At 66.5% G+C, this 111,385-nt stretch carries 106 protein-coding genes, 1 tRNA gene, 1 pseudogene and 1 riboswitch (1 of these 109 cut by a window edge); of the genes and pseudogenes, 68 read left to right on the top strand and 40 right to left on the bottom strand.

Going from position 1 to position 111,385, the window contains the following annotated elements:
• Positions 1 to 937: the 5' portion of a glycerol kinase GlpK gene (gene glpK / locus K225_RS0104685; RefSeq protein ID WP_026435335.1), read on the bottom strand. Its footprint begins 557 nt before the window's first position; 937 of the gene's 1,494 nt are visible here — the first part of the coding sequence; its start codon is at positions 935 to 937; its stop codon lies off the left edge, out of view.
• A gap of 21 nt (positions 938 to 958) precedes the next feature.
• A complete protein-coding gene (locus K225_RS0104680) occupies positions 959 to 1,723 on the bottom strand; it encodes a DeoR/GlpR family DNA-binding transcription regulator (protein WP_026435334.1) in 765 nt (254 codons plus the stop codon).
• Between the two features lie 192 nt (positions 1,724 to 1,915).
• Here K225_RS0104680 and K225_RS0104675 point away from each other — a divergent pair, with 192 nt between their 5' ends.
• From K225_RS0104675 to K225_RS0104535, 29 genes are all read left to right on the top strand, one after another.
• Complete coding sequence (locus K225_RS0104675) at positions 1,916 to 3,007, top strand: ABC transporter ATP-binding protein (protein WP_026435333.1); 1,092 nt, start codon at positions 1,916 to 1,918, stop codon at positions 3,005 to 3,007.
• Between the two features lies 1 nt (position 3,008).
• On the top strand, positions 3,009 to 4,085 hold the full coding sequence (locus tag K225_RS0104670; RefSeq protein WP_026435332.1) for an ABC transporter ATP-binding protein: 1,077 nt from the start codon (positions 3,009 to 3,011) through the stop codon (positions 4,083 to 4,085).
• 58 nt (positions 4,086 to 4,143) lie between these two features.
• On the top strand, positions 4,144 to 5,040 hold the full coding sequence (locus K225_RS0104665; protein ID WP_026435331.1) for a carbohydrate ABC transporter permease: 897 nt from the start codon (positions 4,144 to 4,146) through the stop codon (positions 5,038 to 5,040).
• Positions 5,033 to 5,845: a carbohydrate ABC transporter permease gene (locus K225_RS0104660; RefSeq protein ID WP_026435330.1), complete on the top strand. Its 813-nt coding sequence runs from the start codon at positions 5,033 to 5,035 to the stop codon at positions 5,843 to 5,845. The genes K225_RS0104665 and K225_RS0104660 overlap by 8 nt, the downstream gene beginning before the upstream one ends.
• Positions 5,846 to 5,857: 12 nt before the next feature.
• Positions 5,858 to 6,166 carry a DUF2160 domain-containing protein gene (locus K225_RS0104655; protein WP_026435329.1) on the top strand — a complete coding sequence of 103 codons (309 nt, stop codon included), beginning with the start codon at positions 5,858 to 5,860 and terminating at the stop codon, positions 6,164 to 6,166.
• A 172-nt stretch (positions 6,167 to 6,338) separates the two neighbouring features.
• Positions 6,339 to 8,072 carry an ABC transporter substrate-binding protein gene (locus K225_RS0104650; RefSeq protein WP_026435328.1) on the top strand — a complete coding sequence of 578 codons (1,734 nt, stop codon included), beginning with the start codon at positions 6,339 to 6,341 and terminating at the stop codon, positions 8,070 to 8,072.
• Between the two features lie 177 nt (positions 8,073 to 8,249).
• Positions 8,250 to 9,842 (top strand): glycerol-3-phosphate dehydrogenase/oxidase, encoded by a 1,593-nt coding sequence (locus tag K225_RS0104645; RefSeq protein WP_026435327.1) that lies wholly within the window; start codon positions 8,250 to 8,252, stop codon positions 9,840 to 9,842.
• A gap of 195 nt (positions 9,843 to 10,037) precedes the next feature.
• Positions 10,038 to 10,406, top strand: coding sequence for a 50S ribosomal protein L14 (gene rplN, locus K225_RS0104640; protein ID WP_007861702.1), 369 nt, complete (start codon positions 10,038 to 10,040; stop codon positions 10,404 to 10,406).
• A 9-nt stretch (positions 10,407 to 10,415) separates the two neighbouring features.
• Positions 10,416 to 10,736: a 50S ribosomal protein L24 gene (rplX, locus tag K225_RS0104635; RefSeq protein WP_026435326.1), complete on the top strand. Its 321-nt coding sequence runs from the start codon at positions 10,416 to 10,418 to the stop codon at positions 10,734 to 10,736.
• Positions 10,737 to 10,745: 9 nt separating this feature from the next.
• Positions 10,746 to 11,285: a 50S ribosomal protein L5 gene (gene rplE, locus K225_RS0104630; RefSeq protein WP_026435325.1), complete on the top strand. Its 540-nt coding sequence runs from the start codon at positions 10,746 to 10,748 to the stop codon at positions 11,283 to 11,285.
• An 8-nt stretch (positions 11,286 to 11,293) separates the two neighbouring features.
• Positions 11,294 to 11,599 carry a 30S ribosomal protein S14 gene (gene rpsN, locus K225_RS0104625; protein WP_026435324.1) on the top strand — a complete coding sequence of 102 codons (306 nt, stop codon included), beginning with the start codon at positions 11,294 to 11,296 and terminating at the stop codon, positions 11,597 to 11,599.
• A gap of 20 nt (positions 11,600 to 11,619) precedes the next feature.
• Positions 11,620 to 12,015: a 30S ribosomal protein S8 gene (gene rpsH, locus K225_RS0104620; protein WP_008906523.1), complete on the top strand. Its 396-nt coding sequence runs from the start codon at positions 11,620 to 11,622 to the stop codon at positions 12,013 to 12,015.
• Between the two features lie 25 nt (positions 12,016 to 12,040).
• Complete coding sequence (gene rplF / locus K225_RS0104615) at positions 12,041 to 12,574, top strand: 50S ribosomal protein L6 (RefSeq protein ID WP_026435323.1); 534 nt, start codon at positions 12,041 to 12,043, stop codon at positions 12,572 to 12,574.
• Between the two features lie 11 nt (positions 12,575 to 12,585).
• On the top strand, positions 12,586 to 12,951 hold the full coding sequence (gene rplR / locus K225_RS0104610; protein ID WP_015016015.1) for a 50S ribosomal protein L18: 366 nt from the start codon (positions 12,586 to 12,588) through the stop codon (positions 12,949 to 12,951).
• Between the two features lie 17 nt (positions 12,952 to 12,968).
• Positions 12,969 to 13,487: a 30S ribosomal protein S5 gene (rpsE, locus tag K225_RS0104605; protein WP_034711783.1), complete on the top strand. Its 519-nt coding sequence runs from the start codon at positions 12,969 to 12,971 to the stop codon at positions 13,485 to 13,487.
• A gap of 14 nt (positions 13,488 to 13,501) precedes the next feature.
• Complete coding sequence (rpmD, locus tag K225_RS0104600; RefSeq protein ID WP_007861725.1) at positions 13,502 to 13,684, top strand: 50S ribosomal protein L30; 183 nt, start codon at positions 13,502 to 13,504, stop codon at positions 13,682 to 13,684.
• Between the two features lie 10 nt (positions 13,685 to 13,694).
• On the top strand, positions 13,695 to 14,126 hold the full coding sequence (gene rplO / locus K225_RS0104595) for a 50S ribosomal protein L15 (RefSeq protein ID WP_026435320.1): 432 nt from the start codon (positions 13,695 to 13,697) through the stop codon (positions 14,124 to 14,126).
• Positions 14,127 to 14,150: 24 nt separating this feature from the next.
• Positions 14,151 to 15,470: a preprotein translocase subunit SecY gene (gene secY, locus K225_RS0104590; protein ID WP_026435319.1), complete on the top strand. Its 1,320-nt coding sequence runs from the start codon at positions 14,151 to 14,153 to the stop codon at positions 15,468 to 15,470.
• Positions 15,471 to 15,614: 144 nt separating this feature from the next.
• Positions 15,615 to 15,728: a 50S ribosomal protein L36 gene (gene rpmJ / locus K225_RS0104585; protein ID WP_005793651.1), complete on the top strand. Its 114-nt coding sequence runs from the start codon at positions 15,615 to 15,617 to the stop codon at positions 15,726 to 15,728.
• 23 nt (positions 15,729 to 15,751) lie between these two features.
• On the top strand, positions 15,752 to 16,117 hold the full coding sequence (gene rpsM, locus K225_RS0104580) for a 30S ribosomal protein S13 (protein WP_005793659.1): 366 nt from the start codon (positions 15,752 to 15,754) through the stop codon (positions 16,115 to 16,117).
• Positions 16,118 to 16,135: 18 nt separating this feature from the next.
• A complete protein-coding gene (gene rpsK, locus K225_RS0104575; protein WP_005793662.1) occupies positions 16,136 to 16,540 on the top strand; it encodes a 30S ribosomal protein S11 in 405 nt (134 codons plus the stop codon).
• 90 nt (positions 16,541 to 16,630) lie between these two features.
• Complete coding sequence (rpsD, locus tag K225_RS0104570) at positions 16,631 to 17,254, top strand: 30S ribosomal protein S4 (protein WP_026435318.1); 624 nt, start codon at positions 16,631 to 16,633, stop codon at positions 17,252 to 17,254.
• 109 nt (positions 17,255 to 17,363) lie between these two features.
• On the top strand, positions 17,364 to 18,359 hold the full coding sequence (gene rpoA, locus K225_RS0104565; protein ID WP_026435317.1) for a DNA-directed RNA polymerase subunit alpha: 996 nt from the start codon (positions 17,364 to 17,366) through the stop codon (positions 18,357 to 18,359).
• Positions 18,360 to 18,448: 89 nt separating this feature from the next.
• On the top strand, positions 18,449 to 18,841 hold the full coding sequence (rplQ, locus tag K225_RS0104560; RefSeq protein ID WP_026435316.1) for a 50S ribosomal protein L17: 393 nt from the start codon (positions 18,449 to 18,451) through the stop codon (positions 18,839 to 18,841).
• A gap of 22 nt (positions 18,842 to 18,863) precedes the next feature.
• A tRNA-Met gene (locus K225_RS0104555) sits at positions 18,864 to 18,940 on the top strand.
• A 309-nt stretch (positions 18,941 to 19,249) separates the two neighbouring features.
• Positions 19,250 to 20,029, top strand: a complete 780-nt coding sequence (locus K225_RS0104550; RefSeq protein ID WP_238323187.1) for a DUF3348 family protein — start codon at positions 19,250 to 19,252, stop codon at positions 20,027 to 20,029.
• Positions 20,026 to 22,455, top strand: coding sequence for a DUF802 domain-containing protein (locus K225_RS0104545; protein WP_026435314.1), 2,430 nt, complete (start codon positions 20,026 to 20,028; stop codon positions 22,453 to 22,455). Before K225_RS0104550 ends, K225_RS0104545 begins: the two co-directional genes overlap by 4 nt.
• Positions 22,452 to 23,105, top strand: coding sequence for an OmpA family protein (locus K225_RS0104540; RefSeq protein ID WP_026435313.1), 654 nt, complete (start codon positions 22,452 to 22,454; stop codon positions 23,103 to 23,105). The genes K225_RS0104545 and K225_RS0104540 overlap by 4 nt, the downstream gene beginning before the upstream one ends.
• Positions 23,102 to 23,716 (top strand): DUF2894 domain-containing protein, encoded by a 615-nt coding sequence (locus tag K225_RS0104535; protein WP_026435312.1) that lies wholly within the window; start codon positions 23,102 to 23,104, stop codon positions 23,714 to 23,716. Before K225_RS0104540 ends, K225_RS0104535 begins: the two co-directional genes overlap by 4 nt.
• Before the next feature lie 102 nt (positions 23,717 to 23,818).
• On the opposite strand, the gene nhaR is transcribed toward K225_RS0104535, so the two are convergent.
• Positions 23,819 to 24,715, bottom strand: coding sequence for a transcriptional activator NhaR (gene nhaR, locus K225_RS0104530; RefSeq protein WP_026435311.1), 897 nt, complete (start codon positions 24,713 to 24,715; stop codon positions 23,819 to 23,821).
• 150 nt (positions 24,716 to 24,865) lie between these two features.
• Between nhaR and K225_RS0104525 the strand changes: the two genes are divergently transcribed.
• On the top strand, positions 24,866 to 25,402 hold the full coding sequence (locus tag K225_RS0104525) for an Rrf2 family transcriptional regulator (protein WP_026435310.1): 537 nt from the start codon (positions 24,866 to 24,868) through the stop codon (positions 25,400 to 25,402).
• An 84-nt stretch (positions 25,403 to 25,486) separates the two neighbouring features.
• Here the strand turns inward: K225_RS0104525 and K225_RS0104520 are convergent, their stop codons facing one another.
• The 3 genes from K225_RS0104520 to K225_RS0104510 form a co-directional block, all read right to left on the bottom strand.
• Entirely contained in the window at positions 25,487 to 26,080 is a 594-nt protein-coding gene (locus tag K225_RS0104520; RefSeq protein WP_026435309.1) for a MarC family protein, read from the bottom strand.
• Positions 26,077 to 26,490, bottom strand: a complete 414-nt coding sequence (locus K225_RS0104515) for a VOC family protein (RefSeq protein ID WP_026435308.1) — start codon at positions 26,488 to 26,490, stop codon at positions 26,077 to 26,079. The genes K225_RS0104520 and K225_RS0104515 overlap by 4 nt, the downstream gene beginning before the upstream one ends.
• Positions 26,491 to 26,559: 69 nt before the next feature.
• Positions 26,560 to 27,207 (bottom strand): glutathione S-transferase, encoded by a 648-nt coding sequence (locus K225_RS0104510; protein WP_026435307.1) that lies wholly within the window; start codon positions 27,205 to 27,207, stop codon positions 26,560 to 26,562.
• A 121-nt stretch (positions 27,208 to 27,328) separates the two neighbouring features.
• On the opposite strand from K225_RS0104510, the gene K225_RS0104505 reads away from it, so the two are divergent.
• From K225_RS0104505 to K225_RS0104475, 6 genes are all read left to right on the top strand, one after another.
• Positions 27,329 to 27,697, top strand: a complete 369-nt coding sequence (locus K225_RS0104505; RefSeq protein ID WP_026435306.1) for a DUF2946 family protein — start codon at positions 27,329 to 27,331, stop codon at positions 27,695 to 27,697.
• An 80-nt stretch (positions 27,698 to 27,777) separates the two neighbouring features.
• Positions 27,778 to 30,096, top strand: a complete 2,319-nt coding sequence (locus tag K225_RS0104500; RefSeq protein ID WP_026435305.1) for a TonB-dependent receptor — start codon at positions 27,778 to 27,780, stop codon at positions 30,094 to 30,096.
• A gap of 80 nt (positions 30,097 to 30,176) precedes the next feature.
• Positions 30,177 to 30,668, top strand: a complete 492-nt coding sequence (locus tag K225_RS20335; protein ID WP_369794834.1) for a YcnI family protein — start codon at positions 30,177 to 30,179, stop codon at positions 30,666 to 30,668.
• A gap of 38 nt (positions 30,669 to 30,706) precedes the next feature.
• Positions 30,707 to 31,210 carry a copper chaperone PCu(A)C gene (locus K225_RS0104485; RefSeq protein WP_026435304.1) on the top strand — a complete coding sequence of 168 codons (504 nt, stop codon included), beginning with the start codon at positions 30,707 to 30,709 and terminating at the stop codon, positions 31,208 to 31,210.
• Positions 31,211 to 31,305: 95 nt separating this feature from the next.
• Positions 31,306 to 32,094 (top strand): PhaM family polyhydroxyalkanoate granule multifunctional regulatory protein, encoded by a 789-nt coding sequence (locus K225_RS0104480; protein WP_026435303.1) that lies wholly within the window; start codon positions 31,306 to 31,308, stop codon positions 32,092 to 32,094.
• A gap of 53 nt (positions 32,095 to 32,147) precedes the next feature.
• Positions 32,148 to 33,452 carry an FIST N-terminal domain-containing protein gene (locus tag K225_RS0104475; RefSeq protein ID WP_026435302.1) on the top strand — a complete coding sequence of 435 codons (1,305 nt, stop codon included), beginning with the start codon at positions 32,148 to 32,150 and terminating at the stop codon, positions 33,450 to 33,452.
• 18 nt (positions 33,453 to 33,470) lie between these two features.
• Here K225_RS0104475 and K225_RS22520 read toward each other — a convergent pair.
• A pseudogene (locus K225_RS22520) lies at positions 33,471 to 33,700 on the bottom strand (hypothetical protein); the annotation flags it as partial.
• Positions 33,701 to 33,934: 234 nt separating this feature from the next.
• Here K225_RS22520 and K225_RS0104470 point away from each other — a divergent pair.
• From K225_RS0104470 to K225_RS0104455, 4 genes are all read left to right on the top strand, one after another.
• Positions 33,935 to 35,134, top strand: a complete 1,200-nt coding sequence (locus K225_RS0104470) for an ABC transporter substrate-binding protein (RefSeq protein ID WP_026435301.1) — start codon at positions 33,935 to 33,937, stop codon at positions 35,132 to 35,134.
• Between the two features lie 105 nt (positions 35,135 to 35,239).
• On the top strand, positions 35,240 to 36,115 hold the full coding sequence (locus tag K225_RS0104465; RefSeq protein ID WP_026435300.1) for a branched-chain amino acid ABC transporter permease: 876 nt from the start codon (positions 35,240 to 35,242) through the stop codon (positions 36,113 to 36,115).
• Positions 36,116 to 36,203: 88 nt separating this feature from the next.
• Positions 36,204 to 38,144, top strand: a complete 1,941-nt coding sequence (locus K225_RS0104460; RefSeq protein WP_034711809.1) for an ATP-binding cassette domain-containing protein — start codon at positions 36,204 to 36,206, stop codon at positions 38,142 to 38,144.
• Between the two features lie 40 nt (positions 38,145 to 38,184).
• A complete protein-coding gene (locus K225_RS0104455) occupies positions 38,185 to 38,907 on the top strand; it encodes an ABC transporter ATP-binding protein (RefSeq protein WP_026435298.1) in 723 nt (240 codons plus the stop codon).
• A 156-nt stretch (positions 38,908 to 39,063) separates the two neighbouring features.
• Here the strand turns inward: K225_RS0104455 and K225_RS0104450 are convergent, their stop codons facing one another.
• Entirely contained in the window at positions 39,064 to 40,401 is a 1,338-nt protein-coding gene (locus K225_RS0104450) for a D-amino acid dehydrogenase (protein WP_026435297.1), read from the bottom strand.
• Between the two features lie 92 nt (positions 40,402 to 40,493).
• Positions 40,494 to 40,609: riboswitch (glycine riboswitch) on the bottom strand.
• Positions 40,610 to 40,828: 219 nt separating this feature from the next.
• On the opposite strand from K225_RS0104450, the gene K225_RS0104445 reads away from it, so the two are divergent.
• Positions 40,829 to 41,611 (top strand): 2-keto-4-pentenoate hydratase, encoded by a 783-nt coding sequence (locus tag K225_RS0104445; RefSeq protein ID WP_026435296.1) that lies wholly within the window; start codon positions 40,829 to 40,831, stop codon positions 41,609 to 41,611.
• A gap of 240 nt (positions 41,612 to 41,851) precedes the next feature.
• Here K225_RS0104445 and K225_RS0104440 read toward each other — a convergent pair whose 3' ends face one another.
• The gene (locus tag K225_RS0104440; RefSeq protein WP_026435295.1) at positions 41,852 to 42,304 is read right to left on the bottom strand and encodes a YXWGXW repeat-containing protein; all 453 of its coding nucleotides are present in this window, start codon (positions 42,302 to 42,304) and stop codon (positions 41,852 to 41,854) included.
• Between the two features lie 212 nt (positions 42,305 to 42,516).
• Between K225_RS0104440 and K225_RS0104435 the strand changes: the two genes are divergently transcribed.
• A complete protein-coding gene (locus K225_RS0104435; RefSeq protein WP_026435294.1) occupies positions 42,517 to 44,439 on the top strand; it encodes an MFS transporter in 1,923 nt (640 codons plus the stop codon).
• Positions 44,440 to 44,564: 125 nt separating this feature from the next.
• Here the strand turns inward: K225_RS0104435 and K225_RS0104430 are convergent, their stop codons facing one another.
• Together K225_RS0104430 and K225_RS21550 are read right to left on the bottom strand one after the other, a co-directional pair.
• Entirely contained in the window at positions 44,565 to 45,074 is a 510-nt protein-coding gene (locus K225_RS0104430; RefSeq protein ID WP_026435293.1) for a YMGG-like glycine zipper-containing protein, read from the bottom strand.
• A 60-nt stretch (positions 45,075 to 45,134) separates the two neighbouring features.
• Positions 45,135 to 45,569, bottom strand: a complete 435-nt coding sequence (locus K225_RS21550) for a hypothetical protein (protein WP_026435292.1) — start codon at positions 45,567 to 45,569, stop codon at positions 45,135 to 45,137.
• 296 nt (positions 45,570 to 45,865) lie between these two features.
• Here K225_RS21550 and K225_RS0104420 point away from each other — a divergent pair, with 296 nt between their 5' ends.
• Positions 45,866 to 46,240: a DUF3597 domain-containing protein gene (locus tag K225_RS0104420; protein WP_026435291.1), complete on the top strand. Its 375-nt coding sequence runs from the start codon at positions 45,866 to 45,868 to the stop codon at positions 46,238 to 46,240.
• Between the two features lie 188 nt (positions 46,241 to 46,428).
• On the opposite strand, the gene tgt is transcribed toward K225_RS0104420, so the two are convergent.
• A complete protein-coding gene (tgt, locus tag K225_RS0104415; protein WP_026435290.1) occupies positions 46,429 to 47,601 on the bottom strand; it encodes a tRNA guanosine(34) transglycosylase Tgt in 1,173 nt (390 codons plus the stop codon).
• Positions 47,602 to 47,705: 104 nt separating this feature from the next.
• On the opposite strand from tgt, the gene K225_RS0104410 reads away from it, so the two are divergent.
• Positions 47,706 to 48,185 carry a universal stress protein gene (locus tag K225_RS0104410; RefSeq protein ID WP_026435289.1) on the top strand — a complete coding sequence of 160 codons (480 nt, stop codon included), beginning with the start codon at positions 47,706 to 47,708 and terminating at the stop codon, positions 48,183 to 48,185.
• Between the two features lie 137 nt (positions 48,186 to 48,322).
• Here the strand turns inward: K225_RS0104410 and K225_RS0104405 are convergent, their stop codons facing one another.
• From K225_RS0104405 to K225_RS0104395, 3 genes are read right to left on the bottom strand one after another with little or no spacing between them, the layout of a single operon-like run.
• Positions 48,323 to 49,567, bottom strand: coding sequence for a phospholipase A (locus K225_RS0104405; RefSeq protein ID WP_026435288.1), 1,245 nt, complete (start codon positions 49,565 to 49,567; stop codon positions 48,323 to 48,325).
• Complete coding sequence (locus K225_RS0104400) at positions 49,501 to 50,001, bottom strand: hypothetical protein (RefSeq protein ID WP_051248674.1); 501 nt, start codon at positions 49,999 to 50,001, stop codon at positions 49,501 to 49,503. The genes K225_RS0104405 and K225_RS0104400 overlap by 67 nt, the downstream gene beginning before the upstream one ends.
• On the bottom strand, positions 49,998 to 52,070 hold the full coding sequence (locus K225_RS0104395) for an ATP-dependent helicase (RefSeq protein ID WP_026435286.1): 2,073 nt from the start codon (positions 52,068 to 52,070) through the stop codon (positions 49,998 to 50,000). The genes K225_RS0104400 and K225_RS0104395 overlap by 4 nt, the downstream gene beginning before the upstream one ends.
• Positions 52,071 to 52,250: 180 nt before the next feature.
• On the opposite strand from K225_RS0104395, the gene K225_RS0104390 reads away from it, so the two are divergent.
• A complete protein-coding gene (locus K225_RS0104390; protein WP_026435285.1) occupies positions 52,251 to 53,204 on the top strand; it encodes an AEC family transporter in 954 nt (317 codons plus the stop codon).
• 99 nt (positions 53,205 to 53,303) lie between these two features.
• Here the strand turns inward: K225_RS0104390 and K225_RS0104385 are convergent, their stop codons facing one another.
• From K225_RS0104385 to K225_RS0104375, 3 genes are all read right to left on the bottom strand, one after another.
• Positions 53,304 to 53,597 carry a cupin gene (locus K225_RS0104385; RefSeq protein WP_026435284.1) on the bottom strand — a complete coding sequence of 98 codons (294 nt, stop codon included), beginning with the start codon at positions 53,595 to 53,597 and terminating at the stop codon, positions 53,304 to 53,306.
• A gap of 210 nt (positions 53,598 to 53,807) precedes the next feature.
• Positions 53,808 to 54,998, bottom strand: a complete 1,191-nt coding sequence (locus tag K225_RS0104380; RefSeq protein WP_026435283.1) for a M20 aminoacylase family protein — start codon at positions 54,996 to 54,998, stop codon at positions 53,808 to 53,810.
• 4 nt (positions 54,999 to 55,002) lie between these two features.
• Positions 55,003 to 56,001 (bottom strand): tripartite tricarboxylate transporter substrate binding protein, encoded by a 999-nt coding sequence (locus K225_RS0104375; RefSeq protein WP_026435282.1) that lies wholly within the window; start codon positions 55,999 to 56,001, stop codon positions 55,003 to 55,005.
• A gap of 104 nt (positions 56,002 to 56,105) precedes the next feature.
• Between K225_RS0104375 and K225_RS0104370 the strand changes: the two genes are divergently transcribed.
• Entirely contained in the window at positions 56,106 to 57,014 is a 909-nt protein-coding gene (locus tag K225_RS0104370) for a LysR family transcriptional regulator (protein ID WP_026435281.1), read from the top strand.
• A gap of 22 nt (positions 57,015 to 57,036) precedes the next feature.
• On the opposite strand, the gene priA is transcribed toward K225_RS0104370, so the two are convergent.
• The 5 genes from priA to K225_RS0104345 all read right to left on the bottom strand — a co-directional run bounded on the left by priA (position 57,037) and on the right by K225_RS0104345 (position 69,013).
• Positions 57,037 to 59,148 (bottom strand): primosomal protein N', encoded by a 2,112-nt coding sequence (gene priA, locus K225_RS0104365; protein ID WP_026435280.1) that lies wholly within the window; start codon positions 59,146 to 59,148, stop codon positions 57,037 to 57,039.
• 676 nt (positions 59,149 to 59,824) lie between these two features.
• Positions 59,825 to 60,943 carry a uroporphyrinogen decarboxylase gene (hemE, locus tag K225_RS0104360; RefSeq protein WP_034711778.1) on the bottom strand — a complete coding sequence of 373 codons (1,119 nt, stop codon included), beginning with the start codon at positions 60,941 to 60,943 and terminating at the stop codon, positions 59,825 to 59,827.
• Positions 60,944 to 61,178: 235 nt separating this feature from the next.
• Positions 61,179 to 62,759, bottom strand: a complete 1,581-nt coding sequence (locus K225_RS0104355) for an MFS transporter (RefSeq protein ID WP_026435278.1) — start codon at positions 62,757 to 62,759, stop codon at positions 61,179 to 61,181.
• Between the two features lie 273 nt (positions 62,760 to 63,032).
• Positions 63,033 to 65,246, bottom strand: a complete 2,214-nt coding sequence (locus tag K225_RS0104350; protein ID WP_026435277.1) for a protein-disulfide reductase DsbD — start codon at positions 65,244 to 65,246, stop codon at positions 63,033 to 63,035.
• A 59-nt stretch (positions 65,247 to 65,305) separates the two neighbouring features.
• On the bottom strand, positions 65,306 to 69,013 hold the full coding sequence (locus K225_RS0104345) for a DUF748 domain-containing protein (RefSeq protein WP_026435276.1): 3,708 nt from the start codon (positions 69,011 to 69,013) through the stop codon (positions 65,306 to 65,308).
• Positions 69,014 to 69,131: 118 nt separating this feature from the next.
• Here K225_RS0104345 and K225_RS0104340 point away from each other — a divergent pair, with 118 nt between their 5' ends.
• Positions 69,132 to 69,986: a creatininase family protein gene (locus tag K225_RS0104340; RefSeq protein ID WP_026435275.1), complete on the top strand. Its 855-nt coding sequence runs from the start codon at positions 69,132 to 69,134 to the stop codon at positions 69,984 to 69,986.
• 74 nt (positions 69,987 to 70,060) lie between these two features.
• Here K225_RS0104340 and K225_RS0104335 read toward each other — a convergent pair whose 3' ends face one another.
• The 4 genes from K225_RS0104335 to K225_RS0104320 form a co-directional block, all read right to left on the bottom strand.
• Positions 70,061 to 71,104: a VWA domain-containing protein gene (locus K225_RS0104335; protein WP_026435274.1), complete on the bottom strand. Its 1,044-nt coding sequence runs from the start codon at positions 71,102 to 71,104 to the stop codon at positions 70,061 to 70,063.
• A gap of 24 nt (positions 71,105 to 71,128) precedes the next feature.
• Positions 71,129 to 72,136 (bottom strand): DUF58 domain-containing protein, encoded by a 1,008-nt coding sequence (locus K225_RS0104330; protein WP_026435273.1) that lies wholly within the window; start codon positions 72,134 to 72,136, stop codon positions 71,129 to 71,131.
• Positions 72,117 to 73,121, bottom strand: coding sequence for a MoxR family ATPase (locus K225_RS0104325; RefSeq protein WP_026435272.1), 1,005 nt, complete (start codon positions 73,119 to 73,121; stop codon positions 72,117 to 72,119). The genes K225_RS0104330 and K225_RS0104325 overlap by 20 nt, the downstream gene beginning before the upstream one ends.
• 161 nt (positions 73,122 to 73,282) lie before the next feature.
• The gene (locus K225_RS0104320) at positions 73,283 to 74,206 is read right to left on the bottom strand and encodes a S1C family serine protease (RefSeq protein WP_026435271.1); all 924 of its coding nucleotides are present in this window, start codon (positions 74,204 to 74,206) and stop codon (positions 73,283 to 73,285) included.
• Between the two features lie 172 nt (positions 74,207 to 74,378).
• On the opposite strand from K225_RS0104320, the gene K225_RS0104315 reads away from it, so the two are divergent.
• The 10 genes from K225_RS0104315 to K225_RS0104270 all read left to right on the top strand — a co-directional run bounded on the left by K225_RS0104315 (position 74,379) and on the right by K225_RS0104270 (position 85,242).
• A complete protein-coding gene (locus K225_RS0104315) occupies positions 74,379 to 75,209 on the top strand; it encodes a TatD family hydrolase (RefSeq protein ID WP_026435270.1) in 831 nt (276 codons plus the stop codon).
• A gap of 94 nt (positions 75,210 to 75,303) precedes the next feature.
• Complete coding sequence (locus tag K225_RS0104310) at positions 75,304 to 75,870, top strand: DNA-deoxyinosine glycosylase (RefSeq protein ID WP_081679595.1); 567 nt, start codon at positions 75,304 to 75,306, stop codon at positions 75,868 to 75,870.
• Entirely contained in the window at positions 75,871 to 76,635 is a 765-nt protein-coding gene (locus K225_RS0104305) for a spermidine synthase (protein ID WP_026435268.1), read from the top strand.
• Between the two features lie 373 nt (positions 76,636 to 77,008).
• Entirely contained in the window at positions 77,009 to 77,497 is a 489-nt protein-coding gene (locus K225_RS0104300) for a tripartite tricarboxylate transporter TctB family protein (RefSeq protein ID WP_026435267.1), read from the top strand.
• 15 nt (positions 77,498 to 77,512) lie between these two features.
• Entirely contained in the window at positions 77,513 to 79,024 is a 1,512-nt protein-coding gene (locus K225_RS0104295; protein ID WP_026435266.1) for a tripartite tricarboxylate transporter permease, read from the top strand.
• A gap of 132 nt (positions 79,025 to 79,156) precedes the next feature.
• The gene (locus tag K225_RS0104290; protein WP_026435265.1) at positions 79,157 to 80,452 is read left to right on the top strand and encodes a DUF3422 family protein; all 1,296 of its coding nucleotides are present in this window, start codon (positions 79,157 to 79,159) and stop codon (positions 80,450 to 80,452) included.
• Between the two features lie 53 nt (positions 80,453 to 80,505).
• Positions 80,506 to 82,128, top strand: coding sequence for a gamma-glutamyltransferase family protein (locus K225_RS0104285; RefSeq protein ID WP_026435264.1), 1,623 nt, complete (start codon positions 80,506 to 80,508; stop codon positions 82,126 to 82,128).
• Between the two features lie 27 nt (positions 82,129 to 82,155).
• Positions 82,156 to 83,076: a DMT family transporter gene (locus tag K225_RS0104280; RefSeq protein ID WP_238323185.1), complete on the top strand. Its 921-nt coding sequence runs from the start codon at positions 82,156 to 82,158 to the stop codon at positions 83,074 to 83,076.
• Positions 83,077 to 83,181: 105 nt separating this feature from the next.
• Positions 83,182 to 84,012, top strand: coding sequence for an SDR family oxidoreductase (locus tag K225_RS0104275; RefSeq protein WP_026435262.1), 831 nt, complete (start codon positions 83,182 to 83,184; stop codon positions 84,010 to 84,012).
• 147 nt (positions 84,013 to 84,159) lie between these two features.
• Positions 84,160 to 85,242: an ornithine cyclodeaminase gene (locus K225_RS0104270; protein WP_026435261.1), complete on the top strand. Its 1,083-nt coding sequence runs from the start codon at positions 84,160 to 84,162 to the stop codon at positions 85,240 to 85,242.
• A gap of 81 nt (positions 85,243 to 85,323) precedes the next feature.
• Here K225_RS0104270 and K225_RS0104265 read toward each other — a convergent pair whose 3' ends face one another.
• Positions 85,324 to 86,223, bottom strand: a complete 900-nt coding sequence (locus K225_RS0104265) for a DMT family transporter (protein ID WP_026435260.1) — start codon at positions 86,221 to 86,223, stop codon at positions 85,324 to 85,326.
• A gap of 104 nt (positions 86,224 to 86,327) precedes the next feature.
• Here K225_RS0104265 and K225_RS0104260 point away from each other — a divergent pair, with 104 nt between their 5' ends.
• Both K225_RS0104260 and K225_RS0104255 read left to right on the top strand, forming a co-directional pair.
• A complete protein-coding gene (locus tag K225_RS0104260; RefSeq protein ID WP_026435259.1) occupies positions 86,328 to 87,311 on the top strand; it encodes a quinone oxidoreductase in 984 nt (327 codons plus the stop codon).
• On the top strand, positions 87,308 to 88,150 hold the full coding sequence (locus K225_RS0104255) for an NUDIX hydrolase family protein (protein WP_026435258.1): 843 nt from the start codon (positions 87,308 to 87,310) through the stop codon (positions 88,148 to 88,150). Before K225_RS0104260 ends, K225_RS0104255 begins: the two co-directional genes overlap by 4 nt.
• A 12-nt stretch (positions 88,151 to 88,162) precedes the next feature.
• On the opposite strand, the gene K225_RS0104250 is transcribed toward K225_RS0104255, so the two are convergent.
• Positions 88,163 to 88,834 carry a histidine phosphatase family protein gene (locus tag K225_RS0104250; protein WP_026435257.1) on the bottom strand — a complete coding sequence of 224 codons (672 nt, stop codon included), beginning with the start codon at positions 88,832 to 88,834 and terminating at the stop codon, positions 88,163 to 88,165.
• Between the two features lie 216 nt (positions 88,835 to 89,050).
• Between K225_RS0104250 and K225_RS0104240 the strand changes: the two genes are divergently transcribed.
• From K225_RS0104240 to K225_RS0104205, 8 genes are all read left to right on the top strand, one after another.
• Complete coding sequence (locus tag K225_RS0104240) at positions 89,051 to 89,887, top strand: IclR family transcriptional regulator (protein ID WP_026435255.1); 837 nt, start codon at positions 89,051 to 89,053, stop codon at positions 89,885 to 89,887.
• On the top strand, positions 89,887 to 91,041 hold the full coding sequence (locus K225_RS0104235) for a thiolase family protein (protein ID WP_026435254.1): 1,155 nt from the start codon (positions 89,887 to 89,889) through the stop codon (positions 91,039 to 91,041). Before K225_RS0104240 ends, K225_RS0104235 begins: the two co-directional genes overlap by 1 nt.
• A gap of 170 nt (positions 91,042 to 91,211) precedes the next feature.
• The gene (locus tag K225_RS0104230) at positions 91,212 to 91,604 is read left to right on the top strand and encodes a Zn-ribbon domain-containing OB-fold protein (RefSeq protein ID WP_026435253.1); all 393 of its coding nucleotides are present in this window, start codon (positions 91,212 to 91,214) and stop codon (positions 91,602 to 91,604) included.
• Positions 91,605 to 91,668: 64 nt separating this feature from the next.
• Entirely contained in the window at positions 91,669 to 92,667 is a 999-nt protein-coding gene (locus K225_RS0104225; protein WP_202900023.1) for a tripartite tricarboxylate transporter substrate binding protein, read from the top strand.
• A 143-nt stretch (positions 92,668 to 92,810) separates the two neighbouring features.
• Positions 92,811 to 94,910, top strand: a complete 2,100-nt coding sequence (locus K225_RS0104220) for an acetate--CoA ligase family protein (protein ID WP_026435251.1) — start codon at positions 92,811 to 92,813, stop codon at positions 94,908 to 94,910.
• 25 nt (positions 94,911 to 94,935) lie between these two features.
• Positions 94,936 to 96,123: an acyl-CoA dehydrogenase family protein gene (locus K225_RS0104215; protein WP_026435250.1), complete on the top strand. Its 1,188-nt coding sequence runs from the start codon at positions 94,936 to 94,938 to the stop codon at positions 96,121 to 96,123.
• Positions 96,120 to 96,893, top strand: a complete 774-nt coding sequence (locus K225_RS0104210; RefSeq protein WP_026435249.1) for an SDR family NAD(P)-dependent oxidoreductase — start codon at positions 96,120 to 96,122, stop codon at positions 96,891 to 96,893. Before K225_RS0104215 ends, K225_RS0104210 begins: the two co-directional genes overlap by 4 nt.
• 17 nt (positions 96,894 to 96,910) lie before the next feature.
• On the top strand, positions 96,911 to 97,918 hold the full coding sequence (locus K225_RS0104205) for a phosphotransferase family protein (protein ID WP_155885229.1): 1,008 nt from the start codon (positions 96,911 to 96,913) through the stop codon (positions 97,916 to 97,918).
• Between the two features lie 52 nt (positions 97,919 to 97,970).
• Here the strand turns inward: K225_RS0104205 and K225_RS20330 are convergent, their stop codons facing one another.
• From K225_RS20330 to K225_RS0104160, 9 genes are all read right to left on the bottom strand, one after another.
• The gene (locus tag K225_RS20330; protein WP_162143877.1) at positions 97,971 to 98,963 is read right to left on the bottom strand and encodes a tripartite tricarboxylate transporter substrate binding protein; all 993 of its coding nucleotides are present in this window, start codon (positions 98,961 to 98,963) and stop codon (positions 97,971 to 97,973) included.
• Entirely contained in the window at positions 98,882 to 99,175 is a 294-nt protein-coding gene (locus tag K225_RS0104195; protein ID WP_026435247.1) for an enolase C-terminal domain-like protein, read from the bottom strand. The genes K225_RS20330 and K225_RS0104195 overlap by 82 nt, the downstream gene beginning before the upstream one ends.
• Positions 99,176 to 99,226: 51 nt before the next feature.
• Positions 99,227 to 100,351, bottom strand: coding sequence for an SDR family oxidoreductase (locus K225_RS0104190; protein WP_026435246.1), 1,125 nt, complete (start codon positions 100,349 to 100,351; stop codon positions 99,227 to 99,229).
• On the bottom strand, positions 100,348 to 101,601 hold the full coding sequence (locus tag K225_RS0104185; protein WP_026435245.1) for an ABC transporter substrate-binding protein: 1,254 nt from the start codon (positions 101,599 to 101,601) through the stop codon (positions 100,348 to 100,350). Before K225_RS0104185 ends, K225_RS0104190 begins: the two co-directional genes overlap by 4 nt.
• Positions 101,602 to 101,636: 35 nt before the next feature.
• Positions 101,637 to 102,725 carry a cyclase family protein gene (locus K225_RS0104180; protein ID WP_026435244.1) on the bottom strand — a complete coding sequence of 363 codons (1,089 nt, stop codon included), beginning with the start codon at positions 102,723 to 102,725 and terminating at the stop codon, positions 101,637 to 101,639.
• Positions 102,726 to 103,018: 293 nt separating this feature from the next.
• Complete coding sequence (locus tag K225_RS0104175) at positions 103,019 to 103,921, bottom strand: PhzF family phenazine biosynthesis protein (RefSeq protein WP_026435243.1); 903 nt, start codon at positions 103,919 to 103,921, stop codon at positions 103,019 to 103,021.
• A 4-nt stretch (positions 103,922 to 103,925) separates the two neighbouring features.
• Positions 103,926 to 105,113: a PLP-dependent aminotransferase family protein gene (locus tag K225_RS0104170; protein ID WP_026435242.1), complete on the bottom strand. Its 1,188-nt coding sequence runs from the start codon at positions 105,111 to 105,113 to the stop codon at positions 103,926 to 103,928.
• Positions 105,114 to 105,257: 144 nt separating this feature from the next.
• Complete coding sequence (locus tag K225_RS0104165; protein WP_034711804.1) at positions 105,258 to 106,175, bottom strand: DMT family transporter; 918 nt, start codon at positions 106,173 to 106,175, stop codon at positions 105,258 to 105,260.
• A gap of 59 nt (positions 106,176 to 106,234) precedes the next feature.
• Positions 106,235 to 106,834: a LysE family translocator gene (locus tag K225_RS0104160; RefSeq protein WP_026435240.1), complete on the bottom strand. Its 600-nt coding sequence runs from the start codon at positions 106,832 to 106,834 to the stop codon at positions 106,235 to 106,237.
• A gap of 135 nt (positions 106,835 to 106,969) precedes the next feature.
• Between K225_RS0104160 and K225_RS0104155 the strand changes: the two genes are divergently transcribed.
• The gene (locus K225_RS0104155) at positions 106,970 to 108,430 is read left to right on the top strand and encodes a PLP-dependent aminotransferase family protein (protein ID WP_026435239.1); all 1,461 of its coding nucleotides are present in this window, start codon (positions 106,970 to 106,972) and stop codon (positions 108,428 to 108,430) included.
• Between the two features lie 30 nt (positions 108,431 to 108,460).
• Here the strand turns inward: K225_RS0104155 and K225_RS22120 are convergent, their stop codons facing one another.
• Together K225_RS22120 and K225_RS0104145 are read right to left on the bottom strand one after the other, a co-directional pair.
• Positions 108,461 to 108,631: a hypothetical protein gene (locus tag K225_RS22120; protein ID WP_155885223.1), complete on the bottom strand. Its 171-nt coding sequence runs from the start codon at positions 108,629 to 108,631 to the stop codon at positions 108,461 to 108,463.
• Positions 108,632 to 108,975: 344 nt separating this feature from the next.
• A complete protein-coding gene (locus tag K225_RS0104145) occupies positions 108,976 to 110,874 on the bottom strand; it encodes an ATP-binding cassette domain-containing protein (protein ID WP_026435238.1) in 1,899 nt (632 codons plus the stop codon).
• Positions 110,875 to 111,385 lie beyond the last annotated feature (511 nt).

The raw sequence follows: 111,385 nt of genomic DNA, 5'->3' as shown, positions 1-111,385 counted from the left end.
GCCACTGCACCACGGCGCCGCCGACGAACACGCTGCCTTCCATGGCGAACTCCGGCAGTGCCGTGGCCTGCGCCGCGCTGGTGGTGAGCAGGCCGTTCTGCGAGGTCTGGAACTTTTCGCCGGTGTGCATCAGCATGAAGCAGCCCGTGCCATAGGTGTTCTTGGCCATGCCTGCCGTAAAGCAGGCCTGGCCGAACAGCGCGCTCTGCTGGTCGCCCGCCACGCCGCCGATGCGCAGGCTGTGGCCCAGCAGGTCGGCCGCCGTGTCACCAAAGTGGGCGCTCGATGGCAGTACCTCGGGCATCAGCGCCTTGGGAATGCGCAGCAGCGCCAGCAGCTCGTCGTCCCACTGGTTGGTGTGCACATTGAACAGCATGGTGCGCGCGGCGTTGCTGACGTCCGTCACATGCACCTGGCCGTGGGTCAGCTGCCACATCAGCCAGCTGTCCACCGTGCCAAAGGCCAGCTCGCCGCGCTCGGCCGCTTCACGTGCGCCGGGCACGTGGTCCAGCATCCATTGCAGCTTGGTGCCGGAGAAGTAGGCGTCCACCAGCAGGCCTGTCTTGGCATGGATGGTGGCCGCGTGGCCGCGCTCGCGCAGCTGGGCGCAGGCGGGCTCGGCGCGCCGGTCCTGCCAGACGATGGCGTGGTGCACGGGCTGGCCGGTTTTCCTGTTCCACAGCACGGAGGTCTCGCGCTGGTTGGTGATGCCCACGGCACGCACGGCGCTCGCCGCAATGCCGGCCCTGGCCAGCGCCTCGCGGGCCGTGGCCAGCTGGGTGCGCCAGATCTCCAGCGGGTCATGCTCCACCCAGCCGGGCTGGGGGTAGATTTGCGGCAGCTCCTGCTGGGCCTGCGCCACGATGTGACCGCCTTCGTCAAAAACGATGCTGCGGGAGCTGGAGGTGCCTTGGTCGAGGGCGAGCAGGTAGGTCATGGCAGGGAAGGTATCAGGAGTTCACTCGGCCACGGTGCAGATCACCTCAGCGTCCGCGAGCAGGGCAGGAAACGGCTCGGGCGGCGGCGCGTCGGTGAACAGGCGGTCGATCTGCGCCAGCGTGGCCAGTTGCACCATGGCCGGGCGGTTGAACTTGCTGTGGTCGGCCGCCAGCCAGACCTCGCGCGCGTGCTCGATGATGGTCTGTGCCACCTTCACCTCGCGGTAGTCGAAGTCGCGCAGCGAGCCATCGGGCTCGATGCCCGAGATGCCGATGAGCGCGATGTCCACCTTGAACTGGCGGATGAAGTCCACCGCGGCTTCGCCCACGATGCCGCGGTCGCGGGCGCGCACCACGCCACCCGCCACGATCACCTCGCACTCGGGGTTGCCGCTCAGGATGGCGGCCACATTGAGGTTGTTGGTGATCACGCGCAGGCCCCGGTGGTGCAGCAGCGCCTTGGCGATGGCCTCGGTGGTGGTGCCGATGTTCAGGATCAGCGAGCAGTCGTTGGGCACCTGGCTGGCCACGGCGCGCGCAATGCGCGCCTTGCCTTCGGCGTGCAATGTCTCACGCTGGGTGTGCGCCAGGTTCTCCACCGTGGAGCTGGGCACGCGCACGCCGCCATGAAAGCGCGTGAGCAGGCCGGACTCTGCGAGGCGCTGCACGTCACGGCGCACGGTCTGCAGCGTCACGCCCAGGGTGTCGGCCAGTTGTTCCACCGTGGCGGACTTGCGCGCGCGGACTTCTTCGAGAAGCAGCAGTTGTCGGGGGTTCGTATTCACGCGTATCAATCGGCAGGAAGAGGCAAATACTTTAATTCGAACAAAAAGGAACCGATTAAGGGTAAACGTTGATTCAATACGATCGCAAAAGAACAAAAATGAACCAAATCGAAAACGAAAGGGTCGGCTGTGTCCGGGATGGCAGCAGCGCCCCATTCACCAGGCCCTCGGGCGACTAAGAAAGGTTGCGTGATGCAGCTGGCATTGGACAGCATCAGCAAGAAGGTGGGGGCGCAGACCTGGCTGCATGAGATGAGCCTGGCGCTCCAGGGCGGCGCCGTCACAGTGCTGCTGGGTGCCACGCAGGCGGGCAAGACCAGCCTGATGCGCATCATGGCCGGGCTGGACACGCCCACCTCGGGAACGGTCCACGTGGATGGCGTGAACGTGACCGGCATGCCCGTGCGCGAGCGCAACGTGGCCATGGTGTACCAGCAGTTCATCAACTACCCCTCGATGAAGGTGGCGGCCAATATTGCGTCGCCCCTGAAGCTGCGCGGCGAAAAGCACATCGACGCCCGGGTGCGCGAGATCGCCAGCCGCCTGCACATCGACATGTTCCTGGACCGTTACCCGGCCGAGCTGTCGGGCGGGCAGCAGCAGCGCGTGGCGCTGGCCCGCGCCCTGGCCAAGGGCGCGCCGCTGATGCTGCTGGACGAACCCCTGGTGAACCTGGACTACAAGTTGCGAGAAGAGCTGCGGGAGGAATTGACCGAGCTGTTTTCGGCAGGCCAGTCCACCGTGGTGTATGCGACCACCGAGCCCGGCGAGGCGCTGCTGCTGGGCGGTTACACGGCCGTGCTCGATGAAGGACGGCTGCTGCAGTACGGCCCTACGGCCGAGGTGTTCCATGCACCCAACTCGCTGCGTGTGGCGCGTGCATTCAGCGACCCGCCCATGAACCTCATCGCCGCATCGGCGGCCCCGCGCGGAGTGCGCCTGGAGGGCGGCGTGGAGCTGGCCGTGCATTTGCCGCAAGGTGTGGCCACGGCGGCCGGTCTCACGGTGGGCGTGCGCGCCAGTGCGCTGCGCGTGCAGGCGCGCCCGGATGACATCAGCGTGGGCGGCGTGGTGGAGCTGGCCGAGATTTCGGGCTCCGACACCTTTGTGCACGCGGCCACGCCCTGGGGTGACCTGGTCGCGCAACTCACCGGCGTGCATTACTTTGAACTGGGCGCGCCGATCACGCTGCACCTGGACCCGGCCCAGGCCTATGTGTTTGGCGCCGATGGCCGGCTGGCCTGGGCGCCCGTGCGGCCCGTGACCGCACAAGGAGGGCGCTGAGATGGCATGCATCAGCCTGGACCTGGCGCATTCGTACAAGCCCCACCCGCAGCAGGACAGCGACTACGCGCTGCTGCCGCTCAAGATGGAGTTCGAGGATGGCGGGGCCTATGCGCTGCTCGGTCCCTCGGGTTGTGGCAAGACCACCATGCTCAACATCATGTCGGGCCTTTTGGTGCCGTCGCACGGCAAGGTGCTTTTCGACGGCCGCGACGTGACGCGCGCCAGCCCGCAGGAGCGCAACATTGCGCAGGTGTTCCAGTTCCCGGTGATCTACGACACCATGACGGTGGCCGAGAACCTGGCCTTCCCGTTGCGCAACCGCAAGGTGCCCGAGGCGCAGATCCAGCAGCGGGTGGGCGTGATCGCCGAGATGCTGGAGATGAGCGGCCAGCTCAGCCAGCGCGCGGCGGGCCTGGCGGCCGATGCCAAGCAGAAGATCTCGCTGGGCCGGGGCCTGGTGCGCTCGGACGTGGCGGCCGTGCTGTTCGACGAGCCGCTCACGGTGATCGACCCGCACCTCAAGTGGCAGCTGCGGCGCAAGCTCAAGCAGATCCACCAGGAACTCAAGCTCACGCTGATCTATGTGACCCACGACCAGGTGGAGGCGCTGACCTTTGCCGACCAGGTGGTGGTGATGACACGGGGCCGTGCGGTGCAGGTGGGTTCGGCCGATGCGCTGTTCGAGCGGCCGGCGCACATGTTCGTGGGGCATTTCATCGGTTCTCCGGGCATGAACTTCCTGCCTGCACAAAGCGACGGCACGAATCTCTCGGTGGCCGGACACCACCTGGCGAACCCCGTGGGCCGCACGTTGCCCGACGGCACCTTGCAGGTGGGCATCCGGCCGGAGTACCTGGCCCTTGCGCAGCCGGGGCACCCCGGTGCGCTGCCTTGCACGGTGGTGCAGGTGCAGGACATCGGCACCTACCTGATGCTCACCGCCAAGGTGGGCGAGCACACGCTCAAGGCGCGCTTCAGTCCCGACACGCGCTTGCCTTCCGCTGGCGATGCCGTCTGGCTGCAGGTGCTGGGCGAGCACACCTGCTTCTACCAGAACGAGGAGTTGCTGGCATGAGCGCCGCACGGTCGCCCGAAGGCGCTCGGCGCCGCAGTGCGAAGCACGGAGGTTTCCAATGAGTACGACCACCAAGCCCGTGAACCAGAAGGCCTGGTTCCTGATCCTGCCGGTCATCCTGTGCGTGGCCTTCTCGGCCATCCTGCCGCTGATGACGGTGGTGAACTACTCGGTGCAGGACATCATCTCGCCCGAGCGGCGCGTGTTCGTCGGCACCGAATGGTTTGCCGCCGTGATGCGCGACGAGGAGTTGCACGCCGCGCTGTGGCGGCAAATCAGCTTCTCGCTGGCGGTGCTGGCGGTGGAGATTCCGCTGGGCATCCTGCTGGCGCTGTCCATGCCCGCGCAGGGCTGGAAGTCGTCCGCCGTGCTGGTGGTGGTGGCGCTGTCGCTGCTGATTCCGTGGAACGTGGTGGGCACCATCTGGCAGATCTATGGCCGTGCCGACATCGGCCTCATGGGCCGGCTGCTGCAGGAGATGGGCATCGAATACAGCTACACCGGCAACGCCACGCAGGCCTGGCTCACGGTGCTGCTGATGGATGTGTGGCACTGGACACCGCTGGTGGCGCTGCTGGCTTTTGCCGGCCTGCGCTCCATCCCCGACGCCTACTACCAGGCGGCACGCATCGATGGCGCCAGCAAGTTCGCGGTGTTCCGCTACATCCAGCTGCCCAAGATGCGCGGCGTGCTCATGATCGCGGTGCTGCTGCGTTTCATGGACAGCTTCATGATCTACACCGAGCCGTTTGTGCTGACGGGCGGCGGGCCGGGCAATGCCACCACCTTCCTCAGCCAGTACCTCACCACCAAGGCGGTAGGCCAGTTCGACCTGGGGCCGGCGGCGGCGTTCTCGCTGATCTATTTCTTCATCATCCTGCTGCTGTGCTTCATCCTTTACAACTGGATGCAGCGCGTGGGCACCGCCAGCAACGAAGGGGCCGGCCATGAATGAAAAACGCTTCCAGAAGCGGTCGGTCTTCCTTGTTGCCTACCTGCTGTTCGCCCTGTTGCCCATCTACTGGATGGTGAACATGAGCTTCAAGACGAACGAGGAGATCCTCTCCACGTTCTCGTTCTTTCCCCAGCATTTCACCTGGGCCAACTACAAGACCATCTTCACGGACGAGAGCTGGTACTCGGGCTACATCAACAGCCTGATCTACGTGGGTATCAACACGGTGATCTCGCTCACCGTGGCGCTGCCAGCCGCGTATGCGTTCAGCCGCTACCAGTTCCTGGGCGACAAGCATGTTTTCTTCTGGCTGCTGACCAACCGCATGACGCCGCCAGCCGTGTTCCTGCTGCCGTTCTTCCAGCTCTACACCACCGTGGGGCTGATGGACACGCACATCGCGGTGGCGCTGGCGCACCTGCTCTTCAACGTGCCGCTGGCGGTGTGGATCCTGGAAGGCTTCATGAGCGGCATCCCGCGCGAGATCGACGAGACGGCCTACATCGACGGCTACAGCTTTCCGCGCTTTTTCGTGACCATCTTCCTGCCGCTGATCAAGGCCGGCGTGGGCGTGGCGGCGTTCTTCTGCTTCATGTTCAGCTGGGTGGAGCTGCTGCTGGCGCGCACGCTGACCAGCGTGAACGCCAAGCCCATCGTGGCGACGATGACGCGCACCGTGAGCGCCTCGGGCATGGACTGGGCCACGCTCGCCGCCGCCGGGGTGCTGACCATCGTGCCCGGCGCCATCGTGATCTGGTTTGTGCGGCACTACATCGCAAAAGGCTTTGCGATGGGCCGGGTTTAAGGAGGTATCGCCATGTTCGACTGGATGGCCTGGACCTTGCCGGTGGCCGTATTTTTTGTCTGCATCGCGCTCATGCTCGTTGGCATGACGGTGTGGGAGATCCAATCGCCCACCGTGGAGCGCAAGGGCTGGCTGCCCATCGCCACCACGCGGGGCGACCGCCTGTTCATCGGGCTGCTCTCGGCGGCCTATGTGAACCTGATCTTTGTCGGCATCAGCGGCAAGCTGGGCGAGTGGCTGGGCATGGAAAACGACCCCTCGATCTGGATCAGCTTCGTGCTGTCGATGGCCCTTCTGGCGCTGATCCTGCGCAAGGGCTGAGGGTGGAAGGTATTCCATTGATGGCTGGTGGCGATCTTCCATATGAAAACTATCAAGAAACCTTATCAATCAAGCGCTTGCAGCTACTGTTTTTGACGATGAGAAGCGCCGGCCCAATTTCCCCCGGGGCCGGTGTTCATCCACCATGGGGGTTCCATCCGAGGAGACAGCAATGAAGATGCAGTTCAAGGCGATCGCTTTCGCCGCCGCAGCCCTGGCATTGGGGCAAGCTGCCTGGGCCGGCGAGGCCGAGGCCAAGAAGTGGATCGACAGCGAGTTCCAGCCTTCCACGCTCAGCAAAGACCAGCAGATGACCGAGATGAAGTGGTTCATCGATGCGGCCAAGAAGCTGCAGGCCAAGGGGGTGAAGGAGATCTCCGTCGTCTCCGAGACCATCACCACGCACGAATACGAGTCGAAAACGCTGGCCAAGGCCTTCGAGGAAATCACTGGCATCAAGGTCAAGCACGACCTGATCCAGGAAGGCGATGTGGTCGAGAAGCTGCAGACCTCCATGCAGTCGGGCAAGTCGATCTACGACGGCTGGATTTCGGACTCGGACCTGATCGGTACCCACTACCGCTACGGCAAGATGATGAACCTGACCGACTACATGGCCGGTGCGGGCAAGGAGTGGACCAACCCGGGCCTGGACATCAAGGATTTCATCGGCACGAAGTTCACCACCGCGCCCGATGGCAAGCTCTACCAGCTGCCCGACCAGCAGTTCGCCAACCTCTACTGGTTCCGCGCCGACCTGTTCGACCGCAAGGACCTCAAGGACAAGTTCAAGGCCAAGTACGGCTATGACCTGGGCGTGCCGCTCAACTGGAGCGCCTACGAGGACATCGCCGAGTTCTTCACCAACGATGTGAAGAACATCGACGGCAAGCCCATCTACGGCCACATGGACTACGGCAAGAAAGACCCGTCGCTGGGCTGGCGCTTCACCGATGCCTGGCTGTCGATGGCAGGCACGGCCGATATCGGCGCGCCCAACGGCCTGCCGATTGACGAGTGGGGCATCCGCGTGGCCGACGACAAGTGCACCCCGGTGGGGGCCTCGGTGGCGCGCGGTGGCGCGACCAACTCACCGGCCGCCGTCTATGCGCTGACCAAGTACGTGGACTGGATGAAGAAGTATGCGCCCAAGGAAGCCACCGGCATGACCTTCGGCGAGGCCGGCCCCGTGCCCGCCCAGGGCCAGATCGCGCAGCAGATTTTCTGGTACACCGCCTTCACGGCCGACATGGTCAAGCCCGGCCTGCCGGTGGTGAACGCCGACGGCACGCCCAAGTGGCGCATGGCCCCCGGCCCGAACGGTCCCTACTGGAAGCAGGGCATGCAGAACGGCTACCAGGACGTGGGGTCTTGGTCCTTCTTCAAGGGCCATGACGCCAACAAGACCGCCGCTGCCTGGCTGTATGCCCAGTTCGTGACGGCCAAGACCACCTCGCTCAAGAAGACGCTGGTGGGCCTGACCCCGATCCGGGAAAGCGACATCCAGTCCAAGGCCATGACCGACGCGGCCCCCAGGCTGGGCGGCCTGGTCGAGTTCTACCGCAGCCCCGCCCGCGTGGCATGGTCGCCCACGGGCACCAATGTGCCCGATTACCCCAAGCTGGCGCAGCTGTGGTGGAAGAACGTGGCCCAGGCCGTCACCGGGGAGAAGACCCCGCAGGGCGCCATGGACACGCTCGCCGACGAGATGGACCAGGTGATGGCCCGCCTGGAGCGTGCCGGCATGAGCCACTGCGCGCCCAAGCTCAACAAGAAGGGTGATCCCAACAAGTGGCTGAGCGACAAGCAGGCGCCCTGGAAGAAGCTGGCCAACGAAAAGCCCAAGGGCGAAACCATTGCCTACGACAAGCTGCTGCAAGCCTGGAAGGACGGCAAGGCGCGCTGATCCGCAGACCAGGGTGTCGCTCGGCCGCCTCCATGGGTCGGCAGTCAGGGCTCGCAAGGTCCCTGGCTGCCATTGCGCACCATCCTGCCGTTGGTGCCCAGGGAGCTGCAGGGCCGGCCCTGTCCTAGATTCAAGGGTAAACCCTTGGTTTTTGCTTTGCCCATGGACAATTACCCCATGACCATTGCCATCGCTCCCCTTCCCACACGGCGTGACGATCTGCTGGCCCGCCTGGCCCAGCCGTACCAATACGATTTGGCGGTGATTGGGGGCGGAGCGACGGGCCTGGGGGTGGCGCTGGATGCTGCGGCGCGTGGCTTCAGCGTGGTCCTGGTGGATTCGCACGACTTTGCCAAGGGAACCTCTTCCCGGGCCACCAAGCTGGTGCATGGCGGTGTCCGCTACCTGGCGCAGGGCAACATCGCGCTGGTGCGCGAGGCCTTGCATGAGCGCACCACGCTGCTGCACAACGCCCCCCACCTGGCGCAACCCCTGCCTTTCGTGATGCCGTCGTACCGGTTCTGGGAGACGCCTTTCTATGGCATCGGACTCATGGTGTATGACGCGCTGGCAGGCAAGGCCGGGCTGGGTGCCACCGAATTCCTGGGGCGCGCACGCACCCTGCAGTGCTTGCCGACGGCCCGTACCGAACACCTCAAGGGCGGCGTCAAATACTGGGACGGCCAGTTCGACGATGCCCGTCTCGCCCTGGCACTGGCGCGTACCGCCGCCAGCCTGGGCGCCCTGGTCGTCAATTACTGCCCCGCGCGGTCGCTGGTGCACGAGGCTGGCAAAGTGGTCGGTTTTGTCTGCGAGGATGCTGGCAGCGGCCAGCAGTTCACCGTGCGGGCCCGCTCGGTCGTCAATGCCACGGGCGTGTGGGTGGACACCCTGCGCCAGATGGATGGCGAGGCCATAGGGCGGCCCGTCAAGCCCATGGTGGCGCCCAGCCAGGGCGTGCACATCGTGGTGGACCGCGAGTTTCTGCCCTCCGACCACGCACTGATGGTGCCCAAGACGGCCGATGGCCGCGTGCTGTTTGCCGTGCCATGGCTGGGCAAACTCATTCTGGGGACCACCGACAGCCCGCGCCAGGACGTGGTGCGCGAGCCCGAACCCTTCCGGGACGAGGTTCGCTTCATTTTGGAAGAGTCTGCGCGCTACCTGACCCGCGCGCCCCGGGTGGAGGACATCCGCAGCATCTGGGTGGGCCTGCGCCCGCTGGTCAAGCCGCAGGACGACGATGGCGACAACACCAAGAAAATCAGCCGGGAGCACACGGTGCTGGCCAGCCGCAGTGGTCTGATCACGGTGACCGGTGGCAAATGGACCACCTACCGCGCCATGGCCGAAGATGTGTTGCAAAAATGCTTCACTACGGGCCAGTTGCCGGAAAAACCAGCGGGCGTGACCAACGATCTGCCGCTGGTGGGCGCGCCGCGAGAGCCTGTGCGGCACCGCATCAGTGAGGCCCAGGGGTTGCACTCGTATGGCAGCGAAGCGGCTGCCGTGCAGCAAATTCCGGGGGCACAGACCGACCTGGGCGGCGGCCTGACGGAGGCCATGGTGCGCTTTGCCGCCCGCTGCGAATACGCCTGCACCGTGGAAGACGTGCTGGCCCGCCGCTCACGCCTGCTGTTCCTGGACGCCCGCAAGGCCATGGGGCTGGCGCCCGTGGTTGCAGGTATCCTGCGGGAAGAGCTGGGCAGGGACCCGCAGTTGGATGCCTTCCTGGCCCTGGCGCGCCAGTACCTGCACGTTCCTGTGTGATCCGGTGCTTGACTTCCCGAAAGACCTTTGCAATAATAGAGGGCTTCGCGTTTAAAGCGTGAAGTTTCTGCCCAGCGGGAAGTGCTGCAAATGGTTTGCGGTGCGGACGACGGGCCCAAGACTGACTGGCTGATTTGCGGCCCTTGAGAAGTTCTCTGGGGCTGTTGTCTTCTGGTGCAAGTTGGGAATATTGAAATGATCCAGACAGAATCTCGGTTAGAGGTTGCCGACAATACCGGCGCTAAATCCGTCCTTTGCATCAAGGTGCTGGGCGGCTCCAAGCGTCGCTATGCCAGCGTTGGCGACATCATCAAGGTGAGCATCAAGGAAGCTGCTCCACGCGGCCGCGTCAAAAAAGGCGAGGTCTACAGCGCGGTGGTGGTTCGTACGGCGAAGGGTATTCGTCGTGGCGATGGCTCGCTCGTTAAATTCGATGGCAATGCTGCGGTGTTGCTGAATGCTAAGTTGGAGCCCATCGGCACCCGCATCTTTGGACCCGTGACGCGTGAACTGCGTACCGAGAAGTTCATGAAGATCGTGTCCCTGGCTCCTGAAGTTCTCTAAGGACGCGCCATGAACAAGATTCGCAAGGGCGACGAAGTCATCGTGCTGACCGGCCGTGACAAGGGCAAGCGCGGCACAGTGTCGCTGCGCAAGGATGACTCCTATCTCGTCATCGACGGCATCAACCTGGTCAAGAAGCACGCCAAGCCAAACCCCATGAAGGGTACGACGGGCGGCATCGTTGAAAAGGCTATGCCCATCCATCAGTCCAACGTGGCCATCTTCAATGCGGCTACCGGCAAGGCTGATCGCGTAGGCATCAAGGTGCAGGCTGACGGCGCACGCGTTCGCGTGTTCAAGTCGAGCGGCGCTGAAATCAAGGCGGCCTAAGGGGTAAACATGGCACGACTGCAAGAAATTTACCGCGACAAAGTCGCACCCGAACTGGTCAAGCAGTTCGGTTACACCTCGCCGATGCAGGTTCCGCGTCTGACCAAGATCACGCTCAACATGGGTGTGAGCGAGGCAGTTTCGGACAAGAAGGTGATGGACAACGCCGTGGCCGACCTGACCAAGATTGCCGGTCAGAAGCCTGTGGTGACCAAGGCCAAGAAAGCTATCGCCGGTTTCAAGATCCGCGAAGGCCAGGCCATTGGTTGCATGGTCACGCTGCGCGGCGTGCAGATGTATGAGTTCCTGGACCGTTTCGTGACCGTGGCACTGCCCCGCGTCCGTGACTTCCGTGGTATCTCCGGTCGTGCTTTTGACGGCCGTGGCAACTACAACATCGGCGTCAAGGAACAGATCATTTTCCCTGAAATTGAATACGACAAGGTTGATGCCTTGCGCGGTCTCAATATCAGCATCACCACGACGGCCAAGTCCGACGAAGAAGCCAAGGCTCTCCTCGCTGGTTTCCGTTTCCCGTTCAAGAACTGAGGCGAAGCATGGCTAAAGTAGCTTTGATCCAGCGCGAACTGAAGCGCGAAAAATTGGCAGCCAAGTACGCAAGCAAGTATGCGGAACTGAAGGCGATTGCTGGCGATGCCAAGCGCAGCGATGAAGAGCGTGATGCGGCCCGCCTGGGTCTGCAGAAGCTCCCCCGCAATGCAAACCCCACGCGCCAGCGCAACCGTTGTGAAATCACCGGTCGCCCACGCGGAACATTCCGTCAATTCGGTCTGGCCCGCGCCAAGATCCGCGAACTGGCTTTTGCAGGCGACATCCCTGGTGTCACCAAGGCCAGCTGGTAAGCAGGCAGGAGAGATACAACATGAGCATGAGTGATCCTATCGCTGACTTGCTGACCCGCATTCGCAACGCACAAATGGTCGCCAAGGCCACGGTGCTGGTGCCTTCTTCCAAGGTGAAGATTGCCATCGCCCAGGTGCTGAAGGACGAGGGTTATATCGACGGCTTCCAGGTGAAAACCGAAGCTGGCAAGTCTGAACTTGAAATCGCCCTGAAGTACTACGCAGGCCGTCCCGTGATTGAGCGCATCGAGCGTGTCAGCCGCCCTGGACTGCGTGTCTACAAAGGCCGTGATTCCATTCCACAAGTCATGAACGGTCTGGGTGTGGCAATCGTCACAACCCCCAAGGGCGTGATGACTGATCGCAAGGCGCGCGCTACCGGTGTCGGTGGTGAAGTGCTCTGCTACGTGGCCTAACCCGCGGCATTGAGGAGAAACTGAAATGTCCCGAGTAGGAAAAATGCCTGTGACCATCCCCGCTGGCGTGGATGTGTCCGTGAAAGACGACCAGATCTCTGTCAAGGGCTCTGGTGGCGTGCTGACGCTTGCACAGAATGTGCTGGTGAAGGTGTCAAGCAATGATGGCAAGCTCAGTTTTGAGCCTGCGAACGAATCCCGCGAAGCGAATGCCATGAGTGGCACGATTCGCCAGTTGGTCAACAACATGGTGATCGGCGTCAGCAAGGGCTTTGAAAAGAAGCTGAGCCTGGTCGGCGTGGGCTACAAGGCTGCGGCCACTGGCGCTCGTTTGAACCTGGCGGTCGGTTATTCGCACCCCGTGAATTTCGATATGCCCGCTGGTATCACGGTTGCAACCCCAACGCCCACGGAAGTGGTCGTCAAGGGTGCTGACCGTCAGCGCGTGGGTCAGATCGCTGCTGAGATTCGTGCCGTTCGCCCGCCCGAGCCCTACAAGGGCAAGGGTATCCGCTATGCGGACGAAAAGATCACGATCAAAGAGACCAAGAAGAAATAAGGAGCTGCAACATGTTGACAAAGAAAGAGCAGCGTCTTCGTCGTTCGCGTCAGACGCGTATCCGCATTGCACAGCAAGGCGTGGCACGTTTGACCGTGAATCGTACGAACCTCCATATCTACGCCAGTGTGATTTCCGGCGACGGCAGCAAGGTGCTGGCCAGCGCGTCCACGGCCGAGGCCGATGTGCGCAAGTCGCTGGGCGGTTCGGGCAAGGGTGGCAATGCCGCTGCAGCCCAGGTCATCGGCAAGCGCATTGCTGAAAAAGCAAAGGCTGCTGGTGTCGAGAAGGTTGCATTTGATCGTGCAGGTTTTGCGTACCACGGTCGCGTCAAGGCTTTGGCCGATGCGGCCCGTGAAGCAGGTCTGCAGTTCTAAGCGGAACGGAATTAAAAATGGCTAAATTTCAACCCAAGGTGCAGAGCGAAGGCCAGGACGACGGTCTGCGCGAAAAAATGATCGCGGTGAACCGCGTGACCAAAGTCGTGAAGGGTGGCCGTATTCTCGGTTTCGCTGCACTGACGGTGGTTGGCGACGGTGATGGCCGCGTGGGCATGGGCAAGGGCAAATCGAAGGAAGTGCCGGCAGCTGTGCAAAAGGCCATGGAAGAAGCGCGTCGCAACATGGTGAAGGTCTCGTTGAAAAACGGCACGATCCATCACAACGTGACGGGTCACCACGGCGCTGCCGTTGTGATGATGGCTCCGGCCCCCAAGGGTACCGGCATCATCGCGGGCGGTCCCATGCGCGCTGTCTTCGAAGTGCTGGGTGTGACCGATATCGTGGCCAAGAGCCATGGTTCGTCGAATCCCTACAACATGGTCCGTGCAACATTTGACGCGCTCGTCAATTCGACCACTCCGTCGAATGTGGCAGCCAAGCGCGGCAAGACAGTCGAAGACATCTTCGCCTGAACCGGAGCTTGAATATGACAACGCAACAAACCGTCAAGATTCAACTGGTGCGCAGCCCGATTGGCACCAAGGAATCGCACCGCGCCACCGTTCGTGGCTTGGGCCTGCGCAAGCTGAACAGTGTCAGCGAACTGCAGGACTCGCCTGAAGTGCGCGGCATGATTAACAAGATCAGCTATCTGGTCAAAGTCCTCTGAGAGATAGATCATGGAACTCAATAGCATCAAGCCCGCAGACGGCGCCAAGCATGCCAAGCGCCGCGTAGGCCGTGGTATCGGCTCCGGTCTGGGCAAGACCGCTGGCCGTGGTCACAAGGGTCAGAAGTCGCGTTCGGGTGGTTACCACAAGGTAGGTTTCGAAGGCGGTCAAATGCCTTTGCAGCGCCGTCTGCCCAAGCGCGGTTTCAAGTCGCATCTGCTCAAGTTCAATGCAGAAGTGACGTTGACCGCCCTGGACCAACTCGGCTTGGCCGAAGTGGATGTTCTGGCGCTCAAGCAAGCTGGCCTGGTGGGCGAGCTGGCGAAGGTGGTCAAGGTCATCAAGAGTGGTTCTATCACCAAGGCTGTCAAGCTGAACGGTGTGGGTGCTACGGCCGGTGCCAAGGCAGCCATCGAAGCTGCTGGCGGCAGCGCCGCCTGACTGTGGCTCTGAAGGAAGACATCTGTGGCTACTAGCGCGGCTCAAATTGCAAAGACCGGTAAATTCGGCGACCTGCGCCGTCGTCTGGTTTTTCTGTTGCTTGCGCTGGTCGTGTACCGCATCGGGGCTCATATCCCTGTGCCAGGCATCGATCCAGCCCAACTTCAGCAGCTGTTCAGTGGCCAGCAGGGCGGTATCCTGAACCTGTTCAACATGTTCTCGGGTGGTGCGCTCTCGCGCTTCACGGTTTTCGCTCTGGGGATCATGCCGTACATCTCGGCGTCGATCATCATGCAGCTGATGACCTACGTGGTGCCCACGTTTGAGCAGTTGAAGAAGGAGGGCGAAGCTGGTCGCCGCAAGATCACGCAGTACACCCGCTACGGCACTTTGGGCTTGGCCCTGTTTCAGTCGCTGGGTATTGCCGTGGCGCTGGAAAGCTCGGCGGGTCTGGTGCTCAGTCCTGGCTTCGGGTTCCGCATGACCGCAGTGGTCAGCCTCACGGCTGGCACGATGTTCCTGATGTGGCTGGGTGAGCAAATCACCGAGCGTGGTCTGGGTAACGGGATTTCGATCCTGATCTTCGCTGGTATCGCTGCCGGATTGCCGAGTTCTATCGGTGGACTTCTGGAACTGGTTCGTACGGGTGCCATGAGCATTCTGGCTGCCATCTTCATCGTCATCGTGGTGGGTCTCGTGACTTACTTCGTGGTGTTTGTGGAGCGTGGTCAGCGCAAGATTCTGGTGAATTACGCTCGTCGGCAGGTGGGTAACAAGGTGTACGGCGGCCAGTCGTCGCACTTGCCCCTGAAGCTGAACATGGCGGGCGTGATTCCTCCGATCTTTGCCTCGTCGATCATTTTGCTGCCGGCGACGGTGGTGAACTGGTTCAGTGCGGGTGAGTCGATGCGCTGGCTGAAAGACATCTCGGGTGCGCTGACCCCTGGTCAGCCCATCTATGTGATGTTCTACGCTACGGCGATCATCTTTTTCTGCTTCTTTTACACGGCGCTGGTGTTCAACAGCCGTGAAACTGCAGACAACCTGAAAAAGAGCGGTGCGTTCATTCCAGGCATTCGCCCAGGTGAGCAAACGGCACGTTATATCGACAAGATCCTGGTTCGGTTGACCTTGGCAGGCGCTGTGTACATCACTTTCGTGTGCTTGCTGCCAGAGTTCCTGATCTTGAAGTACAACGTTCCGTTTTACTTTGGTGGTACGTCGCTGCTGATCATTGTGGTGGTGACCATGGACTTCATGGCCCAGGTTCAGAACTACATGATGTCGCAACAGTATGAATCGCTGCTCAAGAAGGCCAATTTCAAAGGCAACGCGGGCGGTTGATGGATTGGAAGGTGGATGTCGCATCGCGGCGCTGCCTGTAAAGAGCTGAATATCGGTTGAGTTGGCGCCCCACGGTTTTCGCGGGCACAAATTGTGTTCCAGGCAAAGCAGCCGGGACGGATGGAAAAGTTTTAGGAGAATGCAATGAGAGTTTCGGCTTCGGTCAAAAAAATCTGCCGCAACTGCAAGATCATCCGCCGCAAGGGTGTGGTGCGCGTGATCTGCACGGATCTGCGTCACAAGCAGCGCCAAGGTTGATTGGAAAGTATTAGAGGACGCATATGGCACGTATCGCTGGCATTAACATTCCGCCGCACAAGCACGCGGAAATCGGTCTGACCGCCATTTTTGGCATTGGTCGTACCCGCGCTCGCAAGATTTGCGAAGCAACTGGCATCGCTTACAGCAAGAAGATCAAAGATCTTTCTGATAGCGACCTGGAAAAAATTCGCGAACAAATCGAGCAGTTCACCATCGAAGGTGACCTGCGCCGCGAAACCACGATGAACATCAAGCGTTTGATGGACATCGGCTGCTATCGTGGCTTCCGCCATCGCCGCGGTCTGCCAATGCGTGGTCAGCGCACCCGTACCAATGCACGCACCCGCAAGGGTCCGCGCAAGGGCGCAGCTGCACTGAAGAAATAAAGAGATTGAAAGATCATCATGGCTAAGTCTCCTGCCAATAACGCAGCCCAGCGCGTTCGCAAGAAGGTCCGGAAGAACGTTTCGGACGGTATTGCACACGTGCACGCCTCGTTCAACAACACCATCATTACGATCACCGACCGCCAGGGCAACGCCTTGTCGTGGGCTTCGTCCGGTGGCCAAGGTTTCAAGGGCTCGCGCAAGTCCACCCCGTTCGCAGCCCAGGTCGCTTCGGAAGTGGCCGGTCGCGCCGCCATCGACCAAGGCATCAAGAACCTTGACGTTGAAATCAAGGGTCCCGGTCCTGGCCGTGAATCCTCGGTGCGCGCACTGGGCGCACTGGGTATCCGTATCACGTCGATCTCCGACGTGACGCCGGTGCCGCACAACGGCTGCCGCCCTCAAAAGCGTCGTCGTATCTAATCTCTCTAAGCCCACCGCCGCCTGTGAACGCGCAAGCGCCTCAGGCGGCTCCCGCAATGGTTTGCGGTAGATGACACAAAGGAAGCTCAAGTGGCACGTTATCTCGGCCCCAAGGCCAAACTCTCCCGCCGTGAAGGCACGGACCTGTTCCTGAAGAGCGCCCGCCGCTCGATCGCCGACAAGTCCAAGTTCGACTCCAAGCCAGGTCAGCACGGCCGCACCTCTGGTGCCCGTACCTCTGACTACGGCCTGCAACTGCGTGAAAAGCAGAAGGTCAAGCGCATGTACGGCGTGCTGGAAAAGCAATTCCGCCGTTACTTCGAAGCCGCTGACGGCAAAAAGGGCAACACCGGCGCCAACCTGCTGTTCCTGCTGGAATCGCGTCTGGACAACGTCGTGTACCGCATGGGTTTCGGTTCGACCCGCGCCGAAGCGCGCCAGCTGGTGTCCCACAAGGCGATCACCGTGAACGGCAAGTCCGTGAACATCGCTTCTTACCTGGTCAAGGCCGGTGATGTGGTGGCCGTGCGTGAGAAGTCCAAGAAGCAAGCCCGCGTCGTGGAAGCCCTGCAACTGGCAGCCCAAGTCGGCATGCCTGCATGGGTCGAAGTGAACGCCGACAAGGCAGAAGGCATCTTCAAGAAGACGCCAGACCGTGATGAGTTCGGTGCCGACATCAACGAATCCCTGATCGTTGAGTTGTACTCGCGCTAATCGCTCGTACGTATTTTGAGAAACCGTCCCTGAACCGCGAGGCATCGCGGTTTAGGCGCTTCACCAGCCTTACCGGTGTAACGAGCTGGGGGTATTGAGAGGAAGTTGCATGCAAACCAATTTGCTGAAACCCAAGGCGATCAATGTCGAACAGCTTGGTCACAACCGTGCCAAGGTAGCACTTGAGCCGTTCGAGCGTGGCTACGGCCACACGTTGGGCAATGCCATCCGGCGTGTCCTGCTCTCGTCCATGGTGGGTTACGCAGCGACGGAAGTCACCATTGCAGGCGTGCTGCATGAGTATTCGTCTATCGATGGTGTTCAAGAAGATGTGGTCAACATTCTTCTGAATCTCAAGGGTGTGGTGTTCAAGCTGCACAATCGGGACGAGGTGACGCTGAGCTTGCGCAAGGATGGCGAAGGCGTCGTCACGGCGCGTGATATCCAGACTCCGCATGACGTGGAAATCGTCAATCCTGACCATGTGATTGCCAACTTGTCTGCCGGTGCCAAGCTGGACATGCAAATCAAGGTCGAGAAGGGGCGTGGCTATGTCCCTGGCAACCTGCGCCGCTATGCCGATGAATCGACCAAGTCAATTGGCCGAATCGTCCTGGATGCGTCGTTCTCTCCGGTGAAGCGTGTGAGCTACACCGTCGAAAGCGCCCGTGTCGAACAGCGCACTGACCTGGACAAGCTGATCGTCGAGATCGAAACCAATGGTGCCATCACTGCCGAAGACGCAGTGCGTGCATCGGCCAAGATCCTGGTGGAGCAGCTGGCTGTATTTGCACAGCTCGAAGGGGGAGAAATTCCTACGTTCGAGTCCACCCCGGGTGGCCGTGCGACCAACGCCACGTTCGATCCCATTCTGCTGCGTCCGGTGGACGAGCTGGAGTTGACCGTGCGTTCCGCCAACTGCTTGAAGGCGGAGAACATCTACTACATCGGTGACCTGATCCAGCGAACCGAAAACGAGCTGCTCAAGACCCCCAACCTGGGTCGCAAGTCGCTCAACGAAATCAAGGAAGTGCTCGCATCGCGTGGTCTTACGCTGGGCATGAAATTGGAAAACTGGCCGCCAGCCGGCTTGGACAAGCGTTAAGTTATAATCTTGGGCTCCCCTCAAGGGGGCCAGTGCGTTGGGCAGTACCTGATACGGCTGCCTGATTTAATTAATAGAAGGAAAGCACCATGCGCCACGGACACGGACTCCGCAAACTCAACCGCACCAGCTCGCACCGTCTTGCGATGCTGCAAAACATGATGAATTCGCTCATCGAGCATGAAGCCATCAAGACCACCGTTCCCAAGGCCAAGGAACTGCGCCGAGTGATCGAACCCATGATCACCCTGGCCAAGGAAGATTCCGTGGCGAACCGCCGCCTGGCGTTCAATCGTCTGCGTGATCGCGACAGCGTGACCAAGCTGTTCAACGACCTGGGCCCCCGATTCAAGGTGCGTCCTGGCGGCTACACCCGTATCTTGAAGATGGGCTTCCGCGTGGGTGACAACGCACCCATGGCGCTCGTCGAATTGGTGGATCGTGCTGCAGAAACCGAAACGAACGCCACAGCTGCTGAATAATAGGGTATAATTTATCTCTTACCGCGCGATGGAGCAGTCTGGTAGCTCGTTGGGCTCATAACCCAAAGGTCGGAGGTTCAAATCCTTCTCGCGCAACCAAAAAAAGCGGTATCCGCCAATAAAACGCCCACTTCAAGTGGGCGTTTTTGTTTGTGCTTGCGTTGTCTCATGACGAAATATTCAATCGGAAGGCGCGTGCATTGAGCGCAATGCATACATGGATCGTATGGCTGGTATGAGCGCTGGGTGATGTGCACTGAGGGAAACGCGTGCGGACACGTCGCCGCGCCGATTTGGCGCTGCTTGGTGCAACGGTATCTTGCGCAAACACAGGCTCCCGCGGTTGGGGCTCGGCCCCCTGGTTTCCAAGATCTTTCCGGGCTGGAGTTGACACAGTGAATCGTTTCCATGCGGATGTATCTGCGTGACCGCCTCAGTCGTCCAGGGTTGATTGCACTCCTGGAGGAATGGGCGCAGGAAGACTTCGTGCGGGTGCAGCAACCGCGGGATCTGGCGGAGCAGCTGAGCAGCTGGCTGAGTGCCGTGGATGCCATCAAGGTCAGCAAGGCGCTGAATGCCATGGAGCTTGTTTCGCCAGGGCTGGTGCAGCGGGGACCGTCTGTGGATGCGCCAGCAATGGACGCCGTCATCCAAGCTGCAAAAGCTGAAGTCTTTGGGCTTATCACCAGGCCGATTTCTCCTGTGAAGTCCCTTCGCGGCCGGGTGGTCCAAGTGCCTGTCGGTCATGTCGAAGCACAGCCCTCGACAGAGCCCGCAGCGCAGATCCAGCGGTATGTTGGCCTGCAAAAACAGATGGGAACAAAATTCGCGATCCTGCGTGGGCAGATGCGACAGTGCTTGTGCGAGGGTTCGCTCGCGCTGCAGCAACTGGCAGCGCTGGATGTCGTGATGGAGCAGATGCTGGATGCCCGCGAGCAGCGGCTATGGGCATCGCTGCCAGGACATCTGGAGCGGCGCCTGGCCAATCTACGGCACAGGCACCAGCAGGGGGTGCAAAGCAGCGGACGGGCAGGTGAGCCCGTGGACGGCCACCCGGAGGAGGGTTGGCTGTGGGTCTTTGAGCAGGACTTGCAGGCCTTGCTGCTCGCAGAAATGCAGGTACGCCTTCAGCCTATCACGGGGCTGCTGGAGGCAGCCCGCAACGAGGTAACAGGACAACAGGAATGAACAAGAGTGTGATGGCAGCCATCTTCGCAGTGGGCCTTGCGGTCGTGGCTTGGGTGGGCTGGGGGTTTGTGGGTTACAGCCCGCTGGCATTGGCAATGACGGTCGTGATTGGCGGGATATACCTGCTGGGTGCCTATGAGCTGATGCAGTTCCGCGCCGCGACGGCGTCTCTGCGGATGGCGCTGGCAGGCGGCCCCGCAGAGCCGCTGTCCGACCTGAGCGGGTGGCTGGGTCGCCTCGCCGCCTCACTGCGCAACCCCGTGCGCCAGCGCATCGAGGGCGAGCGGGTGGCGCTGCCCGGACCGGCCCTCACGCCCTATCTGGTCGGTCTGCTGGTCATGCTGGGCATGCTCGGCACTTTTCTGGGCATGGTGCTCACCTTCCATGGCGCCGTGGCAGCGCTGGAAACCTCGCCCAACCTGGAGTCCATTCGCGCCGCGCTGGCGGCACCCATCAAGGGCCTCGGCCTGTCGTTCGGCACCTCGGTCGCCGGTGTGGCCGCTTCAGCCACGCTGGGCCTGTTGTTGGCCATGAGCCGCCGCGATCGGCTCGAAGCGGTGCGCCTGCTGGATGCCCATGTTCCCACCCTGTTCAGGTCCTTCTCGTCCGCCCACCGGCGTGAAGCAATGCTCCTGGCCCTGCAGGCGCAGGCCCAGGCACTGCCACTGATCGCCGAACGTCTGCAGGGCGTCATGGAAGGCCTGGAGCGCCGTCACGGCCAATTGGGCGAGCAGCTGCTGGCACAGCAGCAGGGGTTTCACCGCGAAACGGCCTCGGCCTACACCCAGCTGGCCAGCACCGTCGGGACATCCTTGCAGGAGAGCCTGGGCGCCAGCGCCCGCCAGGCGGGAGAGACGATTCGTCCCGTGGTCGAGCAGGCAATGGCCACGCTGGCCCAGGAGGCCCAGCGCTCGCACGAACGGTTGCGCGCAACCACCGATGCACAGCTGCAGGCGCTCTCGGCCCAATGGGAGGGTACGGCCCGCCAGGTGGCCGACACATGGACTTCGGCACTGCACAGCCACACACAGACCCAGGGCACCCTGGTGGCGCAGCTCGACGGTGCCCTGCAGTCGGTCACGCAGGCGTTTGACCAGCGGTCCAGCGCACTGGTGGACTGCCTGCAGGCGTCAACCGCGCAAGCGCACGCAGCCCAGGCCGTGGCCGATCAGCAGCGTCTGGAAAGTTGGAATCGCTCCATGGAAGGCATGGCCAGCAGGCTCGGCGCCGAGTGGCAATGCACAGGCACGCAGATGCTGGAGCAGCAGCAGCGCGTCGGCGAGGCCCTGGAAGGGGCGGTCCAGCAGATCGACCACAGCCTGCAGACGGCCGCACAGGCGTTTGACCAGCGTTCCGACAGCTTGCTGACAACGCTGCAGGACACGGTCGCGCAATCGCACGCCGCCCAGGTGACGGCCGACCAACTGCGCCAGGAAAACTGGAGCCGTTCCATGCAAGCCATGGCCAGCACGCTCAGCGCCGAATGGCAGCGTGCGGGCGCACAGACGGTGGCGCAGCAGCAGGGGGTGTGCCAGGCCCTGGAGACAACCGCCACGCAGATCACCGAACGCATGGCCGAGCAGGTGGCGCGCACACTGGGTGGCGCGGCCACGTTGTTGGACCAGTCGGACAGGTTGCTGCGCACCCGCATGGAGGCCGAGGCCCAGTGGGTGCAGGCCCAGGGCCAGCGCATGGACGAACTGACCGGCGTGTGGCGCACCGAGCTGGTGGCCCTGCGCGACGCCGAGGCCCAGCGCGGCCAGGCGGCCGTGGAGCGGCTCGACACCCTGCAGGCTGCCGTGGCACAGCACCTGGCCACACTCGGGTCGGCCCTGGAGGCCCCGCTCACGCGCCTGCTGCAGACCGCTTCGGACGTGCCGCAGGCTGCGGCCGAGGTCATCACCCAGCTGCGCCAGGAAATGACGCGCCTGAGCGAGCGCGACAACCTCGCTCTGGAAGAACGCGCTGCCATGATGGAGCAGGTGGGCACACTTTTGCAGTCGGTGAACGAAGCGGCCGTGCAGCAGCGCGCCGCCATTGATGCGCTGGTGGGCTCGGCCGCCCGGGTGCTGGAGCAGGCGGGCCAGCAGTTCGCCCAGTCGCTCGGCGCGCAGGCCGGCAAGGTGGACGAAGTGGCAGCGCATGTGGCCGCCAGCGCCGTCGAGCTGGCCAGCCTGGGTGAATCCTTCAGCCACGCTGTCGGCCTGTTCAGCGCCAGCAACGAGAAACTCATGGAAAGCCTGCAGGGCATCGAAGGCGCGATCGGTCAGTCGATGAGCCGCAGCGATGAACAGCTGGCCTATTACGTCGCACAGGCCCGCGAGGTGATCGACCTGAGCATCAGCGCGCAGCAGGGCATCGTGGAAGACCTGCGCCGACTGCATGGCAACGCCGGCAGGGTCCAGTCGCAAGGGGTGGCCGCGTGACGGGCTTGGACGACAGCCTGGACGATGCCTCCGAACAGACGGCCCCGGTGTGGGCCGTGTTCGGCGATCTCATGGCGGGATTGCTGGGCGCTTTTGTGCTGATCCTGGTGGGCGTGCTCGTGGTGCAGATCGACCTGGTGGCCAGCCTCCAGCAGGAGGTGGCGAAGCGCCAGATGGAGGAGCAGCGCCGCATGGCACTGGAGAAGGCGCTCGCCATTCCCCTGGCCAGCGGCCGGGTGACCGTGAACAACGGCCGCATCGGCATCAGCGGCAGCGTGCTGTTTGCCACAGGCTCTGACGAGCTGCGCCCAGAAGGCCGCCAGCTCCTCACCAGCCTGGTGCCGCCCCTGCAGGTGTACCTGCGCGAACGCGACGAAATGCTCATGGTGAGTGGCTTCACCGACAACACCACGCTGCTGCGGGGGGGGCACCAGCGCTTTGCCGACAACCTGGAGCTGTCGGCCCAGCGCGCCTTGACTGTGGCGCGGGCTCTCATCGACGAAGGCATGCCCTCCTCACAGGTGTTCGCGGCGGCCTTCGGTGCCGAGCAGCCCGTGGCGGACAACACCGATGAAAAGGGCCGCGCGCAAAATCGCCGCGTGGAAATGGCGCCTGTGCCCAAGGCCGCGAATGCAAAGTCTGTCCGATGAGTGAGCCGGGCGAGCCCACACGGGAGTCCCTGCAGTCCCTGCGGGCCTGCGGCGCCGATCGCCATGACCCGGCCCGCTTTCACTTCCTGGAGGTGATGGCACGCCGCATTCCAGGCCAGCCTGCGGCCGTGCAGCAGGTACTGCAAGGCCGGCTGCGTGCGGCGGTGGCGGACTATGCCGCGTGCGTCCGTTCGATGCCAGGACAGAGGCCGCGCAGGGAGCAGCCCGCCATCCCCGCAGAGGGTTCGGCCCTGGTGCAACTGAACCGCGACCTGAACGCCCGCGTCCGGAACGATGGCGGCATCGCGCGCATGGGTGACGGCGCAGGTGTTTCGGACATGAAGAGCGTGCGCCAGTTCAGCGAAGTATGGTCCAAGATTTCTGCGGAACGGCGGGTAGCGCAGGCGCTGGAACACGGACCCGACAATGCCGGTCCGCTCAACTCGCACAAGCTCATGCTGCGCGCACTTTGCTTGATGCAATCCTTGTCGCCGGACTACCTGCGGCGCTTTCTGTCGCACGCTGATTCCCTGCTGTGGCTGGAGCAGGCCAGCGCGAAACCCTCACGCTTGGCGGCCAAACCGGGGCGCAAGGGCCAGCCCAGGCAATGAGACTTCCGGCGGAGAGGGGGCACGTGTTGCGATGCCCGTCGTGCTGGGAAACGTGCTGCCTGCGCAGCCGATCCGTGCAGTAGCGCCCACCCGGGCAGCGCCTCACTGGGCAAAGAGCTCTGCCCTGGCGGCCCGTGTGATGGCGGAAACGCAGGGGTGGGTGATGCGGCGTTCTACGGAGATGGCGAAGAATTCCTCCACCAGCTCGGAGGTCTTGCCCACCACCTGCACGCCAAACTGCGCCACGGTTTCGTCCTCCAGTACGCTGGGTGAGGTGAAAACGCCGCGACCTTCCCGGCCAAAAGCATTCATGAGCGCGCTGTCATCGAACTCTCCCACGATGTGCGGTTGCAGCTGGTATTTGTTGAACCAGTGATCGAGTTGCTGGCGCACGGAGGACATGGGGCCCTGAATCAGCATGGGCGCGCCGTGAAGGCATTGGGGAAAGGGGCCCTGGAGCTGCTGGGCGAGCGAAGGGGCGCAGAAGAAACTCATGGCGCTGGTCCCGAGCGCATGGTTGAAGGCCTTCACCCCCACTTTTCTGGACACCGGTTCGTCGGCAATCACCAGATCCAGGCGGTGCAGCGTGAGTTGCGCCAGCAGCTCCGGGAACTTGCCCTCGTGGCAGATCATGTGCACGCGATCCGCCAGGCCCAGTGCCGGTTCCAGCAGATGGTAGGCCACCGGCTTGGCGACCGAATCGGCGATGCCCACGCGAAATTCCAGCGGTCTTGCCTGGCCGCGCGAGAGACGCACGGATTTTTCGAGTGCGTCCCCTAGGGCAAAGATCTGTTCGGCGTACCCCAGCGCAATGCGCCCCTCGCTGGTCAGCTCCAGCCCCCTGCCGCGCTTGCGAAAGAGGTCATGGCCCAGCCATTGCTCCAGTTGCTTGATCTGGCCTGACAGCGTCTGGGGCGTGGTGTGCAACTGCTCACCGGCGCGCACCACGCCGCCGGCCTTGGCCACCGTCCAGAAATACTTGAGATGCTTGAAGTTCATCGGGATGTGCAATGGTTCGATAAAAACGCAATGTTTTTATCAATAAAACGAATATACACGAAGTGTTGAATTCACTACATTGGTCCGATGGGCCGAGCTGGAAAAGGGTTTTCCGGGGCTCGGAGGTATCAATGTTCACAAGGAGTGACGATGCGAATTACCACCAGAGGACAGCTTGCCGTGTCAGCGATGACCGACCTGGCCATGCGCCAGAACACGGGCCCGGTGGCGCTGTCCACGATCAGCGCGCGCCAGGGCATCTCGCTGTCGTATCTCGAACAGCTTTTCAGCGCCCTCAAGCGGGCTGGCCTGGTTGACAGCACGCGTGGGCCCGGAGGCGGCTATGCCCTGGCCCGCAAGCCCGATCAGGTGTCGGTGGCCGACATCGTGGTGGCGGTGGAGAACCACCAGCCAGGGGGGGAGGCGGCGGCGACGCAGGCGTCGTCCCAGATGGTGACCATGACCGGGACGCTCTGGACGGCCTTCAACGCACGGGTGCTGGAATACCTTCAGTCCGTCACGTTGCGTGATTTGGTGGCCGAGCAGCAGGCGCGTGGCGTGCAGGTCGAATCGCCCGTGGTGGCGCGCGCCAAACTTGCCCGCCGTCCGGCGCCGCTGATGGCCCGTGCCGGAGTGCCCAATTCGGTCTTTGCCCTGGGCGCTGCCACTGCGCTGGCAGGCAAGTAGGTGGGTGCGGCGACCCGGTCGCCATGTTCATGCCGCTGACTCGGGGCGTGCCGGTGTCCTGCCGCCCCCGCCGGGCAGCGCTGCCTACAACTGTGGCGCGGGCTGCTGGATGCCGCGGATCAGCATCTCCACCGAGATGGCCACCAGGATCAACCCCATCAGGCACTCAAAAGCCATCACCACGCGCTCGCCCACCAGGCGCTGGATGCGTTCGGCCATCAGCAGCACAACGGCGCACACGGCCATGGTCACGCACAGGGCGGCCACCCACTCCATCCGCCGTTCGGGCGCCTGGGCCACCAGCAGCATGACGGTGGCCATGGCCGAGGGGCCCGCAAGTGCGGGAATAGCCAGCGGCACGATCAGCGGCTCGCCGGGCAGTTCTGTCTGAGGCCCGGAATCTGGCGGAAAGATCATGCGCAGTGCGATCAGAAACAACACGACCGCACCGGCGATCTGCAGCGACAGGTCGCTCAGGTTCATCACCCGCAGAAACTGCGCGCCAAAGAACAAAAACACCAGCAGCAGTGCGAAGGCGATCAGCACCTCGCGCAGGATCACCCGGGCCCGGCGCTCGGGCGCCACGCCGCGCAGGGCGTTGGCAAAGATGGGGATGTTGCCCAGCGGATCGGTGATCAGCAGCAGCAAGATGGTGGCCGAAGCAAAGGTGTAGCTCACGATGCGTACACCGAGTCCAGCGAGCGAAAGCCCTTGATCTCGATCGGGTTGCCGCTGGGATCATGAAAGAACATCGTCCACTGCTCGCCGGGCTGGCCGGCAAAGCGCACCTGCGGCGCGAGCACAAAGTCCGTTTGCGCGGCCTTCAGGCGTGCGGCCAGCGCATGCCAGTCGGGCAATTCCAGAATGGCGCCGAAGTGCGGCATGGGCACCAGATGGTCACCCACATGGCCGGTGCGGGCGCTGGCAAAGGGGGGGCCCAGGTGCAGCGAGATCTGGTGGCCAAAGAAGTCGAAGTCCACCCAGGTATCGGTGCTTCGGCCTTCCTGGCAACCCAGCACACCGCCATAGAAACGGCGGGCTGCATCAAGGTCGGTGACGTGAAAGGCGAGGTGAAAGAGGCTGCGCATCCCATAAAGGATAGCAGCGTGGACTCCCTTCACGCCGCACTGCCAATGGCGTCTCGGCAGCCGGCCGGCTCAGCGCTTGGGTGGGCGCGCAAGCATCTCGGTGGTGCTGGCCTTGCGGTCGGCGTTCACGCGCTGCACATGGGGGCGTTCGGCCATGCGGGCCAGGTATTCGCGCACGGGCGGGTCGGCCAGGTAGTCGCGGCCGTAGATGATCTTGGTGGCCGAGCTGATGAGCGGCAGGTGCACGATGGCGGCGCAGTCGGCCAGGGTGAAGCTGTCGCCCGCCATGCAGGGGCTGAACTTCGCCAGCCGGCCGAAGGCGGCAATGTTCTTTTCCAGCTGGGCGCCCACCTTCTCGCGGGTCGATTCACTCACCGTGCCACCAAAGAAGGCCTGGGGATACAGGTTGCGCGCCACCAGCTCCAGGTGCAGTTCCAGAAAGGTGATCAGCTCGCGCACCTTGGCGGCGGCAAACGGGTCGGCGGGCAGCAAGGCCGGTTGGGGATGGGCGGCTTCGATGTAATCGGCCATCACCGCAGATTCGCACAGGGTTCCCTGGGGCGTGCGCAGGTAAGGCACCTTGCCCAGGGGCGTGGCGCTGCGGTCGGTCTCACCCACCCAGGCCTGTTCTTCGGTAAAGGGCAGGCCTTTTTCCAACAGGGCGAGCTTGACCTTGTTGTAGTAGTTGCTGGCTGAAAAGCCGCAGAGTGTCAGCATGGGGATGTCTCCTTGGGGGTGGTCAAAGAGCGCATCGTAGAAGGGTGCCAGGACAAAGCCCGTCGCACAGATGACCCCGGTCAATGACGTGGGGGTTTGCCCACCTACAATCAGCGCCTTCATGCCCGTCACCCTGCAAACCCTTCGCCGCGTTCGCTGGCTTGCCCGCCTGGTGCTGGCGTGGTTTGTCCTGTCCATCGGCGTGGCGGTGGCGTCGCCCCTGGTCAACCCGCAGGCCATGGAGCTGATCTGCTCGGGCTCGGGCGCGATCAAGGTGCTGGTCAAGACCGACGACGGCGCCAAGGAGCTGTCCAGCCACACGCTGGACTGCCCGCTGTGCGCACAGGTGGGCGCACCCCCTCCCGCATCGCAGGCCCAGTCGCCTGTGGTTCACCCCCTGGCGCATGCCTTGCGCCCCATTCCTGCCGCGCACATCGCTGCGCGCACGGCCGCGCCGCTGCCGCCGCGCGGGCCTCCATCGCTCTCCTGAAATTGCTATTGATTGGATAGCTGTTGGCGCATGAAACACATGCGCTTTCAGCCTATTTGGCTTGATTTTCAGGAGTTTCCATGCGCCAGAGCCGCATGGCGCTGGCCGTGGCCAGTGCCTTTCCCCTCGTCCTCACATTCACGTTGACCGGGGCCGCGCCCGCATTCGCCCAGACCGCCGACAGTGCCAGCGCCCCCGTCAAGGAGCTGGGCATGGTCACCATCACCGGCGGCCAGCCCACCTCGCTGCCCACGCAGATCCCCACCACCATCGAGGGCGTGACGCGCGAGCAGATCGAGCATGCGATCAACGCCACCGACAGCGAAGACGCCCTCAAGTACCTGCCCAGCCTGCTGGTGCGCAAGCGCTACATCGGCGACTACAACCACGCCGTGCTGTCCACGCGCGCCTCGGGCACGGGCAACCCGGCGCGGTCCATGGTGTTTGCCGATGGCATCTTGCTGAGCAACTACCTGGGCAATGGCCCCACCAACGCACCGCGCTGGATGCTGGTCACGCCCGAGGAGATCGAGCGCGTGGACGTGCTCTACGGCCCGTTCTCGGCGGCCTATGCCGGCAATTCGGTGGGCGCCGTGGTGGACTACGTCACCCGCATGCCGACCCAGTTCGAGGCGCACGGGCAGGTCAGCACCCAGCACCAGCCGTTTGACCTCTACAACACCCGCGGCACCTACGGCGGCAGGCAGGTGAGCGCCTCGGTGGGCAACAAGAATGGCGACTGGTCGTGGTTTCTCCACTTCAACCAGACGGACAGCGAAGGCCAGCCGCTCACTTTTCCCACGCGCCTCGTCTCTGTCGGCACCGTGGGCAGCGCGGGCACGCCGGTCACGGGCGCGGTGCTGGGCCACAACCGCAGCAACCAGCCCTGGTATTTGCTGGGCACCGCCACGCAGTACCACACGCAGCAAGACCACATCAAGGCCAAGATCGCCTACGACTTATCGCCCACCGTGCGGGCCGCCTACACCTTCGGCTGGTGGCACAACGCATCCGAGGGTCGGCCCAGCAGCTACCTGCGGGACGCCAATGGCAATGCCGTGTATGGCGGTACGGTCAACATCAACGGCCGCTCGTTTGCGCTCGCGCCCAGCGACTTCAACGTCTCCAACGAAGACCTCACGCACTTCATGCACGGCCTGTCGGTCAAGAGCCGCACGCAAGGCGTGTTCGACTGGGAGGTGGCCGCCAGCCTCTACGACTACCAGACCGACACCCTGCGCGCTGCCTCCGTGGCGCTGCCTGCGGCGCTGAACGGCGGGGCAGGGCGCATCGTCAACAGCAAGGGCACGGGCTGGAACACGCTGGCCGCCAAGGGAACGTGGCGGCCCAGCGGCATGCAGGGCGCGCACATCGTGGACTTTGGCCTGCAGCGCGACAGCTACCAGCTGCGCACCGTCGAGAACGCCACGGCGAACTGGATCAACGGCGCTGCGGGCGCGCGCAACCAGGCATTCAACGGCGACACGCAGCTCATCGGCCTGTGGGCGCAAGACACCTGGAAGATCGCACCGCAGTGGAAGGCCGTGCTCGGCGCCCGCGCCGAGCGCTGGGGCGCCCGCAACGGCCAGACCGGCAACGCCACCACCACGCTGGGCCATCCCGAGCGCGACGAAACCTATGTCTCGCCCAAGGCCGCCGTGGCCTGGCAGGCCAGCGACCTGTGGGTGCTCAAGGCCTCCACCGGCCGCGCGGTGCGCATGCCCACCGTGGCCGAGCTGTACCAGGGCGGCATCAGCGGCAGCGGCACGCTCACCAACAACGACCCGAGCCTCAAACCCGAAAAAAGCTGGACCACCGAGCTGACGGCGGAGCGGGACATGGGCAATGGGCTGCTGCGCCTCACGGCCTTCTTCGAGCGCACCAGGGACGCGCTGTATTCGCAGACCAATGTGCTGGTCACGCCCAACGTCACCAGCATCCAGAACGTGGACGCCATCCGTACCAAGGGGCTGGAACTCTCGTACCAGGCGACCAACGTGCTGGTGCGCGGGCTGGAACTGGGCAGCAGCCTGACCTGGACCCATTCCAGGATCACAGGCAACGACAAGTTCCCGGCCAGCGTGGGTCGATGGCAGCCGCGCATCCCCGAGTGGCGCGCCAGCGCCGTGGCCACCTACCGGCCGGACGACAAGTGGTCCTACACCCTGGGCGCGCGCTACAGCGGCAAGCAGTACAGCACGCTCGACAACAGCGACCCCAACGGCTTCGCCTACCAGGGCGCGAGCCGCTACTTCACCACCGACATGCGCGTGCGCTACCAGATCACCAAGCAGGTGAGCGCCGCCGTGGGCATCGACAACCTCAACAACTACCAGTTCTGGAACTTCCACCCCTACCCCCAGCGCAGCACCATGGCCGAGCTGAAGTGGACCCTCTGACCTTTGCATACGCCACCATCACCATGAGAACCCTCAAAAAAATAGCTACTTGCGCTTTATTGGTAAGCGCTACAGGTCTTTTGAATGTTGCAAATGCCCACGTCACGCTGGAATACCAGGTAGCCAATGCCGGCAGCGGCTACAAGGCCACGTTCCGCGTGGGCCACGGCTGCGGTGCATCGCCCACGCGCGAGATCGCCGTGACCCTGCCGCCCGGCGTGGAAGGCGCCAAGCCCATGCCCAAGGCCGGCTGGACCATCGCCATCGAGCGGGAGAAGCTTGCCCAGCCACGCACCGACCACGGCAAGACCCTTGCGGAGGAGGTGCGCCGCATCCGCTGGACGGCGAACACCCCGGCCGATGCGCTGCCCAACGCCTTCTACGACGAGTTCGTGCTGCAGGCGCGCATGCCCGCGCAGGCGGGCACCCTTTACTGGCCCGTGGCCCAGGTCTGCGAACAGGGCCGGACCGACTGGGCCGAGGTGCCTGCCGCAGGCCACCAGCCTGGCGATCTGAAATTTCCCGCGCCCGTGCTGGAGCTGATGCCAGCTGCAGGCGGCCATGCACATTGACCGTGTCCCTTTTTCTTTTTCAACCCCCGGAGAGCTCCATGACACAGAACCCCATCACCCGCGCCGCTTTCATCGCCCTGGCCCTGCTTGCCGGGCAGGCCCATGCCCAGGCCGCCGCACCCGTGGCGGTGGACGGTGCCTGGGCACGCGCCAGCGTGCAGGGCCAGAAGGCCACGGGCGCCTTCATGCGCCTCACGGCCAGGGATGGCGCCCGCCTGGTGCGTGCCGAATCGCCTGCGGCGGGCCTCACGGAAGTGCACGAGATGAAGATGGAAGGTGACATCATGAAGATGCGCGCCGTGCCCACGCTGGACCTGCCTGCGGGCAAGACGGTGGAATTCAAGCCCGGCGGCTACCACGTCATGTTGCTGGACCTGAAGGCGCCCCTGGTCAAGGGTTCCACCGTGCCCGTGACGCTGGTGTTCCAGGATGCCAAGGGCGTGGAGACCCAGCTGCCGCTGCAGTTGCCAGTGGTCACGCAGGCGCCTGGTGCATCGGCTGCCGCAACGGGCCACGGCATGGCGCACGGGCAAAAACACTGAGCACCGGGGGCTTCCCGCTGCCCAAGGCATTGGAGTAAGCTGTGCCACCACGGCGCCCCGGGCCGTGCCACAGACCCACCTCTTGCGGAGCGGCCATGAGCGACTCATCCCACTTTGGTTTCGGCAAATTCGTCCCCGGCTTTGACTTTCTGCAAAGCCTGGCCAAAGGTGCCTCCAGCAGCATTCCCCAGCTGCCCAACCTGTCGAACTGGGTGGCGCCCACGCTCAGTGTCGAAGAGCTGGAAAAGCGCATCGACGAACTCAAGGCCGTGCAGTTCTGGCTGGAGCAGAACTCGCGTGCCCTGACGGCCACCGTCCAGGCGCTGGAAGTGCAAAAGATGACCCTGGCCACGCTCCAGGGCATGAATGTCAGCATGGCCGAGGTGGCCAATGCCTTCAAGCCCAAGGCCGCCGATACCTTTGCCAGCCGGGCCAGCGCCCCCGCGCCGGCACCCGCGCCCGCGCCCGCAGCGGCTGCGCCACAGCCTGCCGAACCCGTCCAGCCTGCTGCGGCCGGAGATGCGCAGGCCGCCAAGGCCCCCGAGCCGGCCCTGGTGGACCCCATGCAATGGTGGGGAGCGCTGACCAGCCAGTTCCAGCAGATCGCTGCCAGCGCCCTGAAAGACGCCGGCAAGCCGGCGGCGCTGGACCCCACCACCAGCATGGCCACCGAAGCCCTCAAGACCGCCACCGACATGGCCAGCCAGTTTGCCGCCAAGGGCCTGCAGACCCTGCAGGCTGGCCAGCGCACTGCCGCCGGTGCGGCCAGGCCGACCGCTGCAAAAAAGCCCGCCGCCAAGAAGGCGCCTGCCCAATCTGCGGCCCAATCCGCCGCCAAGAAAGCCACGGCCCGCCGCGCACCGCGCAAGCCGGCAGGCGGATAGGCTGCTCTGGCGGTGCTGCAGGCAGCGCCCGCCGCCGCCCGTGAGGTCACACCATGAAACTATTTCCCACCGGCCATGCCACCCATCCCCAGTGGCGCATGGCCGCCGCCCTGGTGCTGGCGCAGTTGCGCGCCCAGATGGCCCTGCCCGACTACGCGCACGCCCCCACGCTGGGCCTGCTCTACATCACCGACCACTATGCCAGCGAGGCGCGGGCACTGTTTGACCACCTGAGTGGGGAGCTGCCCGAAGTGACCGACTGGAGCGGCACCGTGGGCGTGGGGGTCGCGGCCAACAATGCCGAGTATTTCGACGAGCCCGCGCTGTCGGTGATGCTGCTCGACATCCCGGCCGACCAGTACCGCGTGTTCTCGGGCGTGGCCCCGCTGCCGCGCACTCCAGCCAGCGGCTTCGAGGCCCATACCGCGCTGGTGCATGCCGATGGCCATACGGCCGAACTGGCGGAGCTGCTGGGTGAAATGGCCGCGCGCACCACCACCGGCTACCTGTTTGGCGGGCTCAGTGCCAGCCGTGGCGCCAGTGTGCAGTTCGCCGTGGCCGGCAATGGCAACATCGCGGGCCACGGGGCGGCAGGCGGGGTATTCGATGGCGGCCTCTCGGGCGTGGCCTTCGGGCCCGGCGTGGCGCTGCTGTCGCGGGTCACGCAGGGATGCCAGCCGGTGGGGCGCTTGCACACCGTCACCGCTGCGCACGAGAACGTGGTGCTGCAACTCGACGCGGAGCCTGCCCTGGATGTATTGCTGTCCACGCTCGATGTGTCGCTGGATGGCGATCCGCAGGCGGCGCTGCGCAAGGTGCGGGCAACCCTGGCGGGGCTGGTCGATGCCGGTGAACAGCCGCAGGGGGCGCAGCATACCGGCCACTTTGGCACGGACACCCGGGTGCGCCATATCGTGGGCCTCGATGGCGCGCGCCGGGGCGTGGCGCTGGCCGACCAGGTGGAGCCCGGCATGCACCTGGCGTTTTGCCAGCGCAACGTGGCCGCGGCCCGTGCCGACCTGATGCGCATCTGCGCGGAAATCCGCGAGGAGCTGTCGCCGGAAGAGACGGAGCCGGTACCGCTGGCCGGCAAAGCGCAGGAGGGTTTGCGCCAGGCGCCTGGCAGCGCGGCACCGGCGGCGGCCAGCCCTGCGGCCCGGTCCATCCGGGGCGCCATCTACGTGAGCTGTTCGGGCCGGGGGGGGCCTCACTTTGGCGGGCCCAGCGCCGAATTGCAGATCGTGCGGCATGCGCTGGGCGATGTGCCGTTGACAGGTTTTTTTGCCGGCGGCGAGATTGCGCACCACCACCTGTATGGCTACACCGGCGTGCTGACGGTGTTTGTGGGCAGCGAATAGGGCCGTCGCGATCAGGCCGCCGTGCGCCTTGTCGCGCAGCGTGCGGGGCAGCCGCTGGCGCGCGTTGATCACGCCCGGGATGTTGTCCATGCCGCCCCGCACCACCGGGAAGCGTGCGTGGTCAGACGCTTCGATGCATTCAGGTTGTCTTCAAACGATGCATCGACATCCACGCACACCACGTCGCCACGCGTCACCATCAACGAGCCAATCTGGCGGCCGTCCCGCCGGAACACATTGCGCACCAACGGCACGGCAACGGCCGTCTGCGCTGACCATGCCCTCGGCCAGCGCGCGGGCAAATCGCACGATGGGGGCGCAGGCGTCTGCCATGCGGGTGGTCAGTGATTTGTCAGAAAAAGCCCGGGGGTTCAAGGGTTTTCACTGTCGAGAGAGCAGGGGGGCATTCATTAACGTCCATGGTGGCCGCGCAAACTGGTTTGGTTATGCCGGATTGGAACCGTACACATTCAGGAGACACCATGAAATTCGCCTTCAAAATTGCTGCCCTTGCCGGCGCTGTTGCACTGTCCACCGCTGCCTTCGCGGCAGAGCCTATCAAGATCGGTGTGGACGGTCCTTTCACGGGCGGTTCGTCCTCCATGGGCGTCAGCATGCGGGATGGCGTGCGTCTGGCCGCAGAAGAAATCAACAAGGCCGGCGGTGTGCTGGGCCGTCCGCTGCAACTGGTCGAGCGTGATGACGAAGCCAAGAACGAGCGTGGCGTCCAGATTGCCCAGGAGCTGGTCAACAAAGAGCGCGTAGTCGCCGTGGTGGGCTACATCAACACCGGTGTTGCACTGGCTTCGCAGCGTTTCTTTCAGGAAGCCAAGATCCCGGTCATGAACAACGTGGCCACCGGCTCCATCATCACCAAGCAGTTCGAGAAAGAGCCTGAGAACTACGTGTTTCGCAATGCCGCACACGACAGCATTCAGGCACCCATGATTGTTGAAGAAGCCGTGACACGCCGCGGCTTCAAGAAAGTGGCGATCCTGGCGGACTCCACCAACTACGGCCAGCTCGGTCGCGAAGATCTGGAGAAAGCGCTGAAAGCCAAGGGCGTCACGCCAGTGGCCGTGGAAAAGTTCAACATCAAGGACGTCGACATGACGGCCCAATTGCTCAAGGCCAAGGCGGCCGGTGCCGAGGTGATCCTGACTTACGGCATCGGTCCTGAACTGGCCCAGATCGCCAATGGCATGACCAAGCTGGGCTGGAAAGTGCCGATGGTTGGCAGCTGGACCCTGTCCATGGCCAATTACATCGACAACGCCGGCCCCGGCGGTGAAGGTGCACGCATGCCGCAAACCTTTGTGCAGGAACCCACCACGCCCAAGCGCCAGTCGTTCATCGTGAGCTACCTGAAAACCTTCAACCCGAAGAACAGCCGCATCGATTCACCCGTTTCGGCTGCCCAGGGCTATGACTCCATCTACCTGCTGGCTGCTGCGATCAAGCAGGCCGGCAGCACGGAGGGCCCCAAGATCAAGGCCGCGCTGGAAGACCTGAAGGCACCGGTGGAAGGTGTTGTCACCACCTACGTGAAACCTTTCTCCAAGACCGACCACGAAGCCATCACCGCCAACATCCCGGTGTTTGGTGAAGTCAAGGGCCAACGCGTTGTTTACGCATACCCAGAAGACCAGAAAAAGGCTTCTGAAGTTCGCCTGAAGAAGTAAGCGGTTCGTAACCGGTGCCGCTGCCAGATACGCCTGGCAGCGGTTTTTTTTGTCCACTGACATTTTTCACGCCATTCGACCGATCCGTACGCGAGGGCTTCCCGCATGCAAATTTTTACCCAACTCGTCTTTAGCGGCATTGCACTGGGCATGATCTATGCCGTGATCGCCTTCGGCTATCAACTCACCTTTGCCACCTCGGACACCCTGAACTTCGGTCAGGGCGACGCGCTCATGCTGGGCGCCCTGGTTGGTCTGACACTCGTAGGCTTGGGTGTCAACTACTGGCTCATGATTCCGCTGGTGTGCCTGTTTGGTGCGCTGCAGGGCGCCGTGGTGGAGCGCATCGGCGTGCGACCTGCCATCAAGATCAAGTCAGAGTTCGGCTGGATCATGTCCACCATCGCGCTGGGCATCATCTTCAAGAACGTGGCAGAAAACGTGTGGGGCCGTGATGACCTCAAATTCCCTTCGCCACTGCCAGAGGCACCGTTCCAGTTCCTGGGCGCCAACATCTTGCCGATGGAAGTGCTCGTGGTCTGCGGTGCGCTGGCCATGATGCTGGCGGTGGAGTTGTTCAACCGCCGCTCCATCTTCGGCAAAGCCGTGGTGGCCACCTTCAATGACCGCGATGCCGCCAAGCTGATGGGAATCAACACCGGGCTGGTGATTACTTTCTCTTATGCACTGTCTTCCCTGACGGCCGGATTTGCGGGCGTGCTGATTGCTCCGCTGACGTTGACGGGGGCCACGATGGGCGCCGTGCTGGGGCTCAAGGCTTTTGCGGTCGCCATCATCGGCGGTCTGACCAGCGGCCTGGGCATTGTGGTGGGCGGCATCATCCTGGGTGTGGCAGAGACCACCACCGGTTTTTATCTCAGCACCGGCTACAAGGATGTTCCTGGCCTGGTGCTGCTGCTGATCGTGCTGGCCGTGCGTCCGCAGGGAATTTTCGGCAAATCCGTGATCAAGAAGGTCTGACAAAGTGGCTGCTTCCTCTATTACCTCCCTGGCCGGTTCCGGCGGCCCGCAGGGCCCTGCCTCGCCCACGTCCAGCAGCACCAAAGTGATGCGTCTGGTCCTGTCCATTGCGGCTTTTGCCGCCCTGCTGGCCTTCCCCACGGTGGTCGGCAATCCTTACTACATCCACCTGATCGAAACCATCATGATCTACGCGATCGTGCTCTTTGGTCTTGACATTGTGGTGGGCTATACCGGGCAGGTGTCTCTGGGCCATGCCGGTCTGTTCGGCCTGGGTTCCTACACGGCGGGTGTGCTGGTGTTCAAGCTGGCCGCACCCATCTGGGTCACGATTCCGGCCGCCATTGTGCTGACGGCGGGCTTCGGTGCGCTGCTGGCGCTGCCCGCACTGCGTGTCTCCGGCCCTTATCTGGCCATGGTGACGCTGGCGTTCGGCACCATCATCCAGATTCTCATCAATGAGATGAGTTTTCTGACCGAAGGCCCCCTGGGCATCAAGCTGGACAAGCCCGAGATTGGCGGGTTCCAGCTGGCCAAGCGCGAGTACTTCTGGCTGGTGGCTACCATGATGGTGCTGTCGCTCATCGTGTCGCACCGCATTTTGCGCTCCCATCTGGGCCGGGCCTTCGAGGCGCTGCGCGGCAGCCCCGTGGCGTCCGATTGCATGGGCGTATCGGTCTACCGCTACAAGGTGTATGCGTTTGTGATCAGCGCCGGTTTTGCCGGGCTGGCCGGGTGCCTGTATTCGTATTCCGAGCAGTACATCTCGCCCAACTCGTACAACTTCGAACTCACGGTGCTGTTTTTGCTCGCGGTGATCATGGGGGGACGCAAGAGCCGCATCGGCTCGCTGGTGGGCGCTGCCATCATCGTGTTGCTGCCCAAGCTGCTCGATGATGTGGAGCTGTTCCGTTACGTGTCGGTGGGCCTCACCATCCTGGTGGTCATCACGGCCGTGGTGGCCATCCGGCGCGGGCGCTCGACCATCTCGCAAATGGCGATCCCGGTGGTGGGCAGCGTGGCATTGGCCGGTCTGTCGTTCTGGCTGCAGACCATGACCGACTGGCGTTTGTCGATCTTCGGCGTGATCATGCTGTTTGTTGTGTACTACCTGCAGGACGGCATTGTGGGTTTTGTCCGCAGTGCGCTCAACCTGCGCACGGCACCTCCCGATCTGCCCTTGCAGCCCACCGGTGCAGCACAGGCGGATGCGGTGTCCACAGCCACCATGGCGGGTGAATCCACCGAACTGTTGCAAGCCAGCGGCGTGCTCATGCAGTTTGGCGGCCTCAAGGCCCTGAACAATGTGGACCTGAGCATCAAGCGGGGCACCATCCACGGACTCATCGGTCCCAACGGTTCGGGCAAGAGCACCATGATGAACGTGCTCACCGGCATTTACGTGCCGACGGCTGGCGCGATCAGCTTTAGTGGCCGCTCTGTGGTGGGGCGTACCTCGTCGGACATTGCTCTGTCGGGTATTGCGCGAACCTTCCAGAACGTGCAGCTGTTCGGCGAAATGACCGCGCTGCAAAACGTTCAGGTGGGTCTGCACCACAGCTTTGCAAGCAACCTGTTTGACGTGGCCGTGCACACGGGGCGCTACCGCCGTGAGAACGATGCCGCCGTCACCCGGGGCATGGGTCTGCTGCGTTTTGTCGGCCTGCAAGACCTGGCCGCGGAACAGGCGCGCAACCTGCCTTATGGCAAACAGCGCTTGCTGGAGATTGCCCGCGCTCTGGCACTCGATCCGCAGTTGCTGCTGCTCGATGAGCCAGCCGCCGGTCTCACCGCCCCGGACATCGTGGAGCTGATCTCGATCATCAAGAAGATTCGCGACCACGGCGTGACGGTGATCCTGATCGAGCACCACATGGATGTGGTGATGAGCATCTGCGACACGGTATCGGTGCTGGATTTTGGCCAGAAGATTGCCGAAGGCATGCCGGCGGAAGTTCAGGCCGATCCCAAGGTCATCGAGGCGTACCTGGGCGGTGGCGCCGAGACCGTCGTGGCCCAGCCCGCCTGAGCCCGATGCCCCCGAAACGACGATACAAGACGCACAACACATGCTGACCATCCAGAATCTTTCGGCCGGCTACGGCAAGGTACAGGTGCTTCACGGCATCTCCATCGAAGTGCCCAAGGGCAAGGTCGTGACGCTGATCGGCTCCAACGGCGCGGGCAAAACCACCACCATGCGGGCGGTGAGCGGCATGATCGCGCCGACCGCGGGCCAGATCACGCTCAACGGCAAGCGCATTGACGGCCAGGAGGCCTACACCATCGCCAAGCTGGGGCTGGCGCACTCCCCGGAAGGGCGGCGCGTTTTTGCCACCATGACGGTGACCGACAACCTCACCCTGGGGGCTTTTCCCCGCCTGACGGGCAGCCGCCCCCGGGGGGATGTGGCCGGTGACCTGGAGCGGGCTCTGGAGCTGTTTCCGCGCCTCAAGGAGCGCCGCACTCAGCTGGCTGGCACGCTGTCCGGCGGTGAGCAGCAGATGCTGGCCATGGCCCGCGCCATCATGCTCAATCCGGAAGTGGTGTTGCTCGACGAGCCCTCCATGGGCCTTGCGCCCATTCTGGTGGCGGAAGTTTTCCGCATCATTGAGCGCCTCAAGGGGCAGGGTGTCACCATGCTGCTGGTGGAGCAATTTGCGGCAGCTGCCCTGGCGGTTGCCGATTACGGCTATGTGCTGGAAAACGGACGCATTTCCGTACAAGGCCCGGCGGAGCGCCTGCGCGATGACCCGGCCGTGAAGGCCGCCTACCTTGGCGGCGGTCACTGACGCTTGGTGAGGCTGGCAGTTGGCAGGGGCCAAACTCCCCGCGGCCAGCTTCCACGCCGACAGCATGGCCTGCGTATGCCCTTGGGCACCGCAGGCTTTTTCATGGGTGCCTGCGGCTGCGCACCGGTGCCGCAGGCGCCCAAGGTCGTCCGCCTCTCAGGCGTTGTTCACTGCCCGCTGGCTGGGCGCGGTCGCGGCCATCTTGCGGCCCGGTGCCGCGCGGTCAGCCGTGCCCGTGAAAGCAAAGTCCACTTCGGGCGCCAGCCCGCTCACGATATGGGCCAGCGCCTTGCCCGAGCCGCAGGCGTGCGTCCAGCCCAGCGTGCCGTGGCCGGTGTTGAGGAACAGGTTGGCCACTTTGGTCTTGCCGATCAGCGGCACGTTGCTGGGCGTGGCGGGGCGCAGGCCGGTCCAGAACTGGGCCTGGCTGGTATCGCCCGCGCCGGGGAAGAGCTGCTCCACGCGGCGCACGATGGCCTCGCAGCGCATCGGGTTCAGGTTGCGGTCATAGCCGTTCAATTCCGCCGTGCCGGCAATGCGCAAACGGTCTCCCTGCGCGCTGGTGTAGCGCGAGAACACCAGCTTGAACTCGTCGTCCGTCAGGCTCACCTCGTGGGCCATCGACGCGTTCTTGACCGGCATGGTCACCGAATAGCCCTTGGCCGGGTAGATGGGCAGGCGAATGCCCAGCGGCTGGGCCAGCAGCGGGCTGAACGAGCCCATGGCCAGCACGAAGGCGTCGCCGCGCACGCGCTCAAAGCGGCCCTCGGCATTGGTCAGCTCCACATGGTCGATATGGCCACCGGCCTCGCGCAGCGCCGTGATGTGGTGGCCCATGCGGAATTGCACGCCCGCCGCCTCGCACAGCCGGGCCAGTTCGCGTGTGAACTGGTTGGCATCGCCCGACTCGTCCTCGGCCGTGTAGGTGGCGCCGGCCAGTTGCGGGCGGATGTGGGCGAGGGCTGGCTCGATGCGCACGGCCTCGTCGGCGCTGATGACCTGGCGCTCGCAGCCGAGCTGGCGCATCTGCTCGGCCGGGGCCAGTGCGCCGTCGAACTCCTTGGCGTTGGTATAGAAGTGCAGGATGCCCTGGGTCCGCTGGTCGTACGCGATGCCGGTGGCTGCGCGCAGCTGCTGCAGCACGCTGCGGCTGTAGGTGCCCAGGCGCACGATCTGCTCGATGTTGTGGCGCGTGCGCGCCGGGGTGCAGTTGCGCAAGAACTGCAGGCCCCACAGCCACTGCCGCATGTCGGCGCGCAGGCGGAACAAGAGCGGTGCATCTTCCTGGCCCAGCCACTGCAGCACCTTGAGCGGCGCGCTGGGGTTGGCCCAGGGTTCGGCATGGCTCACCGAGATCTGGCCGCCGTTGGCAAAGCTGGTCTCGGCGCCGGGCGTGGCCTGGCGGTCGATGACCGTGACCTCGTGGCCGAGTTGCTGCAGGAAATACGCCGAAGTCACGCCGAGCAGGCCGGCACCCAAAACGATCACGCGCATGATTTTCAAAGCCTTTCTGGGCTCTGGCGCTTGACAGGCGTGCGGTAGCAGCTATTGCTTCAATAGCGTACAGCCGGCGCGTCTGCCAAGCTGCCGCTCCCCCTGTCCTTGGTACCTGAGAGATTCACCGCATCGCCGGCATGGCGTGTGGTTTGCTCCTTCGGTGCGCCACGCGTGTAGGTCGTGGCGGCTCTCCAGACGGCTTTGTTGAATGGTGCAGTACGGAACCTGAGCGTGTATGGGAGTTTGCGCCTTCGGTGAAGCGGACGTTGCCGCTGACTCTCCTGCGAGGCCGATTCTAGGCGGCACTGCGGCGCAAAAGGGGGGCTGTGCGCGCTAATGGATGGCAATCGTTGCTGATGCTGGACGGGCGCAGCAACTGGTGCCTCGCCATAATCCGCCAAGCTCTATCCCAAGGATGCCTGCCATGTCTGATACCGCCTTTGATCCCTTTGCCAGCGCGGCCTTGCTCACCATGGCGCGCCAGGGGCGCATGCCCCGGCCGCTCGATCTGCCCGCTGCGCTGCGCCCGTGCAATGCGGCCCAGGCCTATGCCGTGCAGGACGTCGTGGTGCGTGAGCGCGGCGAGATCGCGGGCTGGAAGGTGGGCGCCGCATCGCCCCGGGCGCTGCCCGCGCGCGCGGCGCTCACCCGCGATTCGGTGGCGGTAGCGTCCACCGGGCAGGCAGTGCATTTGCCTGCCGCAGGCTTTGCCGTGATGGGGGTCGAGGCCGAGCTGGTCTATGAGCTGGGCGCCGACCTGCCCGAGCGCACCGCGCCCTACAGTCCGGCCGAGGTGCTGGCGGCCATGGCATCGGTGCGCGCCGCCATCGAGGTGTGCGACACGCGCTTTGCCGCCTGGGCCCAGCAGGGCGAGTTCAGCCGACTGGCCGACCAGGCCTGCCATGGTGCATTGGTGGTGGGTTCGGGGTCGGACGACCTGGCTGCGGTCCAGCCCCTGGTGCAGCCGGTGCATCTGTCCGTCAACGGCACGGTGGCCGTGCAGCACGCCGCCTGGGGCAACCCGGCGGGCGACCCGCTGCGGCTGCTGGTGTGGCTGGCCAACGAGGGCGCGCGCAGCCTGGGCGGCCTGCGTGCGGGCCAGTGGGTGACCACGGGCTCGTGCACCGGCACCGTGCTGGTGGCGCCGGGCACGGTGGTGGTGGCCGACTTCCCGGGCCTGGGCCACGCCGAGCTGCACCTGGTCTGATTCCTTTTCCAAACCCTCCGTGGCGTCGTTGCTTCGCCTTGCCGTGCTGCAGCACTGTCTGCGGCTTCGCTCGTGCCCATGCAAGCAGCCGGGGCGTGCCATCGCCCGATGGCACTCCAACCCTTTGGGCAAGGTACTTGTGCGACCCCGAAAAGATCTTGAACAGGTGTCTTCGACACGAATGATTGGGAACAGGAATGACCCCCGGGGAAACCGCAGGGGGCCACCTGCGCCGCAAGATCAGTTGCGGCGCGGGTTGTCGGGCTGGCGGTCGTGGCGGTTGGGCACGCCATCGCCATCGCGGTCCCGGTCGTAGCGGTTGGCCACGCCGTCCCGGTCGCGGTCCCAGCCGCCGCGCTGCATGGCCCAGCGGCCGTCATGTTCCACCCAGCGGGGCTCGCGGTAGTGGTAGCCGGGGCGGGCTTGCACCCAGTAGCCCGCCATCCACACATGCCGGTGGCCGCGCCATTCCCAGTGGCCGGGCACCCACGCCATGCCGCGCCGGGGATGGGGTGCGGCCTCGTGGCGCGGAGGCGGCGGTGCCTGGTATTGCACCAGCGCCGGCGCAGGGCGCTGGTACTGCGGGCTGCCGGACTGGATGATGACGGTGGCGCCGACCTGTGCGTGCGCCGCCGTCAGGGCGCTCAGCGACAGCAGGGCGATGGAAGCGGCGGCGAGGGCATTGCGTGCCATGGTGTACTCCTCAGAAATGATTCCGTGCGGAACCGGGAGCCTTGATCATTGGGGCGCTGTGTCAAGCGCACATAGGCGCTGTGCGAAGTGTTGTGAAGTGGTGTATCCGCGTGCCACCACGCGCGCACCTTGCAAGCCTGTGCCAGCGCAGGGTGTGTGTCATGGAGGCTGTGCAAAATTGCAGGCTACAGCAACACAAAGGAGCAGTCTGCATGGCGGATGAAAAGAGAGATGCGGCGCACGCAGACCCCAACCAGTTCGCCCTGCTGCGCCAGCGCCGCTTTGCGCCGTTCTTCTGGACGCAGTTCTCCGGCGCGGCCAACGACAACCTGTTCAAGTTCGCCTTCACGGTGATGGCCACCTACCAGCTCAGCGTGTCGTGGCTGCCGCCCGCGCTGGCGGGGCTGGTGATCGGGGCGCTGTTCATCCTGCCGTTTTTGCTGTTCTCGGCCACGTCGGGGCAGCTCACCGACAAATACGACAAGACGCGCATGATCCGCTTCGTCAAGAACCTGGAGATCGCCATCATGCTGGTGGCGGCGGGCGGCTTTCTGTCGGGCAATGTGCCCATCCTGCTGCTGTGCACCTTTTGGATGGGCGTGCATTCCACGCTGTTCGGGCCGGTCAAGTTCGCCTACCTGCCCCAGGTGCTCAGCGAGCGCGAACTGACCGGTGGCAATGGCATGGTGGAGATGGGCACGTTTGTCGCCATCCTGCTGGGCAACGTGGCCGGTGGCCTGCTGGTGGCCATCCCCGGCGTCGGCCACACCACGGTGGCCGTGGCCTGCGTGGTGCTGGCGCTGCTGGGGCGTGCCGTGGCGCAGTTCATCCCCTCGGCCCCCGCCACCGACCCGGGCCTGACGATCAACTGGAACCCCTTCACCGAAACCTGGCGCAACCTGCAACTGGCGTACGAGAACATCGTGGTGTTCCGCTCGCTGCTGGGCATCAGCTGGATGTGGTTCTTTGGCGCCGTGTTCCTCAGCCAGTTCCCCAGCTTTGCCAAGGAGGTGCTGCATGGCAACGAGCAGGTGGCCTCGCTGCTGCTGCTGGTCTTTTCCATCGGCATTGGCACCGGTTCGCTGCTGTGCGAGGTGCTATCGCGCCGCCATGTCGAGATCGGGCTGGTGCCGCTCGGGGCCATTGGCATGAGCGTGTTTGCCATCGACCTGTACTTTGCCTCGCGCAGCCTGCCGGCCTCCGAGGTGATGCAGCTCACTGCCTTTGTAGCGCAGTCCGCGCACTGGCGCGTGATGGCCGACCTGGCGCTGCTCAGCCTGTTTGCCGGCCTGTACAGCGTGCCCATGTATGCGCTGATCCAGATGCGCAGCCAGCCCACGCACCGCGCGCGCATCATTGCGGCCAACAACATCCTGAACGCGCTGTTCATGATCGCCAGCGCGGTCATCGCGGGCGCGCTGCTGGGCGCGGGGTTCACGGTGCCGCAGGTCTTTCTGTTCACGGCCATCGCCAACGCCGTGGTGGCGTTCTACATCTTCCTGCTGGTGCCCGAATACCTGCTGCGCTTCGTGGCCTGGGTGCTTTCGCGTTTCGTCTATCGCTTCAAGGTGCGGGGCGATGAGCACCTGCCCACCACCGGCGCCGCCATCCTGGCCTGCAACCATGTGAGCTTTGTCGATGCCGTGCTGCTCATGGCCGCCAGCCCGCGCCCGATCTGCTTCGTGATGAACCACCGCATCTTCCGCGTGCCGGTGCTGGGCTGGCTGTTCCGCCTGGCCAAGGCGATTCCAATCGCACCGCAAAAGGAAGACCCACGCGTGTACGAGGCCGCTTTCGAGCGTGCCGCCCAGGTGCTGCGTGAAGGCGACCTGCTGGCCATCTTTCCCGAGGGCGGCATCACGCGCGACGGGCAGTTGCAGCCGTTCAAGGGCGGCATCGCCAAGATCCTGGAGCGTGCCCGCGCCGACGGGCTGGAGGTGCCCGTGGTTCCCATGGCGTTGACCAACCTGTGGGGCTCGTATTTCAGCCGCATCGAACAGGGCGGCGCCATGGTGCGGCCGTTCCGGCGCGGGTTGTTCAACCGGGTGGGGCTGAATGTGGGCGCTGCCGTGGCGCCCGCCCAGGCCCAGCCAGAACTGCTGCGCGAGCATGTGGCACGCCTGCTGGCGGCCTGAAGTGAAACACCCCCTGCATGGCTCTGCCTTCAACGCATCAGTTCGTTGGAAGGCCTTGCCGTGCTGGAGCACTGTCTTCGGCTTCCCGCCTGGTTGTCCGCTGGAATGCAACCCTGTAGGAAGGGCTAGCGCCGCCAGTAGCCAGGCGGCGGTGGCGGCATGGGCGTGCCGTAGTAGCCCGGCCCCATGGCGCCCGGGCTGGTGAGCATGCGGCCGTACACCGGAACCTGGTGGCCGCGGGCATACATGCATTGCACGTAGGCGCTGTCGTAGCCCCCCTGGCCGCCACGGACGCTGGATTGGGCGTTGCTGGCACCGACCGACGAGCCCATCAGCAGGCCCATGCCCGCGCCCACTGCCGCACCCTCGTGGTTGCCGCCCAGTGCGGCACCCGCCAGGGCGCCGATCGCCGTGCCCACCACCGCGCTGCCCACCGCGCCCTGGTTGGCCGCTTCGGTGGCGCCGCCGATCTGCATCTGTGCGTATTGCCGACAATTGACATCGTCATACCGGAATTGCTCGAAGCTCTTGGTGCTGCCGGGCAGCACCGTCACGCTGGGGCCGGTGGGCATCACCGTGCAGGCGGTCAGGGTCAGGGCCAGCAGCGGCACCGCGGCGAGGGAAAGGACTTTCATCATGCTTCCTCAGATAGGAAATGGAACATCGGCCATGCGCCAGCGCGTGCAAGGCCCCCGTCAGTTCGCTGGCGGCTGCGCCGGCACCTGCAGCCAGCCGCCCGGGCAGTTGGTGACATAGGGATAGTAGCCATCGGGCTGGTTGCAACGGTACCAGTAGCCCTGTGGCGGCTGCCCATCGGTACCCCCGTTGTAGCCCGTGCCGTCGTTGCCGCGCTCGATGTACACGGGCGGCTCTGCGGGCACCGCAATCACCGCTGGCGCAGGGTACGGCTCGGGGTAATAGTAGGGGTAAGGGTAGGCAGGGCGGTACATCGGATAACCGAAGCCCGGCCCCAGGTAACCCGGCCCCAGGTAAAGGCCGATACCGACCCGCCCACTCCCCCGGTGCCCATGGCCGCGCCCGTCCCGATCCGCCCACGCCAGGCTGCTCGCACCCAGCGCCACGGCCGCCAGTCCCGCCCACGCGAGAGGTCGAATATTTCGCCACATCATGATTTCATCCCGCTGATCCGAAGGAGAGGGGTTGGGGCCCGGTTCAAGAGGGAAAGTTCCTCCCCCATGGCACCCCGGTGCCAGTGCTGCTGCGAAGCATAGTCCAGCAGGGTATTGGTGAATTGGGATTTTGGTGAAAACAGGTTGTGAAGGCCGAGCAAGCGGCGCAGGCCGCAGGCCAGCCGGCAGCTCCCGTGCCTGCCATATCCGCGTGATACAAAGGCGGGCGGTGTCCGGGCTTTCACCCCCGGTGCCACCGGTCACACCCTCTTGAACGTCACCTTGGGAGCACAGCCATGGGTTTCTTTTCCAACATCTTTGCCAAGATATTCCCTTCGGCCAACGCCGCCGAAGTAGTGGCTGCGCCGCCAGCCCCGGCCGCGGCTGCCGCGCCTGCTGCACCGGCATCCATTGCGCTGGGCGATGTGGCCCCCATCCTGGATGCCATGCCAGGCGCCAAGGGGCTGAACTGGCGCACCTCCATCGTCGATCTGCTCAAGCTGCTGGGCCTGGACAGCAGCCTGGCCGCGCGCAAGGAGCTGGCCGGCGAACTGCTGTACAGCAGCAGCGACGAACCTGGCTCGGCCGCCTGGAACATCGGTCTGCACCAACAGGTGATGCGCAGCATTGCCGCCAACGGCGGCACCCTGCCACCCGATCTGCGCGGCTGATCCGCGCCGGCGCACACCGCCGTGCGCCCCAGCGGGCACCTGCCACCAGCGTGTGGCGGGTTTTTGGGGAGCACTGGCAACAGTGCTGCGGTGGAATCAGGGTGAAAAGTGGCTCTGGCGCTTGTGAGGTAAGCGCTTGCAGCTATATGAAAAACCAAGCGCGCGCTGCCGTCGCGTGCTTGGCATCCTCACACGCCCCGCGCCCGGTCTGCCTTGAACTGCGCCCGGAACTGCGCAAACTGCCCGGCCTCCAGCGCCGCGCGCACTTCGCGCATCAGGTTCAGGTAGTAGTGCAGGTTGTGGATGGTGGTGAGCATGGGGCCGAGCATTTCGCCGCAGCGGTCCAGGTGGTGCAGGTAGGCGCGGCTGAAGCCGCCGCGCCCGCCTTCGTTCCACGGCACGCCCGAGCTGCCTGCGCAGGCGTGGCAGCTGCAGGTCGTGTCCAGCGGCTGGTGGTCGGTCTTGTGGCGGGCATTGCGGATTTTGAGGTCACCAAAGCGCGTGAACAGCGTGCCGTTGCGCGCATTGCGCGTGGGCATCACGCAGTCGAACATGTCCACGCCCTGCGCCACGCCCTCGACCAGGTCCTCGGGCGTGCCCACGCCCATCAGGTAGCGCGGCTTGTGGGCGGGCAGCCGATGCGGCGTGTGCGCCATGATGCGCAGCATCTCGTCCTTGGGTTCCCCCACGCTCACGCCGCCCACGGCGTAGCCGGGGAAATCCATTGCCACCAGGCGCTCCAGCGACTCGGCGCGCAGGTTCTCGTACATGCCGCCCTGCACGATGCCAAAGAGGGCATTGGGGTTGTTCAGGCGTGCAAATTCGTCTTTGCTCCGCTGGGCCCAGCGCAGGCTCATCTCCATGCTCTTGCGCGCCTCGGCCTCGGTGGTGAGGTGGCCCTTGATTTCATACGGGGTGCACTCGTCGAGCTGCATCACGATGTCGCTGTTGAGCGTGGTCTGGATCTGCATGCTCACCTCGGGCGACATGAAGAGCTTGTCGCCGTTGACGGGAGACGCAAAGTGCACGCCCTCTTCGGTGATCTTGCGCATGGCGCCCAGGCTCCAGACCTGGAAGCCGCCCGAGTCGGTGAGGATGGGTTTGTCCCATTTTTCAAAGGCATGCAGGCCGCCAAAGCTTTGCATGACCTCCTGGCCGGGGCGCATCCACAGGTGAAAGGTGTTGCCCAGGATGATCTGCGCACCCATGTCGTGCAGGCTTTGCGGCATGACGCCCTTGACGGTGCCATAGGTGCCCACGGGCATGAAGATGGGGGTTTGCACCACGCCGTGGTTGAGCGTCAGCTGGCCGCGGCGGGCGTGGCTGGTAGGGTCGGTTTTGAGAAGGTCAAACTGCAGCATGGGCGCGATTGTCCCAGATGGGGCCATCTTCCCCTGCGGGCCCCGCGCACTGCCATGGCGCCGCTACACTGGCCCGGATGGTTCAATAAAAAGGAGTGCTTGCCATGCTCAAGATTCTGATTGCCGTGGATGGTTCGGCCCTGTCGCTCGATGCCGTGCACCATGTGCTGCGGCTGGTGCAGGACGGCCTGCGCGCCAGCGTGGTGCTGGCCAATGTGCAAGAGCCCGCGTCGCTGTACGAGCTGGTGGTGTCGCGCGACCCCGACCTGATCGCCGCCGCTAGCATCGAGGCGGGCGAGCACCTGATGGCCCCCGCGCGTGAGTTGCTGCAGGCGGTCGGCCTCAGCTGTGAGACCGCCGTGGGCGTGGGCGACCCCGCGCATGTGCTGGTGGACATCATCGAAAGCTCGGGCTGCGACATGGTCATCATCGGTGCGCGCGGCCAGGGTGCCATCAGCAGCGCGCTGCTGGGCTCGGTGTCGCAGGAGCTGGCCCATGCCAGCCCGGTGCCGGTGACCATCGTGAAGCACCCGGAGGCGCCGGAGCAGGAGGATTCGGAAGGCGCTGCAGACCTTGTCGCCTGAGCTGCCGAGGCGGCAAAGGCCGCTTGCGGCAGCCCTGGTGGGTGGCGCGGGCCGCCACGATGCCATTGGCCATGTCTTGCGCACCCGTCGCACGCGGGCGCCGGCGCGTGTTGCTGGCCCACGACTGGAGATGTACTCTAGAAGTCCACCAGGCTCAGCCCCAGGCTGAACACCGTGCGCTTCCTGTTGTAGTCGATCATGCTGTCGCCGTAGCCGCTGAACAGCTGGGTGTGCAGGCGCAGGTTGCTTCTGTTGCCACCCAGGCCGGTGCCCAGGGTTTGCAGCCACTCCAGCCGGGCCGAGCCGCGCCCATTGCTGGCCAGCGAGTGGCGCAGCGTGGCGCCCAGGGTGTTGTCCTTGTCCAGGTTCCAGAACGCCTTCACCTCGCCCCGGCCGATGTAGTCGCTGATGCCGGGGTTGTCGTCATCGGGGCTGTTTTCGGACAGGCGTTTCCAGATGCGCGCCTGGATGTTCCAGCGGTTGTCCAGCTCCATGCCGGTCATGAGGTAGATGCGGTTCCAGCTGCGCGACAAGGGGTTGCTCTGGCCGTTGGACTGGTGCACCAGGCCGGCACCGCTGTAGCGCCAGCGCCAGCCAAAGGGCAGCCGGGCGTCGGTGGGGTAGACATACATCACCTCGGGCTCATGGTCGGTGGTGCGGAAGGGGCGCGAGATGCCGGGGCTGAACAGCTGCCAGTACGACTGCTGCGTGTAGCCAAACCACAGCGAATCCTTGAGCGTGGGGTGGCCCTGGGTGAGCATGCCCTGGGCAATCTTGGTGCGCACCGACAGCTGGATGCGGTTTTCGGTGCGCTGGTAGGGGGTGAATTCTGTCGCGGTGCGGCCATCGGCGTCCGAGCTGGGTTGGCGGTTCACGTTGCTGCTGGCCACCACCGACACGGACAGCGGCCGGTAGCCGCGAAAGCCGAAGGTGCCGCAGTTGCTGCCCGACTCCAGCTCCCAGAAGCGCGAGAGGTCGCTGTATTGCGTGTCGCGGCAGCCTTCGGTCTGGGCCACGTCGATGATGCGGGTGGCCGGCAGCCGGGTGTCCACCGGCAGCGGCACCGCCGCCGGGTCGGCTGCGCCCTCGGTGCTGGCCGCAGCCGATGCCGCGGGCGCCTGCCAGGCCTGCTGGCCAGCCCACTGGTCGAAGCAGGCCAGGCGGGCCTGGCTGTCGTTGCCCAGGGCCGCGCACCGGCGCCAGGCGTTGTCGGCGCTGGCGGGCGCGGAGGTGCTGCCGGCAGACCCGGTCTGGGCCAGGGCGGCACCGGCCGGGGCGAGCAGCGCCAGCGCCAGCGCGGCGCCGTGGCGTGCCCTCACTGCCAGCCCGGCTGCTTGCGCAGCACGAAAGGGAGAGAGAGGGAGGGGTGGACGTTGTTCCATGTTCCGCGTATTTCCTTGCCACAACTGCCTTCGACCACCTGGCCGGTCCAGGTGGCGCTGATGTTGGTGCCGTTGACCGATTCTTCCAAGGCCAGCTCGCCCGCATCCACATCACCGCTGAGCTGTGCACTGGCGCCGCCGCGCTGCACGGTGCCGCGCACGCTCTCGGCCAGCTCGGGATGGGGGCCCAGCTGCAGCACCGCCGTGGTGGCGGGTGCGGGCGCTGCGTCGGGCGTGGCGGCCTGCAGCGTGGCGTGCCAGCGGCCTTGCAGATGCTGGTGATTCAGGTCGACCGCGGCCGGGCAAGCGGCCGTGGATTTTGGGTCATTTTGGCCTGTTGCACTTGTAGCAAAAGCGCTGATGGCTATCAAAATGCAAGCAAGCGCAGGCCTTGGCGTGGGCCATGCCCTGGGGTTTGCGGTGCGTGGCGTCATGGGGTGGGTGCTGCGTTGGCGGCCTGGGCCTTGGCGGCAAATTCGGCGCGCAAGGCCTTGAGCTTTGCGCGCGGGTCTTCGCGCGTGGTGGCTTTGTCCAGGCCCATCTCGGCAATGAAGCGGCTGGGCCGCGCGGCCACCATCTCGCGGCCCTTCTTGCGTTTTTTGGTCCAGCTCACGGCCAGCGTGCGCTGGGCGCGGGTGATGCCCACGTACATCAGGCGGCGCTCTTCCTGCAGGCGCTGCAGGGTGTCATCGGCGACTTTCAGCTGGCGGCCTTCGTCGTCGTCGAGCTTGAAGGGCAGCATGCCTTCGGTCACGCCGACCAGCACCACATGGGGCCACTCCAGCCCCTTGCTGGCGTGCAGGGTCGACAGCGTGACCATGTCCTGCTCCTGCTCGCGCTCGCTGATGGTGGAGAGCAGGGCGATGGTCTGCGACACTTCCAGCAGGCTCTTGGTCTCCTTGGCCACCACGGCGCCTGCCGTGTCGTCGATCTGCCCGCCGGCGCGCTGGGCCATCCAGTCGCAGAACTCCAGCACATTGCTCCAGCGGGCGGCGGCCACCTTCTCGCTGTCCTCGTTGTCGTACAGGTGCTGCTCGTAGCCGATCTCCTTGAGCCATTCATTCAGAAAGGCGCGGGCTTCTTCGGCGCCATGGGTGCGGCGGGCGCTGTATTCCAGGTAGTTGATGTAGCGGCCAAACTCGTGCAGGCCGTCCAGCGCGCGCTTCGGGACAGCGGCGGGCAGCATGCCGTTGAACAGCGCACCGAACATGCTCTGCTTGTGCTGCGTGGCAAACGCGCCCAGGGCCGCCAGCGTGGCGTGGCCTATGCCGCGCTTGGGGCTGCCGATGGCGCGCAGAAATGCCGGGTCGTCGTCGTTGTTGATCCACAGGCGGAACCAGGCGCACAGGTCCTTGATTTCGGCACGGTCAAAAAAGCTGGTGCCGCCCGACACCTTGTACGGAATGCTGGCCCGGCGCAGCGCCTTCTCGAACGGCTTGGCCTGGTGGTTGGCGCGGTACAGGATGGCAAAACTTTTCCAGTCCGGCGGCGGGTTGGCGGCGGCGCGCAAGCTCTGGATGCGGGCCACGGCGCGCTCGGCTTCATGTTCCTCGCTGTCGGCATCGACCACGCGCACGGGTTCGCCCTCGCCCAGTTCGCTGAACAGCGTCTTGGGAAACAGCTTGGGGTTGGGCCCGATCACGTTGTTGGCCGCGCGCAGGATGGCGCTGGTGGAGCGGTAGTTCTGCTCCAGCTTGATGACCTGGAGTGTGGGGTAGTCCAGCGGCAGTTTTCGGAGGTTGTCGAGCGTGGCGCCGCGCCAGCCGTAGATGGATTGGTCATCGTCGCCCACGGCCGTGAAGTGGCCGCGTTCGCCCACCAGCAGTTTCAACAGCTCGTACTGCGTGGCATTGGTGTCCTGGTACTCATCGACCAGCACATGGGCCAGGGCCGCCTGCCACTTGGCGCGCACCTCCGGGAAGTCGCGCAGCAGCCTGAGCGGCATGCCGATCAGGTCGTCGAAGTCCACGCTCTGGTAGGCAGCCAGGCGCTCTTCGTAGCGCGCCATCACCACGGCAATGCTGCGCTCGTTGTCGTCGGCCGCCTGGGCCAGGGCCTGCGCGGCATCGAGCCCCATGTTCTTCCACTTGCTGATGGTCCACTGCCACTGGCGCGCCGTGGCCAGGTCGGTGGTGCCGCCAGCGGCGTCTTTCAGGATGCCGGCCACGTCGTCGGCATCCATGATGCTGAACTGGGGTTTGAGGCCCAGCACCGCGCCATCCTCGCGCACCATGCGCACGCCCAGGGCGTGGAAGGTGCACACCAGCACATCCTTGGCCCGGCGGCCGATGAGGCCCTTGGCCCGCTCGCGCATTTCGGCGGCGGCCTTGTTGGTGAAGGTGATGGCGGCGATGCGCCGGGGCTCCGTGCCGCGCTCGATCATGTGGGCGATCTTGTGCGTGATCACCCGCGTCTTGCCAGAGCCTGCACCGGCCAGTACCAGGCAGGGGCCTTCGGTGTAATGGACAGCCTGAAGCTGGGCGAGATTGAGGCCGGCGGACATGGAGGGGTGGGGGGAAAGACGGGGAAAGCGGGGAGCGTGCAGCGGGCGGACGACGCAGAGCGCGCAATGATACAGAGCCGGGGGTGGGCATGGACTGCCTGGCGCGGTGGCGGTGGGGTGCACTAAATTTCACATGGCGAAGCGGCGGTGGCAAAGCCTGCGCCTGCGAGAATCCCCGCCGTGCTGTCTGTCCTGCTTGTTACCTTTCCTTTCTTTGCGCTCGTGCTCTGCGGTTACCTGGCCGCGCGCAGCGGCGTGCTGCCGCAGCCCGCCATCCCGGGGCTCAACGCCTTCGTGCTGTACTTTGCGCTGCCTTGCATGCTGTACCGCTTCGGTGCCAGCACGCCCATCGGGCAACTGCTCGACCCGGCCGTGGCGGGCGTGTACCTGCTGTGCGCGCTGGTCATGGTGGGCGGCACGGTGGCACTCACCCGCAACGCGCGCATCGGCTGGAACGATGCGGCCTTCGGCGCCCTGGTGGCGGCCTTTCCCAACACCGGCTTCATGGGCGTGCCCCTGCTGGTGGCGCTGCTGGGGGCGCAAAGCGCGGGCCCGGTCATCGTCACCCTCGTGATGGACATGGTCATCACCAGCTCGCTGTGCATTGCGCTGTCGCGCCTCGATGGCGCCGGCACCCACGGCGTGGGTGTGGCCTTGCGCAACGCCTTCAGGGGCATGGCCACCAACCCCATGCCCTGGTCGATTGCGTTGGGCGCGCTGGCGTCGGCCCTGCGGTTCAGCTTGCCCGGCCCGGTGGAAAAAACCGTGGCCATGCTGGCCGATGCCGCCTCGCCCGTGGCGCTGTTCACGATCGGCGCCGTGCTGGCGCGCTCGCAGATGAACCAGCACGAACAGGTGCTGGTGCGTGACTACGTGCCCATTGCCCTGGCCAAACTGCTGCTGCACCCGCTGCTGGTGTGGGGCGTGGGCCGGATGGCCATCGTGCTGGGTGTGCCGCTGTCGCCGTTTGCGCTCACCGTGCTGGTGCTGCTGGCCGCCTTGCCCAGTGCGAGCAATGTCTCGCTGCTGGCCGAGCGCTTCGGCGCCCACAACGGCCGCATCGCGCGGATCATCCTGGTCTCCACCGCGCTGGCCTTCCTGAGCTTTTCGGGCGCGGTGGCGCTGCTCACCTGAGCCTGCCCGTGGGGCTCTTGGTGCTATTGGAATGGTCGCTAATCGCGCCTGATATTGCCGGGCTGCAGACCGAAATGGCCTGGAAGTGCCCGGGGCTGCTCAGCCCGCGCTGCTGCGCCGCGCCACCAGGTAGCGCACGCCCTCGGGGCCATACCACTCGGCGTGGGGCTCTTCGTGCTGCAGGTGGAAGATATCGCCCGCGCGGTAGGTGCGCTCGGCGCCGTCCCCGGTGCGGATGCGGATCTCGCCCGCCAGGATCAGCGCCTTGGCCTCGAACGGGTGGGTGTGCGTGTCCCAGGCGCCGTGGGCTTTGCGCTCGACCTCCACGAGTTCGGTGAAGCCCTCGCGGGTGCAGGCTTGGGTGAAAGCGTGGGCGGGGTCGGTGGTGTCCATGGCGGCTCCGGAAGTGGGCGCATTGTCGCGTGCCGGCGGCTGGCGTGCCGCGCCCCCCCCCGGCCATGCCCGCGCCCGGGGCAGGGCCGACAGGGCCGGGGGCCCCATACGGTCTTGCCTTCAAGCGGATAACGAGGCGGGAAGCCGCAGACAGTGCTCTAGCACGGCAAGGCGAACCAACGAAGTGATACGTTTGAAGGCAAAACCGTATCAGGCTGCGTTGGCCAGAAAGCGTTCGGCCAGCCGCACCCAGTAGGCGCTGCCCACCGCGATGTTGCGGTCTTCGAAGTCGTAGTTGGGGTTGTGCACCATGCAGGCGCCATGGCCGCCCGTGGCTGCGTCGCCGTTGCCGATCAGCAGGTAGCTGCCGGGCACGTCTTCCAGCATGAAGGCGAAGTCTTCGCTGCCGGTCAGGGGCTCGGCCTGCTCGGTCACCTGCGCGTCGCCCACCAGTTCGCGGCCTACCTGGCGCGCAAACTCGGTTTCGGCCGGGGTGTTGACCAGCACCGGGTAGCCACCGCGGAAGTCCACCTCGGCCCGCACGCCATAGCTCTGCGCCTGGGCTTCCACCAGCTCGCGGATGCGGCGGTTGAGCAGCTCGCGCACGCCGCGGTCCAGCGAGCGCACGCTGAGCTTGAGCGTGGCCGTCTGCGGGATCACGTTGTTGGCCTCGCCCGCCTGGAACGCACCCACGGTGATCACCGCCATCTGCAGGGGCGGTACGTTGCGCGCCACGATGCTCTGCAGGCCCAGCACGATGGCCGAGCCCGCCACCACCGGGTCGGCGCTGTGGTGCGGCATGGCGCCGTGCCCGCCCACGCCGTGCAGCGTGATGGTGATGTTTTCGCTGGACGCCATGAAGGCCCCGGTGCGAAACAGCAGGTGCCCTGGCGGGTGGCCAGGCATGTTGTGCATGCCAAAGATGGCGTCGCACGGAAAGCGCTGGAACAGGCCGTCGTCCATCATCTTGCGGGCGCCGCCCAGGCCTTCCTCGGCGGGCTGGAAGATGAGGTTGAGCGTGCCGCTGAACTGCCCGTGGTGCGCCAGGTGGTGCGCCGCGGCCAGCAGCATGGCGGTGTGGCCGTCGTGGCCGCAGGCGTGCATCAGGCCGGCGTGGCAGCTGGCATGGGGTAGGCCCGTGGCTTCGGTGATGGGCAGCGCATCCATATCGGCCCGCAGGCCCAGGCGGCGGGTGCCGGTGCCGCGGCGCAGCTGGCCCACCACGCCGGTGCCGCCCAGGCCGCGCGTCACTGCATAGCCCCACTGCGTGAGCTTTTCGGCCACCAGGGCGCTGGTGCGCAGTTCCTGGAATCCCAGCTCGGGGTGGCGGTGCAGGTCGCGCCGCAGCGCCACAAAGGTGTCGGCCTGCGCGAGCAGGGCTTCGGGAATCGCACGGTCCATGGGTTTACTGCGCTTGGAGGTTGATGGATTTGGCGATCGCGCGGAACTGCGCCGTGCCGTCGGTGTAGGCCTTGGCGGCCTCTGCGACGGAGAGCGTCGGCGCTGGCGTCTGGCTGGCGGCCTCGAGGTTGGCGCGCACGGTGGGCTCGGCGAGCGTGCCGGCGATGGCCTTGTGCAGGGTGGCGACCACGGCCTCGGGCGTGTCGCGCTTGACGAAGTAGCCGGTCCAGATGTTGAAGGTGAAGTCCTTGAGGGCCTTGCTCTCGGTGATGGCGGGGATGTCCTTGGCGGTATCGAGGCGGGCGGAGTTCAGCAGCGCCAGCACCTTGATGCGGCCGGCCTTGCGCAGATCGACGTGCTTGGTGGCAAAGGGCGACAGGAAGATGTCCACCTGGCCGGAGATCAGGTCCTGCTCGGCTGGGGCGCCGCCCTTGTACGGCACATGCACCATCGGGATGCCGGTGACCTTGGACAGGTGCTCGCCCAGCAGGTGGTAGAACGAACCCGGGCCCACGCTGGCGTAGGTGATGGGGCGGCCCTGCTGGGCCTGCTTGCGGGCGTATTCCACGAACTCGTCGATGCTGTTCACCGGCAGGTCGCCACGGGTGAGGAAGCCGATCTGCGCGGTCGCGATCATGTTCACCAGGCGGAAATCCTCGCTCTTGAACTTGATGGCCGAGATGGCCAGCGGCGCCAGGATCAGCTCGTTGGGCGAGCCCTGAAAGATCATGTGGCCGTCCGAGGGCTGGCTCAGCACCTTCTGCGCTGCGATGGAGCCGCTGGCACCCCCGAGGTTTTCCACGATGACCGGCTGGCCCAGCTGTTTGCCCAGCGTGTTGTTCACCGTGCGGGCGATCACGTCTGAAACCCCGCCGGCCGGATAGGGCACCATCAGCGTGACGGGCTTGGCGGGAAAGTTCTGGGCCAGGGCTCCGGCACTGAGAAGCAGGCCGCCGATCAGTGTGACCGTGCGGCGCGCCAGGCGGGAGGAGGAAGAGGGCATGGTGTGTCTCCGTATCGATGGTTGTAAGCGCATCCTAGGGAGTGCAACGCTATGCGTCCAATGTATTATTTTCCTGAAAACCATTCGTTGAGCTCATATATCGCATGAACCTGCGTCACCTGGAACATTTGCTGGCCGTTGCCGATACGGGATCGTTCAGCCGTGCGGCGGCGCGCCTGTTCATCACCCAGTCGGCGCTCAGTCGCAGCATCCAGGGGCTGGAGGTGGAACTGGGTGGCCCGGTGCTGGACCGCCTGGGCAAGCGCAACACCCTCACCCCGCTGGGGCAGGAGGTCGTGGCCCGTGCGCGGCCCATCCTGCGTGACCTGGAAGCCTTGCGCGACAGCGCTCGCCTGCTGCAGCAGGGTGACCTGGGACGCATCAGCGTGGGGCTGGGCTCGGGTCCTGCCGCGCTGCTTACCGTGCCGCTGCTGACAACGGTCGCGCGTGACCACCCGGGCCTGCGCGTTTCGGTCACCCACGGGCCGGCCGAGCTGCTGGTGATGCAGCTGCGCAACCGGCAGTGCGATGCGCTGGTGGTGGACCTGCGCCGCGTGGTGCCCGCGCCCGACCTGCAGATCGAAGCGCTGGCCGAGCAGCGCGCCGATTTCATCGTGCGCTCCGGCCATCCGCTGGCGGGTGCTGCGCGCGTGACACTGGCGCAGGTGCTGGCGTACCCCGTGGCCTGCACGCCGCTGTCGGACGAAGTGATCCGGCTGATGGTGGACCAGTTCGGGCTGCAGGCGCATCCGTCGGAGATGGTGCGGCTGGAGTGCGACGACGTGTCCGCCTTGCTGGCGGCCGTGGAGCAGTCGGATGCCGTGTTCCTGGGCGTGCGCGCGGCTGCCCGCGCGGGGCTGGATTCGGGCCGGCTGGTCCCGCTGCCCATGCATCCGGACATGCGCGCCGGCGCTCGCTACGCCGTCATCACGCTGGTGGGTCGCACCACTGCGCCCGCCATGGCCAGCTTCCGGCAGATCCTGCAGACCCACCTGCACGACGAAGCGCTTTGAACCGGTTCTGAGGCACGTGGCCCTAGATCGCCAGCGGGTCCACGTCCACCAGCCAGCGGATCAGGCCCTTGTGCTCGGGCAGGCTGCGCGTGGCTTGCAGCACCGGTTGCCACGCTGCCAGAAAGCGCTGCAGGGTGGCGCGGCTGCTGCTTTCCAGGAGCATCTGGGCGCGCTCCACATTGGCCACGCGCTGGATCGTGAGCGGCACGGGCGGGAACAGGATGACCGTGCCATCGGGCAAGCCAGGCAACTGCGCGGCGTGGGCGGCGGCGGTGGCCGCCGTCAGAAAGCCTTGCGCTACCTCCTGCGTGCGCGCATCGGCCCGCACCAGCGCCTGGTACGAGAACGGCGGCATGGCGGCCTCTTCGCGCTCCTGGAGCTGCCGGGCGGCAAAAGCCTCGTAGTCGTGCGTGCGCAGCGCCTCGAACACGGCATGTTGGGGGTGAAAGCTCTGTACCCACATCTCGCACTGCGTGCCCTGGGCGGCCATGTAGGCGGCGTCGCGTCCGGCGCGGCCTGCGGCTTGCATGAGCAGCGCAAACAGCCGCTCGGGCGCACGAAAATCGCTGCTGAACAGCGCACCGTCTGGCTGCACGGCGGCCACCAGCGTGATGCGGCGAAAGTCGTGGCCCTTGGCGATCATCTGCGTGCCCACCAGCACGTCCACCTCGCCCGCATGCACCTGCGCCAGCTGCGCCTCCAGCGCGCCCTTGGCCTTGGTGGTGTCGGCGTCGATGCGTGCGATGCGGGCCGGGTTGCCGTCGGGGCGCTGCACGTTGCGCAGCAGGGCGCCGAGCTGTTCTTCGAGCTGCTCGGTGCCCCGGCCCATGGGGTGGATGTCGGGGCTGCCGCAGGTGGGGCAGTGAAACGGTACGCGCACCGTGTAGCCGCAGTGGTGACAGCGCAGGGTGCGGTCGGTCTTGTGGAACACCTGGTGCGCGCTGCAGTGCGGGCAGTCGCTCTTCCAGCCGCAGTCCACGCAGTGCAGCACGGGGGCGTAGCCGCGGCGGTTGAGCAGCACCATGCTTTGCTCGCCGCGCGCCACGCGCTCGGTGATGGCGGCCAGCAGCGGTGCGCTGAACACGGTGCGCCGGGGCTGCTGGTTCATGTCCACGCGGCGCACGCGGGCCAGGGCACCTGCCCCGATGCGGCTGGGCATTTCCAGCCGCAGGTAGCGGCCCACGGTGGGGTCGCTGGCGTGCCAGCTCTCCAGCGATGGCGTGGCCGAGCCCAGCAGCACCTTGGCGCCCTGCTCGCGCCCGCGCCAGATCGCCAGGTCGCGCGCCGAATAGCGGGCGCCCTCCTGCTGCTTGTAGCTGGGGTCGTGCTCTTCATCTACCACGATGAGTTTCAAGCACGGCAGGCTGGCGAACACCGCCATGCGCGTGCCCAGCACGATGCGTGCGCGGCCGCTGTGGGCGGCCAGCCAGCTTTTCAGGCGCTGGGGGTTCGTCATGCCACTGTGCAGCGAGACCACGGCGCCGGGGCCGAAGCGTGGGGCAAAGCGGCCCACGAAGCGTTCTTCGAGCTGCGGCGTGAGGTTGATCTCGGGCACCATCACCAGCGCCTGGGCGGTCGGGTCGGCCTCCAGCATCTCCTGCACGCAGCGCAGGTAGACCTCGGTCTTGCCGCTGCCGGTGCTGCCAAACAGCAAAAAGGGGCCATTGTCCGAGGCAATTCGGGCTCTGGCCCTTTCCTGCTCCGTGGTGAGTGCTATGTTTTGAATGGCGTCTTGTGGAGCCTCCGATGCCGTGCCGGGGCGGCGCAGGCGGCGCGCCAGCTGCTCGGGGCGCAGGTCGCGCAGCTGCGGGGGCAGGGCGGCCAGGGCCACCTCGCCCAGGGCGCGCTGGTAGTAGCGCGCGGCAAATGCCACCAGACGGCGCCAGGGCGAATCCAGCGGCGCCACGCCGTCGAGCACCCCGGCAATCGGCCGCAGGGTGGCGCCATCGGGCAGCTCGCCGGTGGCCTCGTCGGCATCCCACACCACGCCCAGCACCTCGCGGCTGCCCAGCGGCACACGCACGAGCGTGCCGGGTGTGAGCGGGCGCTCACTGGCGTAGCTCAGCAGGTCACCCACGCCGCTGTGGGCAGGCGTCTGCAGGGCGATGTGGACGATGCAGAAAGGCGAGGACACGGAAAAGTGCGGGGTTGCAGCGGCTTATGGATGCCGTGTGGAGATTGGGCGGCTAAGTGCTTGATTTGATGGGGTTCGCCAGATCATCCCGGATTTCTGTGGATAACTTTGTTGACATCCTGCCCGGAAGCGCTGCCAAGCCGCATGAATACTGGCTTGGAACAGATTGCACGGAAAAAAGGCATGGGCAAAAAATCCTTATGAATCAATTGTCTGAAGAAATTTTTGCGCAATTTTTGTGCTAGCGCGTGCCGCCGCCATTTTGCTGCGTCGCACCACAAAAATTGTGCATAAGTGGTGCAGGCCGGGGACGTCAAGTGGGGGAAACGCCCCCGATTTGTGCTAGCCCTGGGTGGGTGCTCTTCAGGATTTTCTTCACTTTGGGGTGCAAGTACTTGATTTCATGGGGAATTTCCATGAAATTCAGCATTCTTGTGGATAACTTTGTTGATATCTCTGGGATTTGGCACGCAAGTCCTTGAAATAACACGTTCTGGCTGGTTTGCTTACAAAAAGTGCAAAAGTGCTAAATCCTTCAAAATCAACTACTTAGGATGGTTTTTTGAAGTTGTCACAGATTCTTTGCCGCAGGTGTGGGGCCCATGCAGTGGCCCCGGTGGCTGCACCCGTGGTGTGCATAACCATGGCAGGAATGCCACAGCCAGCGGTGGGTCCCTCAACCCTGGCGCTGCGCACGCGAATGGCTGTGCACTGCTTCGACCAGCGCTGCCACATGCTCGGGCGGGGTGAACTGGCTGATGCCGTGGCCCAGGTTGAAGATGTGCGTGGGGCCGGTGGTGCTGCGGTCGGTGTGCGGCTTGCCAAAGCTGTCGAGCACGGCGTGCACCTGGGTGACGATCTGCGCGGGGGGCGCAAACAGCACGTTGGGGTCGATATTGCCCTGCAGCGCCTTGCCGGGGCCGCCCGCCTGCCCGCCGACGATGGCGCGCGCCTTGCCGAGGTGGGCCGTCCAGTCCAGGCCCAGCACTTCGCAGGCTATGTCCTTCATGTCTTCCAGCCAGATGCCGCCGCCCTTGGTGAAGACGATGCGCGGCACGTCCTGGCCATCGACGCCGGTGCGCTTGAGCTTTGCCAGCACGCGCTGGGTGTAGGCCAGGCTGAACTCCTGGAAAGCGCCATCGGCCAGCACGCCGCCCCAGCTGTCAAAAATCATCACGGCCTGGGCACCCGCGTCGATCTGGGCGTTGAGGTAGGCAGCCACGGCGTCGGCGTTCACGGCCAGGATGCGGTGCATCAGGTCGGGGCGGCTGTACATCAGCGTCTTGACCAGGCGGTAGTCGTCCGACCCCTTGCCCTCGACCATGTAGCAGGCCAGCGTCCAGGGGCTGCCCGAGAAGCCGATCAACGGAACACGCCCATTGAGCGCCTTGCGGATGCTGGTGACGGCGTCGAACACATAGCGCAGCTTGTCCAGGTCGGGCACGGCGAGTTCGGCCACGTCGGCCTCGTTGCGCACCGACTTGGCGAAGCGCGGGCCCTCGCCCTCGGCGAACGACAGGCCCAGGCCCATGGCGTCGGGCACGGTGAGGATGTCGCTGAACAGGATGGCGGCGTCGAGCGGGAAGCGGGCCAACGGCTGCAGCGTGACCTCGGTGGCGAAGTCCACGTTCATCGCCAGCCCCATGAAGCTGCCAGCCTGGGCGCGCGTGGCCTTGTATTCGGGCAGGTAGCGGCCCGCCTGGCGCATCAGCCACAGGGGGGTGTAGTCGGTGGCCTGGCGGCGGCAGGCGCGCAGGAAGGTGTCGTTGGTGAGGGGGGCGAAGGTGGTGCTCATGCCCGCAATTGTCGCAGGGAGCGCAACGCATCCTTCGCGCACAAGCCCCGGGCGCCCGGTGCGTTCACGGCCCCCGCCAGCGCCAGCGTGGAACTGGCTTTGCCAGGCCACCGGTGGCGTCCCCCTCCGGGGCTGAGGAGCAGCGGCTCCAAACCCGCCTGCGCAGGTTTGGACTGCTCCGAAGAGTTGCCGCGTCTCGCGGCGACACCGAGCGGCGCAGCCGCTCAGGGAGGCTTCACCGTTCTGCGATGTAGTGCGACATGCGCGCGGTTTGCCCCGGGGCCAGAAACGCCCGCACCTCGGTCTCCAGCGCCTGGTCGGCCATGGTGGCGCGGGCACGCTGGTGCAGGTAGTCGGCCCAGGACTCGACGATGAAGCGCTCCACATAGCGCGAGGGTTCGCCCAGATCCTTGTACACGCGCCAGAAGGTGGCGCCGTCGCGGCGGCGCGGGGCCTTCATGCGGCTGATGGCGTCCAGGAAGGCCGCGTCGCTGCCCGGCGCAATGCGGTAACCCACCTCCACGGCCACCGGGCCGGCCTCGGGCAGGGGCTCGGACTCGATGAACAGTTCATCCCAGGGCGTGGCCTGCGTCACCTCGTGCAGGGCGCCCATGCGCAGCGGCATCGGCTTGGCCAGCAGCAGGCTGGCCACCATCAGCGCGGCGGCCAGGCACAGCGTAGGCGTGAGGCCGATGAGGTCGGACGCAGCGCCCCAGAAGGCCGAGCCCATGGCAAACGCGCCCAGCGCCGCCACCATGTGCATGGCCACGGCGCGCGAGCGCACCCACTGCGGCGCGCTGGCCTGGGTGGCGGTGTTGAAGGTGGACATGGACGACATCCAGGCCGCGCCCGCCAGCAGCATCCACAGGTAGATGAACCAGGCCAGCTGCGTGAGCGCGGCAGCCAGCATGGCGGCGGCAAACACCCCGCCACCGGTGCCCACGATGGCCTCCATGCCGAAGCGCGTCCGCAGCCGCCCCAGCACCAGGCCCACCAGCACGGCGCCCGTGCCCAGGCAGCCCATGAGCAGGCCAAAGCCCTGCGCGCCCGTGCCCAGGCGCTGGGCAATCACCGGCAGCAGCGCCCACAGGGCCGAGCCCGCCGCGCCAAAGGCCGTTACGCGCACCAGCTGCGCCAAAATGATGCGCGAATGCCAGGCAAAACGCAGGCCGCTGAGCGTGCCGCCCCACAGGCGCTCGGCCGGCAGCTTGGAAGGCGGGTGCGCCTTGGGCGGCCAGCGGCGAATCGACTCCCACATCACCAGCGTGGTCGCCACCGTGACGGCGAACACCCAGCCTGCCCCGAGCAGCGCGAACAGCAGCCCTGCCAGCGTGGGCCCCACGGCGCGCGCGGCGTTGTAGGCAATGCTGACGGCGGTGATGGCCTGCGGCCATTCGTCGCGCGGCACCGGGTCGATGACCGACGAATTCCAGGCGGGTGTGAGCATGGCCGTGCAGCAGCCGCACACAAAGACGAGGAACAGCACCGAGGCCGGGCCGCTCCAGCCACCCAGCGTGAGCAGGGCCAGCAGCGCGCAGGCGCCGGTCTGGGCCAGCAGCGCGCCCGCAATCAGGCGCCGGCGGTCGGTGGTGTCGGCCAGCACGCCGGCGGGCAGCGCCAGCAAAAACATGGGCATGAACACGGCCGTCTGCACCAGCGCCGCCAGAAACGACGAGCCCGTGAGCTCCACCATGAGCCAGGCCGCCGCCATCGTCTGCATGCCGTTGCCCACGAAGAACACGCCGCCGCACGCCCACAGGCCCCGGAAGGCAGTCTGGCGCAGGGGGCTCCACAAGGAATTTGAGGGCTGGGACATGGAACGGTGGGAGCGTGGACGGGCGGTGGGGTGGAAGCGGACGTCGTGGCGTACCGGCGGTGCCGATCCTGCCGGGCTTGAGGATATCGTCACCCGGGTGTTTTGGGGCAGTGCGTCGGACTTGTCCCTTGAAGGCTACCGCCGTGGCAAGGTGTGCTGCCCACCGGCGTTGGCATTTGGAAGCCATTTTGGCCAAAAGCGCTGGATGGATCGGCGCCAACAGCTATCCATCAAGGAGCAATCCGGGCTGCTCCATCTCCAGCGGCCGGGCCGCTACAGCGCCGCCAGCGCCTGCCGCACCTCGGCCACGCTGAGGATCTCGGTCAGCACCACCGGCGCCTTGCCGGGTGCATACAGCACATACACCGGCACGCCGCTGCGCCCGAGCTGGGCGAGCGCGGCGGTGATGGCGGGGTCGCGGCGGGTCCAGTCGGCGCGCAGCAGGGCCACCTTGCGCTCGGCGAAGTCGGCCAGCACGCTGCTGTCGGTAAGGGTGGTGCGCTTGTTGTACTGGCAGGTCACGCACCAGGCGGCGGTGAAGTCCACAAACACTGGCTGGCCACCAGCCATCAGTTCGGCCGTGCGCTCGGCAGACCAGGCATGCCAGGCGCTGGTGGCGCCCACCGCGACCTGGGCGGCACGCTCCACTGGTTTGGTGATGTTTTGGCCAATAGCGCTTGCCAGCCATGCGCCGGATGCTATTAAAACAGAAGCAATCACCATCCGGGTGCGGCCGCGCAGCGTGAGCGACCACACCAGCGCGCTGCCGGCCACCAGCAGCGCCAGCAGCGCGCCGGCGCCGTCGATGCCGCTTTGCTGGCCCAGCACCCACACCAGCCAGACCACCGTGGCAAACATGGGGAAGGCCATGGCGTGGCGGAAGGTCACCATCCAGGGGCCGGGCCGCGGCAGCCAGCCCACCACGGCCGGCACCAGGCTGGCCGCCAGGTAGGGCAGGGCCATGCCCAGGCCGAGCGCTGCAAACACCGCCAGCGCCTGCGCGGCGGGCATGGCCACGGCAAAGCCCAGCGAGGCGCCCATGAAGGGTGCGGTGCAGGGCGAGGCAATGGCCACGGCCAGCACGCCCGACAAAAACGCGTCGCCCACCGGGTGGCGGGCCTGCAGCGTGGCCAGGCGCCCCGGCACGAACTGGCCGAACTCGAACAGGCCCGCCAGGTTGAGCCCGATCAGCGTGAACAGCGCGGCCAGCCCCGCCACCACGGCGGGCGACTGCAGCTGAAAGCCCCAGCCCAGCTGCTCGCCCGCCGCGCGCAGGCCCAGGAGCAGGCCGCCCAGCGCCAGGAACGACAGCACCACGCCACTGGTGTAGGCAGCACCGGCCAGGCGCTGCGCGCGCCGGTTGCTGCCATGCTGCGCAAAGCCCAGCACCTTGATGGCCAGCACCGGAAACACGCAGGGCATGAGGTTGAGCAGCAGGCCGCCCAGCAGCCCACCTGCCAGCGCCGCCAGCAGCGTACCCAGCGAAGCGCTGGTGGGGGCAGGTGTAGGGGAGGCGGCCTTGTTGGCCTCCAGCGCCGCCGCCAGCGCGGGCGACACGCTGGCGCGCGTGGCGGCGGCCCAGGTGCCGTTCACGTCGGCCACGGTGCGCCAGGCGTGGGGGGCCGCGCGGTCTGCGGGGCGCTGCTCCAGCGCCAGCACCAGCGGCAGGCGCTCGGGCGTGTCACCCCGCTGGGGCGACAGCGGCAGGTCGGCGGTCCAGGCATCGCCATCCCAGGCCTGGGTCCAGTCCTTGCCGGGCACGGCGGCGGAGATTAGCACCTCGGGCGTTTCCGCGAACAGGGCCAGCGTCTGGCCGCGTGCCGCGGCGGGCAGCCCGCGCACGCGCAATTGAAGGCGCTCGCCCTGCACCTGCACCTGGCTCGTTCCGGCCAGCGCCAGCGGCTGATCGGCCTGGCTCTGGGCGAAGGCGGCGGCGTGCAGGGCGGTGGAGCCGCGCACGGGCAGCTGCAGTGCGAAGTCGCCCTCTTCGGGAATGCACTCGACGCGGCACACCAGCCAGGTGGCGCGCAGGCGCACATCGAGCGTGCCGTTGCCCGCCAGCGGCACCTTGAAGTCCGGGCCCACCTGCACCGGCACGGGCAGCAGCACCGTGCCTTCGTAGCCATGGTTGGCAAGGGTGCCGATGCGGATGGTGTGGGGCACGGGCCAGGCGATGTCGCCCGCCGTGAGGCCGGTGGGCAGCGTCCAGGCCAGCTCGGTGGGCAGGCCAGAGTCGCCGGGGTTCTTCCAGTAGGTGTGCCACTCGGGCTGGTGGGTGATTTGCAGGCCCAGCCACAGCGGCTGGCCGGGGCCCACGCCCTCGGGCGCGTGCGCCACGAGTTCGGCACGCACGCGGGGCGTGGTGACCACGCTGCCGGTACGGGCATCGGGTTTTGAGTTGAATTGGGCGCTGGTGCCTGTCCATGAAGCGCTGGCAGCTATGAAAAGCAGAGCGAAGAAAAAGTGGGAGAGCAGGCGATGGGGCATGGTTGCAGGGTGTGAGCGCTGGCGCTGCGGTTGGTTCCGGAGCGCCGTGCGCGGTCCGCCTATTGGGTGGCTAGGCTCAGCTGGGCCTGGGGTGTCCATTTTTCGTCCGGCGTGGCGGCCTTGGGGGCGGCCAGGAACAGGCGTCCCTCGGGCAGCTTCTGCTCGGCCAGGTAGGCCTTGACGGCCTGGCCGCGGTGCGTGGCCAACTCGGTCGCCAGCTCTTCGGTGGCGGCGGGCAGGTGGGCCAGCAGCAGGGCTTCCATCTCGGGCACGGGCAGGTCCTTGGCCATGCCCACCAGGTTGCGGGGCTTGGGCATGTCGGCGCGGCGGTACACCGCCTTGAGCAGCGCCGGGTATTCGGCGGCCTGCACGGGGGTGGTGTCGGCGGGGGTGGCGCGGCGCTTTTCGGCGCGCACCAGGTCTTGCAGGCGCTCGCGCTGGATGGCTTCGCGCTCGCGCGCCAGGCTGGCCGTGCCCGTCACGGTGAGCTTGAGCGCGGGCCGCTCGATCAGGGCCTTGGCCACCTTGTCCAGGCCCTGCCGTGCCTCGGGCGTGAGGCTGGCGCTGCCGGGGGCGAAGGCCACGGTGCTCAGTTCATCACCGCCCCCGAAAGCGCGGGCCAGCAGGCTGAAAGGGGCCGTGATGGCCTTGCCGATCAGGTTGACGATGATCTTGAAGATGACGGGGCCGATGCGGAACTGCGGGTCGTTCAGCGAGCCGCTGATGGGCAGATCGAGGTCGATCACGCCATGGCTGTCGGCCAGCAGGGCCACGGCCAGCCGCACCGGCAGGCTGTTGGGGGCTCCCTCCACGGGCTCGCCAAACGTGAGCTGGTTGAGCACCAGCTTGTTGCTCGCCGTGAGCTGGCCGTCGGGCAGCACCTTGTACGACACGTCCATGCTGAGCTTGCCGCGCTCGATGCCATGGCCCGCGTATTTCACCGAATAGGGCGAGAGGGGCGGCAGTTCGAGGTCGCGCACCTTGCCCACGATGTCCAGCGCCAGCGGCTTGGCCAGCGGGTTGAGCTTGCCGGTGATCTCCAGCGCGGCCGAGCCCTCGGCGCGGCCGCGCAGCTCCAGATCGGCCAGCACGGGCTCGCCGCCCGGGGGCTGGGACGAGAACGCGCTGAGCTTGCCGGTCAGCTCGGTCAGGTCGGCCGAGTAGTTGGGCCGGATGAAGTAGTCCGAGAACAGCACCTTGCCGTTGACCAGGCTCACCGGGCCGAACACCACCACCGGGGCCAGCGGGTCAGGCGGGATGGCTGGTGCTGGGGGCAGCGGGGTGCTGGCCGATGCCGTGGCGTCCGCGGGCGCCGACGGGGCGGGGGATGCGGTGTTTGCGGCCGGTGCCTGGTGGCTGACCTCCGCCGGGCTTTTGGCGATGTCGCTCAGGTTGATGCGGCCGTTTTCGTTGATGGTGACGCGCGCAAAGAAGTCGGCCAGGCTGGTTTCCTTCACCTCCACCCGCGGGGCGGTGTTCGGTGCCAGGGCCACGGCCAGGCCGCGCAGGCCCAGGCTCTTCCAGGCCAGCAGTTCTTCGCCCACCTGTGCGGCGGTCTTGGGCGTGGCGGCGGCCGTGCTGTTGGCGCGCAGGTCGTCGATGGCGGCGTCGCCATTCACGCGCAGCGTGGTGCCGCGCGCGCTCTGGGACAGGGCCACCTGGCCGCGAAAGCCCAGGTCGGCGCGCAGCAGTTCGATGGCCAGCTGGTCGGCCAGGTAGCCGTCCAGCGCGTACAGGGGCAGGCGGCTGGCTTCCAGGCGCCCTTGCGTGGCAAATGGCTGGGGTGTCAGTGTGCCACGGTAGCGGAGCTGGCCGGCCTGGCCCCGGCGTGCGGCCACCCGGGCCGAGAGTTCGACGGCCTCGGGCTTGCGGCCGTCCGGCGCCAGGTTGCGGGCCTGCAGGCTCAACGCCGACAGGTTCAGCGCCACGGGGCGGGGCTGGGCGCGGTCGGCAAAGGCCACGCTGCCCTGGTTCACGTTCAGCTCGCCCAGGCGCACACGCCAGGCGGGCGCGGCAGGCGCCTTGGCCGTGGCGGTGGTGGGTGCGGCCTTGAGCCAGCGTTCGTACATCCAGCGGCCGTCGGCAGCGCGTTCCACCGTGGCCTGGGGCTGGGTGATGGCCAGGCTCTCGACGTCCACGGTGCGCTGGTCCAGGTTCAGCTTCAGGCCATCCAGCGCCAGCTTGCCCACGCCGGCCAGTGTGGTCTTGCCCTGCTGCAGCGCCAGTTGTTCCAGCGCCAGGGGGCCGGCGCTGAGGGTGACGCCCGTGGCGCCTGCCTTGGCGGCGTCGCCGGCAGGGGCCTGCCACTGCAGGGCCAGTTCACCATTGATATGGCCAGTCAGCGCGGGCTTCAGTGTCTGGGCCAGGTAGGGCGCGGCCAGTTGCAGGGCCAGGCCTTGGGCCGACAGGTTCACCTCGGCCGTCCGGTCGGTGGCCTGGCCCTTGAAGGCCAGGGTGCTGCCCTGCAGGCCCAGTGCGCCCTGGAAGGTGAGGGGCGTCTGGAAGGGATAGGCCACACCGGCCACATCCAGTGTGAGCTCGGTGGCCTGCAGCGCGGCGGCGGGCTGGGTGCTCTGATCGCTCCAGTGCACCTGGCCCTTGCGCACGGCGGCCTGCGCCACGGCCACGGTCCAGCCGGGGGCGGTGGCGGGCGGGGTGGCACCGCTGGCGGGGGCCTGGGGTGCCGGTGCGGCAGGCGGTGGCGGGGTGGTCGCCGGTGGCGCGGCCGGGGCGGACAGTTGCGCGAGGTTGATCGCGCCCTGGGCATTGCGCGTGGCCGTGACCACGGGCGCCGCCAGCTCCACACTGGCCAGGCGCACCACCTGGTCGAGCGGGCGCACCTCGGCCATGTCCACCGTGAGGCGCTCGTAGGACAGCAGGGGCTGGTTGCCGCGGTCGGTGATCTGCACGTTGCGCGTCTGCACCTTGCCCGTCAGCGTGACGGCCAGGCGGGGTTTCTGCTCGAACGCCAGCTTCACATCCAGGTCGAGCAGGGCGCCCTGCAACCGCACCGGCAGGCTGGCAGGCAGGTAAGGCAGGTAGGGCGCCAGGTCGAGCCCCTCCCATTTCAGCGTGGCGTCGCCCTTGCCGGTCTGGGCAAACGGGGTGGCCTGGGCCGACGAGTCAAACCGGCTGTCGCCCACCGCAAACGACAGGTGGGGCGCCACCGTGATGTCGCGTTGCGCGGGCAGGGTGCTGATGAAAGGCACTTTCAGGGTCAGCTCGCGCACGGAGTGGGTTTTGTCCACGGTGCGGTCGTCGAAGTCGATGGCGCCGCCGGTCAGCACCAGGTTGTGCAGCGCCAGCCGCGCCGGGCCGCTGGCGGGTGGGTCGGAGGGGGCGGTGAGCCGGGCCAGGATGTCGTCCACGTCGTAGTGGCCGTCGGCCAGGTGCGTGAGCCGCAGATGGGGCGCGTCGATTTCCAGGGCATCGACCACCGGCGCCAGGCGCAGCAGCGACTGCATTTCGGCATCGGCATAGATGCGCGCAATCTCCAGTTGGGGCGGGCCGCCCTGGGCACCGCCGATGGCGATGTCGCGCAGCGTGACTTCGAGCGTCCAGGGCGTGAACTCGATGGCCCCCACGGTGACCGGGCGCCCCAGTTGTTCGCTGGCGATGCGCTCCAGCGGGCCCTTGGCCAGCGCCGGCACCGACAGCCAGCTCAGCAGCCACAGCAGCAACAGCGCCAGCAAGGCCCACAGGCCCCGGCGCACCCAGCGGTGGTGGCGCAATGTGGCAAGCGACGCGGAGGCAAAGGGCTGGGGCATGGGGCGTACAGGCTGGATGGTGCGAAATGCGGCACCAGGCACATCGTGCCAGGTGGCGTGGGCTGGTACATCTCCCGGATTATCCGCGCAGCGCCGCTGCTCCACTACCATGGCGGACATGACCGCCGCCACCTCGCCCCTGCCGTCGCGCTTCTGGGCCGACCTTTCCACCCGCGACTTCGCCCGGCTGCACGCCAGCGGCCAGGCGCGCCAGACCGTGGCCGTGCTGCCCGTGGCGGCCATCGAGCAGCATGGGCCGCACCTGCCGCTGTCGGTGGACGCCACGCTGCTGCAGGGCGTGATCGATGCCGCCCTGCCGTTGCTGCCCGCCGCGCTGCCCGTGCTGTTCCTGCCGCCGCAGGTGGTGGGCCTGAGCCCGGAGCACATCCGTTTTCCGGGCACGCTCACGCTCTCGCCCGCCACCGTGATCGCGCTGTGGACCGAGATCGGCGAATGCGTGGCGCGTGCCGGGGTGAAAAAGCTCCTGCTGTTCAACGGCCACGGCGGCCAGGTCAGCGTGATGGATATCGTGGCGCGCGAGCTGCGCACGCGCAGCAAGCTGCTGGTCTACAGCAGCAGCTGGTTCAGCCTGCCGCTGCCCGACGCGGTGGCGGGCCAGTTCAGCGCCGAGGAGCACCGCTTCGGCATCCATGCGGGCGAGATCGAGACCTCGATGATGCTGCACCTGGCGCCGGACACGGTGCACATGGCGCACGCGCGCGATTTCCGCTCTACCTCGCAGGACCGCGCCGAGCGCTACGCCATCCTGGGCAATGGCAAGAGCGCCAAGCTGGGCTGGCAGATGCAGGACTACCACGCTGCTGGCGCCGTGGGCAATGCCGCCGCCGCCATGGCCGACAAGGGGCGGGCGGTGGTCGATGCCGCCGCGCAGCAGCTGGCGCGCCTGCTGCAGGAGCTGCACGACCTGCCGCTGGCCACCCTGGTGGACGGTCCGGGCGGGCTGATCGGTTAACGAGGTTTGGGGTGTTTTGGGGTTGTGGCGCTTGTGTCGCAAGCGCAAGCAGCTTTGTTTTTGATGGTGACGGACTAGATCACCCGCCCGAACCACCACACCGACAGCCCTGCCGCCAGCACCGCCAGCGCGGCGCCCACCAGCGCCAGCAGGGCCGAGATTTCGGTCTCGCGCTTTTCCACCGTGAGGCGTGAACTCAGGGTTTCATAGACCTTTTTCAGGTCGGCGGCCGTGGCGGCGTGGAAGTATTCGGCCTGGGTGCGCAAGGCCACGGCCTTGAGGGTGTCTTCATCCAGGCGCACGCGCATCGACCAGCCCTCGAAACCAATGGTCTCGCCCTGCAGCGTGCCCACGCCCACGGTGTACACGCGCACGCCCCGGTCGGCCGCCCATTGGGCGGCTTCCAGCGGGTCCACGCCCGTGGTGCGCTGGCCGTCGGTCAGCATGATGATGGCGGCCGAGTTGTAGGAGCCGGGCGCCACGGGCGTGAAGGTCTTGGCCGGATCCTGATTGGTCACCTCGTCGAGCGAGCGCGCCCGCATGGCCTGGCGCCCGCCGAGCGCGGCGATGTCGATGCCTGCGTCGGGGAACAGCGTGGCCAGCGCCAGCATGATGCCGTTGCCCGTGGCCGTGCCGCGCTGCAGCTGAAAGCTGTCGATGGCCTTGACCAGGTCTTCATGGCTCTGGGTGGGCAGCTGCGCCAGCTGGGCGCTGCCCGCAAACGCCACGATGCCCACGCGCACATGGCGCGGCAGCTCGGCGATGAAGGCCTTGGCGGCGTCCTGCGCGGCGGTGATGCGGTCGGGCTGCACGTCGGTGGCGCGCATGCTGCCCGACACATCCATGGCCAGCATGATGGTCTGCTGCTCGGAGGGCAGCTTGATGACGGCCAGCGGCCGCGCCGCCGCCAGCAGCAGGGCCACCAGCGCCAGCAGCAAGAGCGCGGGCGGGATATGGCGGCGCAGGCGCTGGCCGGGGCCGAGCGCGGCGCGCACCAGGCCGAGGCTGGGGTAGTTCAGCGCTGCCTGCTTGCGCCGGTGCAGCAGCCAGGCATACAGCAGCACCAGCAGCGGCACTGCCAGCAGCAGCCAGAGCAGGTTGGGCCAGAGGAAAACCATGGTGGGAGCTTTCGGTGTCAGGGGTCAGCCAGCGGCATGCACGGCCGGCGGGCGGGGGGTGGGCTGGAAGGCGCGCAGCCGGGGCCCTGCACGGCGCTGGCGCAGGTCCATGAAGCGCAGCAGGGCGTCGATCAGGTCGTCATCGGTGCGCAGTTCCAGCGTGTCGGCGCCCGCGGCGGCCAGGCCCGCGCGCAGGGTGGCCTCGCGCTCGGCGGCCAGGCGGGCAAAGCGCTGGCGAAAGCCCTGGTCGTGTGTGTCGACCTGCAACTGCTCGCCGGTCTCGGCATCGCGCAGGAGCACCAGGCCGAGGTCGGGCAGCTCCAGCTCCAGCGGGTCGAACAGGCGCACGGCCACCACGTCGTGGCGCTGCGCGAGCTGGGCCAGCGGCTTGTCCCAGCCGGGCGCGCTGATGAAGTCCGACACCACGAACACGGTGGAGCGCCGGCGAATGGCGCCCAGGCCGGCCTGCAGCAGCACGCCCAGCTGGGTGCCGCCTGCGGGCTGGCCGGTGGCGGGCTGCAGCAGCTGGTGCATGAGCTGCAGCACCTGCGCGCGGCTGCTGCGCGGGGGCAGCACCGCATCCACCGCGCGCACGCCGTCGCGGCCGGTGCCATACAGCAGGGCACCCACGCGGTTGCCGTGGCGGGTGAGCAGGCGCGCCAGCACCGCCACAAAGCCGGTGAGGATGTCGCGCTTGGCGTGGCCCTGCGGGCCAAAGTGGATGGAAGGGCTCAGGTCCAGCAGAAACCAGGCCGACATTTCGCGGTCTTCGGTGAATACGCGCACATGGGGCGCGTCCAGGCGCGCCGTCACGTTCCAGTCGATGTGGCGCACATCGTCGTGGGGCTGGTATTCGCGCAGGTCGGCCAGGTCCAGGCCGCTGCCGCGCACCAGGGTGCGGTAGTCGCCCTGCAGCAGGCCGTCCAGCCGCCGGATCACCTTCCATTCCAGCGCGCGCAGCAGCCGGTCGGCCTGCCCCGGCAAGGGGTGCAGGGCCTGCACGGTGGCGGTTTCAGGCGGCTTTTTGTTCATGGTGCAAAGGCCTTGCGGGCGCCGGTATCTTGGCCATGATGCGGGCGATCAGCGCATCGGCGTCGAGCCCGTCCGACAGCGCCTCGTACGACAGCGACAGCCGGTGGCGCAGCACGTCGGCCGCCAGATCGGTCATGTCTTCGGGCAGCACGTAGGCGCGTCCGCGCAGCATGGCCAGGGCCTGGGCACCCTCGGCCAGGCAGATGGTGGCGCGCGGGCTGGCGCCGCAGGCGATGAAATGCGCCATGTCGCTGATGCCGTGCTGCGCGGGCGCCCGCGTGGCCGCCACCAGCTTCACCGCATACTGCAGCAGCGACGGGTCCACATACACGCTGCGGCATTCGGCCTGCAGCGCCGACAGTTGCGCCGTGGTGGCCACCGGCAGCACCTGCACGGGCGCATCGAGCGCGCGCTGGGCAATCACGAACTCTTCCTCCTCGGTGGGGTAGCCGAGCAGCACCTTCATCATGAAGCGGTCCACCTGGGCTTCTGGCAGGGCGTAGGTGCCTTCGGTCTCGATGGGGTTTTGCGTGGCCATCACCAGAAAGGGCTCGGGCACCCTGTGGGTCTCGCCGGCAATGGTCACCTGGCGCTCCTGCATCACCTCCAGCAGGGCGCTCTGCACCTTGGCGGGGGCGCGGTTGATCTCGTCGGCCAGCAGCAGGTGGGTGAACACCGGGCCCAGCGAGGTGCTGAATTCGCCCGTCTTCTGGTTGTACATGCGCGTACCCACCAGGTCGGCGGGCACCAGGTCGGGCGTGAACTGGATGCGCTTGAAGCTGCCCTGGATGGTGCGGGCCAGCGTCTTCACCGTGAGCGTCTTGGCCAGGCCGGGCACCCCTTCGACCAGCAGATGGCCCTGAGCGAGCATGGCCACCATCACGCGTTCCAGGAAGCGGTCCTGCCCGACCACCACGCGCTTGACCTCGTAGAGCACCTGCTCCATCAGGGTGGCGGTGGAGGCGTTGTTCGTTGCGGCTTCCATGGGTTTCCTTCCGTGTCAGTGATCAACGATGCTGCGACCCGTCACCCGCCCAGGCAACTGGCGCGGCCAAGGCGAGGGACACCGAGCAAGGGCCGCCCCGCAGCGAGGGTGTCGTCCCCCTGGAGGGGGAAGGCGCCGAAGGCGACTCAGGGGGCTTCATATCAGAACGGCGGCATGCCGATGGCGGCGGCTGCGTTTTCAATGGGCACGGCAAAGCCGATGCCAATGAAGGTGCGCGCCTTGGTGGGGTTGAGGATGGCGGTGACGATGCCCACCACCTCGCCGTCCATGGTGACCAGCGGGCCGCCCGAGTTGCCGGGGTTGGCGGCGGCGTCGAACTGGATCAGGTGGGTCAGCGGACCGTTGCCCTCGGGCGAGTCGAATTCCCGTTCCAGGCCCGACACCACGCCCGCCGACGCCGACGGCCCGATGCCGAACGGAAACCCGATGGCCACCACCTGGTCGCCCGCCCGCAGGTTCTGTGTGGAGCGCAGGGGCGCGGCGGCCAGGTCGTCGGGCAGCTTGTGGGCCTGCAGCACGGCCAGGTCGTTTTCGGGCTGGACGCCGGTGACGCTGGCGGTGGTTTCCAGTCCGTCGTGGAAGGTGACGGTGACGCGGCTGGCCCCCTGCACCACATGCAGGTTGGTGAGGATGATTCCCGAATCCACGATCACCACGCCGGTGCCCACGCCGCGCTCGATCTCGGCCTTGCCGTTCTTGCTGCGCGCATAGCCCGCCACGCGCACCACCGACGGCGCCACGGCCTCCACGGCCCCTGCGGCGGGCGAGGGCAGGGTGGTGTTTTCCAGGGTGCGCAGCACGGCGGCGTCGATGTCGCCCTGCGTGATGCGGCGGGGCACCGCGCCCGGGTGCAGCCACAGGCTGGCCAGCAGCAGCGCGGTGAGCACCACCACGGCCGCCCACAGGGCGCGCAGGCGGCGGTGCGCCGCGGTGGGGAGGGTTGTGGCGGTGAGCGCCGCGGTGGGTGGTGCCCCCGGTGGCGCCGGCGTGCTGGCGACCTCGGCCGCCGGTTCTGCCGGACGCCGTGGGGGGCGGGAACTGCTGTAGAGGGCGGGCCGGGGCATCCTGTCACCTTCTGGTTCCATGGCCATTTCAGGCGCCGGTGTCTTGCACGCGGTGTCCAGAAACAGCAATTCGCGCCAGGGCAACGGCGCAGGGAATTGACAGTAGCACGGATCGCCCATTTCCGCATCCGCTGGCGGACGGGCGGGTTGCCGGTTGGGGCATCATGGCGGCATGCCCTCCTGGATCGACACCCACTGCCACCTGGACGCCGCAGAGTTTGCCGCCGACCGCGACACCGTGCGCCAGCAGGCCGCCGCTGCGGGCGTGGCGCACTGCGTGATCCCGGCCGTGGAGCGCGCCAACTGGGATGCCGTGCGCCAGCTCGCGCACCGCCATGGCGACAGCTACGCCCTGGGTATTCACCCCCTTTACACAGCGCGGGCAGCCGAGGCCGATCTGGCGCTGCTGGACCAGGCGCTGCAGCAGCACCGCCACGACCCGCGCCTGGTGGCCATCGGCGAGATCGGGCTGGATTTTTTTGCCCAAGGCCTGGACACCGCGCGCCAGGAGCAGATTTACCGCGCGCAACTGCAGCTGGCGCGCCGCTGTGATCTGCCGGTGATCCTGCATGTGCGCCGCTCGGCCGACCAGCTGCTCAAGGGCCTGCGCGAAACGGCCGTGCCGGGCGGTATCGCCCACGCCTTCAACGGCAGCCTGCAGCAGGCGCAGGCGTTCATCGCGCTGGGGTTCAAGCTGGGTTTCGGCGGCGCGCTGACCTATGACCGCGCGCTGCAGCTGCGCCGGCTGGCGACCGAGCTGCCCGCATCGGCCCTGGTCCTGGAAACCGACGCGCCCGACATCCCGCCGCACTGGCTCTACACCCCGGCCGCGCAGCGGGCCGTCGGGCAACCGCAGGGGCGCAACGCGCCGGCCGAGCTGCCCCGCATCGCAGGGGTGATGGCAGGCCTGCGCGGCCAGTCGCTGGTGGATCTGGCGCGCAGCACCTCCGCCAATGCCTGTGCGGCGCTGCCACGCCTGGCAGGTTTGCTGCAGAAAATCTGATTTTTTTGGCCGCAAGCGAAATATGCACAAGCGCTGATGGCGATTGATTCCATAGTGCATGGGTGCATATCGGGTTTGCGGCCAGAATCGGGCCATGAAGGAAAACAAGGCGGCTCCCGGCCGCAGCACCGATCTGCCCCAACCGCGCCCGTCGCCCGGTGGCGAGCGGCTGACGGGCCTGGCGCCCGTGGTGTCCGAGGGCACGGTGGTGCTGGTGCTGGGCAGCTTTCCGGGCGCGGCCTCGCTGCGGGCCGGGCAGTACTATGCGCACCCGCAAAACCATTTCTGGCGCATCCTGCAGGCGCTCTGGCCGCAGCACCGGCTGCCCGACAGGGAGCACTACGACCAGCGCTGCAAATGGCTGCTGGCGCGGGGCCTCGGGCTGTGGGATGTGTACGCCAGCTGCGAGCGCGTCGGTAGCCTCGACACCCGCATCCGCAACGCGCAGGTGAATGACTTTGCCGCCCTGCGTGCGCGCTGCCCCCGGCTGGCGGCCATCGCCCACAATGGCGGGGAGAGCTTCCGGCACGCGCGCAGCACGGCGCAGCTGGGGGTGCCGGTGCACCGGCTGCCCTCCACCAGTCCGGCCAACGCCTCCTGGAGTTTTGAACGTAAATTGAACGCCTGGGCCGAACTGCTGGCCCGGCATGGATTGGTGTGAATGGCCCGCAAGAAAACAACCGATATCGAACTGCCCGAAGTGAGCGTCTCCGACGACGGCGAGGTGCGCCACCTGCACCTGGGAACCCCCTGGATCCAGGGCTCCATGCGCGTGGCCGAGCCGTTCGAGATTGAACTGCAATACGTGCAGCGCATGATGGCCTGGCTGCTGTTTGTCGAGCCTGCCAGCGTCACCAAGCGCCACGCCATGCAACTGGGGCTGGGGGCCGGGGCCATCACCAAGTTCTGCCACAAGAAGCTGCGCCTGTGCACCACGGCCATCGAGCTCAACCCCCAGGTGCTGGCGGTGTGCCGCCAGTGGTTCAAGCTGCCGCCCGACGGCCCCAAGCTGCGCGTGGTGCTGGCCGATGCGGCCGAGGAAATCCGCAACCCGATGTGGCAGGGCACCGTGGATGCCTTGGCCGTCGATCTGTATGACCACGAGGCCGCCGCGCCGGTGCTCGACAGCCCCGGTTTTTATGCCGACTGCCGCGCCCTGCTGACCGAGGACGGCTGCATGACCGTCAACCTGTTCGGCCGGGCGTCCAGCTTCGAGCGCAGCCTGCAAAGCATGGCCAGCGCCTTTGGCGAAGAGGCCCTGTGGGCCTTCAAGCCCACGCGCGAGGGCAACACCGTGGTGCTGGCCCAGCGTACGCCCAGCCGGCCCAAGCGCACCGAACTGGCCGCGCGGGCCGAGGCCATCCAGGCGCGCTGGGATCTGCCCTCGGCCAAGTGGATGCGCGTGTTCAAGCCCGTGGTGGGCTGATACGGTTTTGCCTTCAAACGTAAACGATAGTTGGTTCGCCTTGCCGTGCTGGAGCACTGCCTGCGGCTTCCCGCCTGGTTATCTGCTTGAATGCGAGACCGTATGAGGCGCAGAGCGCGCGTCGTGCCTCGCCACCGCGCAAACAACCACCCGGTGAAGATCTCCACTGCCTTCTGTCACGGCCAACCCCGAGGCGATTGCGCCGACGCCGCCACTGGCGTGATGGGTGATTTTGTCAGGGTAAACCCCGGTTTTTTGGGGCGCCGCAGGGCAGTGGGCGGTCATTGTGACGGGATGTAGGTGGAATCCACATCGGAGCCTGCCGACATTCCCCACACAATCGCAAGGTTGAGATTCCGCCAAGGAGACATTCGTGAAAATCAAGAGTCAAAAAGACTTTTTTGCCGGCCTCATGTTCATGGGCATCGGCGTGGCCTTCGCATGGGGTGCCACAACCTACAACGTGGGCAATGGCGCCCGCATGGGTCCGGGCTATTTTCCCCTGATGCTGGGGATTTTGCTGGCCATCATCGGTGCCGTCGTCACCTTCAAGGCCACCGTGGTGGAAACCGTGGACGGTGACAAGATCGGCAAATGGGCCTGGAAGCCGCTGTTCTTCATCCTGGCCGCCAACTTCGCCTTCGGCATCCTGCTGGGCGGCCTGCCCAGCATCGGTGTTCCGGCCATGGGCCTGATCGTTGGCATCTATGCGCTGACCTTCATCGCCAGCCTGGCAGGCAACGAGTTCAACGCAAAGGCAGTGTTCATTCTGGCCACCGTGCTGGCGGTGGGCAGTTATGTGGCATTCGTCTGGGCGCTCAAGCTGCAGTTCCCTGTGTGGCCGAGTTTCATTACAGGTTGAGCAGGAGCACCGACCATGGATTTGATTAACAACCTCTCGCTGGGTTTTGGCGTCGCCTTCACGTTCCAGAACCTGATTTACTGCTTTGTCGGCTGCCTGCTGGGCACGCTGATCGGCGTGCTGCCTGGTATCGGCCCGGTGGCCACCATCGCCATGCTGTTGCCCGCCACCTATGCGCTGCCGCCCGTGGCTGCGCTGATCATGCTGGCCGGTATCTACTACGGTGCCCAGTACGGCGGCTCCACCACTGCCATTCTGGTGAACCTGCCCGGTGAGTCGTCCTCGGTGGTGACCGTGATCGATGGCTACCAGATGGCGCGCAAGGGCCGAGCGGGGCCGGCGCTGGCGGCTGCCGGCCTGGGATCGTTCTTCGCGGGTTGCGTGGGCACGCTGATCCTGGCGGCCTTTGCGCCTCCGCTGACCGAAGTGGCCTTCAAGTTCGGCCCTGCCGAATACTTCTCGCTGATGACCCTGGGCCTGATCGGCGCCGTGGTGCTGGCCTCGGGCTCGCTGCTCAAGGCCGTGGCCATGATCGTGCTGGGCCTGCTGATGGGCCTGGTGGGTACCGACGTGAACTCGGGCGTCGCCCGCTTCAGCTTCGATATCCCTGAGCTGACCGACGGCATCGGTTTCGTGACCATCGCCATGGGTGTGTTTGGCTACGGCGAAATCATCGCCAACCTGTCGCGCCCTGATGAAGACCGCGAGGTCTTCACGGCCAAGGTCGAGGGCCTGTTCCCGACCAAGGAAGATTTCAAGCGCATGTTCCCCGCGGTGCTGCGCGGCACGGCCCTGGGTTCTGCCCTCGGCATCCTGCCCGGCGGCGGTGCGCTGCTGGCGGCTTTCGCGGCCTACACGGTCGAGAAGAAGACCAAGCTGCATCCGGGCGAAGTGCCGTTCGGCCAGGGCAACATCCGTGGCGTGGCATCGCCCGAGTCGGCCAACAATGCCGGTTCGCAGACCTCCTTCATTCCGCTGCTGACGCTGGGCATTCCGCCCAACGCCGTGATGGCGCTGATGGTGGGTGCCATGACCATCCACAACATCCAGCCCGGCCCGCAGGTGATGACCAGCAACCCCGAGCTGTTCTGGGGCCTGATCGCCTCGATGTGGATCGGCAACGCCATGCTGGTGATCCTGAACCTGCCGCTGATCGGCATCTGGATCAAGCTGCTCACCGTGCCGTACCGCTGGCTGTACCCGTCCATCGTGCTGTTCTGCGCGGTGGGTGTGTACTCCACCAACAACAACACGTTTGACGTATGGATGGTGGGTGCGTTCGGCCTGATCGGCTACATCTTCCACAAGCTGGGCACCGAACCCGCACCCCTGCTGCTCGGCTTCATCCTGGGCCCGATGATGGAAGAAAACCTGCGCCGCGCGCTGCTGCTCTCGCGCGGTGACTGGAGCGTGTTCGTCACGCGTCCACTGTCGGCCGGTCTGCTGGCGGCTGCTGCCCTGCTGCTCATCATCGTGCTGCTGCCTGCGGTGAAGAACAAGCGCGAAGAAGCCTTCGTCGAAGACTGACACTGCGCCCGGGGCCCGCTGTGCGGGACCCGGCATCAAGAACAACGGCACCTTCGGGTGCCGTTGTTTTTTGGGGCGGCGGTGCCGCGAGAAACCTGCAGGTCCGGTACACAATGGTGCACCGAGGACCGCATGCCACCATCCAATCACCCCATGCAGCACCCGCACCGGGTCATGCTGCACAACGAGATCCACGCCCGTCCGCCCGAGGCCCTGGCGGCGCCGCTGGCCATTGCCCACATCGTCATGCTGGCCGACGCCGCCGGCCGCGAAGCCAGCCGCGCGCATGTGGCAGCGCTGCTGCGCGACCACCACATGGCGCTGCCCGACGCGCAGACCACGCACCTGCGCATGGATTTCGGCGCGTTCCGCATCCGCTGGGAACTGCACACCGAATTCGTTTCCTGGACCTTCATGGTGCCCACGCCTACCGAGGCCTTTGGCGAGCGCGAGCCCGCCAGCGCCATCGATGCGGTGCCGCACGAATGGCTGGCCGCCCTGCCGGGGCAGTGCCTGTGCAGCCTGAACCTGTGGGTGTTGCCCACGCACCAGTTTGGCTCGGGCTCGCTGGTCAAGCATGTGTTGCACGAGGACACGCTGGTGGCCTCCACCGTGGCCGATGGCCATGGCGAGCTGTACACCGACTTTGCCATCCACGCCGATGGTTTTTCGCGCATGGTGCTGCTGGCCGGCGGCATGACGCCGCGCCGCCTGGGCCGCCTGGTGCAGCGCCTGCTGGAAATCGAGACCTACCGCATGGCCGCCCTGCTGGGCCTGCCCGCCGCGCGCGAGGCCGCCACGGTGCTGGCCTTTGCCGAGCGCGAGCTGGCCGCGCTGGCCGATGCCATCCGCACTGCCAACCGCGATGCCGAACCCGCGCTGCTCGATCGCCTGACCCGGCTGGCCGGGCAGGTCGAGAGCCAGTACGCCGCCACGCATTCGCGCTTTTCGGCCAGCAGCGCCTATTTTGAACTGCTGGACCGCCGCATCCAGGATATCGCCGAATCGCGCCTGGCGGGCATGCAGACCATCCGCGAGTTCATGGACCGCCGGCTCACGCCCGCGCGCAGCACCTGCGAATGGGCCACGCGGCGCCAGGATGCGCTGTCGCAGCGCGTCTCGCGCATGAGCAACCTGCTGCGCACGCGCGTGGAGATCGAGCAGCAGCAAAGCAGCCAGGCCCTGCTGGCCACCATGAACCAGCGCCAGGACCTGCAGCTGAAACTGCAGTCCACGGTGGAAGGCCTGTCGGTGGCGGCTATTACTTACTACATCGTCGGCCTGGTGAGCTACCTGGCCAAGGGCGCGCAAAAACTGGGCTGGCCCCTGTCGCCCGAGACCACGGCGGCCGTGGCCATTCCGGTCGTGGCGCTGGGCGTGTGGTGGTCGCTGCGCCGCATGCACCACCGGATGTTCCGCGCGCACTGACCATCCAGTATCCGCCTGCAGCGAGTCGCAGGCATGCGGCCGATAATCGCCGCATGCCTTTCAGCTACACCTCCCCCTATCCCAGCACCCGCTTGCCGGTGTTCGCGCGCAACCTCTGTTCCACCTCGCACCCGCTGGCCGCACAGGCCGGTCTGCGCATGCTGCAGCAGGGCGGCAACGCGGTCGATGCGGCCGTGGCCGCCGCGGCGGCCATGGCGGTGTGCGAGCCCGTCAGCAACGGCCTGGGCAGCGATGCGTTCTGCATCCTGTGGGACGGCCAGGCGCTGCACGGCCTCAACGCCTCGGGCCGCGCGCCACAGGCGTGGACGCCGGAGTATTTCCATCGCCGCTACGGCACGGGCGCGGCCACGCCGCCCCGGCGCGGCATCGATTCGGTCACGGTGCCCGGCGCCGTGAGCGCCTGGGTGGCGCTGTCGGAGCGCTTTGGCCAACTGCCCTTTGCCGATCTCATGGCGCCCGCCATCGAGATCGCCGAGCGCGGCTACCTGGTGCCCGTGGTGGTGCAGCAAAAATGGGCCGCCGCCGTGCCCGAGCTGCAGTCGCAACCCGGTTTTGCGCAGAGCTTCATGCCCTGGGGCCGTGCGCCGCAGGTGGGCGAACTGTTCCAGTTTCCGGCCGCGGCGCGTGCCTTGCGCGCCATCGGCGCCACGCGGGGCGAGGCCTTCTACAGCGGCGAAATTGCGCAGGCCATGGTCGCTTTCGCACAGGCCCAGGGTGGCAGCCTCAGTCTGGCGGACCTGGCCGCGCACCGCCCCGAATGGGTGGCGCCCATCGCCCGCAACTACCGCGGCTACACCCTGCACGAGATTCCACCCAGCGGCCAGGGCATTGCCGCGCTGATCGCGCTGGGCATCCTGGAGCAATTCGACCTGGCGAGCCTGCCGGTGGACGGGCCCGAGGCCCAGCACCTGCAGATCGAGGCCATCAAGCTGGCGTTTGCCGATGTGTACCGTTACGTGGCCGAGCCATCGTCCATGGAGGTGACCCCCGCGCAAATGCTCGATGACAGCTACCTCGCATCCCGTGCCAGACTCATCACCATGAACCAGGCGCAGGATTTTGGTGCGGGCAACCCGGTCAAGGGCGGCACCATCTACCTCACGGCCGCCGATGAGAACGGCATGATGGTGAGCTTCATCCAGAGCAACTACCAGGGCTTTGGCTCGGGCTGCGTCGAGCCCACTTATGGCATCAGCCTGCAGAACCGCGGCTTTGGCTTCAGCACCGATCCGGCTGGCACCAACCGCGCCAACCTGGTGGCACCGGGCAAGCGGCCGTTCCACACCATCATCCCGGCCTTCCTCACCCGGGACGGCCAGCCCGTGATGAGCTTTGGCGTCATGGGCGCCAACATGCAGCCCCAGGGCCACCTGCAGACCCTGGTGCGCATGATCGACCACGGCCAGAACCCGCAGATGGCCTGCGACGCGCCGCGCTGGCGCTTCAACGCGGGCCTGTCGATCAACGTCGAGGCGTCGATGCCGGCGGCCACGGTGCAGGGCCTGCAGGCACGGGGGCACCGCACCGAGGTGCTGCAGGATTCCTACCAGGATTTCGGCGCCGGCCAGTTCATCTGGCGCATGGGCGACCCCCAGGTGCACGGCTATCTGGCGGCCAGCGATGCGCGGCGCGATGGCCTGGCTGCCGGTTTCTGAATGCGTTGGCGAGAGTTTTAATAAAAAGTGCCTGAAGCCCAACACCAGAATGCGCAAGCAGCTAGAAAAAAAATAGCAACCGGCCTGTTCCTGGCCTTTTTTGGCGCCATCGCCTTCAGCGGCAAGGCCATCATCGTGAAGCTGGCGTACCGCCACGGGGTGGATGCGGTCACGCTCATCATGTACCGCATGCTGTTCGCGCTGCCCATCTTCGCCGCGATGGCCTGGTGGGCCAGCCGGGGCAGGCCGCCTTTGGCGCGCCGCGACTGGCTGGGCGTGGCGGGCCTGGGCATCACGGGCTACTACCTGGCCAGCTTTCTCGACTTTGCCGGGCTGGCCTACATCAGCGCCAGCCTGGAGCGGCTCATCCTGTACCTCAACCCCACGCTGGTGATGCTGCTGGGCTGGCTGCTGTATGGCCGCAGCATCCGCTGGGGCCAGGCGCTGGGCATGGCCATCAGCTACTGCGGCGTGGTGCTGGTGTTTGGCCTGGAGGCGCAATTGCAGGGGGCCGATGCGGCCTGGGGCGCGCTGCTGGTGTTCCTGAGCGCCGTGAGCTACGCCATCTACCTCGTGTACAGCGGCGAGATGGTGCAGCGCATCGGCGCGCTGCGGCTGGTGGGCCTGGCCACCACGGTGGCCTGCCTGTGCTGCCTGCTGCAGTTCGTGCTGCTGCGGCCGCTGAGCGCGGCCGTGGTGGCGCCCGAGGTGGTCTGGCTGTCGGTGCTCAACGCCACGCTGTGCACGGCGGCGCCGGTGCTCATGGTGATGATGGCCGTCGAGCGCATCGGTGCCGGCATGACCGCGCAGACCGGCATGGTCGGCCCGCTGTCCACCATCCTCATGGGTGTGTGGATTCTGGACGAGCCTTTCACACTGTGGGTGGCTGCGGGCACCGCGCTGGTGATGGCGGGCATCTTTGTGTTCACGCGGATGTCGCGCCGCTAGGCGGCACCGACCCACCGGGGCATGGCGGGCGGCCACCGACCGGGCTGCCAGGCCCCTTTATGATTTGAAACGGCTGCGTGTTGCGGCCAAACATCGGGAGTTTTTATGGATCTGGGTATCGCGGGCAAATGGGCGCTGGTGTGTGGCGCCAGCAAGGGGCTGGGGTTTGGCTGCGCGCAGGCGCTGGTGCGCGAAGGGGTGAACGTGGTCATCAACGCGCGCAACGCCGATGCACTGCAGCTGGCGGCTTCCAAACTAACAGCTGCTGGCGCGGATACGGCAGGCGCCAGAGGCCAAAATGGCGCCCAGCCAGTGGTGCTGGCGGTGGCCGCCGACATCACCACCCCCGAAGGGCGAGCCGCCGTGTTGGCGGTGCCCGGCGGGCCGGGGCGCGACTTCGACATCGTGGTGACCAACGCGGGCGGCCCGCCCACGGGGGATTTCCGCGACTGGGACCGCGACGCCTGGATCAAGGCGGTGGACGCCAACATGCTCACGCCCATCGAACTCATCAAGGCCACGGTGGATGGCATGGCCGCACGAGGCTTTGGCCGCATCGTCAACATCACCTCCAGCGCGGTGAAGGCGCCGATCGACATCCTGGGTCTGTCCAACGGCGCACGCAGCGGGCTCACCGGCTTTGTGGCCGGCGCCGCGCGCAGCAAGCTGGCCGCGCAGGGCGTGACCCTGAACAACCTGCTGCCCGGCAAGTTCGACACCGACCGCCTCGCCACCACCCTGGGCGCGGCGGCCACCAAGACCGGCAAGAGCCTGGACGATGTGCGGGGTGCCCAGCAGGCGCAGATTCCGGCCGGCCGCTTTGGTACGCCCGAAGAGTTCGGTTCCATCTGCGCATTTTTGTGCAGCGTTCATGCCGGCTACATCACGGGCCAGAACCTGCTGGCCGACGGCGGAGCCTACCCGGGCGTCTTCTGAACGATGGAGCGGCGGGCCTGGGGCGCAGCGCGGCCAGCGGGCGCGGGCGTTTTGCCCTGTCGTGAAGCATTTTGTTGCAAATATGTGCATTCCCATGGCCCAGCGGCTCAGGGAAACTGGTCTCCAACCCCTGGAGACTTTTCCGCCATGAATGCCACCACCCCCACTTCCACCCTGTACCTCAGTGCCCCCGCGATGGCCGAGCTGATCGGCCGCAAGGGCGTGGGCCACTGCATTGCCTCGATTGCAGCCTGCATCCACGAAGATTTCCTGCGCTGGCCGCAGTTCGAGAAATCGGCGCGTACGGCCAACCATTCGCCCGACGGCGTGATCGAGCTCATGCCCATTTCGGACGCCACCACCTACACCTTCAAATACGTCAACGGCCACCCGCACAACACGCGGCGGGGCCTGCCCACCGTGATGGCTTTTGGCGTGCTGGCCGATGTGGCCACGGGCATGCCGCTATTGCTCAGTGAACTCACCTACACCACGGCCCTGCGCACTGCCGCCATGTCGGCCGTGGCCGCACGCGCCCTGGCGCGGCCGGACAGCCGGGTGATGGCCATCGTCGGCAACGGGGCGCAGAGCGAGTTCCAGGCCCTGGCGTTCCAGCACCTGCTGGGCATCACCACGCTGCGCCTGTTCGACACCGACCCGGCCGCCACCGCCAAGCTGGTTGCCAACCTCGACGGCACGGGCCTGCAGTGGACGGTTTGCACCAGCGTGGCCGAGGCCGTGCGCGGCGCCGACATCGTGACCACCCTCACCGCCGACAAGGCCCGCGCCACCATCGTCACGCCCGCCATGGTGGAGCCTGGCATGCACCTCAACGCCGTGGGCGGCGACAGTCCTGGCAAGACCGAGCTGCATGCCGACCTGTTGCGCCAGGCGAGCGTGTTTGTCGAATACGCCCCGCAAACGCGCGTGGAGGGCGATATCCAGCAACTGCCGGCCGACTTTGGCGTGACCGAGCTGTGGCAGGTGCTGGCCGGCCACCAACCCGGGCGCACCCATGCCGCGCAGGTCACCGTGTTCGATTCGGTCGGCTTTGCCCTGGAGGATTTTTCCGCCCTGCGCTACATGCGCGATGCCGCCATCGAACTGGGCCTGGGCGAGCGCATGGCGCTGATCCCCGCGCTGGCCGACCCCAAGAACCTGTTTGGCGCGCTGCACCAGCCTGCGGCCACCGCCAGCCAGCGCGTAACCGGGCCGGGCGCGGTGGCCTGATTGCGCATGCCGGGAAAGTGCCGGAATGCTCTATTTTTTAAGAGCTTCTGGCGCTTGATTGGCAAGCGCTGGCGCCAGTTTTCAGCGCCGCGACGAGACCACGATGCCACCCACGATCAGCGCAAACGCCGCAGCGTGGTAGGCGCTGGGTGCCTCGCCCAGAAAGGCCGCCGACAGCAGGGCAGCGAACAGCGGCGTCAGGTTGGAAAAGAAGCCCGCCACCGCAGGCCCCGCCCGCTGCACCCCGATGCCCCAGCTGCGGTAGGCCAGCAGGGCCGGTCCCAGGGCGATGAACAGCAGCGCCGCCGCCAGCGGCCAGCCCCAGTCGATGTGGGTGCGTCCCGTGGCCCACTCGGCGCTGGCCAAGGCGCCCGACCAGGCCAGGCCAAACACCATCTGCCCGGTCAGGAAGGCCGCCCAGTCATCGCGCAGGCTGGCGGGTTCGCGGGTGCGCACCAGCATCCAGCTGTAGAACGACCACGCAATGGTGGCCAGCAGCATGAACAGATCGCCCGGCACCAGGCGCAGCGCCAGCAGCTGGCCCCACTCGCCCCGGCTGAGCACGGTGAGCACGCCCGCCATGGACAGGGATGCGCCGGCCAGCTGTCGGCGGGTGACGGCCGCGCCAAAAAACAGCGCGCCCACCGCCAGCATCCACACCGGCATGCTGGAGCCCACCAGCGTCACGTTGATGGGCGTGGAGGTCTGCAGCGCCAGGTATTGCAGTGCGTTGTACAGGCCCACGCCCAGCAGGCCCAGCACGGCAAAGCGTCGCCAGTGCGGCCACAGCGGGCTGCTCTTGCGCAGCACGCGGTGGGTGAGCGGCAGCAGCAGCGCCAGGGCCAGCACCCAGCGCAGAAAATTGAGGGTGATGGGCGGCACCAGGTCATGCACCAGGCGGCCCACCACGGCATTGCCGGCCCACAGCAGCGGCGCCGTCACCAGCAGCGCCACCGTGCCGGGCGTCAGTCTTTGAGTCATGGGCTGCACTGTAGCGGCGCATTGCCAGCAAGGCTTGCAGATTCATGGCAGGATGGCCACCGTTTGTTCCACCCGTCACACCCGTTATTCAGGAGCGTTTTGTCATGAGCCTTGCCGTCCAGATCCGCCAGCATGGTGGCCCCGAAGAACTTCACCTGGTGGACGTGGCCGTGGGTGAGCCCGGTCCGGGCGAGATCCGCATCCGCCACCACGCCATCGGCCTGAACTTCATCGACGTGTACCACCGCACGGGGCTGTATCCGCTCAGCATGCCCGCCACCATCGGCATGGAGGCGGCCGGTGTGGTCGAGGCCGTGGGTGAGGGTGTCATGCACCTCCAGGTGGGCGACCGCGCCGCCTATGCCAGCCAGCCGCCCGGCAGCTACTGCGAGGTGCGCGTGATGCCCGCCAAGTGCGTGTGCAAGCTGCCCGACGCCATCAGTTTCGAGACCGGCGCCGCCATGATGCTCAAGGGCCTCACGGCCCAGTACCTGCTGAAGAAAACGCGGCCCGTGGAGGGCCTGCAGCCTGGCGACCATGTGCTGTTCCATGCCGCCGCCGGCGGCGTGGGCCTGATCGCCTGCCAGTGGGCCAAGGTCCTGGGCCTGCAGCTCATCGCCACGGCCGGCACCGATGCCAAGTGCCAGCTGGCGCTGGCCAACGGCGCGGCCCATGCCATCAACTACGCCACCGAAGACTTTGCCGCGCGCGTGAAGGAGATCACCGGTGGCAAGGGCGTGAAGGTGGTGTACGACTCGGTGGGCAAGGACACCTGGGACAAATCCCTCGATTGCCTGCGCCCGTTCGGCCTGATGGCCAGCTTCGGCAACGCCTCGGGCCCCGTGGCGCCGTTTGCTCCGGGCGCGCTGGGCGCCAAGGGCTCGCTCTACGTCACACGCCAGACGCTGTTCAGCCACATCGCCACGCGCGAAAGCACGCAGGCCATGGCCGACGACCTGTTCGCCGTGGTGGCCAGCGGCCAGGTGAAGATCCACATCGACCAGCGTTACCCGCTGGCCGAGGTGCAGCAAGCGCACCGCGACCTGGAGGCACGCAAGACCACCGGCTCGACCATCCTCACGCTGTGACGCGGGCCCCGGCAGCATCTGCCGCCGGTTGGCTGGCCGAGGCCCGCACGGCCGCCCGCCAGCCGCCCGCGCAGGAGCGCCTGCCGCTGTGGGTGGCGGGGCAGGCCGTGGGCTCGGTGGCGGCGGGTTTCTTGGATGAAATCGAAATGCAGCGCTTGTCGGATAAGCGCTATCAGATACTGATTCAGGAGCAATCGGGGGTGCCGGTGTGGCACCTGGACGTGGCGCCCGACGCGGCCACGTCCGCGCTCAACCTGCTGGCGCAGGCCCTGCACGCCCAGGGCCGCTGCGGCCCCTGGCGCAACGAGCAGCTGGCCGTGTGCAACGCCCGGGGCGAGCGGCTGGGCACCGTGGAGCGCGGCGCCGTGCGCGTGCTGGGCATCGCCACGCGGGCCGTGCACCTGGTGGGACTGGCGCCCGATGGCCGCATGTGGGTGCAGCAGCGCGCGCGCACCAAGCCCAACAACCCGGGCATGTGGGACACGCTGATGGGCGGCATGGTCTCTGCCGACGACACGCTGGACCAGGCGCTGGCGCGCGAGACCTGGGAAGAAGCGGGTCTTGTGCTGCCCGCATTGCAGGCCGTGGGGCAGGGTGTGACGTGGGGCGGGCAGGTCGATTTCAGCCGGCCCAGCCGCGAGGGCGGTGGCGTGGGCTACATGGTCGAGCGCATCGACTGGTTTCGCTGCACCGTGCCCGAAGGCCTGGCACCCCGCAACCAGGATGGCGAGGTGGAGCGGTTCGAGCTGTGGCGCCCCGAGCAGGTGCGCGAGCGCATCGCGGCTGGCGATTTCACGCTGGAGGCCGCGCTGGTGCTGGGCGCCTGCTTCGGGTGGTGAGCCGAATCTGAATCAGGCGTGCGTCACCCAGTCGGCGTGCTCGCGCCCGTTCAGGTGCGGCAGGGTGTTGAAGGTCTGCAGCATCAGCCGCTTGGGCGACACGCTGAACTCCGTCACGGCGCTGTTGCGGATGCGCATGTTCAGCGCAATGGTCACCTCGGGTGCCGTGCCCAGCACCTCGCCCACCGCGGCCGCAATGGGGCCGCCACTGCTGACCAGCAGCACGTTGTGCCCAGCATGCTGGTGGCGCACATGGTCGAGCGCGGCGCGCACGCCGCCCGCAAACGCGTCCCAGCTGGGCATGCCCTGCGGGCTGATGACGCCGGCCATCCACTGTGCCAGCGCGTCGCACAGCAGGCGGAAATGCTGGCGGTACAACTCGGGCGTGTCGGGTTTGGGCAAGGGCTGGGGGTGGATGGCGCGGATGAGCGCCAGGCTGTCGTATTCGTTCAGGCCGGGCAGCTGCAGTGGCTCGGGGCGGACCTGCAGGCCCTCGGCAATGCCTTCGAGAGTTTGCGTGTGGCGCCGCAGCGTACCGGTGAGGATGGCGTCAAACGCCTGGCCCTGCGCGCGCCAGTGCTCGCCCAGCCGTACCGCCTGCTCGCGGCCCCGTGGGCTGAGCTGGTCGTAATCGTCGGCACCAAACGAGGCCTGGCCGTGGCGCACGAGGTAAAGGGTTCCCATGGCGCAGATTGTGGCTTTCGGGGGGCTGCGCCTTTGTCACTGGCGCGACCGCTGCTATGGAACCGCGAGCGACCTCACGCACCGGCTTTGGGCAATGGGCGCCCCCATTGCTGCCGCACAAGTTTTGATGAATGAAACTTTATTTGAGTGCTTTGACGGGATGAGCATGAAGACATAGATTGACGCCATATCAACAGTTTCACCGAAAGAAACTCCATGCCTTCCCCCGCACGCCCCAAGGCCGTCATCACCCATGAGCGCGGCAGCACCTCGTCGGTAGAGCGCGCCATGCGCGTGCTGCGCGTCATGTCCGAGGGCGGCGGCGTGCGCCTGACCGACATCGCAGCGGCTGCCGACCTGGACAAGGCCACGGCGCTGCGCCTGCTGGAGGTGATGGCGCGCGAAGGCTTTGTGGCGCGCGATGCGAAGAGCAAGCAGTTCACGCTGGGGCCTGAGCTGACGGTGCTGGGTGCGGCGGCGCTGCGCCGTTTCGACCCGCGCCCGCTGGCACGGCCCAGCCTGATGCGGCTGGCCGGTGTGTTCCAGGACAGCGTGGTGCTCTCGATGCGCAGCGGTGTGGAGTCGTTGTGCATTGATGTGGAAGAGGGCACCTATCCCATCCGCGCCAACTACCTCAATGTCGGCAGCCGCCGCCCGCTGGGCGTAGGGGCCGGCAGCCTGGCGCTGCTGGCCGCTTTGCCCGACGACGAGCGCGAGGCCGCGCTGGACACCCTGTGTGGCCAGCTGGAGCGCTACCCGCGCATCACCCCGGCGCTGCTGCGCGAGCGGGTAGCGCAGGCGCGCGAACGGGGCTGCGCCGTGTTGCTCGACGTGGTGGTCGAGCGCATGGGCGGCATTGGTGTCGCCATCCTCGATACCGAAGGCCGCCCGGTGGCGGCGCTGAGCATTGCGGCGCTGAACGAACGCATCCTCACCCGCGAGCCCGCGCTGGCGCAGGCGTTGCTGCACGAGGCCACGGTGTGCCAGGTGCGCTGGGCCGAGGCCACGCGCGCCGACCGACGACCCGCAACCACCCCCAAGGAGACACATTGATGAATGCAGCGTTACGTCCGGCGTATGTGCGCGGTGCCGGTGGCACATCGTTCGGGCGACACGAGGGGCGCAGTGCGCTCGACCTGATGGATGCCGCGGCCGCGCAGGCCATCGAGAGCGCCGGCCTTGCGCGCCATGAGATCGACGGCGTGCTCTGCGGCTATGCCACCACGCTACCGCACCTGATGCTGTCCACGCTGGTGTGCGAGCGGCTGGCGCTGCGCCCGCGCTACGCGCACGGCTTGCAGCTCGGTGGCGCTTCGGGCGCGGCCATGCTGATGGCAGCGCGCGAGCTGGTGCGTTCGGGTCGATGCCGCAACGTGCTTGTGCTGGGTGGGGAGAACCGGCTCAGCGGCCAGTCGCGCGACAGCTCCATCCAGACGCTGGCCCAGGTGGGTGACGCCGATTTCGAGGTGCCCAACGGAGCCTCCGTTCCCGCGTACTACGCGCTCATGGCCTCGGAGTACATGCAGCGCACGGGCGTCACATCGGCCGATCTGGCCGAGTTTGCCGTGCTCATGCGCGCCAACGCGGTGGGCCACCCCGACGCCCACCTGCGCACCCCGGTCACGCTGCAGGAGGTGCTGGCCTCCAAGCCGATTGCCTCGCCGCTGTCGCTGCTGGACTGCTGCCCGATCTCGGATGGCGCGATGGCGCTTGTGGTGTCGGCCGACCCTGCCGCGCAGGGCGCTGTGGCCATGGCGGGCGCGGGCCAGGCCCACCGGCACCAGCACCTCACGGCCATGGAGGATGTGATGCAGTGTGGTGCGGGCGAGGCGGCGCAGCAGGCCTTTGGGGAAGCCCGGCTGGGCCTGGGCGACGTGGACTACCTGGGGATCTACGACTCGTTCACGATCACGCTGGTGATGCTGCTCGAAGAGATCGGTTTCGCACCACGCGCCGGCGCTGCCCAGCGGGCGCGCGCGGGGGACTTCGCGCCCACCGGGCCGCTGCCCCTGAATACCCATGGCGGCCTGCTGTCGTTTGGCCACTGCGGAGTGGCAGGCGGCATGGCGCACACCGTCGAGGCCTGGCGCCAGATGACGGGCCAGGCGGGTGACCGCCAGCTCAAGCCCCCCCGCCGTGCATTCATCCATGCAGACGGCGGCGTGATGTCGTCCCATGTCAGCCTGATCTTGTCGCGCGAGGACTGAAGTGAAACGACAACCCCCTGAGACGCTTCGCGTCTTCCCCCTTCTCTCACGCTGCGCGTGGGAAGAGGGACGCAGCCCTCGCTGCGGGGCGGCCCTTGCTCGGCTGCCCTGGCTCGGGGCGCGCCGGTTTCATGCGCCATGCGTGGCGCGCAGCACTATGGATAACTGAGATGACCACCACTGCCTCCAACGACACGATCCCGCTGGCCGCCCCCTTTACCGACGGCCTGCGCGACGGCGTGCTGCGCTACCAGCAGTGCACGGCCTGCGGCGGCGCGCAGACGCTGGCGCGCTATGCCTGCCAGCACTGCGGCGAGCGCGGCACGCTGCACTGGCGCGACGCGCAAGGCAGCGCCACCGTGCGCGCCGTCACCGTGGTGGCGCGCGCGCCATCCGACGCTTTCCGCGTGCTCGCGCCCTACACGCTGGTCGTCGTGCAGCTCGCCGAGGGGCCGCGCCTCATGGGCCACGCGAGCCCCGGCGTGCGCATCGGCGACCAGGTACAGGCGGGCTTCTTCGCGCATGAGGGGCGCACGCTGGTGCGCTTTGCGCCCGCGCCCTAGCGTTTTTTGTGTCATTTCCTTTCATTCACCGGCATTCAAACGACACCACCCCAGGAGACAAGCCATGATGAACATCCCCCTTTCCCGCCTGACGTCCCGTCGCCACTGGATCGGCCTGGCCTGCGCCGCACTGTGTGCGGCGGGGGCGCCACTGGCCTTTGCGCAGGACTATCCGAACAAGCCTGTGAAGCTGGTCGTGCCCTACCCACCGGGGGGGCCCACGGACATCGTGGCGCGCGCCGTCGCACAAAAACTGCAGGAGCGCCTGGGCCAGCCGTTTGTCATCGACAACAAGCCCGGTGCAGGGGCCAACCTGGGCGCTGAAGCCGTGGCCCGCAGCGCACCGGATGGGTACACGCTGGTGGTGGCCACCACGGCGCACGCCATCAATCCCGCGCTGTTCGCCAAGCTCAACTACTCGCTGACCAAGGATTTCGCGCCGATCTCGCAGCTCACCGGCGGTCCGCTGGTGATTGTTGCCAGCCCGGCCCTGCCGGCCAACAACGTGGCCGAGCTCGTCGCGCTGGCCAAGAGCAAAAGTGGCGGGCTGAACTACGGCTCTTCAGGCAATGGCCAGTCCACCCACCTCTCGGCCGAGCTGTTCAGCGCCATGGCCGGGATCAAAATGAACCATGTCCCCTACAAGGGCAGCGCGCCCGCGCTCACCGACGTGATGGGCGGGCAGGTCGATCTGATGTTCGACACCATGCTGTCGTCCATGCCCCACGTGAAGGGGGGCAAGCTCAAGGCCCTGGCCGTGACGAGTGCCCAGCGTTCGCCCGTGGCGCCGGATCTGCCCACCGTGGCCGAGTCCGGCTTGCCGGGCTACGAGGCCATCGCCTGGAACGGTCTGCTCGCCCCCGCTGGTACCCCCAGGGAGGTGATTGCGCGGCTGAGTACCGAACTCAAGGCCGTGCTTGAAAGCCCCGACATCCGTCAGCGTTTTGATGCCCAGGGTTTTGGCGCGGCCTGGAGCGCGCCGGCGGCGTATGGCGCCTTCCTGCAGGCTGAAGTGGACAAATGGGCCAGGGTGGTGAAGACCTCCGGCGCAAAGATTGACTAACCCCCTGAGTCGCCTTCGGCGCCTTCCACCTCAAGGGGGACGCCGCCCGTGCGGCGGGGCGGCCCTTGCACGGCGGCCCTGGCGTGCGCCGCGCCAGGCGCAACGGTCGCACGCTATGAACCACTGAGAAACACACAACAGCCATGACTGATCTTCTTACCTCCGCCCTCAACCCGCGTTCGGTCGCCATCATTGGCGCTTCGGACAACATCCACAAGATCGGCGGGCGTCCCATCTACTACATGCAGCGCCACGGCTACCAGGGCGCGGTCTATCCCATCAACCCCGCGCGCGAGGAGATCCAGGGCCACAAAAGCTACGCCACGCTCGCCGACCTGCCCGAAGTGCCGGATCTCGCCCTGGTCGTGGTGGGTGGCGACAAAACCGTGGCGGCGGTGGAGGAGTGCGCCGCGCGCGGCGTGAAGGCCGCCGCGGTGATCGCCTCGGGCTTTGGCGAAACCGGCCCCGCCGGGCGCGAACTGCAGGACCACATGGTGGCCAAGGCCCGCGCTGCCGGCATGCGCCTGTATGGCCCCAACACGCAGGGCCTGGCCAACTTCGGCACGGGCGCCATCGCGGGCTTTTCCACCATGTTCATCGAGGTGCCGCCCATGGACGGCCCGGTGGGCGTGGTGAGCCAGAGCGGCGGCATGAGCTCCATGATCTACGGCCTGGTGCGCGGGCGCGGCCTGGGCGTGCGCCATGTGCATGCCACGGGCAACGAGGCCGACGTGACCGCCGCCGAGATGGCCTGGGCCGTGGCCCATGACCCCGACGTGAAGCTGCTGCTGCTGTACCTGGAGAGCATTGCCAACCCCGAGATGCTGGCCGCCACCGCCGCCTATGCGCGTGAGCGCGACCTTCCCATCGTCGCGGTGAAGGCGGGGCGATCGGCCAGCGGGCAGAAGGCAGCGTCGTCCCACACGGGCGCGCTGGCCAACGAGGACCGCACGGTGGATGCCTTTTTCAAGCACCACGGCATCTGGCGCGTGCGCGACCCGCATGAGCAGGCGCGCGCCGCACACGCCTACCTGAAGGGCTGGCGCCCCGAGGGCCGCCGCCTGGTCATCATCAGCAACTCCGGCGCCAGCTGCGTGATGGGCGCTGACGCGGCCGAAGACCTGGGCCTTCCCCTGGCGGAGCTGAGCACCGCCACCCAAGCCGACGTAGCCTCCAAGCTGCCGGGCTTTGCCACCGCCAGCAACCCCATCGACGTCACCGCCGCACTGCTGTCCAACAGCGGCCTGTTCGGCGACGTGCTGCCCGCCGTGGCGCAGGACCCGGCGGCCGACCTGTTCTTCCTGAACATTCCCGTGGCCGGTGCGGGCTACGACCTGGACCGCTTTGCCCGCGACGCTGCCGCCTTCGAGGCCGCCACAGGCAAGCCCGTGGCGGTGGCGGCGTGGCAAGAAAGCGTGGCCGCGCCCTTCCGCGCGCACGGGATCGCCACCTTCCCCAACGAAGGCGAGGCCATCGCCGTGCTGGCCCAGGTGGCCGGGCACACGGCACTGATGCGCCAGCCCCGCACAACCTGGCCCCAGCTGCCCGCGGTGCAGGTGCCGGCCGGCGCGCAGGGTTTTCTGAACGAGGTGGACAGCCTCGCCCTGCTGGCGCTCCACGGCGTGCCCACGGTGCCTATGCACCTGTGCCGCACCGCCGACGAGGCCCGCGCGGCGTTCGACGCCATCGGCGCACCCGCTGTGGTCAAGGCCTGCTCGGCCGAGGTGCCGCACAAGTCCGAGCACGGGCTGGTGGCCCTCAACGTGCAGACACGCGAACAGGCGGCCGAGCTGTTCGAGCGCTTCTGGTCCAAGATGGATGCCATGGGCGTGCAGCGCGATGGCGTGATCGTGGCGGCCACGCGCAAGGGCCAGCACGAATTCATGGTGGGCGCGCGCATCGACCCCGTCTTCGGCCCCGTGGTGGTGGTGGGCGACGGCGGCAAGTACGTGGAGGCGCTCAAGGACTGCGCCGTGCTGCTGCCGCCCTTCAGCCAGGACGAGGTGGTGCGCACGCTGCGCACGCTGCGCATTGCGCCGCTGCTCGATGGTGTGCGCGGCGAACCGCCGCTGGACGTGCAGGCGCTGGCGAACATCGCTGTGGCGGTCGGTACCGTGATTGCCGGCGCACGTGGCACCATCGCATCGGTTGACCTCAACCCCGTCATGGTGGGCGCTGTCGGTGACGGCGCCGTGGTCGTGGATGCCCTGGTGGAGTGCGCCGGGGCCGCCGCTCGTCCCTGATAAAAAATGTGAAGGAATTTGCCGCATGGACTTCACCCTTTCCCCGGAAATCCGCGCATTGCGCGACAAGACGCGCCAGTTCATCGCCGAGCAGGTCATTCCCCTCGAAAACGACGAACGCCAGTCGTCGCACGGCCCCAGCGAGGCGTTGCGCCGCGAGCTGGTAGCCCGCGCCCGCGTCGCCGGCCTGCTCACGCCCCATGCCTCGCGCGAGATGGGTGGGCTGGGCCTGAGCCATGTGGCCAAGGCTGCGGTGTTCGAGGAGGCGGGATATTCGTGGCTGGGCCCCACGGCACTCAATATCCATGCACCCGACGAAGGCAACATCCACCTCATGGAAGAAGTGGCCACCGCCGCGCACAAGGAGCGCTGGCTGCGCCCGCAGGTGGCCGGCCACATCCGCTCCTGCTTTGCCATGACGGAGCCCTCGCCAGGCGCGGGTGCTGACCCCTCCATGCTGGCCACCACGGCGGTACGCGATGGCAACGACTATGTTATCAACGGCCTCAAATGGTTCATCACGGGTGCCGAAGGTGCTGACTACGCCATCGTGATGGCGCGCATGGAAGACGGTTCGGCCACCATGTTCCTCACCGACATGGACCGCCCCGGCATCACGCTGGAGCGCAGCATGGATGCGATGGACGCGTGTTTCACCGGAGGCCACGGCGTGCTGCGCTTTGACAACCTGCGCATACCCGCCAGCGACGTGCTCGGGGAGATGGGCAAAGGGTTTCGTTACGCGCAGGTGCGCCTGGCCCCCGCACGCCTGACGCACTGCATGCGCTGGCTCGGCCAGGCACGCCGCGCTCATGATGCAGCGCTGGCCTACACCCGCAAGCGCCACGCCTTTGGCAAGCCGCTGGTCGAGCACGAAGGCGTGGGCTTCATGCTGGCCGACAACGACATGGACCTGCACACGGCCCGTCTGCACATCTGGCACACCGCGTGGCTGCTGGACCAGGGCGAAAAATGCAACTTCGAGTCGAGCCGCGCCAAGGTGGTGTGCTCCGAAGCGCAGTGGCGCGTGGTGGACCGCAGCGTGCAGATGCTGGGCGGCCAGGGGGTCACGTCCGATTCGCCGGTGATGCGCATCTTCACCGACATGCGGGCCTTTCGCATCTACGACGGCCCGAGCGAAGTGCACCGCTGGAGCATGGCGCGCAAGCTCGTGCACCTAGCAGAAAAGGCCGAAGCCGGGGGGCAGGCATGAGCGGCGCCATCGATCGCTTCCGGCTTGACGGCAGGGTGGTGTTGGTCACGGGTGCATCCAGCGGGCTGGGCACGCATTTCGCGCAGCTGCTGGCCTCGGTGGGCGCACGCGTGGCCGTGGCCGCACGCCGCGCGGACAAGCTGCAGACGGTGGTGGACGCCATCGTGCAGGCAGGCGGCCAGGCGCGGGCGCTGGCACTCGACGTGACCGACCCAGCCAGCGTGCGTGCCTGTTTCGATGCGCTGGCCAGCTGGGGCGCGCCCGACGTGGTCATCAACAACGCCGGTGTCACCGTTACCCGCCCGCTGCTGGAGCAGACCCCGGAAGATTTCGACCAGGTGCTGGACACCAACCTCAAGGGTTGCTGGCTGGTGGCCACCGAGGCCGCGCGCCGCATGGTGGCGGCCGGGCAGGGCGGCAGCATTGTGAATGTGGCTTCCATCCTGGGTGAACGGGTGGCCGGCGGGGTGGCTCCCTACGCGATATCGAAGGCCGGCGTGGTGCAGGCCACCAAGGCCATGGCGCTGGAGCTGGCGCGCCACCGCATCCGGGTGAATGCGCTGCTGCCGGGCTATGTGGTGACCGACCTCAACCGCGACTTCCTTACCAGCGAAGCCGGCGACAAGCTGCGCAGCCGCATTCCCAGCCGCCGCTTTGGCGAGCTGGGCGATCTCGATGGGCCGCTGCTGCTGCTGGCATCGGATGCCGGTGCTGCGATGTCGGGCGCGACCGTTGCGGTGGATGGCGCACATCTGGTGAGCTCGCTGTGAGCGCCGGCGCCGCATCCATGCCCCTCGGGCCGCTGACCGACTACCTGCGCGCTCAGGGTCTGGTCGGGGCTGAAGCGATCGAGGTGTCACCGCTGTCCGGCGGGCAATCGAACCCCACATTCCGCATCACGGCCGGTGACAACGCCTACGTGCTGCGCAAGAAGCCAGCCGGCCAACTCGCCCCGTCGGCCCATGCCATTGACCGCGAGTACCGCGTCATGCGGGCGCTGCAGGGCAGCGATGTGCCCGTGCCACGCATGCTGGCCTACTGCGAGAACGAGTCCATCGTCGGTACGCCGTTCTACCTGATGGATTTCCTGGAGGGCCGCGTCTTCATGGACCCGGCCCTGCCCGGCATGGACAAGGCCGAACGCGCCGCCGTCTACCGCGAGATGGGCCGCGTCATCGCCGCCCTGCACAGCGTGGACATTGCGGCCGTAGGCCTGGCCGACTACGGCCGCACGGGCCAGTACGTGCAGCGCCAGATCGACCGCTGGTCGCGCCAGTGCCGTGCGTTGCCGGTGCCGCTGGACCAGGCGATGCTCGACCTGATGGCGTGGCTGCCCGCGCACCTGCCCGAGGGCGACGAAACCACCCTGGTGCACGGCGACTACCGCATCGACAATCTGGTGTTCCACCCCACCGAGCCGCGCGTGATCGGCGTGCTGGACTGGGAGCTGTCCACGCTGGGCCATCCGCTGGCCGACCTGGCCTACCACTGCATGGCCTGGAACGTGCCGCCCGCGCTGTGGCGCGGCATGGGCGGGCTCGACTTCGCGGCGCTGGGCATTCCGAGCGAGGCGCAGTACCTGGCGGACTACCAGGCCGCCACCGGGCGCGATGCGCAGGGGCACTGGTCGTTCTACATGGCCTACAACCTGTTTCGCATGACCGCCATCCTCTACGGCATTGCGCAGCGCGCGGCCGATGGCAGCGCGGCCTCGGCCGACGCCGAGGAGACCGGGCGAAAGGCCGGGCCACTGGCACGGCTGGGCTGGGAGTGGGCGCAGCGGCACGGTGGATAGCCCTGCGCGCTTTCCGCTCGCGCCGGTCTGTGGTCCGGCGCAGCAGGGTTCATCATTCCGGCGTAATCCCGGCGGCGGTGATCAGGCTGCGCCATTTGCCGATCTCGCTGCGCGTGAATTCGTCCAGCTGGGCGCTCGTGCTGCCTTCGATGGTGAAGCCCAGGTCGGCGAACCGGGCGATGATGTCCTTGGATTGCGTGAACCGTACCACCTGCTGGTTCAGGGCCTGCACCTCCGGTGCGGGCGTGCCGGCGGGCGCATACATGGCGATCCAGTAGCTCAGGTCGAAATTGGCCATGCCGGGTGCGGTGGCCAGGCTGGCGACGCCTGGCAACAGGGGGTGCGCCTGCGCGGTCGTGACCCCCAGGGCCTTGAGCTTGCCGCTGCGCAGGTGTGGCAGTGCGGACTGGATATCCACAAACAGGCTCGATGTCTGTCCACCCATGACATCACTGAGCGCGGCCGGCCCGCTTTTGTAGGGAACATGGATCAGAGCCAGATTCGATTTGAGCGCCAGCGTGGCTCCACTGATGATGCCGGAGCTGTTGGCGCTGCCGTAGCTCACCTTGCCGGGATTGTTTCTGGCATAGCCTACGAATTCAGCGAGTGTGCTGAAGGGCGCATCCGCGCGCGTAGCCAGCACGAAGGCGCCTTTGCCCAGCAGTGAAACGGGCGCGAAATCCTTCTGCGGATCGTAGGGGATCGTCTTCATCAGGCTCAGGTTGGAGGCCTGGGTGGTGTTGGTGGTCACGAGCAGCGTGTAGCCATCGGCGCGGGCCTTTGCGACCGCATCGGCACCGATGGCACCATTGGCGCCCGCCCGGTTGTCCACCACGACCGGCTGCTTGAGCGCGTCGGCGATGTGCTGCCCGACCAGCCGCGCCAGCGTGTCAGGGGTATGGAAATGTGCGCAGTAAGCGCCTGGCTCTGTGGCCGCGAACGGAAAATGGGCGGCTGCTGCGTTCAGGCTGCCTGTCGCCGCTGGTGGTAGGCCAGCGGGTCCGGGCCCAGGATTGCGCCGAACCCTGGGTTGTCGGGCACGCACAGGGCGAATGCTTCGTAGCGCAGTGCGCCGATGGCCACGCCGTCAACCAGCAGCTGGGGGCCGAACCGCTGGCATCCCCATTGCAGGTCGGGCAGGGTCGAATGCAGCTGTGCGCAGGCCGCCGTGCCGATGGCCCCTTCCAGCATGGTGCCGCCAAAGATCGCGGGACCCTCCACGCTGGCAATGTGGGCGATCTGGGCCGTGCGCATCATGCCGCCGATGCAGGCGCAGATCGACGATGGTGCTTGCTATGGCCGTGATCTTCATGCCAGGGTCCGAGCCTGCGCAGCCGTGGGCAGCAGACGGCGCTGCTGCAGCTGGCCGAACCACTTGCGGAACATGTCCTCGGTGTCCATGCAGGCGTGGAAGCCCGCCTGGCGGATCTTCACCGAGCTCATGATCACCGGCGGCAAAGGACCTGTCTTGCCGTGGTTCATCTGGAAGTCCGCGTAGGTGGCGCCTTGGCCGATGAAGGCCGCCAGCTTGCGCGGCGCCGCCAGCCGGTATTTGTCCACGATACGCTCCCAGGCCTGTTGTTGCCCCGCCAGGGTGGCACCCAGCGATTGCGGTTCGGGCGCGCCCACCGCCATGCCCAGCGCATCGGCTATGGTGGGCCAGACGTTCTGCCACACGAAGACGTCGCCGTTTTCCAGGTTGAAGGTTTCGTTGCGCGCGTTGGGCGAGGTCGCGGCCCAGGCGCAGGCCTGGGCGATCAGGTCGGCGTCGATGGCCTGGTTGACCCGCGCGGGGCCGCCGGGGTAGGCCAGCGGCAGGCCTTGTTCATGGCGCAGCCAGGCATAGACGCCAATGGCCGGGATCGGGTTCATGTGGCTGCCCATGGCATCGCCGAACACGATGCGCGGCCGCAGGATGGTGAAGTGCCAGCCTGCCTTGGCCTGGCGCTCGCGCAGGAAGTCCTCCTGCAGCCAGTAGAAGTTCTCGTGCGCGTCGCGCGGCCAGCGCTCGCGCGCGGGCACGGCGATCTCGGGGTGGATGTGCACACCGTAGGCCTTGCCGCCCTGCATGATGGTCACATGGCGCAGCGGGCCGCCGGGGCGGTCCAGCGGTTCGACCACGTTGCGCAGCATCTGCAGGTTGGTATCCATTTGCTCCTGGTCGCGCCAGCCGCCGACGAGACCGCCGGGCTTTTCATAGACGGCGGCGTACACCACATGGGTGATGTCGTCGCGGCCCGCCAGCGCGGCGGCGCAGGCCGCGCTGTCCTGCAGGTCCAGCTGCAGGCTGTGCGCACCGGGGGGCGGCGTGATGGGCCGGCGCGCCACGCCGATCGCGCTCCAGCCGGGCAGGCTGGCGAAATGGCGCAGGCAGGCCTGGCCCACCACGCCCGTGGCGCCCACGATCAGGACGGTGCTCTGGGCTGTGCTCATTTCTTGACCATCGGGCACTTGGACTGCGACAGCGGCAGGAAGGCCTTGTCACCCGGCACCGTGGCCAGCAGCTTGTAGTAGTCCCAGGGGTACTTGGAATCGGCCTGCGACTTGACCTCGAACAGGTACATGTCGTGCACCATGCGACCGTCCTCGCGGATGCGGCCATTCTTGGCAAAGAAGTCGTTGATGGGCGTCGCCTTCATCTGCGCCATCACCTTGGCCGTGTCGTCGGTCTTGGCGGCCTGCACGGCCTTGAGGTAGTGCATGGTGGATGAATAGGCGCCCGCCTGGCTCATGTTGGGCATCTTCTTCATCTTCTCGAAATAGCGCTTGGACCAGGCGCGTGTCTCGGGGTTCATGTCCCAGTAGAAGGCCTCGGTGAGCATCAGGCCGCCCGCCGTGCGCAGGCCGATGGCGTGGATGTCGTTGATGTACATCAGCAGCCCGGCCAGGGTTTGCTTGCTCTTGCCCTGGGTCAGGCCGAACTCGCGCGCGGCCTTGATGGTGTTCACGGTGTCGCCGCCGGAGTTGGCCAGGCCGATGACCTGGGCCTTGCTGTTTTGCGCACTCAGCAGGAACGAGGCGAAGTCGGTCGCAGCGATCGGGTGCCGGGCCGCGCCCAGCACCTTGCCGCCCTGGGCCGTGACCACGGCGCTGGCCTGGTCCTGCAGGCTGTGGCCGAAGGCGTAGTCGGCGGTGATGAAGAACCACTCCTTGCCGCCGCGCTGCGTGATGGCGCTGGCCGTCACGTTGGCCAGGGCGTAGGTGTCATAGACATAGTGCACGGTGCTGGGCATGCACAGGTCGCCCGTGAGGCGGTCGGTGCCGGGACCGTTGAAGACGATGACCTTCTGCTTTTGCTTGGCCACTTCGAGCACGGCCAGCGCCGGGGCGGAGACGGCCACGTCCATGATGGCATCCACCTTGCCGGTGTCGAACCATTCGCGCGCCTTGCTGGCGGCGATGTCGGCCTTGTTCTGGTGGTCCACCACCAGCAGCTCGATCTTCTTGCCCAGCACCTGGCCGCCGAAGTCGTCGATGGCCATCTGGATAGCGGCGGCGCTGCCCGGGCCGGTGATGTCGGCAAAGGGGCCACCCAGGTCCGTGAGGATGCCCAGGCGCACGACGTCGTCGGAAATCTTCACCTCTTGCGCGGTGGCCGCAGTGGTGGCGGCCAGCAGCGCCAGGCTGGCGCAAAGCGCACGGCATGCGGTGGGCAGGGGGTTGCGGGTGGGGTGGCGGTTCATGCTTGTCTCCTGGGGTTGTGTGGGGCTAACGGAAATCAGAGGGTGGCGATGGGCGTGACGGGCGAGCCCACGGCACCGGGAAGGCGCAGGGGCGGCGCGGTGAGCAGAAAGCGGGTGCGCCCCCGGGCGTGCAGTGCTTCGGCGAGCTCGTCGAGGTACCACAGCTCACCCAGCGGCAGCCCGAGCTTGAACAGGCAGTGCTCGTGCAGCGGCAGCACGGGGTAGGGTGCGCCGTCCGGGGGCACGCGTGTGGGCGGGTGGCGCTCCACGGCGTAGTTGTCGGCCACCAGGGCCGCGATGCCGCTGTCGGTGATCCATTGCAGCAGCTGCTGGTCGCCGCCATCCAGGGCGGCGCAGCTGTGGTGCAGTCGCTCGGCGTCGGGCTGGCCCTGCATGGACAGCACCAGCCCCGCAAAGCCGGTGCGCAGCAGCAGCATGTCGCCGGGCTCCACCGTGGCGCCGCACTGTGCCATGGCGTGCATGAGCTGCTCGTAGCCGATGTCCTGGAACTCGGTGCCGCAGACCCGTGCCAGGTCCACCAGCACGGCACGCCCTTGCATGCCTTTTTTCGCCAGGTTCTCCACGCCCAGGGCGCGCGCCACGCTGGTGTCGGCGGGGCGGCCGGCGCAGCAGATCGGGCGATAGGGGCCGGGCTTGCCCTGGGCGTCGCGTTCGGGCAGGCCATGGTCCACCGGCCCCAGCACATGCTCGTGGCCCCGGTAGCCGTTGTAGTAGGTGGTGCGCAACTGGCCGTCGCCCTCGGCATCGAACAGCGAGCCCACATGGGCCAGCGAATCCCACTGCGTGGAGTACTGCAGCGACAGCAGCACCTGGTCGTCGCTGATCACGTCGGTGGCGCCGGCAAGCACATGGCCCAGCGGGAAGTTGAGGTAGGGCCGGTCGCCATTGCGTGTGGGCGACAGGCGCGGAGGATGGCGCCGCGCATTGAGCGCGTTGCCGCCGGGCAGGTCCAGCGGCAGCGAGAGGCAATAGCTGAGCCCCTCGCGCACTTCCAGCGCGCCCTTGCGCACCTGCTCAGGCCCGATCAGGTTGGCGCGCCCCAGTTGGTCATCGGGCCCGAAATCGCCCCAGTTCGAACCGGGGGGGCGTTGTTTCCATCGCATGCTGTTGTCTCCTGCCGCTGGTGACTGCGGATGTGGAGACTATGGTGTTGGGCGTGGCGGCGCACGTCAAACCCATAGATAAAAATTTCATGGAATGAAATCGAAGATGGGGTTAACCCTTCCGTCTGGCATGGGAATTGGCACCGACTGGGGATGGAGAGAGCTATCTCAGTCGGATCATGTTTCGGTAGGCAAAACCGATGAAGTGCCGTTTGGGCGCGCCGCGAGCGTCTGCACGGGCAGGGCTCAGGAGGTGGCGGCGGGGCGCGGGAGTGACCGTGGTGGAGGGGCTGCTACAGCAGCACCTCGCCGCGCACACAGGTCACCGTGCTGCCACCCACCCAGATGTCGCTGCCTTCCTGTGCGACGTGCACGCGCCCGGCACGGCCCAGCGCGGTGCCCTGGCTGGCCACATAGTGTGTGGGCGCCAGGCCCGCGCCGATGAGCCATTGCGCCAGCGCGGCATTCAGGCTGCCCGTGACAGGGTCTTCGCTCAGGCCGTTGCTGCCAGGGAAGAAGGCGCGCACTTCGAAGGCAATGCCCTGTTCATCGCTGCTGCCCACCACGCCGACCTTGCCACGCGGTGCGGATGCTCCACCTTCTGCGCTTGGCCCGACCACGCCCACGTCGAGCCCGGCCAGGATGGCGCCGTCGGGCTTCAGCGCCAGCACCTGCGCGGCCGAGCGCAGCATCACGCCGCGCCAGTTCGGGCCGTTGTCGCACCAGGCGTGGTGCAGGATGTCGCTGCGCGCCACGCCCAGGCCCTGGGCGATGCGGGCCACGTCGGCTTCGTCGAGCGGGCCGCTGCGGACCAGGGGCGGCGCGGCAAAGGCCAGGCGATCGCCGTCCTGGCGCAGCGCCACCAGGCCCACGCCGCATTCCTGCACCACCCGGCCCGCCGTGTGGGGCTGGCCGCCGGCTTCGAGCCAGGCATGGCAGCTGCCCAGCGTGGGGTGGCCCGCAAACGGCAGCTCGCGGCCGGGGCTGAAGATGCGCACGCGGTAGTCCGCCCCGGCCGCGCGGCCTTCGGGCGTGGGCGGCAGAAGAAAGGTGGCTTCGGACAGGTGGGTCCAGTCGGTGAACTGCTGCATGGCCTCGGTGGTGAGGCCTTCGCCGTCCAGCACCACGGCCAGCGGGTTGCCCAGGTAGGGCTGGGCGGTGAACACATCCACCTGCCGGAAGGGGCGCTGGCGCATGGTTTCAGCCCTTTGCCTGGTGGGCGCGGATGGCTGCCGCCAGCGCGGCAATGGCGGTGCGGATCTCGTCGCTGCTGGCGGTCACATACGACAGGCGCAGCGTGCGCGTGTCGGGGTGTTCGGCATAAAACGGTGCGCCGGGCACAAAGGCCACGTTGCGCTCCACAGCATCGGCCAGCAGTGCCTGCGCGTTCACGCCCTCGGGCAGGCGTACCCACAGGAACATGCCGCCCGCCGGGCGTGTCCATTGCACGCCGAGGCCGGCCATCTCATGCTCCAGTGCGGCCAGCATGGTGTCGCGCTGCTGCTGGTAGAGGGCACGGATGGTGGGCACATGGCGATCGAGGAAGCCGTTCTTGATCACCTCGGCCACCACACGCTGGTTGAAGCCGGGCGTGTGCAGGTCGGCAGCCTGCTTGGCCTGCAGCAGCTTGGGGTAGATGGCCTTGGGCGCCACCAGAAAGCCCAGGCGCAGGCCCGGGGCCAGCACCTTGGAGAACGAGCCCATGTAGATGCAGCCGTCGGGGTTGCGCGCGGTCAGGGGTGCGGGCGGGGCCTCGCCGAACCACAGGTCGCCGTAGGGGTTGTCCTCGATGAGTGGAATGCCCAGCGCGGCTGCCTTGGCCACCAGCGCGGCACGGCGTGCCTCGGTCATGGTGCGGCCTGTGGGGTTCTGGAAGTTGGGCAGCACATAGGCCAGGCGGGCCTTGTCGGTGCCGGTGCCGGCCTTGGCGGCAAAGTCTTCCACCAGGATGCCGTCGTCGTCGCTGGCCACGCTCACGGCGATGGGTTCCTGCGGCGCGAAGGCCTGCAGCGCACCCAGATAGGTGGGTGTTTCCACCAGCATGCGGCTGTTCTTGTCGAGGAACACCTTGCCGATCAGATCGAGCGCCTGTTGCGAACCGGTGGTGATGAGCACCTGGTCGGGGTCCACCGCCCAGGGCAGCATGTCGGCCACGGCCTGGCGCAGGGGGGCGTAGCCCTCGCTGGTGGCGTATTGCAGGGCGGCGGCGCCGTCGCGTGCCATCACGGTGTTGCAGGCCGCGGTGAACTCCTGCAGGGGAAAGGTCTTGGGTGAGGGCAGGCCGCCGGCCAGGCTGATGATGCCGGGCTTGTCGGTGAGCTTGAGGATCTCGCGGATCGCGGAGGGGTTCATCTTGGCGGCGCGTGCGGCCAGGGTCCAGTTCGTCATGCAGTCATCTCCAGTGGCGCCCGCCAGGGGCGCTTGTCATCCATAAAAAAGCCGTTGTGCGGCGGGGTACCGGCCTGCGGGTGGGCCGATGGGCACGCACTGTAACCTGCCCTGCGGCCGCAATGCCCGGAGGTGTCGCCATCGTCATGCCGAGGCGGGCCGTGGCCGCACCGGCATGCGCCGGCCCAGCAGCACGGTGGCCATCACGGCCAGGCCAAAGCCCACGCTCACGGCATCAAGGCGCTCGCCCAGCAGGGGCACGGCAAACAGCATGCCCAGAAAAGGCTGCACCAGTTGCACCTGGCTCACGCGCACCGTGCCACCCAGCGCCAGGCCCCGGTACCAGGCAAAAAAGCCCAGCCACATCGAAAACACCGACACATAGGCAAAGCCGCCCCAGGCCAGCGCTGGCATGGGCGTTGCGGGCAGCGACAGCGCCGCCAGCGGCACCGTGGCGGGCAGCGAGATCACCAGCGCCCAGCAGATCACGAACTCGGCCCGCATGTCCTGCGACAGCCGTGCACCAAAGCCGTAGCCCACGGCCGCGCACAGCATGGCGCCCAGCAGCAGCAGGTCGGCCGGGTGCAGCGAAAGCCCGGCGCCGCCCGAACGCAGCACGGCAAAAGCCACGACCAGGCCGGTGCCCAGCAGCGCGCAGGCCCAGAACGCCGGCGACGGGCGCTGGCGGTGCAGCAGCGCGCCCACGGCGGCGGTGGCCAGCGGCAGCACCCCCACGATCACGCTGGCATGCACGGCACTGACATGGCGCATGGCCATGGACGTGAGCAGCGGAAATCCGAACACCACGCCCAGCGCCGTCAGCACCAGCGGCCCCCGCTCGGTGCGTTGCGGCAGGGGTGCGCGCAGGGCCAGCAGCAGGGCGCCCGACAGCAGCCCGGCCACGGCCGCGCGCCCCATGGCGATGAACAGGCCCGACATCAGCGGGGCCTCGGGCGTGCCCACGGCCAGGCGCGTCATGGGCAGGGTCAGGGCAAAGATCGTGACGCCCAGCAGGCCCAGGGCCAGCCCGCGGGCCTCGGAGGCATTGTGCGGATGGGGCACTGGCGCGGTCGATGGCGTTGCAACGTCCGGGCTGGCAACGGATGCGGACACGGGCGTGCTCATGCGCGCACCATCCAGGCCGCCGTCACCACCAGCACCAGCGCCATGGCACGGTTGAACCACAGCAGGCGCCGGCCGCGCGCCAGCCAGTGGCGCAGCAGCGCGCCCACGGCGGCATACACCAGGTTGCTGGACAGCGCATACAGCGCCATCACCGGCAGCACCACGGCCAGGCGTTGCAGGCTGTCTTCGTGCCCGACGATCCAGCCCGCCACGATGGTCAGCGACAGCAGCCAGGCCTTGATGTTCACGAACTGCAGCGCCGCACCCTGCCAGAAACCTACGTCCATGCGGGCCGCATCGGCCTCGCCCAGCCGGGCGCTCTGGCTGAGCTTCCAGGCCAGCCACACCAGGTAGGCAATGCCCACGGCCTTGATGCCCCAGCGCAGCGCCGGCACCGCCACCACGGCGGCCCCCAGGCCGCCCGCGCACAGCAGCAGCAGGGCGCTCCAGCCCACGGGCACGGCGCAGACAAAGCGCATGGCATGGCGCAGCCCCCGGTTGGCCGCCAGCGCGGTGGACAGCGTGGTGTTGGGGCCGGGGCTGAAGCTCATGGCGGTGGCCAGTGCCAGCAGGGCAGTGAATTCAACAGGTGGCATGGCGTTGCAAGGAGGAGATCGGACTGTTACTGTAGAAGCACTGGCAATACAGTACCAATACAGATTGGTCGACAATGGCACGATCTGTAATGGCGATTGTGTCAGCACAGTTGGCATTTCTGCACGAGGCACCGCATGTTGACCCGTTCCAGCAACCACACCCTGACCGAGCAGCTGGCCGAGCGCTTTGCCGAGCGCATCCGCTCGCGGCTGCTGCCCGCGGGCACGCGCCTGCCGTCAGTGCGCGAATGCGCGCGTCAGCAGGGCGTGAGCCCCTACACCGTGGTGGCGGCCTACGACCAGCTGCAGGCCCAGGGCCTGGTGGAGGCGCGCAACCAGCGCGGTTTCTATGTGCGTGATTTTGTGCAGAATGGGGCTGTAGCGCGGGAAGGAAAAGCGCTTTCAGCCATACAGAATGCAGCCGTCGTGGTGCCGGATGGACGCCGGGATTGCGGGCCTTTGCCCTCGGGTTCGCGCATCAACGCCACGGCGCTGATCCGGGGCATGTTCCACCAGGCCTCCTCTCACCCGCAGCCGGGTTCCGGCGTGTTTCCTGCGCAATGGCTGGAGACGGGCTTCATGGCGGCGGCGGTACGCAAGGTGACGGCAAGCCGGACGCTGCAGGAGGGCTCGCTCCAGTATGGCGACCCCATGGGCGACCCCGGCCTGCGCCAGGTGCTGGCGCGCAAGCTGGCCGGCCTGGACATTCCCGCGCCGGCCGGGCAGATCATCACCACGGTAGGGGCCACGCACGCGCTCGACATTGTCAGCCGCACCCTGCTGCGCCCGGGCGACCCGGTGATGGTGGAGGAGCCCGGCTGGTCGGTGGAGTTCGCGCGGCTCGATGCCCTGGGCATGCGCATCCTGCCGGTGCCGCGCCGCGCCGACGGGCCCGACCTCTCTGTGATGGCGCGCTATTGCGAAGCCCACGCGCCCAAGCTGTTCGTGAGCGTGAGTGTGTTCCACAACCCCACGGGCTATTGCCTGTCGCCCGGCAGCGCCCACCAGGTGCTGCAACTGGCGCAGCGGCACAACTTCCACATTGTGGAGGACGACACCTACAGCCACATCGCGCCCGCGCACGCGACGCGGCTCACGGTGCTCGACGGCCTGCGGCGCACCATCTATGTGAGCGGCTTCGCCAAGATCCTGGCGCCCAACTGGCGCGTGGGTTACCTGGCGGCGCCACCCGATCTGGTGGAGCGGCTGCTCGACACCAAGCTGCTGTCCACCCTGACCACGCCGTCCATCCTGGAGAAGGCGCTGGCCCTGTGCATCGACCAGGGCCAGCTGCGCCGCCACGCCGAGCGCATGCGCCTGCGCCTGGCCCAGGCGCGCACGCGCAGCGTGCAGCTGGCGCTGGAGGCCGGGTGCAGCTTTGCGGCCGAGCCGGCGGGGCTGTTTGGCTGGGTGGAGACGGGCGTGGATACCGACATGCTGGCCCAGCGCATGCTGGACGAGGGCTACCTGCTGGCGCCCGGGGCCTTGTTCCATGCCAGCCGACAGCCCTGTACGCTGATGCGCATCAACTTCACCACCACGCAGGATGCCGCCTTCTGGCGCGTGTTCCAGCGGGTGGTAGCGCAGAGCCGGTAGCCACGTTGCGCTGCAACGGGCAGCGCAGGTTCAGGCGGCTGCGCGTTCCACTACGAGGTCGGACAGCACCCGCAGCAGCGCGCGCTTGGCTTCTTCCAGGTCCGTCTGGTGGGTTTTGTACCGTTTGCGGATGGCGCTGGCGTCGTTGGACTCCAGGGCGCGGGCCTGGGACACAGGGGCCGGTGTCCAGCGCGTTGGCATCGTCGATGCGTTCGGACAGCGGGACGCGGCGCTGGATGGTGCCAGGGGTTCGCATGGCATCGTCCAGTTGCAGCAGTAGCCCGCACGGGTAGATCTTGCGGCGCAGGTTGTTTTCCATGCGGGCATCGAGCAGGTGCGTCATGCGCTGTGCCCGCCTCACCATGGCTTCGCGCACGGGTCGCAGGTTCAGGTGGCTCCTTTAGAGGCCCTGGCCCACGGTACAGCGGACGAGGTCCTGCCCTTGAACCAACGCGATTGCGCGGGATCGCCACGCCCGTTCTCACCATCGGATCTGATCGGTTGCCGCAAGGCTCGGAGGGCGCCTTGCGTTGATCGGCCGTTCGTCAGGCAGAAAGTGCCGACCAGCGCTCCAAGGCTGCCATCAATTCTTCTTCGATCTCGCCTTCGCGCGCATGCAGGGTTGCCGCACGGGCTGGATCCTTGCTGTAGAGCTGTCCGTCGGACAGCTCCTGTTGCAGGGCTTTCTGCTCGGTCTCCAGCTCGGCAATCCGTTCAGGCAACTGGTCCAGCTCACGTTGCTCTTTGTAGCTCAGTTTCTTTTTTGGGAGTTGTTCCGGCTTGTCTGGTAGGCGCTGGGGGGGATTTTTCTCTGAAATATCTGTTGCCCCCGAACGTGCCTGAGGCGCAGCGGCGGCCAGTGCCCGGCTGCGCTTGGACTGGACCAGCCAGTCTTGCACGCCGCCCTCATACTCCCGCCACCGTCCGTCGCCTTCGAATGCGATGGTGCTGGTCACCACGTTATCGAGGAAAGTCCGATCGTGGCTGACCAGAAACACGGTGCCATCGTAGGACTCCAGCAGTTCTTCCAGCAAATCCAGGGTGTCGATGTCCAGATCGTTGGTGGGTTCGTCCAGCACCAGCACATTGGCGGGGCGGGCGAACAGGCGCGCCAGCAAAAGCCGGTTGCGCTCGCCTCCGGACAGGGACCGCACGGGGGAGTGCGCGCGCGCGGGCGAAAACAGGAAATCGCTCAGGTAGCTCTTGACATGCTTGCGCTGCCCGCCGATCTCAATCCATTCGCTGCCTGGACTGATGAAATCCTCCAGCGTGGCATCGAGGTTGATGGCATGGCGCATCTGGTCGAAATAGGCGACCTGCAGGTTGGCTCCCTGGCGGATCGTTCCCGCGTCAGGCTGGAGCTCGCCCAGGATCAGCTTGAGCAGGGTGGTTTTGCCCGCACCATTCGGGCCAATCAGGCCCACCTTGTCGCCGCGGAGAATGGTGGCGCTGAAGTTGCGCACGATGGTCTTGTCGCCGAATGCCTTGCTGACCCCGTTCAGCTCGGCCACGATTTTGCCTTGGTAGCCGTTTTGCGAACCGGTGGCCACATCCATCTTCACGCTTCCCACTACATCCCGCCGTGCCTCGCGGCGCGCGCGCAGGTGCTCCAGCCGTGTGATGCGGCTTTGGCTGCGTGTGCGCCGCGCCTCCACGCCCTTGCGAATCCATATTTCTTCCTGGGCCAGCAACTTGTCTGCCTTGGCGGCGATCACTGCTTCCTGTGCCAGTTGCTCTTCCTTCTGGACGAGGTATTGCGCGAAGTTGCCTGGGTAGGAGCGCAACTGGCCCCGGTCGAGTTCCACAATCCGCGTGGCGACCCTGTCCAGAAAGGCTCGGTCGTGGGTGATGGTGACAACGCTGCCCGGGAAATCGAGCAACAGCTCTTCGAGCCACTCGATGGAGTCCAGATCAAGGTGGTTGGTGGGCTCATCAAGCAGCAGCACGTCAGGCCGCGCCACCAGTGCCTGGGCCAAGGCGACGCGCTTCTTGGTGCCGCCCGAGAGTGTGCCAACTCTGGCATCCGGGTCCAGGTGCAGGCGCTGCAGCGTCTCCTCAACCCGCTGTTCCCAGTTCCAGGCATCGTAAGCCTCAATCACGGATTGCAGTGCGTCGAGGTCGAGGCCTTCTGCTCCGGAAAGATACTGGTCCCGGATCGCAATGACATGCTGCAAACCTTCCGATGCCGCTTTGAAAATGGTGGCTTCCGGGTCCAGTGCGGGTTCTTGTGCAACGTAGGCGATGCGCACGCCTTGCTGTACCTGCAGGGTGCCATCGTCCGGTTTGGCCAATCCGCCAAGAATCTTGAGCAGGGACGACTTGCCAGCTCCGTTGCGCCCGATCAAACCAATGCGCTCTGCGGTTTCCAGGGAGAAGCCAGCGTGGTCCAGCAATGCAACATGCCCAAATGCGAGTTGGGCGTCCAGAAGGGTGATAAGTGCCATAGTGGCGCTGATTATCGGGGTCATCCGTTTCTGTCCTAGGGCGATTGGACTCCTCCGGTCCAGGACAGAATGGTGCAGCTCGCTGGAGTCCTGTCTTTTTCTTGGCTTTCCCGTGCTACAATCTATGGCTTCGCTGCCTTGAGCCCTCCTCTTTGGTAGGTTGTAGGCGGCGGAGGAAAAAAAGAAGATGGTTTTGGGTTGGTCTGGGTAAAAACCCGGTATATAATTCAAGGCTTCGCTCGGTGGGTCTGGTTGCTGTGAGTGGCTGGGATCTGGAGAGTGAAAATTTTCGAAAGTTTGACGGTTCTTCAAAAACTGTGCTAGAATTTAAGGCTTCGCTGATCGCAGCGGGTTGAAGATGATGAGGCGGCTTAGGCGCTTTGTGATCTGGTTCATTAAAAACATACAGCCGATAAGCGTGGGCGTTTGATGGCGAGTGCCAAGTTCTTTGGAACTAGTGCTTAGCACTACAAACGCTCATGAGAGAGAAGTGAAGTTCACTTCAATTCTT

Source organism: Acidovorax sp. JHL-9, from assembly GCF_000426205.1.
GTDB lineage: Bacteria > Pseudomonadota > Gammaproteobacteria > Burkholderiales > Burkholderiaceae_C > Acidovorax > Acidovorax soli.
Note: the sequence above shows the minus strand (reverse complement) of the source record. Positions and strands in the feature narration are given on the sequence as shown.

Excerpts from the sequence above, each read along its gene's own strand:
- K225_RS0104375 (WP_026435282.1), bottom strand. The coding sequence starts at position 56,001 with ATGCCCTCTTCCTCCTCCCGCCTGGCGCGCCGCACGGTCACACTGATC.
- K225_RS0104225 (WP_202900023.1), top strand. The coding sequence starts at position 91,669 with ATGATGAACATCCCCCTTTCCCGCCTGACGTCCCGTCGCCACTGGATC.
- K225_RS0104350 (WP_026435277.1), bottom strand. The coding sequence starts at position 65,246 with ATGCCCCATCGCCTGCTCTCCCACTTTTTCTTCGCTCTGCTTTTCATA.
- rplF (WP_026435323.1), top strand. The coding sequence starts at position 12,041 with ATGTCCCGAGTAGGAAAAATGCCTGTGACCATCCCCGCTGGCGTGGAT.
- K225_RS21550 (WP_026435292.1), bottom strand. The coding sequence starts at position 45,569 with ATGATGTGGCGAAATATTCGACCTCTCGCGTGGGCGGGACTGGCGGCC.
- K225_RS0104645 (WP_026435327.1), top strand. The coding sequence starts at position 8,250 with ATGACCATTGCCATCGCTCCCCTTCCCACACGGCGTGACGATCTGCTG.
- K225_RS0104190 (WP_026435246.1), bottom strand. The coding sequence starts at position 100,351 with ATGAGCACAGCCCAGAGCACCGTCCTGATCGTGGGCGCCACGGGCGTG.
- K225_RS0104385 (WP_026435284.1), bottom strand. The coding sequence starts at position 53,597 with ATGGACACCACCGACCCCGCCCACGCTTTCACCCAAGCCTGCACCCGC.
- rpsM (WP_005793659.1), top strand. The coding sequence starts at position 15,752 with ATGGCACGTATCGCTGGCATTAACATTCCGCCGCACAAGCACGCGGAA.
- K225_RS0104335 (WP_026435274.1), bottom strand. The coding sequence starts at position 71,104 with ATGGTTTTCCTCTGGCCCAACCTGCTCTGGCTGCTGCTGGCAGTGCCG.
- rplE (WP_026435325.1), top strand. The coding sequence starts at position 10,746 with ATGGCACGACTGCAAGAAATTTACCGCGACAAAGTCGCACCCGAACTG.
- K225_RS0104305 (WP_026435268.1), top strand. The coding sequence starts at position 75,871 with ATGGCCCGCAAGAAAACAACCGATATCGAACTGCCCGAAGTGAGCGTC.
- K225_RS0104260 (WP_026435259.1), top strand. The coding sequence starts at position 86,328 with ATGAGCCTTGCCGTCCAGATCCGCCAGCATGGTGGCCCCGAAGAACTT.
- K225_RS0104275 (WP_026435262.1), top strand. The coding sequence starts at position 83,182 with ATGGATCTGGGTATCGCGGGCAAATGGGCGCTGGTGTGTGGCGCCAGC.
- K225_RS0104410 (WP_026435289.1), top strand. The coding sequence starts at position 47,706 with ATGCTCAAGATTCTGATTGCCGTGGATGGTTCGGCCCTGTCGCTCGAT.
- K225_RS0104400 (WP_051248674.1), bottom strand. The coding sequence starts at position 50,001 with ATGACGCCACGCACCGCAAACCCCAGGGCATGGCCCACGCCAAGGCCT.
- rplN (WP_007861702.1), top strand. The coding sequence starts at position 10,038 with ATGATCCAGACAGAATCTCGGTTAGAGGTTGCCGACAATACCGGCGCT.
- K225_RS0104285 (WP_026435264.1), top strand. The coding sequence starts at position 80,506 with ATGCCTTTCAGCTACACCTCCCCCTATCCCAGCACCCGCTTGCCGGTG.
- rplQ (WP_026435316.1), top strand. The coding sequence starts at position 18,449 with ATGCGCCACGGACACGGACTCCGCAAACTCAACCGCACCAGCTCGCAC.
- K225_RS0104265 (WP_026435260.1), bottom strand. The coding sequence starts at position 86,223 with ATGACTCAAAGACTGACGCCCGGCACGGTGGCGCTGCTGGTGACGGCG.
- K225_RS0104670 (WP_026435332.1), top strand. The coding sequence starts at position 3,009 with ATGGCATGCATCAGCCTGGACCTGGCGCATTCGTACAAGCCCCACCCG.
- K225_RS0104430 (WP_026435293.1), bottom strand. The coding sequence starts at position 45,074 with ATGAAAGTCCTTTCCCTCGCCGCGGTGCCGCTGCTGGCCCTGACCCTG.
- K225_RS0104240 (WP_026435255.1), top strand. The coding sequence starts at position 89,051 with ATGCCTTCCCCCGCACGCCCCAAGGCCGTCATCACCCATGAGCGCGGC.
- K225_RS0104470 (WP_026435301.1), top strand. The coding sequence starts at position 33,935 with ATGAAATTCGCCTTCAAAATTGCTGCCCTTGCCGGCGCTGTTGCACTG.
- rplX (WP_026435326.1), top strand. The coding sequence starts at position 10,416 with ATGAACAAGATTCGCAAGGGCGACGAAGTCATCGTGCTGACCGGCCGT.
- K225_RS0104480 (WP_026435303.1), top strand. The coding sequence starts at position 31,306 with ATGAGCGACTCATCCCACTTTGGTTTCGGCAAATTCGTCCCCGGCTTT.
- K225_RS0104345 (WP_026435276.1), bottom strand. The coding sequence starts at position 69,013 with ATGCCCCAGCCCTTTGCCTCCGCGTCGCTTGCCACATTGCGCCACCAC.
- K225_RS0104170 (WP_026435242.1), bottom strand. The coding sequence starts at position 105,113 with ATGACGAACTGGACCCTGGCCGCACGCGCCGCCAAGATGAACCCCTCC.
- K225_RS0104155 (WP_026435239.1), top strand. The coding sequence starts at position 106,970 with ATGTTGACCCGTTCCAGCAACCACACCCTGACCGAGCAGCTGGCCGAG.
- K225_RS0104185 (WP_026435245.1), bottom strand. The coding sequence starts at position 101,601 with ATGAACCGCCACCCCACCCGCAACCCCCTGCCCACCGCATGCCGTGCG.
- rplR (WP_015016015.1), top strand. The coding sequence starts at position 12,586 with ATGTTGACAAAGAAAGAGCAGCGTCTTCGTCGTTCGCGTCAGACGCGT.
- K225_RS0104235 (WP_026435254.1), top strand. The coding sequence starts at position 89,887 with ATGAATGCAGCGTTACGTCCGGCGTATGTGCGCGGTGCCGGTGGCACA.
- K225_RS0104445 (WP_026435296.1), top strand. The coding sequence starts at position 40,829 with ATGTCTGATACCGCCTTTGATCCCTTTGCCAGCGCGGCCTTGCTCACC.
- K225_RS0104355 (WP_026435278.1), bottom strand. The coding sequence starts at position 62,759 with ATGTCCCAGCCCTCAAATTCCTTGTGGAGCCCCCTGCGCCAGACTGCC.
- K225_RS0104220 (WP_026435251.1), top strand. The coding sequence starts at position 92,811 with ATGACTGATCTTCTTACCTCCGCCCTCAACCCGCGTTCGGTCGCCATC.
- K225_RS0104500 (WP_026435305.1), top strand. The coding sequence starts at position 27,778 with ATGCGCCAGAGCCGCATGGCGCTGGCCGTGGCCAGTGCCTTTCCCCTC.
- K225_RS0104475 (WP_026435302.1), top strand. The coding sequence starts at position 32,148 with ATGAAACTATTTCCCACCGGCCATGCCACCCATCCCCAGTGGCGCATG.
- rpsE (WP_034711783.1), top strand. The coding sequence starts at position 12,969 with ATGGCTAAATTTCAACCCAAGGTGCAGAGCGAAGGCCAGGACGACGGT.
- K225_RS0104550 (WP_238323187.1), top strand. The coding sequence starts at position 19,250 with ATGCGGATGTATCTGCGTGACCGCCTCAGTCGTCCAGGGTTGATTGCA.
- nhaR (WP_026435311.1), bottom strand. The coding sequence starts at position 24,715 with ATGAACTTCAAGCATCTCAAGTATTTCTGGACGGTGGCCAAGGCCGGC.
- K225_RS0104295 (WP_026435266.1), top strand. The coding sequence starts at position 77,513 with ATGGATTTGATTAACAACCTCTCGCTGGGTTTTGGCGTCGCCTTCACG.
- K225_RS0104205 (WP_155885229.1), top strand. The coding sequence starts at position 96,911 with ATGCCCCTCGGGCCGCTGACCGACTACCTGCGCGCTCAGGGTCTGGTC.
- K225_RS0104370 (WP_026435281.1), top strand. The coding sequence starts at position 56,106 with ATGAACCTGCGTCACCTGGAACATTTGCTGGCCGTTGCCGATACGGGA.
- rpsN (WP_026435324.1), top strand. The coding sequence starts at position 11,294 with ATGGCTAAAGTAGCTTTGATCCAGCGCGAACTGAAGCGCGAAAAATTG.
- hemE (WP_034711778.1), bottom strand. The coding sequence starts at position 60,943 with ATGAGCACCACCTTCGCCCCCCTCACCAACGACACCTTCCTGCGCGCC.
- K225_RS0104675 (WP_026435333.1), top strand. The coding sequence starts at position 1,916 with ATGCAGCTGGCATTGGACAGCATCAGCAAGAAGGTGGGGGCGCAGACC.
- K225_RS0104665 (WP_026435331.1), top strand. The coding sequence starts at position 4,144 with ATGAGTACGACCACCAAGCCCGTGAACCAGAAGGCCTGGTTCCTGATC.
- K225_RS0104215 (WP_026435250.1), top strand. The coding sequence starts at position 94,936 with ATGGACTTCACCCTTTCCCCGGAAATCCGCGCATTGCGCGACAAGACG.
- K225_RS0104660 (WP_026435330.1), top strand. The coding sequence starts at position 5,033 with ATGAATGAAAAACGCTTCCAGAAGCGGTCGGTCTTCCTTGTTGCCTAC.
- K225_RS0104545 (WP_026435314.1), top strand. The coding sequence starts at position 20,026 with ATGAACAAGAGTGTGATGGCAGCCATCTTCGCAGTGGGCCTTGCGGTC.
- K225_RS0104460 (WP_034711809.1), top strand. The coding sequence starts at position 36,204 with ATGCGTCTGGTCCTGTCCATTGCGGCTTTTGCCGCCCTGCTGGCCTTC.
- K225_RS0104230 (WP_026435253.1), top strand. The coding sequence starts at position 91,212 with ATGACCACCACTGCCTCCAACGACACGATCCCGCTGGCCGCCCCCTTT.
- tgt (WP_026435290.1), bottom strand. The coding sequence starts at position 47,601 with ATGCTGCAGTTTGACCTTCTCAAAACCGACCCTACCAGCCACGCCCGC.
- K225_RS0104210 (WP_026435249.1), top strand. The coding sequence starts at position 96,120 with ATGAGCGGCGCCATCGATCGCTTCCGGCTTGACGGCAGGGTGGTGTTG.
- K225_RS0104440 (WP_026435295.1), bottom strand. The coding sequence starts at position 42,304 with ATGGCACGCAATGCCCTCGCCGCCGCTTCCATCGCCCTGCTGTCGCTG.
- K225_RS0104145 (WP_026435238.1), bottom strand. The coding sequence starts at position 110,874 with ATGGCACTTATCACCCTTCTGGACGCCCAACTCGCATTTGGGCATGTT.
- K225_RS0104515 (WP_026435308.1), bottom strand. The coding sequence starts at position 26,490 with ATGCGCAGCCTCTTTCACCTCGCCTTTCACGTCACCGACCTTGATGCA.
- K225_RS0104330 (WP_026435273.1), bottom strand. The coding sequence starts at position 72,136 with ATGAACAAAAAGCCGCCTGAAACCGCCACCGTGCAGGCCCTGCACCCC.
- K225_RS0104405 (WP_026435288.1), bottom strand. The coding sequence starts at position 49,567 with ATGGAACAACGTCCACCCCTCCCTCTCTCTCCCTTTCGTGCTGCGCAA.
- K225_RS0104450 (WP_026435297.1), bottom strand. The coding sequence starts at position 40,401 with ATGCGCGTGATCGTTTTGGGTGCCGGCCTGCTCGGCGTGACTTCGGCG.
- K225_RS0104175 (WP_026435243.1), bottom strand. The coding sequence starts at position 103,921 with ATGCGCCAGCGCCCCTTCCGGCAGGTGGATGTGTTCACCGCCCAGCCC.
- rplO (WP_026435320.1), top strand. The coding sequence starts at position 13,695 with ATGGAACTCAATAGCATCAAGCCCGCAGACGGCGCCAAGCATGCCAAG.
- K225_RS0104320 (WP_026435271.1), bottom strand. The coding sequence starts at position 74,206 with ATGCCCCGGCCCGCCCTCTACAGCAGTTCCCGCCCCCCACGGCGTCCG.
- K225_RS0104395 (WP_026435286.1), bottom strand. The coding sequence starts at position 52,070 with ATGTCCGCCGGCCTCAATCTCGCCCAGCTTCAGGCTGTCCATTACACC.
- K225_RS0104315 (WP_026435270.1), top strand. The coding sequence starts at position 74,379 with ATGCCCTCCTGGATCGACACCCACTGCCACCTGGACGCCGCAGAGTTT.
- K225_RS0104250 (WP_026435257.1), bottom strand. The coding sequence starts at position 88,834 with ATGGGAACCCTTTACCTCGTGCGCCACGGCCAGGCCTCGTTTGGTGCC.
- K225_RS0104160 (WP_026435240.1), bottom strand. The coding sequence starts at position 106,834 with ATGCCACCTGTTGAATTCACTGCCCTGCTGGCACTGGCCACCGCCATG.
- K225_RS0104535 (WP_026435312.1), top strand. The coding sequence starts at position 23,102 with ATGAGTGAGCCGGGCGAGCCCACACGGGAGTCCCTGCAGTCCCTGCGG.
- K225_RS0104485 (WP_026435304.1), top strand. The coding sequence starts at position 30,707 with ATGACACAGAACCCCATCACCCGCGCCGCTTTCATCGCCCTGGCCCTG.
- K225_RS0104655 (WP_026435329.1), top strand. The coding sequence starts at position 5,858 with ATGTTCGACTGGATGGCCTGGACCTTGCCGGTGGCCGTATTTTTTGTC.
- K225_RS0104270 (WP_026435261.1), top strand. The coding sequence starts at position 84,160 with ATGAATGCCACCACCCCCACTTCCACCCTGTACCTCAGTGCCCCCGCG.
- K225_RS0104380 (WP_026435283.1), bottom strand. The coding sequence starts at position 54,998 with ATGGACCGTGCGATTCCCGAAGCCCTGCTCGCGCAGGCCGACACCTTT.
- K225_RS0104180 (WP_026435244.1), bottom strand. The coding sequence starts at position 102,725 with ATGCGATGGAAACAACGCCCCCCCGGTTCGAACTGGGGCGATTTCGGG.
- K225_RS0104510 (WP_026435307.1), bottom strand. The coding sequence starts at position 27,207 with ATGCTGACACTCTGCGGCTTTTCAGCCAGCAACTACTACAACAAGGTC.
- K225_RS22120 (WP_155885223.1), bottom strand. The coding sequence starts at position 108,631 with ATGCCAACGCGCTGGACACCGGCCCCTGTGTCCCAGGCCCGCGCCCTG.
- rpmJ (WP_005793651.1), top strand. The coding sequence starts at position 15,615 with ATGAGAGTTTCGGCTTCGGTCAAAAAAATCTGCCGCAACTGCAAGATC.
- K225_RS0104525 (WP_026435310.1), top strand. The coding sequence starts at position 24,866 with ATGCGAATTACCACCAGAGGACAGCTTGCCGTGTCAGCGATGACCGAC.
- K225_RS0104420 (WP_026435291.1), top strand. The coding sequence starts at position 45,866 with ATGGGTTTCTTTTCCAACATCTTTGCCAAGATATTCCCTTCGGCCAAC.
- K225_RS0104435 (WP_026435294.1), top strand. The coding sequence starts at position 42,517 with ATGGCGGATGAAAAGAGAGATGCGGCGCACGCAGACCCCAACCAGTTC.
- rpsH (WP_008906523.1), top strand. The coding sequence starts at position 11,620 with ATGAGCATGAGTGATCCTATCGCTGACTTGCTGACCCGCATTCGCAAC.
- K225_RS0104195 (WP_026435247.1), bottom strand. The coding sequence starts at position 99,175 with ATGATGCGCACGGCCCAGATCGCCCACATTGCCAGCGTGGAGGGTCCC.
- K225_RS0104325 (WP_026435272.1), bottom strand. The coding sequence starts at position 73,121 with ATGGAAGCCGCAACGAACAACGCCTCCACCGCCACCCTGATGGAGCAG.
- K225_RS0104310 (WP_081679595.1), top strand. The coding sequence starts at position 75,304 with ATGAAGGAAAACAAGGCGGCTCCCGGCCGCAGCACCGATCTGCCCCAA.
- rpoA (WP_026435317.1), top strand. The coding sequence starts at position 17,364 with ATGCAAACCAATTTGCTGAAACCCAAGGCGATCAATGTCGAACAGCTT.
- rpsK (WP_005793662.1), top strand. The coding sequence starts at position 16,136 with ATGGCTAAGTCTCCTGCCAATAACGCAGCCCAGCGCGTTCGCAAGAAG.
- K225_RS0104465 (WP_026435300.1), top strand. The coding sequence starts at position 35,240 with ATGCAAATTTTTACCCAACTCGTCTTTAGCGGCATTGCACTGGGCATG.
- K225_RS0104340 (WP_026435275.1), top strand. The coding sequence starts at position 69,132 with ATGACCGCCGCCACCTCGCCCCTGCCGTCGCGCTTCTGGGCCGACCTT.
- K225_RS0104290 (WP_026435265.1), top strand. The coding sequence starts at position 79,157 with ATGCCACCATCCAATCACCCCATGCAGCACCCGCACCGGGTCATGCTG.
- K225_RS0104505 (WP_026435306.1), top strand. The coding sequence starts at position 27,329 with ATGCCCGTCACCCTGCAAACCCTTCGCCGCGTTCGCTGGCTTGCCCGC.
- K225_RS0104650 (WP_026435328.1), top strand. The coding sequence starts at position 6,339 with ATGAAGATGCAGTTCAAGGCGATCGCTTTCGCCGCCGCAGCCCTGGCA.
- K225_RS0104455 (WP_026435298.1), top strand. The coding sequence starts at position 38,185 with ATGCTGACCATCCAGAATCTTTCGGCCGGCTACGGCAAGGTACAGGTG.
- rpmD (WP_007861725.1), top strand. The coding sequence starts at position 13,502 with ATGACAACGCAACAAACCGTCAAGATTCAACTGGTGCGCAGCCCGATT.